This window comes from Yinghuangia aomiensis, from assembly GCF_039542225.1.
Lineage (GTDB): Bacteria > Actinomycetota > Actinomycetes > Streptomycetales > Streptomycetaceae > Yinghuangia > Yinghuangia aomiensis.
Genome location: NZ_BAABHS010000007.1, coordinates 54,348 through 169,690, shown reverse-complemented (window position 1 = coordinate 169,690; position 115,343 = coordinate 54,348). Strand labels below are relative to the sequence as shown.

The window sequence follows — 115,343 nt, the reverse complement described above, 5'->3', positions numbered from 1 at the left end:
GGTTTCTTCCATCGGCGTCAGCTTGTAGAGCTGCTCGAGGATGGCTTCCGGGTTGAAGCCGTTCTTGACCTCGATGACCAGGCGCAGGCCGTGCGCGCGGTCGGTGAGGTCCTTGAGGTCGGAGATGCCCTGGATCTTCTTGCTCTGCACCAGCTCCTTGACCTTGGCGATCACCTTCTCCGGGCCCACGTTGTAGGGGAGTTCGGTGACCACGATGCCGCGGCGGCGCGGGGTGACGTTCTCCACGGTCGCGGTGGCGCGGATCTTGAAGGTGCCGCGGCCGCCCTCGTAGGCGTCCCGGATGCCGCCCAGCCCGACGACCCGTCCGCCGGTCGGCAGGTCGGGGCCGGGGATGTGCTTCATCAGGTCGTCGAGCGTGGCGTGCGGGCGGCGGATCAGCTCGCGGGCGGCGGCCACGACCTCGGCGAGGTTGTGCGGCGGCATGTTCGTCGCCATGCCGACCGCGATGCCGGTCGTCCCGTTGACCAGCAGGTTCGGGAACGACGCGGGGAGGACCTGCGGTTCCTGCTCCTGGCCGTCGTAGTTGGGTGTGAAGTCGACGGTGTCTTCGTCGATCGACTCGACCATGAGCATCGCCGGGGCGGGCAGGCGGCACTCGGTGTAGCGCATGGCGGCGGGCGGGTCGTCGTTGCCGAGCGACCCGAAGTTGCCGTGCCCGTCCACGAGCGGCAGCCGCATCGAGAACGGCTGGGCCATCCGGACCAGCGCGTCGTAGATGGCGGTGTCGCCGTGCGGATGCAGGCGGCCCATGACTTCGCCGACCACGCGCGCGCACTTGACGTACCCGCGGTCGGGGCGCAGCCCCATTTCGTTGGCCTGGTAGAGGATCCGGCGGTGCACGGGCTTGAGCCCGTCCCGCGCGTCCGGAATGGCGCGCGAGTAGATGACCGAATACGCGTACTCCAGGTACGAGCTTTGCATCTCGTCGACGACGTCGATGTCGAGGATGCGTTCCTCGAAATCGTCGGGCTGGTCCTGGCCAGGCGTCTTCGTGCTGCGGCGGGCCATACTGCGGCTGGCTCCTTAGGCTTGAGGCGGTCGCGCCCATTGTGTCCCCCTGGTGCGACACCCGGGTGCAGCGACCCGGCATGAGGATGCCATGGAACGGGGAATGGGCCGGTGTTCGTATGACATATGCGAACACGGCTTCGGCACGGTTCACCTGCCTGCGGCGGTGTTCAGCTGTGTTCAACAGAAGGTTCGCCGCATCGGTCACGACGGAGGCCCGCATGGAAGACCCGCAGATCCTCGACCGGATCAAGTCCATGGTCGACACCGAGCACGCGCTGCGCGAGCAGCTCGCCTCCGGGAAGATCACCGCCGAGGAGGAGCAGCAGCTGCTCCACCAGATCGAGGTGGAACTCGACCAGTGCTGGGATTTGCTGCGGCAGCGGCGGGCCCGGCGCGATGTGCGCGAGGACCCGAACCAGGCGGCGGTGCGGCCGCCGCGCGAGGTCGAGGGGTACCAGCAGTAGCCGCCGCGGAGTCCTGATCCGGTCCGGGACCGCCCCGGTCGGCGCGAGTTCCCGGATTCGCCCGCCGCGAACAGCGGCATCGTCGCCGGGGCGCCGTCGTTTGCCTCAGTAAGGTGGCGGGAGGCCGCCTTGCGCGGCCCCTCGCGGCGGGCCGCGGGGCGTCGGCGGAGAGGACTGATGGGCATGGCTGGTCTGGCCGGTACGTTCACGGCGACCGAGCACCGGCTCGCCAACGGCTTGCGGGTGGTGCTGTCGGAAGACCACATCGACCCGGTCGCCGCGGTGTGCCTGTGGTACGACGTCGGCTCGCGCCACGAGCGGCCGGGGCGCACCGGCCTGGCGCACCTGTTCGAGCATCTGATGTTCCAGGGCTCGGCCAATGTCCACGGCAACCAGCACTTCGAGTTCGTGCAGTCGGCGGGCGGCTCGCTCAACGGCACCACGAGTTTCGAGCGCACCAACTACTTCGAGACGATGCCGGCGCACCAGCTCGAACTGGCGCTGTGGCTCGAGGCGGACCGCATGGGCGGGCTGCTCGCCGCGCTGACCCAGGAGAGCCTGGACAACCAGCGGGACGTGGTCAAGAACGAGCGGCGGCAGCGCTACGACAACGTGCCGTACGGCACGGCGTGGGAGCGCCTGGTGGCGATGGCGTTCCCCGCGGGGCACCCGTACCACCACATGCCGATCGGCTCGATGGCGGATCTGGACGCCACGACGCTGGCGGACTGCCAGGAGTTCTTCCGCACGTACTACGCGCCGAACAACGCGGTGCTGACGATCGTCGGCGACATCGACCCGGAGCAGACGCTCGCGTGGGTCGAGAAGTACTTCGGCACGATTCCGGCACACGACGCCAAGCCGACGCCGGCCGACGGGGCGCTGCCCGACAGCATCGGCGGCGAGCTGCGCGAGACGGTCGTCGAGGACGTCCCGTCGCGGTCCCTGATGGCCGCCTACCGGCTTCCGGTGGACGGCACCCGCGCGGCGGACGCCGCGGAACTCGCGCTCACCGTGCTCGGCGAGGGCGAGGCGTGCCGGCTGAACCGCCGCCTGGTGCGGCACGACGAGCTGGCGGTCTACGCCGGGTTCGGGATCATGCGGCTCGCGGGCGCGCCGTCGGTCGCGCTGCTGGACGTCAAGGCGTCCGGCGACGCGGACATCGCGGCCGTGGACGCCGCGGTGAACGAGGAACTGGCCCGGTTCGCCGCGGAGGGTCCCACCGCCGAGGAACTCGAGCGCGCCCAGGCGCAGATCGAGCGCGGTTGGCTGGACCGGATGGCGACGGTCGGCGGCCGCGCCGACGAACTGTGCCGGTACGCGGTGCTGTTCGGCGACCCGAAGCTCGCGTTCACCGCCCTCGACCAGGTCCTCGAGATCACCGCCGAGGAGGTCAAGGACGTCGCCGGGCGGCTGCTGCCGGAGAACCGCGCCGTGCTGGTCTACGAGCTGGCCGAGGAAGACAGCGACGGCACCGACCCGGACTCCGACACCGACCGCGAGGGGCAGGCCGCCTGATGACCGAGACCACCATGGTGTTCCACCCCCGCCCCGGCGCCGGTCCGGAGAAGGCGTGGACCTTCCCCGCGCCGGAGCGCGGCAAGCTCGCCAACGGCCTGTCCGTGCTGCGCGTGCACCGCCCCGGGCAGCAGGTCGTCGCCGTCGAACTGCTGCTGGACGCGCCGCTGGACGCGGAGCCGGACGGCATCGACGGCGTCGCGACGATCATGGCCCGCGCGCTGAGCGAGGGCACCGACACGATGGACGCCGAGACGTTCGCCGCCGAACTCGAACGCTGCGGCGCCACGATGGACGCGGGCGCCGACCACTCCGGCGTGCAGGTCGCCCTCGACGTGCCCGCGTCCCGCCTGGAACGCGCGCTCGGCCTGATGGCCGACGCCGTCCGCGCCCCGGCGTTCCCGGCCGACGAGGTCGACCGCCTGGTGCGCCAGCGCCTCGACGAGATCGTCCACGAGCTCGCCAACCCGGCCCGCCGCGCGGCGATCGCGCTGTACGCCGACCTGTTCCCGGCCGACGCCCGCATCTCGCGGCCGCGGGCGGGCACCGCGGCCACCGTCGCGCGCGTCGACCGCGCCGCGGTCGCCGACTTCTTCGCCGCCCACGTGCGCCCGGCGACCGCCACCGCGGTGGTGGTCGGCGACCTGGACGGCGTCGACCTCGACGGCATCCTCGAACGCACCCTCGGCGCGTGGACCGGCAGCGACGCCCCCGCCACCGAGATCGCCCCGGTCACCGCCGACGACACCGCGCGCGTGGTGATCGTCGACCGGCCCGGCAGCGTGCAGACCCAGGTGCTGGCCGGCCGCCTCGGCCCGGACCGGCACGCCGCGGTGTGGCCCGCGCTGACCATCGGCACCTACTGCCTGGGCGGCACCCTCACCTCGCGCCTGGACCGGGTGCTGCGCGAGGAGAAGGGCTACACCTACGGCATCCGCGCCCTCAACCAGTCGCTGCGCTCCGGCGCGCTGCTGGCCATCACCGGCTCGGTCGAGACCGACGTCACCGGCCCGGCGCTCGCCGACCTGGTGGCAGTGCTCAAGACCCTCGCCGCGGAAGGCCTCACCGGCGAGGAACGCGACGCGGCGGTGCAGAACCTGGTGGGCGTCGCCCCGCTGAAGTACCAGACGTCGCGGGCGGTCGCCGACTCGCTCGCCGACGTCGTCGCGCAGCGCCTCGCCGACGACTACCTGCCCGAGCTGTACCGGCAGCTCGCCGACGTCGCCACGGCGGACGCGTCGGACGCGGCGGTGGCCGGCTTCGACCCCGCCCGGCTGGTCGTCGTGGTGGTCGGCGACGCGGCGCAGATCCGCGGGCCGCTGGAGGGCCTGGGCCTCGGCCCCGTGACGGTCGTCGAATAGGACGGACCGTCAGGATCCGGGCGAAAGCCGTGCGCCCACCCCCGGGGGAGTGCACGGCAAACGCCAATCGCTGGCAAAGTAGTCCCCAAGGATGACTTGGGTGCGCCTCCGCCGTCGCCCCGACGGCGGAGGCGCGCTGCTTCCCGGGGATGATCGCCCGCCCCGATTTGTACGACAGCCTTTCCAGCCGCATACGGTGAGGTCCATGACGCAGGAGACGACTACCGACGACGCGCCTGGCCGCGTGATCGACACCACACGCGGGCTCTCCGCGGCCGACGTCGCCGAGCGGGTGGCGCGCGGCGAGGTGAACGACGTCCCGGTCCGGTCCAGCCGCTCGGTCGGCGAGATCGTCCGCGCCAACGTCTTCACCCGGTTCAACGCCATCATCGGCGTGCTCTTCGTGATCATCCTGGCCGTCGGCCCGATCCAGGACGGCCTGTTCGGCTTCGTGATCGTCGCCAACACCGGCATCGGCATCATCCAGGAACTCCGCGCCAAGAAGACCCTCGACCGCCTCGCGGTCATCGGCGAAGCCAAACCGCGGGTGCGCCGCGACGGCGTCACGGTGCCCGTGTCGGCCGACGAGATCGTCCTCGACGACATCATCGAACTGGGTTCGGGCGACAAGGGCGTCGTCGACGGCATCGTCACCGAAGCGGCCGGCCTGGAGGTCGACGAGTCGCTGCTGACCGGCGAGGCCGACCCGGTGCTCAAGAAGCCCGGCGACCCGATCATGTCCGGCTCGTTCGTGGTGGCCGGCAACGGCGCGTTCCGCGCCACCCGGGTCGGCAAGGACGCCTACGCCGCCCAGCTCATGGAGGAAGCGTCCCGGTTCACCCTGGTCGCCTCCGAACTGCGCGGCGGCATCAGCACCATCCTCAAGTACGTCACCTGGGTGCTGATCCCCACCGCGATCGCCCTGGTCATCAGCCAGTACCGGATCAACGAGAGCGACACCCCCGAGGCGATCCGCCGCATGGTCGCGGGCGTCGTGCCGATGGTCCCCGAGGGCCTCGTGCTGCTGACCTCACTCGCCTTCGCGGTCGGCGTCATCCGCCTCGGCCGCCGCCAGTGCCTGGTCCAGGAACTCCCCGCGATCGAGGGACTCGCCCGCGTCGACGTGGTGTGCCTGGACAAGACCGGCACGCTGACCGAAGGCGGCATGAACGTCACCGACGTCCGCGCGCTGGACGCCGCCCTCCCGGTCCGCGACGCGCTCGGCGCCCTCGGCACCACCGACCCGCGGCCCAACGCGAGCCTGCAGGCCATCATCGACGCGTGCCCGGCCCCGTCCGGCTGGACGTGCGCGGCGACCATCCCGTTCTCGTCCGCCCGCAAGTACTCCGGCGCCACCTTCGAGGTCGACGGGGAACGCCAGACCTGGCTGCTCGGCGCGCCCGAGATGCTCGCCAAGCCCGGCGACGCCATCCTCAAGGACGCCGAGGAACTCGGCTCGCAGGGCCTGCGCGTCCTCCTGCTCGTCCGCACCGGCGCCCCCGTCGAGGACCTCGCCGCGCCCTACGACGCGGACAGCGCCCGCCCGGCCGCGCTGGTCGTGCTCGAACAGCGGCTGCGCCACGACGCCGCGGACACCCTCGCCTACTTCGCCGACCAGGGCGTCGCCACCAAGGTCATCTCCGGCGACAACGCGGTCTCCGTCGGCGCCGTCGCGGCCAAGCTCGGCATCCCGGGCGCCGACCACCCCGTCGACGCCCGCACGCTGCCGGACGACCGCGAAGCCATGGCGGACATCCTCGAGAACAACACCGTGTTCGGCCGCGTCACCCCGCAGCAGAAGCGCGACATGGTCGCCGCCCTGCAGTCCCGCGGCCACACCGTCGCGATGACCGGCGACGGCGTCAACGACGTCCTCGCCCTCAAGGACGCCGACATCGGCGTCGCGATGGGCTCCGGCAGCGAGGCCGCCCGCGGCGTCGCCCAGATCGTCCTGCTCAACAACAGCTTCTCCGCGCTGCCGTCGGTGGTCGGCGAAGGACGCCGGGTCATCGGCAACATCGAGCGCGTCTCGAACCTGTTCCTCACCAAGACCGCCTACGCGGTCCTGCTGGCGATCCTCGTCGTCATCGTCAACGTGCCGTACCCGTTCCTGCCGCGGCACCTCACGCTGCTCGCCTGGTTCACGATCGGCACCCCGGCGTTCTTCCTCGCCCTCGCGCCGAACAAGGAACGCGCCCGCACCGGATTCGTCAACCGCGTCCTCCGGACCGCGGCACCCGCAGGCGTCATCGCCGGCGCCGCGTGCTTCACCGCCTACATGATCGCCCGCGACTACTACGGCGGCACCGAGGAAACCCGCAGCGCCGAGACCTCGATCGCGACGCTCACCCTGTTCCTCGTCGCCCTGTGGGTCCTCGCGATCATCGCCCGCCCCTACACCTGGTGGCGCGTCGTGCTGGTCGGCGCCATGGCGGCCGGCTTCGCCCTGGTGATCAGCGTGCCCTGGCTGCAGAAGTTCTTCGACCTCAAACTGGTCGGCACCACGATGCCGTGGACGGCCGTCGGCATCGCGGTCGTCGCGGCGGTGCTCGTCGAGATCGTCTGGCGGATCATCGGGCGGCGGATGGCCGTGGACGCCTGACGGGCCGCTCCAGCCGACGCCGGAGGGCGCGGTACGGGACTCCCGTACCGCGCCCTCCGGCGTTTTCCGCGGTTCGCCCGCGGATCAGTTCTTCGCGTCCAACGCCCGCTTCACCTTCAGCACCGCGGGGGACATGAACGCCTCGACCGCGTTCGGGCTGCCCGAGATCTCCACAAGCGTGTTGCCGAACCGCACGAGCACCCACGACGTCGCGTTCAGGCCCGTCGCGTTCTGCGCGGTCTCGTACAGCCCGGCGGCCTCGTCCCCGTACGGCGGCAGGTTCTTCAGCGCGCTGTAGTCCAGCGTGTACGGGTTCCCCGGCTCCGCCACCGGCATGTTCTTGCACTCGACGCCGGAACGGCGCCCGTACTCCACGGCCTTGGCCAGATCCGCGGCGGAACGCTGCCGGACGGTGATCGTCAGCTCGTACTCGAGGTACGGGACATCGGCGTTCTTGGGCGCCGTGAAGCTCGCCGACAGATACCGCGCCGCCGGGGACGACGACGCGTTGTTCTGCTCGCGGTACGGCGGGCAGTTCGCCCGCAGCGCCGCATCCGCCGCGGTCGGCTGCGCCTTGCCCGTCCCCGCGCTCGTCTGCACCGGCATGCGCGTCCAACCCGGCCCCAGATCGGCCGCGGTCAGGATCGCGTCCTCCAGCTCGGCCTGGGACAGATAGGGATCCTTCGGCGCCGGCGACGAATCGTCCGGCTCGGCCGACGGGGAAGCCGATCCGGAGCCCTTGTCGTCCGGCCCGAACACCGACCCGCCCCCGGCGTTTCCGCCCCCGCTCCCACACCCCGTGACCACAACCGCCGCCAGCACGGACGCCCCGACGCCGACCGCCTTCCGCTTTCCCCCGCTGCGCATCACTCCACCCCCATGACCGCGCCTCCGCACGGCACCAGGACCACGCCCCGGCTCGCACGAGCGGGGCCGTACACGACCTGAGACGGACGGGAACCGCGACGCGTTCCGTCCGCGTCCGGTTCGTGACCTGCGCAAAAGCGGGCCGGCCGGTGGGGTGCGCCGGCGGGCCGCGGCGGCTGCCCGCCGCGGCGCCGTGCCGCTCCCGCGCTACTTGCGCGGCTGGTACAGCACCGCCGCCCAGCCGTCGGGGCCGACGACCTGGGCGCGGACCTCGTGGGGGCCCTCGACCGGGTCGGCGACCTTGAAGCCGGCCTCGCGGAGCGGGGCCAGAGCGGCGTCGAGGTCGGCGACCTTGACCATCACCGACGCGCCCTCGCCCTCGCGGTCCGTGCCGGACAGCGCCAGGCGGTTGCCGTTGACGTCGAACTGCGCCCACCGGTCGCCGTCCACGAACGTCGGCTCGGTGCCGAGCACCGCGCTCATGAACGCGACCGCGGCGGTCATGTCGGCGACGGGGAACGCGGCGGACAGGCCCTGGGCGGACATGGCGACCTCCTGCGCGGGCCCCGGCGGACCGGGGCCTCGGAATGGAACGGACAAGTTCACGGACGCCGGGCCGGCCCCGGTACGGGCCCGGCGGCGGCCGGACTGCGGCACCCGGCCACAGCTTCTGATGGTCTATCAGATCAGCTCCGGTGACGGGCCCGCCGCGCACGGTGACACCGGTCACCGTGCGTGCGGGCGGCACCGGCCGGGTCAGCTCGGGAACTGGTCCGGCGGGATGTCGCTGATCGTCGCGTTGCCGCCGGCGATCGTGTAGAGGGTCAGGCTGTAGGTCGTGTACTGGGTCCGCGTCGTCTCGTACGACAGCGTGTCGTCGAACTTCTGGAACGCGCAGGAGCGCGTGAACTTCTTCGCGTCCCCGTCCCAGTCCGTCCCCGTCGCGTAGTACGCGGTCAGCGTGCCGTCCGGGATGCCCTTGACCGTGGTCTCGTCGCCGCCGCGCACGTAGACCTCGCGCACGGTCTTGTCGCCGTTCGTCAGCTTCACCAGGGCGTCCTCGGCCCCCGACTCGTTCTTCACGGTCAGCTCGCCCAGACCGCCGCGCTGCCCGCCGCTCAACTGCCCGGTGCTGCCCTGCCGGCTCGGCTCGTCCTGCGCCGCGGGCGCGAACGTGCCGACCTTGTACGTGGGATCCACCGCGGCCAGCGCCGCCGCCGCATCCCGCAGCGCCGACAGCCCGCCCAGCTTGGACGCCTCCGGGACGCCGGACGCGGCCGTGCACACCTTGTTCTTCGACGCCGCCGTCGACAGGCCGTCCAGATCGCCCGGCAGCTCCACGAGCGCGTTGCGCAGCGAGCTGGCCGCGGAGATCGCCGTCTCCGGCGGGGCGACCTGCTCGAACGCGTCCGCCGCGGACCGGGCGCCTTCGGCCGCGGCGTCGAGTGCCGCGGAGAGCTCCTTCGGGGTGTCGGCCGCCTTGAGCTGGGTGAAGCCGGGCGCGATCGCGGCATCCACGTTCGCCAAGGCCTGCGCGAACTCCGCGGGACTGACCGCCGCCGGTTTCGGGGGCACCGTCGGCTCCGGCGGCGCGGACGGCACGGCGGAGCTTTCCGAGGACGACGCACTCGCCCCGGCCTTCTTCACGTCGGTTGCCGAACTGCACCCGCTCAACACCGTCAATGCCGTCACCGCGCCGGCCGTCGCACACGCGACCGCCGCCATCCGACCCGTCTTGCCTTGCCGCACGTCGCCCCCCGGACCCCCGTCGAAATCATCCGACACCGTACTCGGACGGTAGCGGGGCGTCATCGCGTTCAGCGAGAGGGTTTTCCACACACCTTGCGCCATGCCTCGCGCCATCCTGCGCGCCGACCTTCGCGCCAGGCCTCCGGCCGCTCCTCGTCCCGGACCCGCGCGCCGCTTCGCCACCCGGACACCTCCTCGCTGCACCGCACGCGCGTGGCTTAGTGTCGACAGCGTGGAGCCGACAGACCCGCCGACCACCCCGCCCGCCCAGCGGCCACCCGCACCGCCGGCCTATCCCGCGCACTGGGAAGCCGACGTCGTCCTCCGCGACGGCGCGACCGCCCACGTGCGCCCCGTGGGGCCCGACGACGCGCAACGCCTCGTCGACTTCTACGCCCGCGTCTCCGACGAGTCGAAGTACCTGCGGTTCTTCACGCCCTATCCGCGGCTCTCCGAACGCGACGTCCGCCACTTCACCCACCACGACTGGGTCGACCGCGTGGGCCTCGGCCTGTTCTCCGGCGGCAACATGGTGGCGATCGTCCGCTACGACCGCATCGGTCCGGACGGCCGCGCGGTCCGCACCGGCCCCGGCGGCCGGTCCTCCACCGCCGAAGTCGCCTTCCTCGTCCAGGACGACCAGCAGGGCCGCGGCGTCGCTTCCGTCCTCTTGGAGCACATCGCCGACGTCGCCCGGGAACGCGGCATCCGCAAGTTCGTCGCCGACGTGCTGCCGTCCAACCGGCGCATGATCAAGGTCTTCACCGAAGCCGGCTACACCCAGCAGTCCGCCTTCGAAGACGGCGTCGTCCGCCTCACCCTCGACCTCCGGCCCACCGACACCTCCACGGCCGTCATGCTCGCCCGCGAGCACCGCGCCGAAGCGGGCTCCACCGGACGCCTCCTCAACCCGCGGTCGGTCGCCGTCGTCGGCGCCGGACGCCACGAAGGCACCGTCGGCAACACGCTCCTGCGCAACCTCGCCGCGAGCGGCTTCACCGGGCCCGTCTACGCCGTCAACCCGTCCGCGTCCGGCGAGCCCATCGAAGGCTTCCCCTCCTACGCGTCGGTCCGCGACATCCCCGACAGCGTCGACCTCGCCGTCGTCGCCGTCCCCGCGCCCGCGGTCCAGGACGTCGTCGTCGAATGCGGCCGCAAAAGCGTCCGCGGACTGGTCGTCGTCTCCTCCGGATTCGCCGAGACCGGACCCGAAGGCCGGGCCCGGCAGCGCCGCCTCGTCATCACCGCCCGCAGCCTCGGCATGCGCGTCATCGGCCCGAACTGCCTCGGCATCCTCAACACCGACCCCGCCGTCGGCGTCAACGCCAGCCTCTCGCCGCGTATGCCGCGCCGCGGCCGCGTCGGGATGTTCGCCCAGTCCGGCGCCCTCGGCATCGCGATCCTCGAATCCACCGTCAACCGCGGCATCGGACTCTCCACGTTCGTCTCGGCGGGCAACCGCGCCGACGTCTCCGGCAACGACCTCCTCCAGTACTGGGAAGACGACCCGGCCACCGACGTCGTCCTCCTGCACCTCGAATCCCTCGGCAACCCGCGCAAGTTCACCCGCCTCGCGCGGCGCGTGGCGCGCACCAAGCCCGTCGTCGCGGTCAAGAGCCTCCACCACGCGCAGCGCATCCCGCTCGGGCACGCGACGCGCGCGCTGACCCTCGACGACAAAGCCGTCGACTCGCTCTTCCGCCAAGCCGGCGTCATCCGGGTGCCCACCGTCGCCGAAATGTTCGACGTGGCCCAACTCCTCGCCTACCAACCGCTGCCCGCGGGCGGCCGCGTCGCCATCGTCGGCAACTCCGATTCCCTGGGCCTCCTCGCCCAGGACGCCGCCACCAGCGCCGGGCTGGACCCGCTGCGACCCGTCGACCTCACCACCTCGGCCACCCCCGACGACTTCCGCAAAGCCCTCGGCGACAGCCTCGACGCCGACGACGTCGACGCGGTGGTCACCGTCTTCATCCCGCCCCTCACCACCCACGGCGACGACGTCGCCCGCGTCATCGCGGACATGGCCGAACGCGCCGTCGCCGTCGGCAAACCCCTCCTCGCGACCTACCTCGCCCACGAGGGCCTGCCCGACCAACTCCGCCGCCTCGACCCCGACGGCATCCCCGCCCAGGGCTCCGTACCCTCCTACCCGGCACCCGAGAACGCCGTCCGCGCCCTCGCCGAAGTCGTCCGCTATGCCGCCTGGCGCCGCCGCCCCGCCGGCGAACATGTGGACTTCGACGACGTCCAGGCCGACGCCGCGCGCTCCCTCGTCCGCGCCCGCCTCGGCGCCGCGGACGCCGCCGGACTGTCCCCGAGCGAAACCGCCGAACTCCTCGGCTGCTACGGCATCCACCCCAGCCCCGCCATCCGCGTCGACAGCGAAGACGCCGCCATCGCCGCCGCGGAACAGCTCGGCTACCCCGTCGTCCTCAAGACCATCGCCGAACACCTGCGCCACCGCGTCGACTTGGACGGCGTACGCCTCGACCTCGGCACCGAAGTCGGCCTCCGCCGCGCCTTCCGCCGGATGTCCGCCCGCCTCGGCGGCCCCGACCAGGCCCGCCTCGTCGTGCAGCGCATGGCACCGCGCGGCGTCGCCACGACCGTCGGCCTCACCTACGACGAATCCTTCGGCACCCTGCTGCACTTCGGCCTGGCCGGACCGGCGTCGGAACTGCTCGGCGACGTCGCGCACCGGCTCGTCCCCGCCACCGACCAGGACGTCGCCGACCTGGTCCGGGACATCCGCGCGGCACCGGTGCTGTTCGGCTACCGCGGGGCGCCGCCCGTCGACGTGGCGGCACTGGAGGAACTCCTGCTGCGGCTCTCGCAGCTCGCCGACGACCTGCCGCACGTCACCTCGGTACAGCTCGACCCGGTGGTGGTGACCGAAGGCGGGTTGACCGTGCTCGACGCGCGTGTTCGGCTGTCCCGACCGCCGGCCCGGACGGACCTGGGGCCGCGGGCCATGCGCAATCCATACTGATCGGCGACACGAACGACGAGGCTTGGGGCGGGGACGTGGCGTTCCGCGAGAAATTGGACGGCCTGCCCGTCATCGGGCGCACTTTGGAGGCGTACGACCGCTACACCGAACGCAACGGCAACTTCGCCGCCGCCGCGGTCGCGTTCTACGGCTTCCTCGCGCTGTTCCCGCTCATCGCCCTCTCCGCCGCGGTCGTCGCGGCGACGCTCAGCCCCGGGCGCGTGCAGGACATGCAGGGGAAGATCTCCGACCAGATCCCCGGCATCGCCGACAAGGTCGACGTCAACGGCCTCGTCGACAACGCCGGCGAAGTCGGCCTGGTCGGCGGCCTGCTGCTGCTCTACCTCGGCCTCGGCTGGGTCGGTGCGCTGCGCCCGGCGATCCGCGAGATGTGGTTCGGCGACCAACCGCCGCCGGACGGCATCGAGAAGACGCTGCTGATGAAGTCGAAGGACATCGCGACGCTCGCCGGGCTCGGCCTGGCGATGGCGGTGTCGGTCGGCGCCTCGGCGTTCGCGACCGCGGTCATCGGGCACGTGTCGAAGGCGATCGGCCTCGACGACGAACCGGTGGGGCGGATCCTGCTGCAGGTCGCCGCGTTCGGGGTGGCGGTGCTCGCGGGCGTCGTGCTGTTCCTCTACCTGCTGGTCGGCATGCCGCGGCTGGAGATGCCGCGGCGCACCGCGTTCCGCGGGGCGCTGATCGGCGCGGTCGGCTTCGAAGTCCTCAAGGTGCTGGTCGCCAGCTACATCGCGCAGGTCGCCGGGAAGAGCATGTACGGCGCGTTCGGGGTGCCGGTGGCGCTGCTGCTGTGGATCTACTTCGCGACCCGGCTGCTGCTGTTCTGCGCGGCGTGGACGGCCACGGCCAAGCATCCGCCGGACCACGTCGATGACGAGGAGAAAACAGGCCCTCGCTCGCTCTGTGAACAGACCGAGGTCTGAGGCCGCCCACTCGTCCACAGGACAAGCTTTCGAAGCGCGACATCGGCGACCGGCTGCGCGAGAGTCGGAGATGGCGGTGGAGGCGGGGGAGGGGCCTGCGGCGCTCGGTGGGAGAGGGAGGGCCCAACGTGGAGCGGGGGCGGTACAGACCCGACCACAGAGCCGTACCGCCGCCCGCCTCGGCCGCCCGCGGCGCCGATGCCACCCCGAGCCGTGGCACCCGCGCCGCCGTTGCGGCCCGCCCGTCCGACCCGCCGCCATGCCCCTCCGCACCGCCCTCCACGCGGCGGTGCCCTCATGCCGGCCGGTCCACCGGACCGACCGCTCCCACGCCGGGTTTCCCCGATCCCGCCGGCGCGGTCGCGGTGTCGCCCGGGTCTCCGGCGCGGAGACCCGGACGTGTGTGCCGGGCGTCGGGGCTCACCGCGCGAGCGGTGTGTCCCTGTCTCCCCGTCCGTCCTGCACAACCGACAGTCAACCGGTTCGGAAGGCCGCGGGGGAGGGCGCGTGGAGGGCGCGCGGTTGCGCGGTGGGACCAGGCGGGGCGGCCGTGTGCCTCCCCGTCACCCGTACGGGGACTGTCAGGACATCGACAAAGAGTTATAAGGCCGCTGCCGAGCGTGGCGGCCCGGGCGGCGCCCCGGTTCGGACGGGCCCCGGAGGTTGTGCGGAGGTGCGCCGCGAACGCCCGGATGGCGCACGCGCGCGCCCAAAGGTGCCAGGATGGGGGCATGGCGAAGACCTCCACCTCGACTCAGGGTTTGCGTACGGCGATCGAGCGCAGCGGCTACTACCCCGCCCTCGTTGCCGACGCGGTCGAGTCCACGATCGGGACCGAGCAGGTCGATGCGTACCTGGTGCACCAGGAGACGACGTTCGACTCCAACGAGGTCCGGCGGCATGTGACCGTCCTCGTGCTCACCCCCGGCCGCTTCCTGGTCAGCCACACCGACGAGCACGCGCCCGACGACACGTCGCCGACGCCGTACGCGACCACGTCGACCGAGACCGTCCGCATCGACCGCATCGAGTCCGTCGTGGTCAGCCGCGTCGTCGGCAACCCGGCCGAGTACGTGCCGGGCGCCCCGCCGCGCGAGGTCGTCCTCACCATCGGCTGGGGCGCGGTGGGCCGCATCGACCTGGAGCCGGCCGGCTGCGCCGACCCGAACTGCGACATCGACCACGGCTACACGGGCGCGATGACCGCCGACGACCTGTCGCTGCGGGTCAGCGAGGCGGCCGACGGCCCCGACGCGGTCGAGCGCACGCTGGCGTTCGCGAAGCGCCTGTCCGAGGCCGTCGCCGGCATCGGCCGGTGAGCGCCGCAGCCTGGGCTCCGGAACCGCCGCCCGTCCCGGTACCGCGTTACGGCACCGGGGCGCTGTCCGATCTGCTTCCGTCCGTCGCCGCGTCGCTGGGCATGGCGGGCGAGACCAATGTGCTCGGCCTGCCCGCGACGGAGCGGGCCGTGGTGTTCCTCGTCGACGGTCTCGGCTGGGAGCTGCTGAAGGCGAACCCGGAGTGGGCGCCGTTCCTGACGTCGCTGATCCCCGGTTCGTGGGGCGGCCGCGGGGAGCCGATCACCGCGGGCTTCCCGGCGACGACGGCGACGAGCCTGGCCTCGTTCGGCACCGGGCTGCCGCCGGGTGCGCACGGGTTGATGGGCTACACGGTGGCGATCCCGGGTGACGCGCGGCTGATGAACCAGCTGCGCTGGGACCCGTACGTGCCGCCGCGCGAGTGGCAGCCGCATCCGCCGTTGATGGAGCGGGCCGCGGCCGCGGGCATCACCGTCGCGCAGGTGTCGGATCCGATGTTCGAGCACACGCCGCTGACGCAGGTGGCGCTGCAGGGCGGCCGGTATGTGGCCGCGGCGGCGGGCGAGGCACGCGTGCAGGGCGTTCTCGACCAGTTGGCGCAGCCGGGCCCGGTGCTCGTCTACACGTATGTGAGCGACGTCGACAAGGCCGGTCACGGCTACGGCTGCCAGTCGGATGCGTGGCGGATCGAACTGTCGCGCGTGGATGGTCTGGTGCGCCGTTTGGCGGAGCAACTGCCGCGCGGGACGGCGCTGTACGTGACGGCGGACCACGGCATGATCGATGTGCCGATGGAGGACCGCATCGACGTGGACACCGATCCGGAGCTGTCGGCCGGTGTCGCGCTGCTGGGCGGCGAGGGCCGGGCGCGGCATGTGTATGCGGTGCCGGGTGCGGCGGGCGATGTGCTGGCGATCTGGCAGGACGTGCTGGCGGACAGCTGCTGGGTGCTGTCGCGCGACCAGGCGATCGACGCGGGCTGGTTCGGGCCGGTCGAGGAGCGGGTGTACTACCGGATCGGCGATGTGGTGGCGGCGCCGTGGGCGGATGTCGCGATCGTGGCGACGCGGCGGGAGCCGAACGAATCGCGGATGGTGGGCCTGCACGGCTCGATGACGCCGGTGGAGCAGCTGGTGCCGCTGCTCGAAGTCCACGCCTGAGCGGGGTCTTCCGGGTGGTTTGCGGGGCCGGGTTTCGTCCGGTCCCGCAAACCACCGGGACGCGTGGTCTCAGGCCTGCTTGCGCTTCTTGAGCAGGACCGAGGCGAGGCCGGCGACGATGGCGACCGGCAGGACGATCTTGAACAGTTTGCCCATGGTGGCGAACCCCCTTGAGTGGTCGGTGTCGGGCGGACCCGTGCGGCCCGGGGCCGACAAGCGGCGAAACGGTGACGCCGTATCAACTCCCGGGCAGGCCCGACGGTTCCGACTCTACGTGAGGACATCGGCGGGCGTTCGGGTGGTTGCCGCTGGTCCGAAGAGCGCAGCGTTCGTCCGATGGGGGCAGGTGGATCGCCCGGTCGGCTTATCCGGTGTGGTCCTCGGCGTGTTCGTCGCTCTTGAGGATGGCGAAGTCCGCGCCGTGCGGGTCGCGGCATTGCGCGATGCGGCCGTAGGGCGAGTTCCGGGGTTCGCTGAGGACGGTGCCGCCCGCGGCGCGGACGAGTCCGGCGGTGGCGTCGGTGTCGGCGACGCGGAAGGTGACGTGCCAGTGCGCGGGGAGTTCGTCGGGCCAGTTGGCGTCCATGCCCATGATTCCGCCGCGGGGGCGGTCGTCGACGGAGAAGGCGTGGTAGTCGAAGCCTTCGGCGCTCATGTCCTCGAAGGCGTAGCCGAAGAGGGCGCCGTAGAAGGCGAGGGCCCGCGGGGTGTTGCGGGTGAGGAGTTCGGTCCAGACGATGCCGCCGGGTTCGTTGACGAGTTCGGCGCCGACCAGGCTGCGGGCCTGCCACAGGCCGAAGGGTGCGCCGGTGGGGTCGGTGAGGAGGGCGAACCGTCCCATGTCGAGGACGTCCATCGGGGGGTAGGTGACTTCGGCGCCTTCGGCGGCGGCTTTCACCACGGCGGCGTCGGCGTCGTCGGTGGCCAGGTAGGTGGTCCAGCCGATGGGCAGGTCGGGTTCGGGCAGCAGGCGGATTCCGGCGACGCGGCGGCCGCGGACCGCGCAGGAGGTGTAGTAGTCGGCGTCCCCGGGGCCGGGTGCGCCGTGCCAGCCGAAGACGGTGCCGTAGAAGGCGAGGGAGGCGTCGGGGTCGGCGGTGCCGAGATCCGCCCAGCAGGGCACTCCGGGAGGGTATGTGCCGGTCATGATGCTCATGCGGGTGCCTCCCAGGCGGACGTTCGCGGGCGGCGGGGCCGCCACAGCCTCCTTGTCCGATGCTGGCACGTGGCCTGGGCACTGTCGCGGGCAGTGCGGCGCGGGCGGTGCGCGGTCCCGGCGCGCCGGGCCGCACGGGGGACCGCGCGGACGCGGGAGGATGGCGGGATGAACCCTGTGATCTCCGTTGCCGACCTGGCCGCCGCCCTGGGCTCCGAGCGTCCGCCGGTGGTGCTCGACATCCGCTACAAGCTCGGCGGGCCGCCGGGAATCGGCTGGTACCGCGAGGGCCACGTGCCGGGTGCGGTCTTCGTGGACATGGACTCCGAGCTGTCCGCGCCGGTGTCGGCGCCGGTCGGCGAGGCCGGGCGGCATCCGCTGCCGGACGCGGACGCGTTCGCCGCGGTGATGCGCCGCGCGGGTGTGTCCGCGGACGGCGACGTGGTCGCCTACGACGGTGCCGACGGCATCGCGGCGTCGCGCGTGTGGTGGCTGCTGCGCTACTTCGGCCACGACCGGGTGCGGGTCCTGGACGGCGGCTTCCAGGCGTGGACCGCGGCCGGCCGGCCGGTGGACACCGTCGAACCGGCGCCCGCGCCGGGCGACTTCGCGGCGAAGCCGGGTGGTCTGCGGCTGCTGGACGCGGCCGAGGCCGCCGCGCTGCCGGCCGACGGCGTGCTGCTGGACGTGCGCGCGGCCGAGCGCTTCCGCGCCGAGACGGAGCCGATCGACCCGGTTGCCGGGCACATCCCCGGTGCGGTGAACGCGCCGGAGACCGGGACGCTGGACGCCGAGGGCCGCCTGCTGGACGCGGAGGCGCTGCGTGCCCGGTACGCGGCGCTCGGCGTGGTGCCGGGTGCGCGGGTCGCGGCCTACTGCGGTTCGGGTGTCACCGCGTCGCACACGGTGCTGGCGCTGGCGAGCGCCGGGATCGACGCGGCGCTGTACGCGCCGTCGTGGAGCGGCTGGAGCAGCGACCCGGCGCGGCCGGTGGCGACGGGGGAGTGACGCGGCCGGTGCGCGGACGCTCTTGCGGTCGCCCGCGAGAGCGTCCGCGCACCGGGCAGCACACGGCCGGACACGGCCTAGACGGCCATCCAGTGCGTGGCCTCGCGGAGCCCCGAGGCTGTGTAGGCGACGAAGCCGATGAGTCCCGGCGGCAGGTCGGCGGCGGCGAAGCGGCCGAGGTCGTCGGTGAGCACCGTGCGGACGCCGTCGGCGTGCCGGATCTCCAGGCACACCCGCTGGGGGACGGTCAGCTGGCCGTGCAGCCGGATGCGTCCCGCGCGGCGGGCGACTTCGGCGACGACGGTCAGGGACGGCGCGTCGAAGGTGAGGACCCGGGGTGCGTCGTCGACGTCGGCGCCGAGGAGGGGCACCGCGGCCTCACGGGGTGCGGCGGGTGCGCCGGCCGGGCGGTGCGGATGCGGAGCCGCGGGCGGTCGCCGCCCGCATGAATTCGACGAGCCAGGGGTCGACCGCGCCGAAGAGCAGCCGTACCTCGGCGAGCAGTGTGCGCTCGTCCTGCTGGCCCACCCGATCCGTTGTTCCCACGCTCATTTCCACCGTCCCCGGAGCCGCTACCGGAGCAACCGACTCGGACACAGTAGGGCCCCCGACGCCCCGGCAGGAAGTAATCCGGGGGATTGGGGGCGATATAAAGGCGATCGGGGGCAACCGTGGGGTGTCCTTGACCGGTGTGCGGGCAACCCGCGGCCGGGTCCGCGTTCGCCGCGGCGGCCGGTCCGGGGCACGGCGAAGAGCCCGCCTCCGGTGCGGAGACGGGCTCTTCGTCGCAGGTCGGGCCGGGTGCCGGCCGGACGGCCTATTCGCGCTTCTTGCGGCGGCTGCCAAAGACGATCTCGTCCCAGCTGGGCACCGTGGCGCGGCGGCCGGGGCGGACGCCGTCGGCTTCGGCCTGGCGGTCGGTGGCGCCGACGAGGCGGTCGCGGTGCGGGCCGACGACGCGGGGCACGAGGACGTTCTCGTAGGCGGATCCGGCGGCGGACGGCGCGCCGCCCCCGGCGGCGGCCGCCGCGGGGGCTTCGGGTTCGTCCTCGTCGGGCACCGGGACCGGGATCGTCGCGGGGCCGGGCCGGCTGCGTTCGCCGCCGATCGCCGGGACGTCGATGCGCACCGGTTCGCGGGGCCCCGCAGCCGCGGCGGCGGATTCGCCGCGCAGGCCCGGGACGGCGTCGAGGAGGCTGGTGATCGCGTCGTCGCCGGTGTTGCGGGGCAGCGACGCGAGGCGCGGCCGGAACGGGAACGGCGTCTCGGCGCCCTGTTCGCCGACCAGCGAGCGGGCTTCGTCGTCGTTGGTGGTGACCAGGCGCCGGGGCGGGTCGAAGCTCCAACTGGCCGAGTGCATCTCGCCGTCGACGCGGTACAGCAGCAGGACTTCCCAGCTGCCGTCGTCGCGCCGCCAGGAGTCCCACTGGACGGATTCGGAGTCGGCGCCGCGCAGGTGCAGGCGTTCGGTGACGATCTCGCCGAGGAGCGGGCCGGCGGCTTCGCCCTGCCGGCGGATCGGTGTCTTGCGGGCGCGCTCGGCCATGAAGGCGCGTTCGGCGAGGACCGGGCCTTCGAAGCGGCGCACGCGGTCGACGGGGATGCCGGCCAGCTGCGCGACTTCCTCCGCGGTGGCACCCGCCCTTATGCGCGCCTGGATGTCGCGGGGCCGGAGCTGGCTTTCGACTTCGATCTCGATCTGGCCGAGCCGGGCGCGGTCGCCGCGTACGGCGGCGCGCAGGCGCTCGTCGATGGCCAGGCTGAACTCGGTTCCGTCGGCAGCCTTCAGCACCAGCCGTGTGCCGTCGTTGCTGACGGCCACGACACGCAGTTCGGGCATGGGGACCTCCCGGGTGGTGCCTGCCGACGTCACCTGCGTCGTTGCTCCCGTTACGAGTGTGACTTGCCCAGTGGCGGCGTGCCACAACCTGACCGATTTGTCCCGGCGTGTCGGATTTTCATACCCGTCGCGCCGTTGTGTCGCGGTGGCTCCTTGAGTACCGGTTCCGGAGAAATGACCCTCGGGGGCGTTTGTCCGATTTGCAGGTTCCCGATCCCGTACGATCGGTTGCTTCCCCCCTCTACCCAGGTCTTTCCGGAACCTGGCGTGAACAGTACTCCATTCGGGCGCGCGCCCGGGCCGCACCGCGCCGTAACGGCGCGTCCACATCCGGGCGAAAAATTTCGGCCGCGCCCGGTGAGGTTCCTCACAAGATCACCGAAAGCGGAACGGCCGGGGTGCCGCCGGGGGTCCCACAGAAGAGAAGAATCCCGGCACGTCATGATTTGGCCCGGGTTGGGCCCTAGGAGAGTGATGCAGGAAAGGCCCGGCGAGGAGCGCCGGCGGATCGAACTGAACGGTACGCAGGTCGTGGCAAGCGCCTTGGCGGCCGTTTCCTCGGCTTTCCTGCTCTCCAGTCTCGGGGCCGCGGGGACCATGATCGGCGCCGCCATCGCGAGCGTGTGCGCGACCGTGGGCAGTGCCGTGTACGTCCACATGTTCCGCCGCACCGGCGACCAACTGCGGGACGTACGCTCCCAGATGGCCACGCACCCGCGCCGGCCCGCGGTACCGGCGGCGCCGGGGTCGGAGGACGCCACCCGGGTGATGCCGGTGTTCGACCCGGGGCAGGGGGCGGCGGCCGAACCGCTGCCGGCGCTGCCCGGGACAGCCGCGTCCGGCGGCTCCCGGGGCCGCGAACGGCCGCGCAACAGAACGTGGTTGGTGCGCTCGGTGGTCGGTGCGGTCGCGGTGTTCGCCATCGCGATGGCCGCGATCACGGTCACCGAACTGGGCATGGGGAAGTCGTTCGCGAGCTTGTTCGGGAACGGCGGCGACCGGCCCACGATCAGCGAGATCGGCGGGGGCGGCGGGCACAAGTCCACCCCCGACAAGCAGCCCACCGCGCCGGCCACCACGGACTCCGGCACGGGCGGCTCCGCCGGGGACCGCGCCCCGTCGCCCGGCACGACCGACGGCACGGACGGCAGCGACGGCAAGCAGTCCGACGGCGGCGGCGCGGGGACGTCGCCGACCGCGACGCCCACGCCGACCGCGACGGAGAAGCCCACCTCCACGCCGACCGAACCGCCGGCCGACAAGCCGACGACCCCGCCGGCCGGCGGCGCGGGGACCGGCGGCGCCACACCGCCCGCGCAGGGCGGCCAGGACCAGCAGGTCCCGCCTGCCGGGGACGCGGTGACGGTGCCCTGACCGAGGCGACACCGCATTCCGAGTACGGCATACGGCGGATACGGGAACGGGCGTGGGGTGGGGAATCTCACGCCGCGCCCGTCGCCTTTTTTCGGTTATTCGCCCAGCACACGCCGCAAGTAGGCGTTGCCGAACCGGCGTTCGGGGTCGACGCGGTCGCGCAGCGTGCGGAAGTCCGCGAAGTGCGGGTACACGTCGGCGAAGTACTCCGCGTCGCGGGTGTGCAGCTTGCCCCAGTGCGGACGCCCTTGGTGCGCGGTCATGATGCGCTCGACGGCGGTGAAGTACCGCTCGTGCGCGGTGCCGCGGTACATGTGCACGGCGATGTACGCGCTGTCGCGCTCGCTCGCGGTCGACAGCCACATGTCGTCGCCCGGTGCGATGCGGACCTCGACCGGGAACGACACCTTGTCGTCGCCGTCGGCGACGAGCTTGTGGACCTCGCGCAGTGCGGAGGTGAGGGCCTCGCGCGGGATCGCGTACTCCATTTCGACGAACCGGACGCGGCGCGGGCTGGTGAAGACCTTGTACGACGCGTCCGTGTAGGTGCGCGCGGACAGGGCCTTGCTGGACAGCTTGGCGATCGTCGGGATCGCCTTCGGTGCGGCCTTGCCGAGCCGGCAGGCGAGGCCGAAGACGCCGTTGGACAGGATTTCGTCGTCGAGCAGGAACCGGGCCTTGGACAGCGGCTTGGCCGGGCCTTCGGTGCGGTTGTTGCGCTTGACGTTGCAGCTGTCGGTGTGCGGGAACCAGTAGAACTCGAAGTGGTCGTTGTCCGCGCACAGCTCGTCGAAGCCGCCGAGGACCGCGTCGAGCGTCATCGGCTCCTCGCGGGCTTCGAGGAGGAACGCCGGTTCGACGGCGAAGGTGAGCGCCGTGACGATGCCGAGGGCGCCGAGGCCGACCCGGGCGCCCGCGAACAGTTCGGCGTTCTCGGTGGCCGAGCAGGTGACGATCTCGCCGTCGGCGAGCACCATTTCGAGGCCCCGGATCTGCCCGGACAAGGCGCCCGACGCGCGGCCGGTGCCGTGTGTGCCGGTGCCGGTCGCGCCGGCCAGGCTCTGCACCGCGATGTCGCCCATGTTGGTGAGCGCGAGGCCGTGCCCGGCGAGCACGTCGTTGAAGCGCTCCAGGCGCATGCCGGAGCCGACCGTGACGGTGCCCGCCTCGGCGTCCACGCCCCGGATCTCGGTGAGGCCCTCGGGCCGTATCTGCACGCCGTCCGTGACCGCCACCGAGGTGAACGAGTGCCCGGCCCCGACCGCCTTGACCCGCATGCCCTCGGACGCCGCGCGGCGCACCGCCGCCGAGACCTCCTCGGGCGAGCGCGGGGTGACCACGCGCCGGGGATGGGCGGTCTGGTTCCCGGCCCAGTTCTTCCAGGGCAGGGGCGGCGTGCTGCTCAAGAGGTCCTCCAGGAAGCGGAGGCGGCCCGGCGGCCGCGGACATGGGTGCGGCGGGAGCCCCCGGCGGTGGGATGTCCGGACATTACCCGCCGGTCACCATGTGCGGGAAGGCCCGGCGGTGCGGCAGGGTCCGGGCCGTCTCCCGGCGCGCGGCGTGCCGCGGGCCGTGCGGGCCGTGGACGCCGCCCGGCAGGTGCGAGGATCTGACCCATGCACTCCGCAGCGCCCTTCGACGCCCTTCTCCTGCTCTCGTTCGGCGGCCCCGAGGGCCCGGACGACGTGATCCCGTTCCTGCGGAACGTGACCCGCGGGCGCGGTGTGCCGCCCGAGCGGCTGGCCGAGGCGGGTGCGCATTACCGGTTGTTCGGTGGGGTCAGCCCGATCAACGGGCAGAACCGGGAGCTGATCGCGGCGATCGAGAAGGACTTCGCCGACGCCGGGGTCGGGCTGCCCGTGTACTGGGGGAACCGCAACTGGCAGCCGTACCTCGGCGACACGCTCCGGCGGATGGCCGACGACGGGGTGCGGCGCGCGGCGGTCCTGGTGACCAGCGCGTACGCCTCGTACTCGGGCTGCGGGCAGTACCACGAGAACCTGCTGGCCGCGCGGGCCGAAACCGGTGCGGAGGCGCCGGTGCTGGACAAGCTGCGGCATTACTACAACCATCCCGGCTTCGTCGAACCCCTGGTCGACCACACGGTGGCCGCGTTCGACGACCTGCCCGCGGGGGTGCGGGCGGACGCGCGGCTGGTGATGACCACGCACTCGATCCCGGTCGCGACGGCGGAGACCGCGGGGCCGGAGGGCGGCGCGTACGTCGCCCAGCACCGCGAGACCGCGCGGCTGGTCGCCGAAGGCGTCGCGCGTGCGCTCGGCCGGGAGCACGCGTGGGACCTCGTCTACCAGAGCCGCAGCGGCCCGCCGCACTTGCCGTGGCTCGAGCCGGACGTCAACGACCACCTGGCACGGCTCAAGGCCGACGGGGTGCCCGCCGCGGTGCTCGTGCCGATCGGGTTCGTGTCGGACCACATGGAGGTCGTCTACGACCTGGACGTGCAGGCCGCCGAGACCGCCGCGACGCTCGGCCTTCCGGTGGCGCGGGCCGCGACGACCGGCGCGGACCCCCGGTTCGCCGCCGCGGTGCGCGACCTGGTGCTGGAGCGCGCGGCCGCACTGCGCGGCGAGTCGCCGGACCGCCGCGTGCTGGGGGCGCTGGGCCCGAGCCACGACGTGTGCCCGCTCGGCTGCTGCCCCGACCCGCGCGGCCGCGGCGCGGGTCTGCGCGGCGCGGCCTTGGAGGCTGTGCCGCCGCTGTCGTCGTAATCCCGGCGGCGGCCGGGCCGACGCCACCCCGAGCGGAGGCCCGCCCGGCCTGTCGCGCGGGTCTCCGGGGCGGCTGACAGGATGGCCGGGTGACCACGAACATCCACGGCGACACCGCCGACCTGCTCGAACTTGCGCTGGAAGCCGCCCGGCTCGCCGGGGGGATGCTCACCGTCGACCGGCCCGCGGACCTCGGTGTCGCGGCGACCAAGAGCAGCCCGACCGACGTCGTCACCGAAATGGACACCCGCGCCGAGAAACTGATCGTCGAGTTCCTGCGCGCCCGCCGGCCGCACGACGGCTTCCTCGGCGAGGAGGGCGCGGGGGAAGCCGGTGAGAGCGGCGTGCGGTGGGTGATCGACCCGATCGACGGCACGGTCAACTACCTGTACGGGCTGCCCGGCTGGTGCGTGTCGATCGCGGCCGAGGACGAGCACGGCGGGATCGTCGGCGTGGTCGAGGTGCCCACGTTCGGCGAGACGTTCCACGCGGTGCGCGGTGGCGGTGCATTCCGCAACGGGGCGCCGATCCGGGCCGCTGCGCCGGTGCCGCTGGACCGGGCGCTGGTGGCGACCGGGTTCGGCTACACGGCCGAACGGCGCACCCGGCAGGCCGCCGTGGTGGCGGAACTGCTGCCCGGCATCCGGGACATCCGCCGGTTCGGTTCGGCGGCGGCGGACCTGTGCGCGGTGGCGTGCGGGTGGGTGAACGCGTACTACGAGCGCGGCCTGAACCCGTGGGACCTGGCCGCGGGCGCGGTCATCGCGAGCGAGGCGGGTGCGGAGGTGGCGCAGATCCGCGCCGAGGACGACGGCAGCAACGTGGTGGTCGCGGCGGCGGCGACGCTGCACGGCGAACTGGTCGCGGTGCTGGAGCGGCTGGGCGCCTGACCCGGAGGCTCCGCGCCCGGCCCGCCGGCTCCGCATCCGCCGCACTGGAGCCGGGTCCGAGCTGTTCGGAGACGCAAGAAACCCCCGGCCGATGCGCCGCGCGCCGGTCGGGGGTCCTGTGGTCTGCCGTGTGTGCCGTCTGTGCCGTGTCGACTGTCCGTTGCGCTCCGGCCCCGCCCCCAGGGTCGCCGTGGTCGCGGTGTCAGGCGCGTTCGGGCAGTACTTGTACGCCATGGTCCGAAGCCATGCGTACCAGGTCTTGCAGCTCCTCCTGCTGAACCTCCACGAGGAAGTCGTCCCCCGTGTCGAAGGCCTGCTTGAGGGTCTGTTCGGTTTCGCGTATGCGACGCAGCACGTCAGCGGTGAACTCGTCCATGAGGGGCCCCAAGTGACTCGAATGGTCGCCGGTTTGGGTTGTCCTACCCCTCGAGATCGGCCGCGAAAACCGCGACGCCACTTGGCAGTGTGACACTTGTCGCACCGATGGGCGGATCATTACGGAAGGTACCGCAGCGAAATCGGCAATCCGGACCCGGGGCGCCGTCGGAGGTGCGCTTACCGACGCTTTACCGGCGGCCGGGGCAAGATGGAGTCACCGTCGGCGCCGTCCCTCGAGGCAGGGCGGGCAGTCCGGCCGCGGACGGCGCCCGACGGTCCAAGCGTTTGCAGCGGTGCTGCATGCGGGTTCGACAGTGGTTCGTGCGGAAGGACATCAGCGGTGCGGGTTCTCGTCGTCGAAGACGAGCAGTTGCTGGCGGACGCGGTCGCGACGGGGCTGCGCCGCGAGGCGATGGCCGTCGACGTCGTGTACGACGGCGAGGCCGCCCTGGAGCGGGTCGCCGTCAACGACTACGACGTGGTGGTGCTCGACCGCGACCTGCCGCTCGTGCACGGCGACGACGTGTGCCGGGCGGTCATCGACACCGGCCTGCCCACGCGCATCCTCATGCTGACCGCGTCCGCCGACGTCAGCGACCGGGTCGAAGGTCTGGAGCTGGGCGCCGACGACTACCTCCCCAAGCCCTTCGCGTTCAGCGAACTCATCGCCCGGGTGCGGGCGTTGGGCCGCCGTGCGGTCACCGCGCTGCCGCCGGTGCTGGAGCGGGCCGGGATCCGGCTCGACCCCAACCGCCGCGAGGTCGCGCGCAACGGGAGCCCGGTGCACCTGTCGCCGAAGGAGTTCGCCGTCCTCGAAGTGCTCATGCGCGCGGACGGCTCGGTGGTGTCCGCCGAGCAGATGCTCGAGAAGGCGTGGGACGAGAACACCGATCCGTTCACCAACGTGGTGCGCGTCACGGTCATGACGCTGCGCCGCAAACTCGGCGAACCCGCCGTGATCATGACCGTTCCGGGGGCCGGATACCGCATCGGCGACGAGGCGTGAACGACAAACCCCAGGCCAAGCCCCCGTCCTCGGGGGCGGCGCCGCTGCGCCCGCAGCACCCGCCCCGTCCCAGCCGCCCGCCGCGTCCCGGCGCGCCGCCCAAGCCCGCCAAGGAGCCCAGCGCCCGCAAGCTCGTGCTGGGCCTCGACCCGGGCGACGGCGGTACCTACCACTCGCGGCTCAGCTACGCCCCGGACTGGCTGCGGCCTTCCATCCGGATGCGCCTGACCGCGCTGTACGGCGGCATGTTCCTGATCGCGGGCGTGCTGCTGCTGGGCAGCGTCTACCTGCTGGTCGGGCAGAACCTGTCCGACCAGAAGCCGCCGGACATCCGGTTCAACAGCGACGTGGTGATCCGCGACGCGGCCGGCCAGGTGATCTCGCCCGACGCGTTCAACCGCATGCTGGAGGCCCGCCAGGGCAACCAGCGCGACCTGGTGCTGCACTCGCTGCTCCAGCAGTCGCTGCTGGCGCTCGTGCTGCTGTCCGTCATCGCGTTCGGCTTCGGCTACGTCATGGCAGGCCGTGTGCTGAGCCCCCTCGGCCGCATCACCGCCGCCGCGCGCGCGGTCGCCGGCAGCGGCGGCTCCGGGCTGCACCGGCGCATCGACCTGGACGGCCCCGACGACGAACTCAAGGAACTCGCGGACACGTTCGACGAGATGCTGGAACGCCTCGACCGGGCGTTCGACTCGCAGCGCAAGTTCGTCGCCAACGCCTCCCACGAACTGCGCACCCCGCTCGCCATCAACCGCACCCTGCTGGAGGTGGCTCTCGGCGACCCCGAAGTGCCGCCCCAGCTGCGCGAGCTCGGCGACAAGCTGCTCACCACCAACGAGCGCAGCGAGCGCCTCATCGAGGGCCTGCTGCTGCTCGCCCGCAGCGAGAACGAACTGACCGACCCCAAGCCCGTCGACCTCTCCGAGGTCGCCGGACGCACCATCGAACAGCTCGCCGGCGAAGCGGGCGACCGCGACGTCGAACTGCGCGGCGATTTCGAACCCGCCTGGGTGTCCGGCAACCTCGTGCTCCTCGAACGCGTCGCGCTGAACCTCGCGCAGAACGCCGTCCGCTACAACACGCCGGGCGGCTGGGTCGAGATGTCCACGTCCACGGTCGACGGCACCGCGCTGCTCACCGTGGCGAACAGCGGCCCCGCGGTGCCGCCGGAGAACGTCGAGTCGCTGTTCGAGCCGTTCCGGCGGCTGCGCGGCGACCGCACCGAGTCCGACAAGGGCGTCGGCCTCGGCCTGTCCATCGTGCGCTCGGTGGCGCGCGCGCACGGCGGCTGGATCGAGGCGGAGGCGCGCGAGGAGGGCGGGCTGATCGTCCGCGTCGGTTTCCCGGCCCCGGCCAAATAGGACGCGCACGGTCTTCGAACAAGCCTCGAACAGGGCTTGAGATATGCCGCGAATCGGTCGCCGAGCGTAGCGGCGGCTTCACCCTGACGACGTACTACGACGTACCTGACCAGGCCGGTTGCCCGCAGGGCCCGGGACAACCTACGGTGTCGTAAGTTACGACAGCGTAGGAACGCGCTGTGCGCCGGAGCCGCGAGCGGTCCGGGGCTTGCCGAGCGGGTGGGGACGTGCCGGCAAGCACCCGAACCGGAGGGGCGGCGGCCGACGCAGCTTGGTACCCGTGTTGTCGCTGCGTCCGTGTGCCGCGTACCCACCGCCGCCGCCCGTCCCATCCCGCTTGGAGTCGCCGTGACCCTGACCGCCCCCGAACCGACCGGTATCGACCTGCTGAGCGAACTCGAACAGGTGGTCGCCGTCGAACTCGACCGGCACCTGGGCATCGCCAAGGAGTGGTTCCCGCACGAGTACGTGCCGTGGTCGCGCGGCCGCGACTTCGACGGCCTGATGGGTGGCGAGGCGTGGCGTCCCGAGGAGTCCGGGCTGACCGACGTGGGGCGGATCTCGCTCACCCTCAACCTGCTCACCGAGGACAACCTCCCGAGCTACCACTTCGAGATCGCCAACATGTTCGGCCGGGACGGCGCGTGGGGCACCTGGGTGCACCGCTGGACTGCCGAGGAAGGCCGCCACGGCATCGCGATCCGCGACTACCTGATGGCCGCCCGCGCGGTCGACCCGGTGGCGCTGGAGCGGTCCCGCATGGAGCACATGGAGAACGGCTACCAGGGCGACCACCTCGGCAACCCGCTGCACGTCGTCGCCTACGTGACGTTCCAGGAACTCGCCACGCGCGTCTCGCACCGCAACTCCGGCCGCGAATGCGGCGACCCGCTCGCCGAGCAGCTCCTGTCGCGGATCGCCACCGACGAGAACCTGCACATGGTCTTCTACCGGAACCTGCTCAAGTCGGCGTTCGAGCTGGCGCCCGACCAGGCCATGCGCGCGGTCACCGACATGATCACCGGCTTCCGGATGCCCGGCCACGGCATGACGGGCTTCGAGCGGGCCTCGCTGAAGATGGCGGTCGGCGGCGTCTACAACCTGCGCATCCACCTCGACGACGTGCTGCAGCCGGTGCTGCGCAACCTCAAGGTCATGGAGCGCACCGGCTTCGGCCCGGCGGGCGAGCAGGCCCGCGACGAGCTGGGCGTGTTCCTGGCGCTGCTGGAGGACAAGGCCGCGCAGTTCGACGAGCGGCTCGCCGCCCGCAAGGCGCGCGAGGCGGCGCGGCGCGCCTGACCCCGGCACCGCAGCCACGACACGGGACGGGCCCGGCCGCTTTCCCGGCGGCCGGGCCCGTCCCGTGTGGGTCGTGCGGACTGGTTCAGTTCCCCGTCCCCCACGCGTCCTTCACCGACACCTTCCCGCCGGTGCGCAGCACCGCGCCCTCGTACATCCGGGCCGCGGCCGCCATCAGGCCGACCAGCGCCAGGCCCGCCAGGCCCGCCGCGACGAGGTTCTGCCACACCGCCAGGTCGCCGCTCGCGGTCAGCATCGGCTGGAGCATCGCGGAGAACGGCGGGACGTAGGCCAGCACGGTCGCGAGGGTGCCGCCGTTCTGCCCGAACGAGATCGCGATGAAGAACGATGCGATCAGCAGCGTCGACATCGGCGTGATGACGTTCTGCAGGTCCTCCATGCGCGACACCCGCGACGCGGCGGCGGCGAACATGCACGCGTAGAGCGCGTAGCCGATGACGAACCACACCACGACCAGCGCCGCCGGATAGACCATGGCCGAGTTGAGGTCGATCGTGCCGAAGGCCTTGGCCGCGGTGAGGCCCACGGCGGCCGTCAGCGCCATCTGGAGCAGCCCGAGCAGGCCGATGCCGATCACCTTGCCGGTAAGCAGCGCGCGGGCCGGGACGGCGGCCAGGAGGATCTCCACGATGCGGCTGGACTTCTCCTCCACCACGCCGTTGGCGACCCACATGCAGAAGAGCATGAGCATGCCGTAGAGCATGATCGTGCCGAGGATCGCGACGCCCTTGCGCTGGTTGCGTTCGTCGGCGTCCTTGTCGAGGGTCGTCTTCTCCAGCGGCGCCACCTGGACGGCGCGGTCGACGGCGGCCGTGTCGATGCCCTGGGCGGCCAGGCGCGCGTCGCGTTCGACGGTCGCGTAGGCGCTCTGCAGGACCGCGGCGAGCTTGTCGGACAGGTCGCGGTGCACGACGATGTGCCCGTCGGCGACGTAGGCGTCCAGGTCGCCGTCGCGCACGGCTTTCTCGGCCGCCGCGGCGTCCGGGAACGTCTTGACCGCGACCTCGACGTCGAGCAGCTTGGCCTGCACCGGCGCGAGCCGGCTGAGCGGCTGCTGCGCGGGCCCGGGGCCGAAGGCGACGTCGAAGTCGTCGCTGCCGCCCTTGGAGGCCATCGCGGGAATGGCGACCGCGGCGAGCAGGATCACCAGCATCACCGCGACGGAGACGAGGAAGCCGCGGTCCCGGATGCGCTCGGTGAACTCGCGGCGCGCGACCAGCCGCACAGCTGTCCGGAAGGGCGCCTGGCCGCCTGCGGGAGGCGCCGTGGGGGTGCCGGTGCCGGCGCTCATACCGTGGCCTCCCGGAGGCTCGCTGCGGTCCGTTCTGCGGGGACTCCGGGCCGCTCGGCGACGACCTCCCGGAACAGTTCGGCCAGGGACGGGGCGACCGGCGCGAACACGCGGACCCGACCGGCCTCGCGCGCGGCGTCGAGCAGTGCCTGCTCGCTCACGCCGTCGCCGAGTTCCACGAGGGTGCCGTCCGCGTCGTCGGCGAGCACCCGCACGCCCGGCACGCGCTCGGCCCAGCCGGTGTCCGGGCCCGCCGTGTCGACGGCGACGCGGTAGCGCACCGCCCGGTTGTCGCCGCGCAGTTCGCGCACCGTGCCGACGGCGTGCATGCGGCCGTCCTTGATGATTCCGACCGCGTCGCACAGGCGCTCGACCAGGTCGAGCTGGTGGCTGGAGAACACCACGGAGACGCCCTGCTCGACCCGGCTGCGCAGGGCCTGCGCCATGACGTCGACACCGACCGGGTCGAGGCCGGAGAACGGCTCGTCGAGGACCAGCAGCTCCGGCTCGTGCACGAGGGCGGCGGCGAGCTGGACACGCTGCTGGTTGCCCAGCGACAGGGTCTCCAGCCGGTCCTCCGGCTTGCCGGACACCCCGAGGCGGTCCAGCCACGCGGCGGCCGAGCGGCGGGCGTCGGCGCGCGCCATGCCGTGCAGCTCGGCGAAGTAGGCGAGCTGGTCGAGGATGCGCATCTTGGCGTAGAGGCCGCGCTCCTCCGGCATGTAGCCCCAGCGGCGGCGCACCGCCGCGTCGGCCGGGCGGCCCTGCCAGCGCACCTCGCCCGCGTCGGGGGCGAGCACGCCGAGGGCGATGCGCATCGTGGTGGTCTTGCCGGCGCCGTTGGTGCCGACGAAGCCGAACATCTGCCCGGGCGCGACGGAGAACGACAGCCCGCGCAACACGGTCTTGTCGCCGAAGCGTTTCGCGAGTCGGTCGAGTTCCAGCACGGTGCTCCTTCGGGCGGCCGGGGACTGGGGGGCTGCGGATATCCGCGGGATTGCGGATATCCGGGTGGCTGTGGAGGCCAGGGGGACCAGAGGGCCGGGAGTCAGTCGATCCGCCGCAGTTGCTGTTTGAATCGGCGGCCATTCTCCACATACAGCGCGACTGCGGCGTCGAATGCGCCGGGCTTGACCGTGTCGGCGCGCATTTTGGCCGGAACGCCGAGCGCCGTCGCATAGGACGGCACCTCGACGCCGTTGCCCACGAATGCGCCCGAGCCGACCAGCGCGCCGCTCCGCACCACGGCCCGGTGCAGCACGATCGCGCCGTTGCCGACCAGGCAGTCGTCCTCGATCGTGCACCCTTCCAGGTGCACCAGGTGTCCGACGACGCAGCGGTTTCCGACCTTTGTGACCAGTCCCGCACTGACATGGAGGACCGAGCCGTCCTGGATCGAGGTACTCTCCCCGACGACAATCCGGCCGTAGTCGGCCCGGAGGACCGCGGACGGCCAGATCGTGGAGCCGGCGCCGATTTCGACGCTGCCGATCACCACCGCGTCCGGATGTACATAGGCATCCGGGTGCACGACGGGTACTTGTTCACCAAGCGCGTAGACCGTCACGATTCCTCCTGGTTCCCGGCGCATCCGGGGCGTTACAGTGGGCCACCATCCAACCAAGTCACCTCTTCGGGGGTTCGGTTGGGTGTCGATTGAGTAACAAGCCTTGCTATGAGGCAGAATCTGCGCCTCAGGTCGGGCACAAACTCCGGCCCCTTATGCGTTACGTGCGCTGAAGGCAGCGTCCACGGGCGCATAGGCAAGCAGATCCACCCGGAGGGGGAGAGGTATGGCGACTGATTACGACACTCCACGGAAGACCGATGACGACGTCAACGAGGACAGCATCGAGGAGCTGAAGGCTCGGCGCGTCGACAAGTCGGCCAGTGCGGTCGACGTCGACGAGTTCGACCAGGCCGAAGGCCTGGAGCTGCCCGGCGCGGACCTCTCGAACGAAGAGCTGTCCGTGCGGGTGCTGCCCCGGCAAGCCGACGAGTTCACCTGCTCGCGCTGCTTCCTGGTGCACCACCGCAGCCAGCTGGCCAAGGAGAAGGACGGCCAGACGATCTGCGTCGACTGCGCCTGACGCCGCATCCTGGCCGGCCCGGGCAGCCCCCGGGACGACGGAACCGTCCAGGATCGATCATCGGCAAGCGGAACCCTGCGCACGCGACCGGGTCCTGGCAGGAGCGGACCGCCCCTGCCGATGATCGAACCGGACCGATCCGGCACCCGCCGGCGGCGGCGACGCCCGCCCCACCGGCACCGCCGCGGCACCCCCGGAAACGGGGGACCCGCGGATCTGCGACACACCCGAAACCCCATGAACGGCCGGCATCCCGCCGGAGAATTCCGGAGCGTCCGCCGCACCCCCGGCGGGCGTTCTCGCACGTCGGCACCCGGAAGCGCTCCGCGTGCGCGCCGGAGTCCGCACGGCGCACGGGCGGTGCGTCGGAGCACCGCCGGAGCACCACCGGAGCACCGGCGGCGCGCAGAGGCGTGCGGCTCAGCCCTGCGCGGCGCGGCGTCGGACCGCGGCGAGCACCTCGACGACGCGCGCCGGGTTCCGCGACGACACGTACAGGTACGGCGTCGGGTCGTCCGGGTCCACGACGTCGATGCGCACCGCCGTCGGGATGTAGCTGCGCAGCAGCATGAACGCGCGCGGGTCGGCGCCTTCCATGCGCAGTGCGCGGGCTTCCTCGGCGTCCAGCGCCCGGGCCTCGCCGAGCGCGTCGAGCGGCAGCGCCGCCTTGCCCACGTGCAGCTCCGTGCCGGTGATCCGGACCCGCGCCGACCCGTAGCGGGTCACCATCACGCCGGTCAGGACCGCGCCGACCAGCACCGCGACCCCCGCCGCGGCCGGGCCGAGCGGGAGGACCATCAGCCCGCACACGAAACCCGCACCGGCGACCAGGCCCCACCACGACGCGGGGACCGACAGCTGCTCGTTATACGCCTGCATGGCACAAGCCTGACACCTCCGCGGCGTGGCCCGTACCAGGGGGTGCCGCCCGGCGTGCCGACCCGCGCCGACCCGTGCCCGGCCCCGGCGGGCCGCGGTCAGCGGGACTGGCGCTGCGTCACCCGGTCCAGGAGCCGCGCCACGCGCCGCGGCGGCTTGCGCAGGCCGGTGGCGACGCCCTTGGCGTAGTCCGACACCGTGCGCGGCGCGACCGCGTCGAGGAACGCGCCGGCCTTCGCGTCCGAGCCGACCAGGTAGCGCGCCCGCGGGCGCGGGGTCAGCAGCGCGTGCCGGACGGCCTGGGCCACCGGCATCGGGTCGGGCAGCGCGGCGGCGCGGCGCAGCACGTCGTCGGCGACCTCGTAGGACTCCGCGTACGCCGAGTTCTTGCGCGGCGGCAGCCGGTTCAGGCTGCGCTCCCAGATGTCCGTGCCGAAACTGCCCGGTTCGATCAGCACGACCTTCACACCGAACTGCGCGACCTCGATGCGCAGCGCGTCGGACATCGCGGCCAGGCCCTGCTTGCTCGCGCAGTACCAGCCCAGGAACGGCGCCGAGACGCGCCCGGACACCGACGAGATGTTGACGATGCGGCCGCTGCGCCGCTGCCGCATCTGCGGCAGCACCAGGCGGGCGATCCGGGCGGGGGCGACGAGGTTGGTCTCCAACTGCAGCCGCACCTGGTCGTCCTCGACGTCCTCCACGGCGCCGGGCTGCGCCATGCCGGCGTTGTTGACGACCGCCCACGGGCCGCCGCCGGTCATCGTGGCGATCTCGGTGAAGGCCCGGACGGTGGACGTCGCATCGCACACGTCCAAGAGCACCGTGCGCACGCCCAGCCCGTCCCGCTCGGCCGCTTCGCGCAGCGCCTGGGCCCTGTCCTCGCTGCGTGCGGTGCCGATCACGTCGAGTCCGGCGCGGGCCAGTTCGAGGGCGGTGGCCAGGCCGATGCCGCTCGTCGCGCCGGTGACGACGACGCTCTTGGTCATGTCCGTCCTTCCGTCCGCCCGGCAGCTGCCACGCCGGGCCCGGGGAAGACCGTAGTGGGGTTCGGTGTGCGAGAACCAACCTTCCCGTGCGTCACTTCTGGTCACCGGCGGCACGCCGGACGGCCGAAACCGGCCTCGGGGACCGTCCGGGGCCGGGCCGCGGACGGGCCCGGTGGCGACCCGCACCCCCGGCGCGCGTGCGGGTGCACGCGGGATACCGGCGAAGAGGCACTAATCTCCTCCGGGTGAGTCGACCTACATCCCTGACCCCGCCGCCGGACGTCAAGGCGCCGGATCCGCATCCGAGCGCGCCGCCCCCCGGGACCGAGCTGGGCGAGCACTACGACGGCTGCTTCGGCTGCGGCGAGGAGCAGGAGAACGGCCTGCGGCTGCGTACCCGGGTCGGCGAGGGTGTCAGCGTGGACACCGAGTTCGTGGTCGGCCCGGGCCACCAGGGTGCCCCGGGACTGGCCCACGGCGGCCTGCTGACCTGCGCGTTCGACGAGGCGCTCGGCATGCTGGGCTTCCTGTTGCACACGCCCGCGGTGACCGCCCGGCTGGAGACCGACTTCCGGCGCCCGGTGCCGGTCGGCTCGACGCTGTACATCCACGCGTGGTGCGCCGGCGTGGACGGCCGCAAGATCTACGCGAAGGCCGTCGGCCGGCTCGATGCGCTGGACGGGCCGGTCGCCGTCGAGGCGTCGGCGCTGTTCCTGTCGGTCGGCTTCGAGCACTTCGTCGAGCACGGCCGTCCCGAGGAAGTCCGCCGCGCGATGGAAAACCCGGACGTTCTCAAGGCCGCGCGCGCTTTCGAGGTGAACCCGTGAACGCTCCCGTCGACATCCTCGTGCACCGGCTCGACCCCGAGCTGCCGCTTCCGTCGTACGCGCATCCCGGCGACGCGGGCGCCGACCTGGTGACCGCGGTGGACGCCGAGATCGGCCCCGGCGAGCGCGCCGTGCTGCCGACCGGGGTGGCCATTGCGTTGCCGGACGGTTACGCCGCGTTCGTGCATCCGCGATCCGGACTCGCGGCGCGTTGCGGGGTGTCGCTGGTGAACACTCCGGGCACGATCGATGCGGGATACCGTGGCGAGATCAGGGTCATCGTGGTGAACCACGATCTGCGCGACAGTGTCGCGTTCCGCCGCGGTGACCGGATTGCCCAGCTCGTGGTGCAACGCGTCGAGCGGGCGAGGTTCCACGAGGTCGGCGTGCTGCCGGGATCGGACCGGGCCGACGGAGGCTTCGGATCGACCGGGGGACACGGCGTCCTGGTGGGGAACGGCAGTGGTACCGGCAGTAAGACGGTTACTGGCAGTGACACAGTGCAAGACTCGGCTTCCGACAGGGAAGGGATCTGACGTGTTCCGACGTCGCCGACACAACGAAGAAGCCGACCAGCCCGTCGAGGAGATCGACGACCTCGACGAGCTTGCCGAGGACGCGGACGACGACGATGAGGCGCCGGCCGCCGTCGAGGACGAGATGAACCGGGTGCTGCCGCCCGCGCCGCGCCCGGACGGCCCCTGGGACGTCGACGAGCTGGACGAGCCCGAGGAGGGCCGCATCGACCTCGGCGGCCTCCTGGTGCCCGCCTCGGAAGGGATGGAGCTGCGCGTCGAGGTCTCCAACGACCTCATCATCGCGGCCACGGTGATCCTCGGGGACAGCGCGATCCAGCTGCAGGCGTTCGCGGCGCCGCGCAGCGAGGGCATCTGGCACGAGATCCGCAACGAGATCGCGGGCGGGATCACCCAGCAGGGCGGCATCGTCGACGAGCTGGACGGCGGCCTGGGCTGGGAGCTGCGCGCGCAGGTCCCGGTGCAGCTTCCGGACGGCACCCAAGGCGCGCAGCTGGTGCGCTTCGTGGGCTGCGACGGCCCGCGCTGGTTCCTGCGCGGCGTGGTGTCCGGGCGGGCCGCCGTCGACGCCGAGCAGGGCGCCGACCTGGAGCGGCTGTTCCGCGAGACCGTCGTGGTGCGCGGCGCGGACCCGATGGCGCCGCGCGACCCGATCCTGCTGCGCCTCCCGGACAACGCGCAGATCGACCCGGCCAGCGGGGTGGCGCCGGCCGCGGGCGAGGCGGCCGAGCCGCAGAGCCCGTACGCCGGCGACCTGAACCCGTTCTCGCGCGGCCCGGAGATCACCGAGGTGCGCTGACCCGGGTGCCCGGACGCGGGCGCGCCCGAGCGCGCCCGGAGACGTGTGCCGGAAGGGCCCGGACTCACTCCCAGGAGTGAGTCCGGGCCCTTCCGCATGTCCGGGGCCTGCCGTGCGCGGGGCTGCCCTCGCATGTCCGCGGCCGGAGTGGCCGGCGACGCGCGTCAGGGTCCCGTTAGAGGGGCGTAAAGATCGCCGGGGGGCGCGTCAGGGCGCCGCTAGCACTTGGCGAAATGCCCTGATTGAAGGCATTTAAGAGTGCTTGGCGCTGCTACGAATGTGGTCGACACGGCGGCAAGGAGCCGTGCCGGGGGACCCGACCACGACGGCGCGGCACCCTCGATCCGCGCCCTTCACAAGGAGCTTGAGCGATGGCTGACGTGGCCTTCGTACTCCTGACGATCGCGTTCTTCGCGCTGGTCGTCGCCCTGGCCAAGGGGGTGGCGAAGCTGTGAACGCAGACAGCATCGTCGGCCTCTCGGTCGCCATCGCCCTGCTGGGCTACCTGGTGCTCGCCCTGATCTTCCCCGAGAGGTTCTAGTGAGTACCACTGTCGCGGGGATCCTCCAGATATCCCTGCTGATCGCCGTCCTCGCCGCGGTGCACCGCCCGTTCGGCGACTACATGGCGCGCGTCTACTCGTCCGAGAAGCACCTGCGCGGCGAGCGGTGGATCTACAAGCTCGTCGGCGCCGACCCGAACTCGGGGCAGCGCTGGGGCATCTACCTCCGCAGCGTCCTCGCCTTCTCGATGTTCTCGATGCTCGTCCTGTACGGGCTGCTGCGCTTCCAGGACAAGCTGCCCTGGAACCTCGGCTTCGCGCCGATGAAGGCCGACCAGGCGTTCAACACCGCGGCGTCGTTCACCGCGAACACGAACTGGCAGTCCTACTCGGGCGAGCAGGCCGTCGGGCACTTCGTGCAGATGGCCGGCCTGACCGTGCAGAACTTCGTGTCCGCCGCGGTCGGCATGGCCGTCGCGATCGCGCTGGTCCGCGGGTTCATCCGGGTCCGCTCCGGCGAGATCGGCAACTTCTGGGTCGACCTGGTGCGCGGCGTCGTCCGCATCCTGCTGCCGATCGCGATCATCGGCACGATCGTGCTGGTCGCCTCGGGCACCCTGCAGAACCTCGCCGACCCGCACACGGTCACCACGCTCAACGGCGGGACGCAGACCATCCCCGGCGGGCCGGTGGCTTCTCAGGAGGTCATCAAGGAACTCGGCACCAACGGCGGCGGCTTCTACAACGCCAACTCCGCGCACCCGTTCGAGAACCCGAACGCGTTCACGAACCTGTTCGAGATCTTCCTGATCCTGGTCGTCCCGTTCTCGCTGCCGCGCACCTTCGGCACCCTCGTCGGCTCGGCCAAGCAGGGCTACGCGATCCTCGCCGCGATGTTCACGATCTGGTTCGTCGCCGTCGTGCTGATGACCTGGACCGAGATGCACCACAACGGCACCGCCCTGGAGATCGCGGGCGGCGCGACGGAAGGCAAGGAGCAGCGCTTCGGCGTCCCGGGCTCGTCGCTGTTCGGGGTGTCGACCACGATGACCTCGACCGGCGCGGTGAACTCGTTCCACTCGTCGTATACCGGGCTGGGCGGCGGCATCACGCTGCTCGGCATGATGCTCGGCGAGATCACGCCCGGCGGTGTCGGATCCGGGCTCTACGGCATGCTGATCATGGCGATCCTCGCGGTGTTCGTCGCGGGCCTCATGGTCGGGCGCACGCCGGAGTACCTGGGCAAGAAGATCGGCGCGGGCGAGATGAAGATCGTCGCGCTGTACATCCTCACCGTCCCGGCGACGATCCTCACCATGACCGGCGTCGCGACGGCGCTGCCCGGCGAACGCGCGTCGATCCTCAACTCCGATTCGCCGCACGGCCTGTCCGAGGTCTTGTACGCGTACACCTCGGGGGCCAACAACAACGGCTCCGCGTTCGCCGGCCTCAACGCGAACACCGAGTACTACAACGTCACCATCGGATTCGCGATGCTCATCGGCCGGTTCGTCACCATCGCGCTCGTGCTCGCCCTCGCCGGACGCCTCGCCGAACAGCGCCAGGTGCCCGAGACCGTCGGCACGCTCAAGACCACCAAGCCGCTGTTCGTCGGCACCCTCGTCGGCGTCGTCGTCATCGTCACCGGCCTCACCTTCTTCCCGGCCCTCGCGCTCGGCCCGCTCGCGGAGGGGCTCGCATAACCATGACCACCACACTTCCCGCACCCGAGACCACTCCGACTCCCGAACCGCCAGCCGGCCCGAGCCGGGTCGCGGCCGGCCTGTTCGAACCGCGGCAGCTGCTCAAGTCGCTGCCCGACGCGGTCCGGAAGCTCGACCCGCGCGTGATGGTGCGTACGCCCGTCATGTTCGTCGTCGAGATCGGCTCGGTCCTCACGACCGTCATGGCGGTCAAGGACCCCAGCGTCTTCGCCTGGGTCACCACCGTGTGGCTGTGGCTGACCGTGATCTTCGCGAACCTCGCCGAAGCCGTCGCGGAAGGCCGCGGCAAGGCGCAGGCCGACACGCTGCGCAAGGCGAAGACCGACACGATCGCCCGGCGTCTGGAAGGCGACCGCGAGGAGCGCGTGCCCGGCACCGACCTCAAGGTCGGCGACCTGGTCGTGTGCGAGGCCGGCGACGTCATTCCCGGCGACGGCGACGTCGTCGAAGGGGTCGCCAGCGTCGACGAGTCCGCGATCACCGGCGAATCCGCGCCGGTCATCCGCGAGTCGGGCGGCGACCGCAGCGCCGTCACCGGCGGCACCAAGGTGCTGTCCGACCGGATCGTCGTGAAGATCACCACGAAGCCGGGCGAGACGTTCATCGACCGGATGATCGCGCTCGTGGAAGGCGCAGCGCGGCAGAAGACGCCGAACGAGATCGCGCTCAACATCCTGCTGGCGTCGCTGACGATCATCTTCCTGTTCGCGGTCGTCACGCTCCAGCCGCTGGCGATCTACTCGGGCGCCGAGCAGTCGCTGATCACGCTGGTCGCCCTGCTGGTCTGCCTCATCCCGACCACCATCGGCGCCCTGCTGTCCGCGATCGGCATCGCCGGCATGGACCGGCTGGTGCAACGCAACGTGCTGGCGATGTCCGGCCGCGCGGTGGAGGCGGCGGGCGATGTGAGCACGCTGCTGCTGGACAAGACCGGCACCATCACCCTCGGCAACCGGCAGGCTTCCGAGTTCGTGCCCGTCGACGGAGTGGACGATGCCGAACTGGCGGACGCCGCACAGCTGTCGTCCCTCGCCGACGAGACCCCCGAAGGCCGCTCGATCGTCGTCCTCGCGAAGACCGCCTACGGGCTGCGCGAGCGCCACCAGGGCGAACTCGGCAACGCCGACTGGGTGCCCTTCACGGCCCAGACCCGCATGTCGGGCGTGGACCTGACGGAGGACGGCAAGGTCCGCCGGGTCCGCAAGGGCGCCGCGTCCGCCGTCAGCACCTGGGTGTCCGAGCGCGGCGGCAGCGTGCCGCGCCAGTCCGGCGAACTCGTCGACGGCATCTCCGCGGCCGGCGGCACCCCGCTGCTGGTCGCCGCCGAAGACGAGCGCGGCGCCCGCGTCCTCGGCGTCGTCCACCTCAAGGACGTCGTCAAGGAGGGCATGCGCGAGCGGTTCGACGAACTGCGGCGCATGGGCATCAAGACCGTCATGATCACGGGCGACAACCCGCTCACCGCGAAAGCCATCGCGGACGAGGCCGGCGTCGACGACTTCCTCGCCGAGGCCACGCCCGAGGACAAGATGGCCCTCATCAAGCGCGAGCAGGCCGGCGGCAAGCTCGTCGCGATGACCGGCGACGGCACCAACGACGCACCCGCGCTCGCGCAGGCCGACGTCGGCGTGGCCATGAACACCGGCACGTCGGCGGCCAAGGAAGCCGGCAACATGGTCGACCTCGACTCGAACCCGACCAAGCTCATCGAGATCGTCGAGATCGGCAAGCAGCTCCTGATCACCCGCGGCGCGCTCACCACGTTCTCCATCGCGAACGACGTGGCGAAGTACTTCGCGATCATCCCGGCGATGTTCGCCGTCGCGGGCGGCCCGGCCGGCCTGGCGCCGCTGGACAAGCTGAACGTCATGCACCTGGCGACGCCGCAGTCCGCGATCATCTCGGCGGTCGTCTTCAACGCCCTGATCATCGTGGCGCTGATCCCGCTGGCGCTGCGCGGCGTGCGCTACCGGCCGCTGTCCGCGGACAAGATGCTGTCGCGCAACCTGGCGGTCTACGGGCTCGGCGGCCTCGTCGCCCCGTTCGTCGGGATCAAGATCATCGACCTGATCGTCTCGCTCATCCCCGGAATCGGTTGATCGCCATGGCCACCAACGCAAGCACCCGAATCCGCGTGTTCCTGGCCGGCCTGCGCGCCGTGCTGGTGCTCACCGTGATCCTCGGCATCGCCTACCCGCTGGCCATGACCGGCCTCGCCCAGGCCGCGTTCCACGACCAGGCCAACGGCTCCCAGGTGAAGGCCGGCGGCAAGGAGGTCGGCTCCAGCCTCATCGGGCAGAGCTTCGACCTCGTCGACAAGGACGGCAACCCGCGCCTGTTCGACGCGGACGGCAAGGAGGTCGTCCAGCACGACGACAACGGCACCGTCACGTACACCTACCTCCAGGGCGGCGCACAGCTGACCGAGGAGCAGGCGGGCGGCGTGGCCACGCAGCCGGACCCCCGGTGGTTCCAGCCGCGGCCGTCGGCGTCGAACTACGACGGGCTGGCGTCCGGCGCGTCCAACTACGGGCCGGAGAACACCACATTCGTCCAGCTGGTCAAGGACCGCAAGAAGCAGGTCGCGGAATTCAACAAGGTGTCCGAGGACCAGGTGCCGCCGGACGCGGTCACCGCCTCCGGCTCCGGCCTGGACCCGCACATCTCCAAGGCCAACGCCCTCATCCAGGTCAACCGCGTCGCCGAACAACGCCACCTCGACCCCGCCAAGGTGAAGAAGCTCGTCGACGACCACACCGACGGCCGCATCATCGGCATCCTCGGCGACGAGCGCGTCAACGTCCTCGAACTCAACATCGCCCTGAACAACCTGGCCCCCGCGCAGTGACCCGCTCCGGGCCCGCGCACCCCGGTGCGCGGGCCCGGACCGGGGCAAGCGGCGCAACGCGCCGGCACGACGAGACCGCGGGAAACCGCCGGATGGGAAAATGGACGGCATGGGACGCGGCAAGCTGCGCATATACCTCGGGTCCGCCCCCGGCGTGGGCAAGACCTACGCCATGCTGGGCGAGGGCCAGCGCCGCCGTTCCCGCGGTTCGGACGTCGTGGTCGGGTTCATCGAATGCCACGGCCGGCCGCGCACCGAGGAGATGCTCGACGGGCTGGAGACCGTGCCGCGCCGCCCGATGGAACACCGCGGGTCGCACTTCACCGAGATGGACGTCGACGCGGTCATCGCCCGCCGCCCCAAGGTCGCCCTCGTCGACGAACTCGCGCACACGAACGTGCCCGGCTCGCGCAACGAGAAGCGCTGGCAGGACATCGACGAGATCCTCGACGCGGGCATCGACGTCATCTCCACGGTCAACATCCAGCACCTGGAATCCCTCAACGACGTCGTCGAGTCGATCACCGGCGTCCCGCAGCGCGAGACCGTGCCCGACGAGGTCGTGCGCCGCGCGAACCAGATCGAACTGGTCGACATGTCCCCGGAGGCGCTGCGCCGCCGCATGGCGCACGGCAACGTGTACGCGCCGGAGAAGGTCGACGCGGCGCTGTCGAACTACTTCCGCGTCGGCAACCTCACCGCGCTGCGCGAGCTGGCGCTGCTGTGGGTCGCCGACCGGGTCGACGAGTACCTCCAGCAGTACCGCAGCGAGCACGGCATCAACGCCACGTGGCCGGCGCGCGAACGCATCGTCGTCGGCCTGACCGGCGGCCCGGAGGGCGACACGCTCATCCGCCGGGCGGCGCGCATCGCGACGCGCGGCTCGGGCGGCGAGCTGCTGGCGGTCTACGTGTCCAAGAGCGACGGCCTCACGGGTGCCTCGCCGCAGGCTCTCGCGCGGCAGCGGAACCTCGTCGAGTCGCTGGGCGGGACGTTCCACTCGGTCATCGGCGAGGACGTGCCGACGGCGCTGCTGGACTTCGCCCGCGGCGTCAACGCCACCCAGATCGTGCTCGGCTCCAGCCGCCGCAAGCCGTGGCAGTACGTCCTCGGACCGGGCGTCGGCGCGACCGTCGCGGCCGGGTCCGGCGACATCGACGTCCACATCGTCACGCACGAGCACGCGGGCGTCGGCCGCACCGTCAGGGTGCCGCGATCCGGCGTGAGCCGCCGCCGGCTGCTCGTGTCGTGGCTGGTCGCGCTGATCGGGCCGGTGCTGCTGACGGTGTGCATGGTCAACACGCGCGACCATCTCGTGCTGCCGACGGAGATGCTGCTGTACCTGCTGCTGACCGTCGGGGTGGCGCTCGTCGGCGGCCTGTGGGCGTCCACGCTCACCGCGGTGATGGCTTCGCTGCTGCTCAACTACTACTTCACGCCGCCGTTGCACACGCTGACCATCCGCGACCCGGAGAACATGTTCGCGCTGGGCGTGTTCGTCGTCGTCGCGCTGTCGGTCGCGACCGTCGTCGACATCGCCGCCCGCCGCACCCACCAGGCGGCGCGCAGCCAGTCGGAGTCCGAGACGCTGAGCTTCCTGGCCGGGAGCGTGCTGCGCGGCGAGCAGGCGCTGCCCGCGCTGCTGGAACGCGTGCGCGAGGCGTTCGGCATGGAGTCGGTGGCGATGCTCCAGCGCACCGAGCCGCACGGCCCGTGGGCGTGCGTCGGCGGCGTCGGCCCGCATCCGGCCCGCCGCCCCGAGGACGCCGAGGTGGACGTGCCGATCTCGGACACCATGGCGCTCGCGCTGTCCGGCCGCATGCTGCCCGCCGAGGACCGCCGGGTGCTCGGCGCGTTCGCCGCACAGGCCGCGGTCGTCCTGGAGCGGCGGCAGCTCGTCGCCGAGGCCGCGGAGGCCCGGCGGCTCGCGGAAGGCAACCGCATCCGCACCGCGCTGCTCGCGGCCGTCTCGCACGATCTGCGGACCCCGCTGGCGGCGATCAAGGCCAGCGTGTCCTCGCTGCGCTCCGAGGACGTCAGCTGGTCGCCCGAGGACGAGGCGGAGCTGCTGGAAGCCATCGAGGTCGGCGCCGACCGGCTCGACGTGCTGATCGGCAACCTGCTCGACATGAGCCGCCTGCAGACCGGCACGGTCACGCCGCTGTTCCGCGAGGTCGCCCTCGACGAGGTGGTGCCGGGCGCGGTGATCGGCGTCCCGGAATCGGCCGTGTCGCTGGACTTCCCGGAGACCCTGCCGACCGTGTGGGCGGACCCCGGACTGCTCGAACGGGTGCTCGCGAACGTCATAGAGAACGCGGTCAAGCACAACCCGCCCGACCGGCGCGTGCACGTCAAGGCCGACGCCCTGGGCGACCGGGTCGAGCTGCGCGTCGTCGACCGCGGCAAGGGCGTCCCGGACGAGGCCAAGGAACGCATCTTCGAACCGTTCCAGCGCTACGGCGACGCCCCCGCCGGCAGCGGCGTCGGCCTCGGCTTGGCCGTCGCCCGCGGCTTCGCCGAAGCGCTCGGCGGCGCGCTGGTCGCCGAGGACACCCCTGGCGGCGGTCTCACCATGGCGCTCACGCTGCGCATGGCAGCAGCCGCCCGCCCGGCCTCGCCGGACCCGCCCGGACCGGCCGAGGAATCACCGGAACACCCCGCATCTCGTACGGAGGCACTTCGATGACACGGGTGCTCGTCGTGGACGACGAGCCGCAGATCGTCCGGGCTCTGGCCATCAACCTCAAGGCGCGCGGATATGAGGTCGACACCGCCGCCGACGGCACCCAGGCGCTCACCGCCGCCGCCGACCGGCACCCCGACGTGGTGCTGCTCGACCTGGGCCTGCCGGACCTGGACGGCGTCGAGGTGATCCGCGGCCTGCGCGGGTGGACGAAGGTCCCCATCATCGTGCTGAGCGCCCGGCAGGCCTCCAACGAGAAGGTGGCCGCGCTCGACGCAGGCGCCGACGACTACGTCACCAAGCCCTTCGGCATGGACGAGCTGCTCGCCCGGCTGCGCGCCGCGGTCCGCCGCGCCGCCCCCGAGGACGAGGCGCCGGTGGTGGCCACCGAGGCGTTCACCGTCGACCTGGCCGCCAAGAAGGTGCACCGGGACGGCAAGGACGTCCGCCTCACCCCGACCGAGTGGCATCTGCTCGAAGTGCTGGTACGCAATGCGGGTCGGCTGGTCACACAGCGTTCCCTCCTCCAGGAGGTCTGGGGTCCGCAATACGGGACGGAGACCAACTACCTGCGGGTCTACATGGCGCAGCTGCGGCGCAAGCTGGAGGCCGATCCGTCGCACCCGAAGCACCTGGTCACCGAGCCGGGCATGGGGTACCGGTTCGAGCCGTGAGCCGTCGCCGGGCCGTCGCGGGGAGTGCGCCGGGCGCCGGTTCGGGACCTCCGGCGGATCCCGGCCGTGCGCCCGAACAGGTACCCTCGCGTGCATGAGTGGTACCACCGGGGTCGAGCGGCAGCCCGGCCGATTCCGCCGGATGATCAACCGGCTCACGTCGACGCACGAGGAGCTGGAGGCCGAGGAGCTGCAGCAGGACTGCAGCCGTCTCGGGTGCACGGCGATCGGCTCGGTCGAAGAGCGCGACCTCGTCACGGTAGGCGGGACCTTGCGCACGGTGACGTTCCGTCCCCGTGCCGGTGTCCCGGCGCTGGAGGCCGAGATATACGACGGCTCCGGCGCGCTGTCCGTGGTCTGGCTGGGCCGCCGCAAGATCGCCGGGATAGAGCCGGGCCGGCAATTGGTCGCCAGCGGTCGGGTCACGACCGCGCAGGGGCGGCCCGTCCTGTTCAACCCGAAGTACGAGCTGCGGCCGGTCGGCGGGGGCGCACCCCGCGCGAAGGCCGGGGGAGGGTGACGGCGTGACGTCGGACGTCCACGGAGATGCCCGGGAACCGCGGCACCTGACCGGTGAGGTCGCCGACAAGGTGAACTGGGTCGTGGCCGGTGTCGGCCCGCGGCCCGGCGGCGCGGAGGACGCCGAGGTCGACCGGATCGCGCCCGGGGCGCCGGACGAGCCGGCGCACGACGAGGCCAAGACGCTGATCGAGGCGTTCGGCGGCGTGCGCGGCATGATCGACACGACCGTTCCCGGTCTGGTGTTCGTGCTGGTGTACACGATCACCAAGAACCTCGGCGCCGCCGCGTGGAGCGCGCTGGGGTTGTCCGCGGTGTTCGGCGTGATCCGGCTGGTGCGCCGGGAGACCGTGCAGCACGCGTTCGGCGGCGTCTTCGGCGTCGCGATCGGCGCGGTGTTCGCGATGTTCTCCGGCAAAGCGGAGAACTTCTACCTGCCGGGCATGCTGTGGACCCTCGGGCTCGGCGTGCTGTACGCGGTGTCCGCGCTGGCGAAGTGGCCGCTCATCGGCGTGCTGCTCGGGCCGGTGATGGGCGAGGACTTCACGTGGCGCACCGAGAACCCGGGGCGGTTCAAGGCGTACACGAAGGCGTCGTGGGCGTGGGCGGCGGTGCTGCTCGGCAAGTCCGCGATCATGTTCCCGCTGTACTTCGCGCACAAGGCGGAAGTGCTGGGCTGGCTGAAGGTCGCCCTCGGTATTCCGCCGTTCCTGTTGGCCGTGTACATCACCTACGTTTTCCTGTCGAAAGCCCCGCCGCCGATCAAGGTGGCGCGCGACGAAGACGAGGACGGCGATGGCGGCGCGAAAGCGGAAGACCAAGACGCGCCATCGTCGAGCGGAACGGAATCTTCCGCTCGCTGATCGAAATTCGAAGCCGAACGGCCGCTTGCGAAAGCGGCCGTTCGGCTTTTGAGTGAAGCCGTCCAATACCCGACTCATTCCTGCACCGGCCGTATCCCGGCAACTAGCGTCCCGGTTATGCCTCGTGTGAAAGGAGGCGGGGACGGTGGCCGGAAACACCGACCTTCGCGCACTGGTCGAAGAGGCCGGTCTGACGAGGCGTGAAATCGCCCGTTGGGTCAACAAGGCGGCCGAGCGCCGTGGCCGGCACCTGGGGTGCACCCACACCTCGGTGGCCCGCTGGCTCGACGGGGCGCAACCGCGTTGGCCCATCCCCGATCTGCTCGCCGAGGTGCTCGGCCGCAGATTGGGTTACGAACTTACGGTCAGCGACCTGGGGTTGCGGGACCGGCGGCCCCCCGCCGCGGATCCGTTCGACGGTCTGAGCGTCGCTCGCACGGTGTCCGACATCCGCCGCGCCGTGGTCGAGCTGACGGGGAGAGACATGAACCGCCGCAATTTCCTGCTCGGGTCGACCTTCGGCGCCGCGGCTTTTTCCAGCCCCGCACTGTTCTGGTCGACCGCGACCGGGGCGGAACCCGAGGCGATGGAACACGCCTCGCCGGAGACGGGCGGAGGCCGGGTGCGCGCGGCCGACGTCGAACGCATCCGCCAGACCGTGGTGATGTTCCGCAAGCTCGACCGCGCCCAGGGCGGCGGCGACTTGCGCGACACCGTGGTCAACCACCTGCACGGCGTGGCCCGGACCAAGCTGTCCGGGTCCTACGGCGACGACGTGGGACGGTCGTTGTTCCGCGCCGTCGCCGAACTCACCGAACTGGCCGGGTGGTTGTCCTTCGACTCCGGGCGGCACGCGCTCGCGCAGCGGTACCACATCCAGGCGCTGCGGCTCGCGCAGGCGGCCGACGACCGCGCCTACGGCGCCTACGTCATGGCGAACATGGCCTGCCAGGCCGTCTACCTCGGACACGGCTGGGAAGCAGTGCAGTTGGCGCGCGCCGCCTACCAGGGCGCGCGCGGCTCGCTGACGCACCGCGGGCAGGCGCTCGTGCTGGCCATGGAGGCCCGCGGGCACGCCGCGATGCGCGAGGAACGCGGGTGCGTGGACGCGCTGCGCGCCGCCGAACGCGCGCTGGACGCCGCGGACGGCGACGAGGACCCCGCGTGGTGCCAGTACTTCGACAAGGCCGAGCTGGTGCACGAGTTCGCGCACTGCCACCGCGACCTGCGGCAGCCCGAGCGGACCCAGCAGTTCGCCAACGAGGCCATAGGGCTGCGGGCGGACGGGTACACCCGCCGCTGCGCGCAGGACACCACCTTCATGGCCGCCGCGCACCTGGCGGAGAACGAACTGGACGCGGCGTGCAGCAAGGCGGCGGAGGCGCTCGACATCGCGACACGGCTCAACTCGTCCCAGTGCAACGACTTCCTGCGGACCTTCCGGGCGAGCCTGCGGCCGTACGAGAAGGAGCGCGTGGTGCGCGAGTTCAGCGAGCGCACCGAGGACATGTACGTCGGGATGGCCGTGTGACCGGCGTCCCGGACCGGACGCGGCGGGTGTGACCGTGTCGCCCGCCGCACGCCGAGGGGCGCGACCCGTGACCGGATCGCGCCCCTCGGGCGTTGCCTTCCCGTGTGGCGGGTCAGCGGCTGGAGAGCAGGTCTTCCAGCTCTTCCTCGCGGTGTGGCGCGGCCACGAAGAGGAGTTCGTCGCCGGCTTCCAGCGAGTCGTCCTTGCTGGGGACCAGCACGCGGCCTTCGCGCAGGATCGTCACCAGCGCGGTGTCCTCGGGCCAGTGCACGTCGCCGACCCGGGTGCCGACCAGCGTGGTGTCGGACGGCAGGGTCAGCTCGACGAGGTTGGCGTCGCCCTGGCTGAACCGCATCAGGCGGACCAGGTCGCCGACGCTGACCGCTTCCTCGACGAGCGCGGACATCAGGCGCGGGGTCGACACCGCGACGTCGACGCCCCAGGCCTCGTTGAACAGCCACTCGTTCTTCGGGTTGTTGACGCGGGCGACGACCCGCGGCACCCCGTACTCGGTCTTGGCGAGCAGCGAGACGACCAGGTTGACCTTGTCGTCACCGGTCGCGGCGATGACCACGTTGCAGCGCTGCAGCGCGGCCTCGTCGAGCGAGGTGATCTCGCACGCGTCGGCGAGCAGCCACTCGGCCTGCGGGACGCTCTCCACCTTGATGGCGTCCGGGGCCTTGTCGACGAGCAGGACCTCGTGGCCGTTCTCCAGCAGTTCCCCCGCGATGGAGCGGCCTACCGCGCCCGCCCCGGCGATCGCGACGCGCATCAGTGGTCCTCCGGCTCTTTCTCGAAGGCCGCCTCGACGGCCGCCACATCCGCCTGGTGCATGATCACGTGCACCAGGTCCCCTTCCTGCAGCACGGTGTCCGGGCCGGGCAGGGTGCCCTCGCCCAGGCGGGTGAGGAAGGCGACCCGGGCGCCCGACGCCTCTTCCAGGTCGGCGATGCGGTGCCCGATCCACTGCGGGTTCACGTGCACCTCGGCGAGCTGGACGCTGCCGCTCGGGTCCCGCCACAGAGGCTCCGCGCCGCTCGGCAGCAGCCGCCGCAGCATCTGGTCGGCGGTCCACCGCACGGTGGCCACCGTCGGGATGCCGAGCCGCTGGTACACCTCGGCGCGCCGCGGGTCGTAGATCCGCGCCACGACGTTCTCCACGCCGAAGGTCTCCCGGGCCACGCGCGCCGCGATGATGTTCGAGTTGTCGCCGCTGCTCACCGCGGCGAACGCGCCCGCTTCTTCGATGCCGGCGGCGCGCAGGGTGTCCTGGTCGAAGCCGACGCCCGTGACGCGGCGTCCGGAGAAGTGCGATCCGAGGCGCCGGAACGACGTCGCGTCCCGGTCCACCACGGCGACCGAGTGGCCCAGCTCCTCCAGGGTCTGCGCGAGCGTGGAGCCCACGCGCCCGCACCCCATGATGACGATGTGCACGGCCGTCCTTCCGGCGAGTCCCGCGTTGCCCTTGCGAATGTCGTTTGTCGGGCTTTGCTGAGCTTTGTGATGTCAGGCTCTGCCACCAGGGTGACAGACGTTCCGTGGACGTTACACGGGCGCAGAACGGCGGGTGCACCGACGTACCGAATCCGCACAGCGTACGATCGCCCGCGTGTCAAGACTGACCGATCTATCCAAACGTATTCTTGTGGGCCGGGCCCTGCGCAGCGACAAGCTGCACGAGACCCTGCTGCCGAAGCGGATCGCCCTGCCCGTTTTCGCCTCCGACGCGCTGTCGTCGGTGGCATACGCGCCGGACGAAATCCTGCTGACCCTGTCGCTGGCCGGAATGGCGGCGTACAGCTTCAGCTGGAAGGTCGGTCTCGCGGTCGTCGTGGTCATGCTGACCGTGGTGGCCTCATACCGGCAGAACGTGCACGCCTATCCCAGCGGCGGCGGCGACTACGAGGTGGCGACCGTCAACCTCGGGCCGAACGCCGGTCTGACGGTCGGCGCCGCGCTGATGGTCGACTACGTGCTCACCGTGGCGGTGTCGATCTCGTCCGGCGTCGCCAACATCTCCTCGGCGATCCCGGCGATAGGCGAGCACAAGGTGCTGTATGCCGTCGGCCTTGTGCTGTTGCTGATGGCGATGAACCTGCGCGGGGTGCGGGAGTCGGGATCGGCGTTCGCCGTCCCGACGTATCTGTTCATGGCCTCGATCATCGGCATGACGCTGTTCGGCCTGATCCGCGCCGCGACGGGCGCGCATATGGAGGCGGAGAGCGCCGGGTACTCGATCCAGGCCGAGGACTCCTTCACCGGCATCGCCCTGGTGTTCCTGCTGCTGCGCACCTTCTCCTCCGGTTGTGCGGCGCTGACCGGTGTCGAGGCGATCAGCAACGGCGTGCCCGCGTTCCGCAAGCCGAAGAGCAAGAACGCGGCGACGACGCTCCTGCTCATGGGCACGATCGCGGTCACCATGCTCATGGGCATCCTGGTGCTCGCGAAGATGACGAAGGTGCACTTCGCCGCGGACCCGGAGACGCAGCTGATCGGCGCGCCCCCGGGCCACGAGCAGAAGACGGTCGTGGCGCAGGTCGCCGACGCGGTCTTCGGCGGCACGTTCGCGTCGCCGGTCTTCTACCTGGTGCTCGCGGTCACCGGCCTCATCCTGGTGCTCGCCGCGAACACCGCCTTCAACGGCTTCCCGGTGCTCGGCTCGATCCTCGCGCAGGACCGCTACCTGCCGCGCCAGCTCCACACCCGCGGCGACCGGCTCGCGTTCAGCAACGGCATCATCATGCTGGCCGGCTTCGCGATCGTGCTGATCGTGGCGTTCAACGCCGAGCCGACCAAGCTGATCCAGCTCTACGTGGTCGGCGTCTTCGTGTCGTTCACGCTGAGCCAGGCGGGCATGATCCGGCACTGGACGCGGCACCTGAAGACCGAGAACGACCCCGCGGCCCGGCGGCACATGATCCGCAGCCGCGTCATCAACACGATCGGCCTGGCGATGACCGGGACGGTGCTGGTCATCGTCCTGCTCACCAAGTTCACGCAGGGCGCGTGGATCGCCATACTCGCGATGGCCGCGCTGTTCATGCTCATGAAGGGCATCCGGCGGCACTACGACCGGGTGTCGGAAGAACTCGTCGCCGACCTCGACGAGGACATGAAGCTGCCGTCGCGCGTCCACGGCATCGTGCTCGTGTCCAAGCTGCACAAGCCGACGCTGCGGGCCCTGTCCTATGCGCGGGCGGCGCGGCCTTCGGTGCTCGAGGCGGTCACCGTCTCGGTGGACCCGGAGGAGACCGAGGCACTGCGCGAGGAGTGGGACGAGCGGGGGATCGAGGTGCCGCTGAAGGTGCTCGACTCGCCCTACCGCGAGATCACCCGGCCGATCGTGGAGTACGTGAAGAACGTGCGCCGGTCGTCGCCGCGCGACGTGGTCACGGTCTACATCCCCGAGTACGTGGTGGGGCACTGGTGGGAGCACATCCTCCACAACCAGAGCGCACTGCGGCTCAAGGGGCGCCTGCTGTTCACCACCGGTGTCGTGGTCGCGTCGGTGCCGTGGCAGCTCGTGTCGTCGGACCGGGTCAAGGACGTGGGCGGCTACAACGCGCCGGGTGCGGTGCGGCGCGGCGAGCCGTCGGCGAAGCAGAAGGCCGAGGCCCGGGCGCGCCGGGAAGCCGGCAGGGGCACCGGAGGCTCCGCGGGCGGCGGCGGGGGCGCGACGGGACGGTGAGGGCCGGCCGAGGCCGTAGGCTGGGGGGTCGCGCCGCGGGGTGAATCCGCGGGGCGGCCCCCCAGCCCGTTCTTGCGAGGAGTCCCGTGCCTACGCCCCGTACCGCCCGTCCCGCCGCCGAAGACGCGCCCGAGTCCCTGGCCGGCACCCGGTACGAGGTGGAGATCGGTCCCGTCGCGCACGGCGGGCACTGCGTCGCACGGCACGAAGGCCGCGTGCTGTTCGTCCGGCACGGGCTGCCGGGCGAGCGCGCCGTCGTCGAGGTCACCGACGGCACCGCGACCTCGCGGTTCCTGCGCGCCGACGTCGTCGAGGTGCTCGACGCGTCCGAGGACCGGGTGACTCCGCCGTGCCCGTTCGCCGGGCCCGGCCGCTGCGGCGGCTGCGACTGGCAGCACGCGGCGCCCGCCGCGCAGCGCCGCCTCAAGGCCGCGGTCGTCGCCGAGCAACTGCGCCGCCTCGCCGGACTCGACCTCGACGTGGCCGTCGAAGCCGTCGCCGGGCCGCCCGGCCTGCCCGAGGGCCTGGGCTGGCGCACCCGCGTGCAGTTCGCCGTCGACCCGGCCACCGGCGCCGCGGGCCTGCGCAAGCACCGCTCGCACGACGTCGAGGTCGTCGACGCGTGCGCGATCGCCGCACCCGGCGTCGAGGAACTCGGCGTCGAATCCCGCGACTGGACGGGCGTCGCCACCGTCGAGGCGGTCGCCGCGACCGGCTCCCTGGACCGCGCCGTCGTGGTCACCCCGGCGGCCACCGACGGCCGCCTGCCGATCGTCGAACTGGAGCGCCCCGTCTCGGTGTTCCGCGCCGACGACCGCGGCCGCACCAAGCGCGTGCACGGCCGCGCGGCGGTCCGCGAGGTCGCAGCCGGACGCACGTGGCGCGTTTCCGGCGCGGGCTTCTGGCAGGTCCACCCGGCGGCCGCGGACACCCTGGTGGCCGCCGTCCTCGACGGCCTCGAACCGAAGCCGGGCGACCTCGCACTCGACCTGTACTGCGGCGTCGGCCTGTTCGCCGGCGCCATCGCCGACCGGCTCGCGGACGGCGACACCGTCATCGGCGTCGAGTCCTCCCGCGAGGCCATCGAAGACGCCAAGCACAACCTGCGGGACGTCCCCGGCGCGCGCTTCGAGGTCGGCAAGGTCGACCGCGTCCTCACCCGCCCGGGCTTCCTCCGCCGCGCCGACCTCGTCGTCCTCGACCCGCCGCGCGCGGGCGCGGGCAAGACGGTCGCGGAGCGCATCGCCCGCCTGACCCCGCGCCGGATCGCCTACGTGGCCTGCGACCCGGCGGCACTCGCCCGCGACCTGAAGTACTTCGCCGAGCTGGGCTTCCGCACGAAGGGCGTCCGGGCATTCGACCTGTTCCCGAACACCCACCACGTGGAGTGCGTGGCGATCCTGGAGCCGGCGCCGCGGGGGAAGAAGAAGGGGTAGCCGGGGCTGGTCGGCCGACGGGTTGCGGCTGACGTCGGTGAGGGCGGGGACCTGCGTCGGGGTGTTCGACGCGGTCCGCGTTGGTGAAGCTGCTTCGGTTGGGTCGACGCGGTCTGTGTCGACGGAGCCGCCCTCGGCTTGGTGTGCGGTGCCCGGCGAGCGGCGCGTGCAGTCCGTTGCCGAATGCTTGCTGTCGGGTGTCTGCCCCGATGGTGTGGACGGTGCGGCCTTGGGGGGTGGCCGTGTGGCGGTGATGGGGGCGCGGTTCGCCGGCTTTGCTCTGACGAGCCGCGGCCGCCCCCGCGGAGTCGAGGTGCGGGAATTCGGACTTCGACAGGCGGAGCAGTATGCGCGTCTGCTCGGGGGCGAATCCGGCGTCCAGCAGCGCGGCGGCGATGCGGAGGGCCTCGGCAGCTGCCTTGCGCACCTGCACGGGTTCGAAGATCACTGTCGGGGACGAGCCGCGCAGTTCGACGGCGAAGCTGCCGCCGAGGGCCGTCCCGAGGCGCATGAGCGTCGGACCCGTGACCGGCCGGCCGCCGTCTTCGAGGCGCCGGATGACGCGCTCGTTCATCCCGGCGCGCCTGACGAGTTCGGCTTTCGACCAACCGAGCTCGAGGCGTCGGTCGTAGACGGCCTGCGCCATGGCATCGCCCAGCGCGACGTGATGCGTATCGCCTGGTTCACGACGTCGAAGCGCAGCGCGAAGAGCCCTTGGCCGAGCGGCTTATCGGACAGAATTGTCCGCATCTCTGCCGCCTGCGTAAGAGGCCAGGCCGTGTGCGTTCCGGATGAGGTTGGCCTGTCAACGGCGTCGCCCGGATGGCTGTGGATGAGGGTCGGGGGCGTCACTCGGGGAGGTGAATCTGGGGGGTTATCCACAGAATTCGGGGGTTCGGGGGGTTTGCGGTTCGTGGGGAGCGGTGGTTCTCGGCCACTGTTGGTCCGTCGCCACGTCACGGGGGCGGGGCGACGTTCACGAGGGAGTCGGCGATGTTCTCCACGCCTACCATTCCTGCCGCTCCGGCCGCAGTTGCCGGAGCTTCCACCACGGTCGCCGTCGCTCGCGCGGCCGATGTCGACGACGCGGTCGCGGTGGCGGCCACCACCGCCGAAGGCCTTGTGGCCGCGGGGCGTTCGCTGCGGTTCGCGTTGCGGGCCGTCGACTCCTGGCGCGCCGACCGCGGGCACGCGGGGTGCCTGTGCCGGGCCGCCGACGAACTGCGCATCGCCGCACGGCTCGTCGACGGGATCACGCCGTTGACCCTGCGCCGGTCGGCGACTTGGCGCGATCCGCTGGACGACGTGCTCTACCCGGTCGGCAGCATCACGCGCGTTCTCGGCCGCACCGCACGGCTGTTGCGGTCGCTCGCCCGCGGCGGCGCACCGTACGACGGCACCGCGGCGCCGGATGACGTCCGCCTCGACGCGGAAGCCTGCGCCCGGGTCCGGACGGCCTGGGAGCACACCTTCCACGCACTGGTCCGCCTGCGTGCGGTCCAGGAAGCCCATACCTGGTTCCCGAACTCGCCCGTCGATCCGTGGCTGTTGCTTGCCGCGGAGGTTCCGCCGTATGCCGCCTGCCGGCACTGCGACCCGGGCCCGGGCGACCCGGAACCGGACGGCCCGGCCTCCGCCGTCGGCGCCGGCCACCCCAGAGACCCGCATCGGCTGCGGGCGGAGCTGGCGGAGGTGATTCCGATCGAGCGCGGTGCCGTGCGGGCAGGGGAGTCCGCGGCGGCGGGCGCGGATGGCGGTGTCCGGCGGTCAAGTCGTTCTGCGCGTATGGCCGTTGCGCGGCGGTTGGACATCGGCGGGGCGGAGCGGATGGCGCGCCGTGCTTGCTGAGGTGTGGGGGCTGTGTGGTCTCCGAGGTGGGGGTGGCGGGTCGGGTCCGCGGGACCGACGTGCCCTGCCGGTGACGGGAGGAGTGCGGGAACGATCGTGTGGTGCTGTCGCGGTGAGCGCGGAGTCGTCGTGCGGCGACGGTGCTGCGGGAAGTGTGTGTTCGGGCGGCGGCAAGACAGGTACAGGGGAGTCCCGCCGCGTGGTCGCGACCTCGTGGCATGTGCAGCTTCGCGGCGGGTTCGTGCGGCGGTGGGGGTTGCCGCGCTGTGGTGCCGCGGTGGCAGGCGCGTCGATCCGGCGTGGGGTGGGGGCGACGTTGGGGCGATCCCGTCCGGGTGCCTCTGCATGTCGGTCCGGGCGCGCTCGCATCGGGGCTCTCGCCGGGCTGCCGGGGCGTCACGTCACCGCAGCCGCCGGGCCCGCACATCGGGAAATCCCGTGGTTTCGGTGGAGGCCGTGCCGCGATACTCGGCCGGGTGTTCTTGACGATAGCCACCACGCGCCAGCCCGCCGCCGACCTCGGATTTCTGCTGTACAAGCATCCGGAGAAGGCGCAGCAGTTCGGCACGGCGCACGGGACGGCGCACGTCTTCTACCCGGAAGCCGGCCCGGACCGCTGCGAAGTCGCCTTGCTGCTCGACGTCGACCCGATCGCGCTCGTCCGCGGCGCGAAGAAGTCCACGCCCGACTTCGCGCTTGCGCAGTACGTGAACGACCGGCCGTACGCCGCGTCCTCGCTGCTTGCCGTCGCGTTGGGCTCGGTCTTCCGGACGGCGATGCAGGCGCGCTGCGACCGGCGTCCCGAACTCGTGGACGAGCTGTGGCCGTTGGAGGTCCGCGTGCCGGCGCTGCCGTCGCGCGGCGGGCCGCGGCTGGTGCGCGGGCTGTTCGAGCCGCTCGGGTGGACGGTCGAGGCCGAACCGGTGGCGCTCGACGAGCGCTTCCCGGAGTGGGGCGACTCGCGGTACGTGCGGTTGCGTCTGACCGGGACGTTCCGCGTGGCCGACGCGCTCCGGCACCTGTATGTCCTGCTGCCGGTGCTCGACGACGCCAAGCACTACTGGGTGACGCCGGAAGAAGTCGAGAAGCTGCTGCGCGCCGGCGAGGGCTGGCTGGCCACCCACCCGGAGCGCGGCACGATCACCCGCCGCTTCCTGTCCCGTCGGCCCAGCCTGACTCGCACCGCGCTCCAGCGGCTCGCCGAGATCGACGACACCCGCCCGGAGGACTTCGACAACGCGGTCCCCGAAGACGCGGTCCTCGACGACGCGGTCCTTGAAGACACGGACCTGTCGGACGACGGCGCGGCCGCGCCGGTCGCTGCCGGTTCGGAGACCGCGGACGCCACCGCGGTCGACGCCTCGGCACGGCCCGGGACGGATGGCCCGGGTGCGCCGTCTGTTGCCCACGCCTCCGAGGAGGGGGAATGGGCGCGGGCAGCCTCGATGGAGGTCGCGGCGACTGACGCCGTGCGCGCGGGAACAGGGGAGCGGGAGGTCCCGGACGGGACTGCCTCGGGCGTGGGGATGAGGGATTCGGCCGAGCGCGAGGCTCAGGCCGGCAAGGAGTCCGGTGCGTCCGACGCGGGGGTTCGGACGCACCGGGCCGACCCGTCGGCGCCGGAAAGTGCCGACGGCGGAACGGCGCGAGCCCTCGACGGCGTCGGTCGTGGACGGGCCGGTGCCGACACCCGGCCTGGCGCCGGGACGGGGCGGCCGACCCGGGCCGAAGCCGAGGCCGCGACGGGCGGCTTGGCTTCGAGCGAGATCCGGGTTCGGGCTCGAGCTGGGGTCCAGGCTCACGCCGGGGCGGAGGCCCTTGCCGGGGCGCAGGCCCAGGCCCACGCCGGGGTCCAGGCCCAGGCTCACGCCGGGGTCGATGCCACCGTGGGTGGGTCGGTCGCGGCCGTCGCCCAGTCCCCGGCGGCTGCCGGTGACGCCGGCGCCCCGGCTGCCGACGCCGTCGTGACCACGGTCTCTGCTGTCGTCTCGACCACCGGACTCTCCACGTCCCCTGCCGAAGCCGTCGTCGACACCCCCGCGAAACCCGTCGCACTCGCCACGCACCGGCGGGACGCGATCCTCGGAGCGCTGCGGGGCGTGGGGGCCGCGCGGGTGCTCGACCTCGGCTGCGGGGACGGGAAGTTGGTGGGTGAGCTGCTCAAAGAGCGGCGGTTCACCGAGGTGGTGGGCGTCGACGTGTCGGCGCGGGCTTTGCAGATCGCCGCGCGGAAGCTGCGTCTCGAGCGGATGGGGGAGCGGCAGCGCGCGCGGGTTCGGCTGATGCAGGGCGCGTTGACGTACACCGACGCGCGCCTGGCCGGGTTCGATGCCGCGGTGCTGTCCGAGGTCATCGAGCATGTGGACGAACCACGTTTGCCCGCGCTCGAGTTCGTGGTCTTCGGGGACGCCCGTCCGGGAGCCGTCGTGGTGACCACGCCGAACGTCGAGTACAACGTCCGCTACGCCCCTGAGGAAGAGGGGGGCCACGGGCTGCCACTAGGCGCGATGCGGCACAGCGACCACCGGTTCGAGTGGGACCGCGCCCGGTTCCGGGCGTGGGCCGCCGCGGTCGGCGAGCGCTACGGCTACGACGTGGTGTTCTCGGGTGTCGGCGACGCCGACCCCGAGCTGGGCTCGCCCACGCAGATGGCCGTCTTCACCCAGACGGACGGGGCCCCGGAAACGGGTGCCGCGGCCACCGCACACGAATCGTCGACTGCCGCGGCCGTCGACCCGCACGCGGCCGAGCCCGGCCGAGCGGGTGAGCGTCGGCAAGGCGGAACCCCCACGACCACCGACCGGCAAGCCGGCGCCACGACCGCAAGGACCAACCGGCAACCCGCCTCCACGATCACCGACCACCACCCGACCGGCGCCACCCTCACCGCCGAAGGAGCCACCGCATGACCACCGCCGCAGCCTTCGGCACCCCGGAACCGGCCCCGGAGCACAGCCCGAACCCGACCCCGGACCACGCTCCGGAGCAGCCCCTTGCCGACACCCCCGACCGCACCCCGAACCATCGGACAGACCACGCTCCAGCCTCCGTCCCCGACCGCCCCACCCGAGGCCGCCGCACCCCCGACCGCACCTCCAACCGCGCCCCCGACCACCCCACCGACCGCCCCCTCCCCGTCCCCGACCTCTCCCTCGTCGTCCTCATAGGCACCACAGGCGCCGGCAAGTCGACCTTCGCGCGCAGCCATTTCCGCGGCACCCAAGTCCTCTCCTCGGACTTCTTCCGCGGCATGGTGTCCGACGACGAGAACGACCAGGCCGCGTCGAAGGACGCGTTCGCGCTGCTGCACCACGTCGCGGGGGTGCGGCTGGCCGCCGGGCGGCTGACCGTGGTCGACGCGACGAACGTCCAGCAGGGCGCAAGGGCGCAGTTGGTGCAGTTGGCGCGGGAGCACGACGTGCTGCCGGTGGCGATCGTGCTGGACGTCCCGGAAGACGAGTGCTTCGCGCGGAACGCGCAGCGGGAGGACCGCAAGCACCTGCCCCGCAGCGTGATCACGCGGCAGCGCCGGGACATGACGCGGTCGCTGCGGCATCTGGAGCGCGAGGGGTTCCGCAAGGTGCATCACCTGCGGGGTGTCGAGGAGATCGCGGCCGCGCGGATCGTCCTCGAGAAGCGGTACAACGACCTCCGGCACCTCACCGGGCCGTTCGACATCGTCGGTGACATCCACGGCTGCCGCGCCGAACTCGAGACGCTGCTGGTGCGGCTCGGCTACGCACTCGTCCGCGACGACGCCGGGCGGGCCGTCGATGCCGTGCACCCGGACGGCCGTACCGCGGTATTCGTCGGCGACCTCGTCGACCGCGGTCCGGACACGCCGGGTGTGCTGCGTCTGGTGATGGGCATGGTCGCGGCCGGGCATGCGGTCTGCGTGCCGGGCAACCACGAGAACAAGCTGCTGCGGGCGCTGCGCGGCCGCAAGGTGAGCGTCACGCACGGGCTCGCCGAGTCGCTTGCGCAGCTGGAGGCGGAGAGCGACGAGTTCCGGGCCGACGTCGTGGCGTTCTGCGACCGGATGGTGAGCCACTACCTGCTCGACGGCGGCAGCCTCGTCGTCGCGCATGCCGGGCTGCCCGAGAAGTACCACGGCCGCACGTCGGGCCGGGTGCGCAGCTTCGCGCTGTACGGGGACACGACCGGCGAGACCGACGAGTACGGCCTCCCCGTCCGCTACCCGTGGGCGGAGGAGTACCGCGGCCGCGCGACCGTCGTGTACGGCCACACCCCCATGCCGCGCGCCGAATGGGTGAACAACACCATCTGCCTGGACACCGGCTGCGTGTTCGGCGGTGAGCTGACCGCGCTGCGGTACCCGGAGCGCGAGCTGGTGGCGGTGCCCGCCGAGCAGGTCTGGTACGAGCCGGTCCGGCCGCTGCGCGCCGCCGCTCCCGGCGGCCGAGACGGGCGCCCCTTGGCGTTGTCCGACGTGCTGGTTCCCGACGACCCGATGGGCCGCCGGGTCGTGGAGACCCGGACCGGCGGCCGGGTGATGGTGCGCGGCGAGAACGCGGCGGCGGCGTTGGAGGTGATGAGCCGGTTCGCGATCGACCCGCGGTGGCTGGTCTACCTGCCGCCGACGATGGCGCCGTGTGCCACGTCGGACCGGCCGGGGCTGCTGGAGCATCCCGAGCAGGCGTTCGCGCAGTTCCGCGAGGACGGCATCGGCCTGGTGGTGTGCGAGGAGAAGCACATGGGGTCGCGTGCGGTGGCGCTGGTGTGCCGCGACCAGGAGGCGGCGCTGGACGCGTTCGGCATCGCCGAGGGCACGGGTGCGCTGTGGACGCGCACCGGGCGGTCGTTCCTGCCGTCGCCGGAGCTGACCGAGGAGTTCCTCGGCCGGCTGCGGGCCGCGGTGGACGCGGCCGGGCTGTGGGACGAGCTGGGGACGGACTGGCTGCTGCTCGACGCCGAGTTGATGCCGTGGTCGGCGAAGGCCGTGGAGCTGCTGCGCCGCCAGTACGCCGCGGTGGGTGCCGCGGCGGGTTCGGCGCTGCCCGCGGCCGCGGCGGCGCTGGCGCGGGCCGCCGCCCGCGGGGTCGACGTCGCGGACGTGTCCGCCCGTACCGGCACGCGGGAGGCGAACGCGCGGGCGTTCACCGAGGCGTACCGCCAGTACTGCTGGCCGGTCGACGGTCTCGACGGGCTGCGGTTCGCGCCGTTCCAGGTGCTGGCCGGGCGCGGCGCGTCGTACACCGGCAACGGCCACGACTGGCACTTGGCGCTCGCCGACCGGCTGGTGGCCGCCGATCCGTCGGGGCTGCTGGCCCCGACCGGGCGCCTGGTGGTGGACGTGCGCGATCCCGGGCAGGTCGCCGCCGGGATCGCCTGGTGGGAGGAGCTGACCGGGGCCGGGGGCGAGGGCATGGTCGTCAAGCCGCTGGCCGCGGAGGGCGATCGGCCCGCGGGAACGCGGGTGCAGCCGGGCGTGAAGGTGCGCGGGCCGGAGTACCTGCGGATCATCTACGGCCCCGATTACGCCGAGCCCGAGCACTTGGAGCGCTTGCGGCACCGGCACCTCGGGCACAAGCGGTCCCTGGCGCTGCGCGAGCACGCGCTGGGCCTGGAGTCCCTCGACCGGCTCAGCGCGGGCGAGGGACTGTGGCGGGTGCACGAACCGGTGTTCGCGGTCCTCGCATTGGAGTCCGAGCCGGTCGACCCCCGGTTGTAGCCGGGGCGGGCGGCCCGCCTTCCGGCACGTATCCCCGGCCCTCGGCCACGCGGCATTCCGCGCGGTCGAGGGCCGGGGGTTTGTGCGTATTGGTGCGGGTATTGATGCGCCATTGTCCGGATATTCCGCCGGTCGGGACCGGTGTCCTGGTCGCCGGGAGCCGACGGTCGGTCGAGGCCGCGACTCCTGCGGGACGTCGGGGCGGTCGCTCGGGAGCGGGATCGCGAGTAGAGGGATTCGCCGATATCTGGTCGAATCTTCTCCAAAGCACCACAAAACATCACAAAGAACCACAGGAGTCTTCCCAACTCTCCACAACGTGATTCTTCGTCGCGCGTCCGTACGTCCCCGCGTGCGGTCGCGCCAGCTCGCGAGCGCCGATTCAGGAGGATCGAGATGGGCCAACCAGCGGCTCCGTCGGGCGCGCCGGTCGCCGACGCACCGACCGCGGACATCCCCGACGAAGGCAAAGGCACTCTCGGGCTTCCCCAAGCCACCGCGCTGGTCATCGGCGGTGTCATCGGAACCGGCATCTTCCTGCTCCCGGCGACCCTCGCCAAATACGGCACCGTATCGATTCTGGCCTTCGGGCTGGTCACGATCGGTGCCCTTTGCCTCGCCGTCATCTTCGGCAAGCTGGGCCGCCGCATCCCGTCGTCCGGCGGCCCGTACGCCTACGCCCGCGACGCGTTCGGCGAGTTCCCCGGCTTCCTCAACGCGTGGTCCTTCTGGATCACCGCGTGGGCGGGCAACGCGGGCATCGCCGTCGCCTGGGTCGGCTACGTCAACTACTTCCTGCACTGGGACTCGACGATCGGGAAGATCGTCATCGCCCTGGTCGGCCTCGCCGTGCCCGCGCTGGTGAACGTCTCCGGCGTCAAGAACATGGGCGCGTTCCAGCTGGTCACCACGGTGCTGAAGTTCGTGCCGCTGCTGTTCGTCGCCATCGTCGGCCTCTTCTTCATGCAGAGCGCCAACTTCGGCCCGTTCAACGCCGCCGGCGGCAGCTTCCTGCATGCCCTCCAGACGTCCGCCGCACTCGTCGTCTTCGCCTACTCCGGCATCGAAGCGGTCTCCATCGCCGCCGAGCGCGTGAAGAACCCGGAGCGGAACATCGGCCGCGCGTCCGTGTACGGCACGCTCGCCTGCGCGGTGGTCTACATGCTGTCCACCGTCGCCATCTTCGGCAACGTCCCGCACGACCAGCTGGTCGGCTCGACCGCCCCGTTCTCCGACGCCCTGAACAACATGTTCGGCGGCAGCGCGTGGGGCGGCGTGATGGCCGCGATGGCGATCATCTCCGGCCTCGGCGCGCTCAACGGCTGGACGCTGCTGGTCGCCGAAATGCCCTACGCGGCGTCCCGCGACGGCATGTTCCCCAAGGCGTTCGGCAAGCTCAGCAAGGCCGGCGTCCCCACGGTGGGCATCCTGGTCGGCACCGTCCTGACGATCATCGTCATGGCCGTCAACTACCTGTGGTCCGAGGACGCCTTCGAGACGATCCTGCTGCTGGCCACCGTCACCACGGTCATCCCGTACCTGTTCTCCGCTTCCGCCCAGCTGTTCTGGCTGGTGACCCGGGAGCGGGCGGTCAGCCGCGGTGCCCTCGCCGGAGACCTGGCCATCGCGATCGTGGGCATGGCGTTCACGCTCTGGATGGTCTACGGCGCCGGCGAGGACGCGGTCCTGAAGGGTCTGATCATGCTGCTCGTGGGCATCCCCGTCTACATCTGGGTGAAAGCGTCCCGGGGTGAGTACGGACCCAACGAAGTCGTCCACGACAAGTCCGGAAAGGCGGTCGGCACGGCGTCCTCCACCGAGGAGTGACCCGCTCCGGCTCGCTGCGGGCGGCTCTTCACCGCTTTGAGCCGCTCCGAGCCGCTCGGTTCAACGGCCCCCACATCCGCGGGAGATCCCCGCACTGCCAAGGAGGTTCCCATGGGATTCAACGTCCAGTCGGAGACCGGGCGGCTCAAGCAGGTCATCCTGCACCGGCCGGACCTGGAGCTGAAGCGCCTCACCCCGACCAACAAGGACGAACTGCTCTTCGACGACGTCCTGTGGGTCAAGCGGGCCCGCGAGGAGCACGACGCGTTCGCGGACGCCCTGCGGGACCGCGGCATCACCGTCTACCTGTTCGCCGATCTCCTCAAGGAGACCCTCGGCAACGAGCCGGCCGCCAAGAAGCTGGTCCTCGACCGGGTGTTCGACGAACGCCAGTACGGCCTCCTCGCCATCGACGAGCTGCGCGGCCTGTTCGAGGGCCTCGACATCCAGACGCTGGTCAAGCACCTCATCGGCGGCATCACCAAGCGCGAGATCCTCGAACGCATCGACGAACCGCACTCGGTCGCTTTCCACACCATGCACATGGACGACTTCGTCCTCAAGCCGCTGCCGAACCACCTGTTCACCCGCGACACGTCCGCATGGGTGTACGACGGCGTCACCATCAATGCGATGCAGATGCCCGCCCGGCGCCGCGAAACCGTGCACTTCGAAGCGATCTACGGCTACCACCCGATGTTCGCCAAGGGCGACTTCAACGTGTGGAACCCCGGCCAGTCCTCCTACCCGGCGACCATGGAGGGCGGCGACGTCCTGGTCATCGGCAACGGCGCGGTGCTGGTCGGCATGAGCGAGCGCACCACCCCGATGGGCGTCGAAGCGCTCGCCCAGAAGCTCTTCCAGCACGGCTCCGCCACGAAGATCGTCGCCCTGAAGATGCCGAAGGCCCGCGCCTTCATGCACCTCGACACCGTCATGACGATGCTCGACGGCGACACCTTCACCAAGTACGCCGGCATGGGGATGCTCCCGTCGTACACGATCGAGCCCGGCGACAACGACGACGAGCTGAAGGTCACCGACCACCCGGCCGACGACATGCACACGGCCATCGCCAAGGCGCTCGGCCTGGACAGCATCAACGTGCTGGCCGCGACCCAGGACGTGCGCTCGGCCGAGCGCGAGCAGTGGGACGACGGCTGCAACGTCCTCGCCGTCGAACCCGGAGTGGTCTTCGCCTACGAGCGCAACGTCACCACCAACACCTTCCTGCGCAAGAACGGCATCGAGGTGGTCACGGTGCGCGGCAGCGAACTCGGCCGGGGCCGCGGCGGCCCCCGCTGCATGAGCTGCCCGGTGGAGCGCGAGCCGGTCTCCTGACACAGTGGCGATCTGAAGACAATCCGACGGAGCCCCCTGCCGGCCCGGCCGGCACGTACGAAAGAAACCCCGGAGTCATGGCTTTCAACCTGCGCCACCGCAACTTCCTCAAGGAACTCGACTTCACTCCCCAGGAGTTCAAGTTCCTGATCGACTTGGCCGCGGACCTCAAGGCGGCCAAGTACGCCGGCATCGAGCAGCAGCGTCTCAAGGGCAAGAACGTCGCGCTGATCTTCGAGAAGACGTCGACCCGCACCCGCTGCGCGTTCGAGGTCGCCGCCCACGACCAGGGCGCGAATGTCACCTACCTCGACCCGAGCGGCTCGCAGATCGGCCACAAGGAGTCGATGAAGGACACCGCCCGGGTGCTGGGCCGGATGTACGACGGCATCGAGTACCGCGGGTCGAAGCAGGAGTACGTCGAGGAACTCGGCGCGTACGCGGGCGTGCCGGTGTGGAACGGCCTCACCGACGAGTGGCACCCGACGCAGATGCTCGCCGACATGCTCACCATGAAGGAGCACTCGGACAAGCCGCTGCACCACGTCTCGTTCGCCTACCTCGGCGACGCCCGCAACAACATGGGCAACTCGCTCATGATCACCGCGGCCATGCTCGGCATGGACGTCCGCATGGTCGCCCCCAAGACGCTGTGGAACGACGACGCGATCACCGCCAAGGCCAAGGAGATCGCGGCCAAGACCGGCGCCACCATCACCCACACCGAGGACGTCAAGCAGGGCGTCAAGGGCGTCGACTTCCTCTACACCGACGTGTGGGTCTCCATGGGCGAGCCCAAGGAGGTGTGGGGCGAGCGCATCACGCTGCTCAAGCCATACCAGGTCAACATGGACGTGGTGAAGGCGACCGAGAACCCCAAGGTCAAGTTCATGCACTGCCTGCCGGCGTTCCACAACCGGCACACCCAGGTCGGCGAGGACATCTACGAGAAGACCGGCATGGAGGCCCTCGAGGTCACCGACGAGGTCTTCGAAGCGGACTTCTCGATCGTGTTCGACGAGGCCGAGAACCGCCTGCACACCATCAAGGCGATCATGGTCGCCACGCTCGGCGACTGACCTTCCCGCTTCACCTGCCCCCACCGGCGCGCGGGGGCGAACACCCTCAGGCCCGGGTGCCCGGACCGCCAACGACTGGAGCACCCGGGCCTGACGTTTCTCCGATCCGCCCGATTCATTCTCATTGTTCGCATATTCGATCAAGGGAACTGCCATGCGCGTGGTTGTCGCTCTCGGCGGAAACGCCATGCTTCAGCGCGGGGAAAAGCCGGACGCGGACGTCCAGCTCGCCAACATCCGCAAGGCCGTCAAGTCCCTCGCCCCGCTCGCCGAACAGCACGAGATCGTCGTGACACACGGCAACGGGCCGCAGGTCGGCGTCCTCGCGCTGCAGTCGGCCGCGGACAAGTCGCTGACCATCCCGTACCCGTTCGACGTCCTCGGCGCGGAGACCCAGGGCATGATCGGCTACTGGCTGCTCCAGTCGCTGCAGAACGCGCTGCCCGGCCGTCAGGTGTGCGCGCTCATCAACCAGACGCTGGTGTCGGCCGCCGACCCGGCGTTCGACAACCCGACGAAGTTCGTCGGCACCGTCTACACCGAAGCCGAGGCCAAGCAGGTCGCCGAGGAACGCGGCTGGGTCGTCAAGCAGGACGGGCAGTATTGGCGCCGGGTCGTCCCGTCGCCGCGGCCGCGCCGGGTGATCGAGACCCGGCTGATCCGGCAGCTCCTCGCCTCCGGCGCCATCGCGGTGTGCGCGGGCGGCGGCGGCGTGCCCGTCATGCGCAACGAACTCGGCCAGCTCGTCGGCGTCGAAGCGGTCGTCGACAAGGACCTCACCGCGTCGCTGCTCGCCGAGGCGCTCGAAGCCGACGCGCTGCTGCTGCTCACCGACGTCCAGCGGGTCATGCGCAACTTCGGGCAGTCGAACGCCGAGGAGATCCGCAACGCGACACCGGCGCAGCTGCGCGAAGAGGACTTCCCGGCCGGGTCGATGGGGCCGAAGGTCGACGCGGTGTGCCACTTCGTCGAGATGACCGGCGACATGGCCGCGATCGGCTCGCTCGAGCAGGCCACCGAGATCCTCGCGGGCAAGGCGGGCACCATCGTGACGCCGAGCGGGCAGTACCCGGAGCGCGGGCTGCTCTGAGCCCGGCCGGGTGGATGCGAACGGCGGCGACGCCCGGGGCGCCGCCGCCGTTCCGCACCGTCAGACCTGCTTCGCGACCTCGCCCGCCGCGCGCTCGCCGCTCTGCACCGCGGCGTTCAGCGTCGCGCCGTAGCCGTTGGTGTGCTCGCCGGCGAAGTGGACGTGGACGCACGGAATGGATGGCGTGAACCGTGCGCACAACACTGATGTCAACGATGTTGTGCTGCCTTGCGGGGAAGAACTTGTCCCGCAGCCAACGGGTTTGCGCGCCCGCGCGACCCGAGTCCACTCTTCGGCGTGACTGCCCAAAAGGGGCGCCGAGTGTCACCATCGGCCTATGGCTGCCTCCGTGATGCCTGCCGCCGACACCCTCACCCGCACACTCCTGGCCGCCCGCGACGCCGATTGGCGCACGTGGACCCGCGCCGATCTCGAACGCGTCGCCGCATCGCTGTCGTGGCGCGCCGACGGCCTCGGCGACGACGCACTCGATCCCGGCGTCCCCGGGCTGGCCTGCACCTGGGCCGACGACGACGACGAATGCCCGGCCCTGCGCTTCGAGGTCCTGGTACCGGCCCTCACCCCAGGTCCCGACCTGCCGCCGTCCGCCGGACCGGGCCGCAGCCTCGGGTTCGGCGCCGGCCTCTCCGGGGAATCGTGGGGCCTGCCCGGCACCGGATTCCCGCGCGACCGCGACCGCGAACTCGACGCCGCACACACCCGGCTGGTCGCCTCCGTCACCGCCGCTCTGGGCCCCGCGCCGTGGCGCGGCGGACCCGGCGCCTGGCTGCGCTGGCGCAACCGCAGCACGACCCTGCGGATCACCCGCGACCACGAGCGCGGCGCACTCACCATGGAGCTGTTCCCGACCCGGCCGTGGGAAGCACGCGAACAACGGCGCTTCGCGGACGCCGACGGACTCACCGGCCTGCCCTACGACTGGTGCGTGAGCCGCCCGGACCTGGCACTCGCCGAACTGTTCCTGCCGTTCGGCCCCGACCCGAACGACTGGGCCGACTTCGCCCGCGCCGTCCCCGAACTCCTCGCGTCCACCGTCGCGGACCTCCCGCTGGTCGGCTGGATCGAACCGATCCTGCTGGTCGTCGGCGAAGTCGCCCGGCCGAGCCGCACCGTCGAACTCCGCATCGGCCAAGACCGGCTCGAACTCGGCGGCGTCCCCGGCCTCGCCCGCCAGGTGTGGCTCCGCCCCGGCGGCGAACACGGGCGCCGCGCCGGCGGATTGCTGCTCGACGCCTTCGCCGAGTGGGGCATCACCGCGGCCTCCGCCATGCGCGTGCGCTCGTGGACCAGCGGCGGCTACGTCGACTTCCCCGGCCTGGGCGTCCGCCCCGAAGGCGCCCACCCCGACGACGTACGATGACCCGCCGCGCCGTCCGCGCCCGGCGGGGGGCGGTACGGAACGGTGCGGTGGCGACGGTGGGGGATTCCGGCAATTGTGCTGCCGACCGTGTTGCTGACGATGGCGGCGGCGTGCGTGACGTTGTCGCGTGATCCACAACCGGAAACCGCCCTGCGGATCCTGCCGGACGGTCGCGCCGAGGTGATCATGTTGCCGTGCCGCGAAGGCCGGATTCGGGCGGTCGGTCTTGACGAATGGAAGCCGGGTTCCGACGATTCGCTCCGAGTGTGGCAGGTAACTCTCGCCCCGACGACGGCGCTGCGCGCGGTCCCCATCGGCACCGTGCCGGAGGGCGCGCGGGTGGACACCGCCTTCGTCGACGGATTCCGGCCCGGCTACCGCTACAAGGCATTGCTGGATGTCGACGGTGATGGCATGGGTACCGGAGAAGTGTTCTTTGGCCCCGACGACCTGAGGAGCGGCCCGATGTCGATCTTCGACGGGCGGCGCTTCACCGAAGAGGCCTTCGCCAAGGAAGCCCGCCGCGTGTGCCAAGCGAACGGCTGAGCGGATTGGTGTGCCGCCGGTTCACCCACGAGTGAATGCGCTCGGCGGTGGCGCGGCCGGTCGTGTAGCGTGAACGGCCTTGCCCGGGGTGCCGCGGGCGGGTCCGGCGGTTCGGAAACCGCATCAGGACCCCGCGGCGAAACCAAGAGCGAGCGATTCCCCTGACCGACCGACGCCGCGCGTCGGGCGTTCCGCGTACGCGCACGCCGGTGCGCGGCTGCGGGCTGCCCGGCGCGGGAGGAGTTCGTCATGCCGTTCGCCGCCGCATGTCCGGAAACGGACCGACCCGACCTACCCGACCGACCACCGCAACCCGCCGCCCGCCGGGGCCTCGCCGCCGCCGCCGAGAAGGCGCGCTGCTTCGGCGCGCTCGCCGCCGCCGGCTACCGGCGGTACGCCACCTACCGCCAAGCCGCCGTCGCGGGACTGTTCACCAACATCGTCTTCGGCGCGATGCTGTGCGCCATCATGCTCGCCGCCGCGCACGGCGGAAACACCCCCGGCGGCTACACCGCCGCCCAGCTCGTCGCCTTCGTCTGGATCGGACAAGGGCTGCTCAACGTCGTCCACATGTGGGGCTGGCGCGAATTCTCCGACCGGATCACCTCCGGCGACGTGACGTCGGACCTGCTGCGCCCGGTGGACCCGATCGCCGCGTACGCCGCCGCGGACCTCGGCCGCGCCGCACAGGCGATGCTGTGGCGCTGGCTTCCGCCGGTGGTGTTCGGCCTGCTCGTGTACGACATGTACATCCCGCACCGCGTCGCCACCTACCCGCTGTTCGCAGCCTCCGTCATCCTGGCCGTCGTGGTCAGCTTCGGCGGCCGCTACCTGGTCAACCTGACCGCCTTCTGGCTGCTCGACGTGCGCGGCCCGCTGATGGTGTGGGGCATCGCCTCGGCGGTACTGTCCGGCAACTACTTCCCCCTGCGCTTCCTGCCCGAGTGGACGCTGTGGCTGGCATGGGTGGCGACCCCGTTCCCGAGCCTGTTCCAGGCACCGCTGGACGTCGCCGTGGAGCGCACCTCCGTGGCCGCCGCTTCCGCGACCGTCCTGGTCCAAGCGCTGTGGGCGGTCGTCTTGTACGTGCTGTGCGTGCGCGTGCAGCGGCGCGGCGTCGTGCGGCTGGTGGTGCAAGGTGGCTGACAGCGTGCGCGTCTACCGCGCGCTCGTCGGAGCGCAGATCCGCAGCCAGAGCCAGTACCGGGCGTCCTTCCTGCTCGACGTCGGCTTCACCACGCTCTTCTGCGCGATGGAAATCGTGTCCGTGCTGGTCATCTTCCGGGTCACCCCGGGACTGGGCGGATTCGACGTCCGCGAAGTCCTGCTGATCGCCGCCCTGTGCCAATGCGGCTTCTACTGCGCCGACCTGCTCGTCGGCAACGTGGAACTCGTCTCCAAATACGTGCGCACCGGACTGCTCGACTCGGTACTCATCCGGCCCCGCAGCAGCCTCGGCCAACTCCTCGCCCTCGACTTCCCGTTCCGCAAAGTCGGCCGCGCCGTCCAAGGCGCGGTGATCTACGCCGCCGCGCTCTGGTGGGCCGGGGTCGCCTGGACACCCGCGCGCGCCGTGCTGGCCGTCGTGGCACCGGCCGCCACCGCGACGCTGTTCGCCGCGGTCTTCGTCGCGGGCGCGACGGTCGCGTTCTGGTGGATCGACTCCGGCGAATTCGCCAACGCGTTCACCTACGGCGGGCGGACGTTCGGCTCGTACCCCATGGGCATCTACCCGCTGTGGCTGCGCGACGTCTTCGCCTACGGCCTCGGCATCGCCTTCGCCGGCTACCAGCCCGCCCTCGCCCTGCTCGGACGCCCCGACCCGCTCGGCACCCCCGCATGGGCGGCCTGGCTCAGCCCCGCGGTCGCCGCCGTCGCCTGGGCCGCGGCACTCGCACTCTGGAACACCGGCATCCGCCACTACCGCAGCACCGGCTCGTGAGGAGGACCCGACGATGACCACCACGACGACCACGAACACCCTCGCCGTCCACGCCCAAGGCCTGCGCAAAGACTTCGAGGTCACACGCAAAACCGGCCGGCTGCGCCGGGAAACCCGCACCGTCTCCGCCGTCGACGGCGTGGACCTCGCCGTCGCCCACGGCGAAACCGTCGGCTACATCGGCCCGAACGGCGCCGGAAAATCGACCACGCTCAAAATGATGACCGGCATCCTCACCCCCAGCGCCGGCGACCTGCGCGTCTGCGGCCTGGAACCGGTACCGCGGCGCCGGCAGCTCGCCCGGCGCATCGGCGTCGTCTTCGGGCAACGCTCGCAACTGTGGTGGGACCTGCCCCTGCGCGAGTCGTTCCGCCTGCTCCGGCACGTCTACGGCGTCCCGGAAACCGACCACGCCCGCCGCTACGCCCAATGCCGCGACATGCTCGACCTCGACGACTTCCTCGACACCCCGGTGCGCCAGCTCTCGCTCGGCCAGCGGATGCGCGGGGAGATCACCGCGGCGCTGCTGCACGGCCCCGACGTGCTCTTCCTCGACGAACCGACCATCGGCCTGGACGTCGTCAGCAAACAGTCCCTGCGGGCCTTCCTCGGCGACCTCGGCGCGACCGGCGACGTCACCATCGTCCTCACCACCCACGACCTCGCCGACATCGAACGCCTCTGCCCGCGCCTGATCGTCGTCGACCACGGCCACGTCGTCCACGACGGCTCCCTCGCCGCGCTCCACACCCGCTACGGCTCCCGCCGCCGGGTGGTCGTGGACCTCGACCGCCCCTACGACGAGCTGCCGCACGTCGACGGGGTGAAGGTGGAGCAGGTCGAGGACGACGGCCACCGGCTGATCTTCACCCTGGACGGGGTCCCGGCCGGCGCCCTCATCGCGAGCCTGGCCCAGCTCGGCGGCCTCCGCGACGTCGCCGTGCAGGAGCCGGACATCGAGGAAGTGGTCGCTCGGCTGTATGCGGCGGCGTGAGGGGGCGGGGCCGGTTGTTCGCGGGGCGTGACGGGGGGCTCGGCTGCACGCGGTGGCGCGGGGAGGTGGTGGCCCGGTTGTACGTGCCGGGGTGAGGGGGAGTGGTGAGTGGGCCGCGGGGGAGGCAGCGGCGCGGGGTGGCGAGCAGGAGGAGTGAAGCGGCGGTGCCGGACAGGCGGCGGGCGCGGGCCGGAACGGACCGCCCGCCGTCTCGGGCGGCCGCCCGTCACCCCGGCGCCCTGTCGCGGCCCCCCGCGTACCGTCCAGCTGCTCCGGTCGGTCGCCCCGTCGATGCCCGGTGTGGCGGGAAGTGCCCTACCTCCGCGTTCGCCCGCGTCCCGGAACGGTAGGTTGGCCCCTTGTGTCCGGCGTCGGGGTCGGATGCCCGGAGGGCGGGGTGGGCCCGCTGCTCGGCGGTCGGGCTGCTGCCTTCGCCCGGGCGATCGACGACGAGGGAGAACCGCCGTGCTCATGAGGGACGCGCGCGCCGCGCTGTGTGATTACGGGCGGCGGGTGGTCGAGCGCGGGTACGTCGTCGGGAGTTCCGGGAACCTCAGCGTGCGGGACGGCGACCTGATGGCGGTCACGCCGACCGGTGTGCAGCTCGACCGGCTCCGGCCCGAGGACTGCCCGGTCGTGGATCCGGCGGGGCGGGTCGTGGACGGGCGGCTCGCGCCCTCGTCCGAGACGCCCATGCACCTGGCGCTGTACGACACCGCACCCGACGCGAGCGCGATAGTGCACACGCATTCGGTGTTCGGCGCGGTCGTCGCCACGACCCGCGAGGTCCTCCCGGCCATCCACTACAACGTGCTGCTGTTCGGCGGGCGTGACGTGCGGGTCGCCGACTATGCCACGTACGGCACCGCGGATCTCGCCCGCAACGTCCGAGGCGCGCTCGCCGGCGGACGTACCGCGGCGTTGCTGGCCAACCACGGCGGGGTCACGCTCGGGACGGACCTCGACGAGGCGTTCGAACGTACGAGCATCCTCGAATGGCTGTGCGAGGTCTACGTCCGCGCCTGCGGCATGGGCACGCCGCGGATCCTCGACGACGCCGAACTCGCGGACGTGGAAGCCCGGATGCAGGGCTGACCCCGCCACCCGCAGGGGTGAACCGGGACGAGTTGAGTACGCGTACCCAGGCGCCCTGACGCAGCCCCGGCACAGACTGGTCGCATGACGAAACACGCGGTCGGCGATGTCTACCGGGATCCCGCGCGCTTTGCCGACGGACCGTACGGCCCCCGCGACCCCCACTCGCCGCCGCCCGGCGCGCCGCGGCCGCAAGGCCACTACACCGTCGAATTCGACCCCGAGCGCGGGGCGTTCCTGGTCTGTCCGGTGGACCCCGCGCAGACCTGCGCCGATCCCGCGCAGGACTACGCGGCGCCCGAGCGGTCCGGCAGCACCGGCGCCGTCGTCGCGACCTTGCTGGCCCTGTGGCCCGCCACGCTCTTCGAAATGCTCGTGCTGCCGATGCTCGCGGGACTGTCCGCCGCGCACGACGGTGCGGGCGGCGGCGAAGTCGCCGCGATGACGGCCGCGTTGCTCGGCGCGCCCGTCGTCGCGACCTGCGGCACCATCGCCCTGTTCACGCTGCGCGGCACCGCGCGCCGGTGGGCCGTGTTCGCCTGGGGCGTGGCCCTGATCATGATCTGGGTCGTCGTCGCCGGCGTCGCCTCGGGCGGTGGTTACCCGAACTGACGACGCCGGCTCGGGCGTGCCGCGGGGTCAGCGGTACACGTCGACGACGATCCGGCTCGGGTTCGTCAGCGGCATCGTGCGGACTTCCTTGACCGTGCCGCGGGTCGCGACGCCGACGTTGAGGTGGCCTTCGAAGTCGCACGTCACCGCGAAGCCGGTGACGCGGGCCAGGCCGGGAGTGAGGACCAGCCGCGGACCGGTGTACGTCGGGTTTCCCGACGCGTCGTGCGCCGCGCTCGCCGCCTGCACCTCGAAGAACTGGTCGCCGGTCAGGGGGATTTCGGCACCGGAAGCACAGTTCGTGAGCGGGGCCGGGCCGCCCGAGATGCCGTACGCCGGGACGCCGCCGGAGAAGTCGAGGACGACACGGTCGAACGTCGGGTGCGCGCCGGAGCGGATGTTCGTCAGGTAGCTGTCCGCCGCGGCGACGGACACGGCCGTCCGGGCGGGCGCCGCGCCGGCCGCGGTGGGCAGGAACGCCGCCGCGGCGAGGGCGAATGCGGCCGCGGCCGCGGCGGTGCGGCGGCGGTACGGGGATCGGGTGCGGCGGGACGTGGGCGGGAGCATGAGTCCTCCTGCTGCGTGGTGCCGGTGGATTCCGACGGGGTCGCCGTCGGACACGGAAGCCGTGGCGGGGCCCGTGTACCCGTGACGACGCGATGGCACCGCCGTCGGGTTGCTCCGGAGAATAACGATTCTGCACGGAATGTCCTCATGATCCGCGACGTGTCGGACACGCGCGTTTTGCGGGGCACTCGAACGATCACCCGCACTCACCCCTTGCGCCGAACGCCTCGTCACTCGTGCGGATGAATAGGGGCGTTCCGGCTGGCGCGGGGCGGGCGGGGGCGCGAGCGTACTGGCGGACGGGTCGCCGCCTGGCGTCCCGTCACTCGCATTTTCGGGAGGCTGTCTCATGGATCGGCGCCGCGTCGGATCCTGGTGTGCCGTGGTCCTGTTGGCCGCCGGAGCGGCCTCCGCGTGCGGCGGTTCGCGCGACAGCGTCGCCCCGGCAGGCAGCGTGCCGTCCGGCGCGACCCCGGCCGCCGCCGACGAGGGCGCCAAGGCCCAACTCCCGCGCGGCGGCGCCCCCGGACGCCCGGCGGGCCACCCGACGGGCCCTCAGCCCCTGCACAGCGGCGTCCCGCTCTCCCCGCAAGAAGCCGCGTCGGTACGCCCCGAGGAACCGTCGTTCGTCCCCGGCGAAGTCCCGCCCACCGCCCCGCCGGCGGGCGCCCCGACCCCCGACGCATCACCCACCCCGGCCGCACCTCCGCCGGCCCCCACGGCCGCACCCCCGACCCCGCCGGCCCCACCGACCGGCAACCCGTCCCCGGAACCGACGGGGGCGGGACCGAAGCCGTCGGGGGCGACGGACTGAGGCAGCAGGCGGGGGTGCGGCACTGCCCGACCGTCGGCCCGGCACCCGAGGGCGCGGCGGCGATACCCGCCCGCGGTCCTTGGCTCGCCGACGACTACAACCGCGGCCGATCCGACCGCGACATCCAATACAGCTGCTTGTGATGCCCGCCGGTCTTCTCGATCTCCTCGAGGCGGGTCCTTGCTTCGTCCTCGGTTTCGTACGAGGCGAGCAGGAACCGGGCGCCGTTGTCGTCCTGGCGCCATACCTGCCAGCGGATCGGTTTCTCCATGCACGGATTATGGACCGTCCGCGCCGCTGCCGGGCCAACGGGCGGCGGTACCTCGTTCGGGTGATTCGACTCAAGGCGATGGGTCGGGGCGGTCGTGGTCGGCTTGCATGGATTCATGGGAAATCTTGTGAAGGTTCCGGTGAACGGACAAGCGCACCAGACGGGTTCCCCCCTGACGGCCGACGCCTTCGACGTCGCCCTGGCCGACCTCCTCGCCGCCGAAGCCGCCGTCGGCGACCGCGCCGCGCACCGCCCCGGTGTCGAACTCGTACGGCTGGAGCCGGTGCTCGCGCCGGGAGCCGGGCCCGATCTGCCCGGGATACGGTCCATGGCGACCGCCTTGGCGGGGCCGGGCAGACGGGCGGACACCCTGCGCCGCGTGTCCGAACTGGCCTTCCTGCTGGCCGGGCTGGCCGAGTTGGGGCGGCACGCCCTCGTCGCCGACCTGAGCGAACTCGCCGTCCGGCACCTCGCGGCGAATCCGGCGCTCGCCGCCAACCCGCAGGACTGGGTGTGGGACGCCGCCGTCGACCTCGCGGACCTGCACGCTACGGCTTGCGCGCGGACCGGGCGTCCGCCGATGCGGATGCCGGCGCCACTGGGGTCGCCCCGCGCCGCAACGGCAGTTCTCGCAGGGACAGGGCCAGCACAAATCCGATGAGCGCGATCGGCACGCCGGTTGCGAAGACCCAGGACAGCGCGTCCGCGAAGGTCGACAGCACCGCGGCGTGCGCGTCGGGCGGCAGCGCGTCGATCCGGTCGCGGGTCAGCGACGAGTGGTCGCCGCCGAGGGCCTCGGCCGCCGAATCCGGCAGGCCCGCCGCGAGGCGATGGGTGAACACCGCCCCCAGGATCGCCACCCCGAACGACGAGCCGATCGACCGGCTGAACGAGTTCAGTGCGGTCGCCACCCCGAGATCGCGGTGCTCGACCGCGTTCTGCACGGCCAACGTGGTCACCGGCCCGATGGTCCCCAACCCGAGGCCCAGCACGACCAGCGCGATCAGCAGCCGCCAGTAGGGGCTCGCCACCCCGAGCGTCGTGAGCAGCGCCAAGCCCACCGCGGCCAGCAGCGTGCCGCCGACCGGGAAGCGCTTGTACTTCCCTATCCGCGTGATGATCCGGCCGCACACCGTCGAACAGACCAGCATCGACAGCAGCATCGGGGCCAGCAGCAGGCCGGACGCCGTCGGGCCCCTGCCGTGCACGATCTGCTCGTACATCGGCAGGAAGGTCCCCATGCCGACGAACAGGCAGCCCGTCACCAGCGTCAACGGGCACGCAATCCGCACCACCGCGTTGCGCGACAGCAGGTGCAGCGGCACCAGCGGGTCGGCCGCCCGCGTCTCCGCGAACACGAACAGGCCCAGCAGCCCGACCGCGCACACCGCCAGGATCACGATCGGCGCGGACAGCCACGGGTAGGTCGTCCCGCCCCACGTCGTACACAGGATCAGCGCCGCCGTCCCGCCCGCCAGCAGTAGGCCGCCGAGGAAGTCCAGCGGTTTGCGTTCGCGCCGCTGTGTCGGAGGGCGCAGGACGAAGCTCGTCACCACCAGCGCCACCGCGCCGAGCGGCACGTTGACGTAGAACACCCAGCGCCACGAGAGCTGCTCGGTGATCAGACCGCCCAGCAGCGGACCGGACACCGACGACAGAGCGATCACCGAACCGATGAGCCCCTGATAACGGCCGCGTTCCGCGGGCGGCACGAGGTCGCCCACGATCGCCTGCGCGTTGCTCATCAAGCCGCCCGCGCCGAGCCCCTGGAGGGCGCGGAACGCGATGAGCGCCGTCATACTCCCCGCGACGCCGCACAGCACGGAACCCGCGAGGAACACGCAGATCGCCGTCTGGAACAGGTACTTGCGACCGAAGATGTCGCCGAGCTTGCCGTACACGGGCGTGGAGATCGCCATGGCCAGCGTGTACGCCGTCGTCACCCAGGCCAGGCGGTCGAGGCCGCCGAGGTCCGAGACGATCGTCGGCAGCGCGGTGGCGACGATCGTCTGATCGAGTGAGGAGAGCAGGATGCCGAGCATCAACCCGCCGAACGCCAGCAGGATCTGGCGTCGGGTCAGGGGTGGAGGCGGTGCCGTGACGCCGGCGGATTTCCCTGGGGGCATGGCCGCAAGCTAGTTGCAGTGTGCAACGAAGTCAACGAACCGATGCGGTGGCGCGGAACGGGGAAACCGGCGCCGACCTGCCGGTTCACTGGTACGGGGACGGCCGCGTCGGGGAGGAGGCAGCCGTTCCCCGGACTACGCGGCGGCGGTGGGAGCGGGCTGCCAGCCCTTCTGGCGGAGCAGGTCGACGATGCCGTCGACACCGTCGCCGCGCAGCCGCTCGACGACGCGCACGCCGTCGATCCGCGCCTTCATGTCGGCCGGGCTCAGGCCGCGGGCGATGCATTCCTTGGCCAGCTCGTGCTGGTTCGGCAGCAGTCCGGCGGTCAGCCATGCGTGCACCTGCGCCGCGCTCAGGTCGAGGCGCACCCACGCGGCGGCCATCTCGGAGCGCCACTCCGGGGTCGTCCGCGGGTCGATCTGCTTGATGACCCGGCTGATGTCGAGCTGCCGGTTCGCGCGCAGGTCGGGGACCTGGTGCGAGACGGACGGGCTCGGGATCGACGCGCGGCCCGCCGGCACGTTGCGCGGCTGGTTGCGGCCCTGCGACAGGTTCGCCTGCCGGGAGTCGGAATTGCGCTGGGACCGCGGCATCGGGGTCGCGCGACGGCGCGGCTGGCGGCCTTCGAGCAGGTTCGCCAGCATGAGCCGTTCGAGCGCGTCCAGGTTGTCGTCCACCCGCATCACCCTTCCGTGGGACTGAGCGGCGGCTTCGAGAGACCGTGGCGACCATCCTGGCCCCCGGCTCCGACACCGCCACGCGCGGCTATGGGCGCACCCTCCTGGATGCGCCGCCACATACGCAGACGCTCCGGTCTTGCCCACGAACAGTGAGGTTCACACACGCGATCGATCAACCTTTCGCGGACATGTGACGATCCGTCAATCTGCTTGCGCCCCGGCGTGGTCCCGCATGCGCCGTGGCGTACGCCCTGGCGCGCCCGCACGCGCATTTTGCGGGCGATGCGCAGGCAACCGGTCACCCTACGTGCTGTTTCCTGCCGAACACCGCAGGTCTGGTGTCGGTCATGATCCGACCCCCGTTCGGGGCATTAGGCTGGACCACCGCGCGAGGAGGTGGGCCCCGTGACACTGGGATACGACAGGTCCTGTTGGTTCACGCTGCCTGCCGAGCCCGCCGCCGTGCCCCAGGCACGCCGGGCACTGGCGGACCATCTGGCGTACTGGGGCCTCCCGCAGAGCCACGACCTCGGGTACGGGCTGCGCCTCATCGCCTCCGAACTCATCACCAACGCCGTCGAGCACGCCGCCGTGGTGTCGCCGGAGATCGTCGTGACGCTCACCGTGCACGACGGCTGGCTGTGGCTCGGGGTGCGCGACCGCCACCCCTACCGCCCGGTGGCGCTGTTGGAGACCGTCGACGACACGTCCGGCCGCGGCCTGCTGATCGTGCGGCAGATCGTCGACGAGACCGGCGGGCAAATCCACATCGAAGCGCACCCGGACGGCAAGACCCTGTGGGTCATCCTGCCGTGGCCGGTCGCCTGACCCGCCGCCGATCCGCCTCCGCCGCACCACCCCGGGCGCGCCCGGCCCACCCCCCGCCGGTCGCCTTCCGCACCGCTCCCGGCGCCCGTCCGTCGGCCCCTTCCGCGCCGCTTCCGACCCACCGGTGATCCACCGGACGGGTGACTCTGCCGTTCCGCGAAACTCCCCGGCCTGTTCGGGCGTTGAGCCGTCGGGCACACGGCAGGTGGCTGCGGCTGATCGGCGGGGAAGGTATGGGTTACGGTTCTCCGAAGTCTTCGTCCGGTCACCGGCCGGTCACCCGTGCCGCACACGGGAGCCCGACCGCGACGCACGTGCGCCGAACGCCACTGCGCGAGATTTTTCCGCACGCCCCCGTGAACACCGCCCCACCGCACGGCCGTTGTCGATCAGGGGAGGTCTGCAGCACAGATGTCGCTTTCCGGTCAGGCGCCGACGACCAACGTCGCGGCGGCCCCGCGTCCCGGCCCGTCCGCCGGTTCGCCCACGCTGCCCCCGCAACCGGACGAACCCGAAGTCGAGCGGCCCGCCGACGCGGCGCGCGCCGCGGACCGGGCCGCCGTCGAAGCGCTGCTGCGCTGCCGACTGCGCGAAGAGAACACGCCGGTGCCGGACGGCCCCGAGGTGCGTCTCGCACTGGGCGGCGGCGAGCGGGCCGGCGGCGCGCCGGTGGTGCTCGCCGCGGCGCTGGCCTACCGGTCACCCACCGGATGGCACCGGTTCGGCGCGGTCCGGCGCACCGCCGAGGCCGGCGGCACCGCCGAGGTCGGCGCCGCGGAACTCGCCGCACTGCTGGCTGCCGAGCACGCACCGCAGAGTGCCGCGGAGTTCGCCGCGCGCGTTGCGGACTCGGTGGCCCGGACCACGTCCCACCTGGTCGTCCGGCGCGCCGAATTCGCGCTCGGCGGGGCCGCGTCGGCACATGTGTCGGCGGCCGGATCCGAGTTCCTCGACGCCGAACAGGCGCTCGTGCTCGGGCACCCTTTCCACCCGACACCGCACAGCCGGCAGTACGTCGACGAGCCGGAGGCAAAACGGTTCTCCCCGGAGCTGCGCGGGCGTTTCCCGCTGCACTGGTTCGCCGCGGACCCGGACATCGTGCGCCTCGACGCGGACCTCCTCGGTCCCCTTCCGGAGATCTTCGCCGCGCTCGCCGGGCCCGGTCTCGACCGCCCGCCCGGCACCGTGGTCTTCCCCGCGCACCCGTGGCAGGCGCGCGAAGCGGTGGTGCGGCCGGGGGTCCGCGCGCTCCTCGACGGCGGGCACCTGCACGACCTCGGCCCGGCCGGGCCCGAATGGTCGCCCACGTCGTCGGTCCGCACCCTGTACCGCGCCGACGCCCCGGTGATGCTCAAGACGTCGCTCGGCGCCGAGATCGCCGATTCGCGGCGCGAGAACCTGCACGCCGAAATGCGCCGCGGCCTCGCCGTGCACCGCATCCTGGACGCCGGCCTGAAACGCGTCCTGCACGGCGCGCACCCCGGCTTCGACGTGCTGCGCGACCTGGGCTGGCTCACCTTGCGCGGGCCTGGCGCGGAGGGCGAAAGCGGCCTGGAACTCGTGGTGCGCGACAACCCGTTCGGGCCACGCGACCGCGTGCTGTGCGTGGCCGGGCTCACCGCGGCGCGCCCCGACGCGCCTTCCGGGCGGTCGCTGCTGGGGCGCACCATCCACGCCCTCGCGCTGCACACCGGCCGCCCGCTGACGGAGGTCGCGGAGACGTGGCTGCGGCGCTACCTCGACGTCGTGGTGGCGCCGGTGCTGTGGCTGTACGCCGACTACGGGCTCGGCCTGGAAGCGCACCAGCAGAACATGCTGGTCGTGCTGGACGGCGACGGCTGGCCGATCGGCGGCCGCTACCGCGGCAACCAGGGCCACCACTTCTCCGCGACGCGCGGCACGACGCTGGCGCGCTGGCTGCCCGCCGACGTCCGCGACGACCCCGCGACGTGGGCGACGGATGCGGTCGTCGACGAACGCCTGGGCTACTGCGTCGGTGTCAACAACGTGCTCGGCCTGGTCGGCGCGATGGGCTCGCAAGGCCTGGCCGACGAGGAGCATCTGCTCGGCCACGTGCGCGCGTTCCTGGCGCGGGTCCGCGCCGGGCAGGCGGACCGGGACGCCGGCGACCTCATCGCGACGCTCCTGGACGCGCCGACGATCCGCTGCAAGGCCAACCTGCACACCCGCGTCGCCGGGCTCGCGCACCCGAGCGATCCGGCCGCGAACCGCACCGTGTACGTGGCCGTCCGCAACCCGATCGCGGAGGGCTGACCTGCCGAAAGCCCGTACGAGGGACGCGCGGCGGGAGGATTCTGGGTTACGTTCGGCGTGTGCCGACCGGCTCGCGCCGAACGTCCAGGAGGGTACGTGCCGCTGCCCGACTACCCCGAACTCAACGGACCCGCATGGCAGGAGGCCGCCGCCGGACTCCTGATCGCGCTGCTCGCCGAGTACGCCGAGACCGGGCTGCTCGTCCCGCAGCCGGACGAACCGGCCACGGGGACGGACACGGCGGCGGACGGCGACGGGTCCGCGGAAACCGGGCCCGGAACCGCGCCGGAAGCCGAGCCGGGCGCCAAGCGGGGCAAGTCGCCGGGCAACGAGCCGGGGGCCGAGGCCGACGGCGCCCCGGAATCCGGCGCCCCGGCGCACGTCGACCCCGGCCCCGACCCGGAAGCCGAGGCCGGCCCGGTCCGCTACCGCCTCCACCTCGCGAGCCATGCCGTCTACTCGTTCCGCGCCCGGCGCGGCGCCTGGGGCACGTGGCGGATCCAGCCGGGCTCGGTCCTGCGGGTCGCCGACGGCGGTGCGGCGGCCGCCGACGACCCGGCCCGGTTCGTCGTCGACGCACGCGCCGAACTCGGCCTGGACGAGGGCGGCGCGGCCCGCCTGGTCCGCGACGTCAACGCCGCCGTGGTCGCCGCGGTCCGCGACACCGCCCGGGACCGGCCGAGCGCCGCCGAGGCGGCCGAACTCCCGTACCTCGACCTCTCCGCGTGGCTGCGCACGCTGCCGCGGCCGGGCGGTGCCGATCCGGCGTTCGCGGCCACCGACACGGCCCGCTGGGCGCCCGCCGCCCGCAACCCCGTCCGGCTGCCGTGGGCGGCCGTGCACCGCGGCATCGGCCTGTGGCGCGGCGGTGCCGAGGCCGACGAACAGCGGCTGCTCGGCGAGGAACTCGAACCGTCCACCCGCCGCCGCTTCACCGCCAAGCTCCGCGACCGCGGCCTCGACCCGGCGGACTACCGCTGGCTGCCCGTGCATCCGTGGCACTGGGACGCGACCGTGCTGCCGCTGTTCGCCGCGGACGTGGCGCACGGCCGGATCGTGCCGCTGGGCGACGGCGGCCCCGACCGCTACCTGCCGCACGACGGCGGCCGGGTGTTCACCAACCTCGACCGGCCCGGCCGCCGCGACGTCGTCCTGCCGCTCGCCGAACCGGGCGCGGACCCGGCCGCCCGGACCGCACCGCCGCATCCGGCTGCGGCGGCGTGGTTCGCCGAGCGCCTGCGTGCCGACGCGTTCCTGGCCGAGGCCCGCACAATCGTCCTGGCCGACCTGGCGTCGGCCGCGGTGCGCCACCCCGACCTCGATCCGCACGCCGACCGCGGCCTGTTCGCCGCCGCCTGGCGCGAACCGCTCGCCGCCCGCCTCGAACCGGGGGAGCGGGCCCGCCCGTTCGCCGCGCTGACCCACCGCGACCCGGCGGGGATCCCGCTGATCGCCGAACTCGTGCGGCGCTCCGGCCTGGCCCCGCGCGAATGGCTGCGGTGGCTGTGCACCGTCGCGATGCCGCCGCTGATCCACCTGCTCTACCGCTACGGGCTGGCCTTCCCGGTCACCGGAACCTCGCTCGTCCTGGTGTCCGACGCCGCCGAAGTGCCCGCGCGCCTGGTCCTCCGAGGTGTGGGAAGCGCGCCGCTGCTCTGCCACGGCGCCGGCGGACTGCCCTTTCCGGAGGCCGCCGGACTGCCCCTGCCGGGCAGCCGCCCCGCCGACGGCGCCCGGCTCCTCGCGGCCGCCTTGTTCGACGGCCCCATGCGCCGGATCGCGGCGGTCGCGGTCGACGAACTCGGACTATCCGAAGAGGATTTCCGGGAACTGGCGGACGACGAGACCGACGGGTACCGCAGCCGCTTCCCCGACCTCGCCGAACGGCATGCGCTCTTCGGCCCGATCGAGCCCTCCCGGGTTGCGGAAAGTCCCTTGGACGCACGCCAATTCGGCTACCTACTCTGGGACGGCGTACCGCAACCGCGTGGGCACACCAGGGGGACTGCATGCCGTACACCGCCGAAATAAGCCGGGCGCACCCGGGCTGCCTGGTCTTCCTCGTCGACCAGTCCAGCTCGATGTCCGACCCGATCGGCACCGCGCCCGGCAGCGACTACGGCGCGGCGCTGCCGCGCAAGGCCGACGTCGTCGCCGACTCGCTGAACCGGCTGCTGTTCGAGTTGTCGGTGCGGTGCGCGAAGGAGGAAGGCGTCCGGGACTACTTCCACATCGCGGTCGTCGGCTACGGCGCCGCCGTGCAGCCCGCACTCACCGGCTTGCTGGCCGGACGGGACGTCGTCCCGCTCGGCGAGATCGTCGCCTTCCCGGCCCGCTTCGACTCGCGGCTGAAGAAGGTGTCGGACGGCGCCGGGGGGCTCGTCGAACGCACCATCGAATTCCCCGTCTGGGTCGAGCCGGTCGCGTCCGGCGGCACGCCGATGTGCCAGGCGCTCGGCTACGCGGGCAAGCTCGTGCAGGGCTGGGTCGACCAGCACCCCGACGGGTTCCCGCCCATCGTGCTGAACCTGACCGACGGCGAATCGACCGACGGCAACCCGGCCGAGGCCGCGACCCGGCTGCGCTACCACGTGACCGGCGACGGCGAAGCGCTCCTGTTCAACCTGCACATCTCCGGCAACCGCACCGACCCGATCCAGTTTCCCGCGCCCGGCGACCCGCTGCCCGACCAGTACGCGACGCTGCTGTCCACGATGTCCAGCGAACTCCCGCCCGGCATGCGCCGCTATGCCGCCGAACAGGGCCAGGACGTGGCCGACGGGGCGCGCGGCTTCGTGTTCAACGCGGACTTGTCGGCGGTCGTGCAGTTCCTCGACATCGGCACCCGCGCCGCCGACCTGCGGTAGCGGCATGCGCGCCCATGTGACGGTTCTGGCGCTGCACAAAGGCGGCGGCGAACCGCATGAATACGAGGACGCCGCGTGGGTCGGCAGCAGCACCGCGACCGGCGAGGCCCGGTCGATCATGCCGCCGCCGGGGCCGACGTGCCGCCGCGGCGGTGTCGGCCGGGTCGCCACCCTCCGCGCGGCGGTCGCGGACGGCGCGTCGTCGAGTCTGCTGGCCCGGCGCTGGGCGCAGTTGCTGGTGCGGGAGGCGGGCGCCGCGCCGAGCGGACTGCTGCGGACCGAGGCCGGGTTCGCGGACGTCCTCAACCGGGCGGCGGACCGGTGGCCTGACCATATGAAGGAGTACACGCGGCTGCGGGAGCTGCGGGGCAAGCCGATCACGTGGTTCGAACGCCCGGGCCTGGAACGCGGCGCGCACGCGACACTGCTGGTCGCGCACTTGGCGGCGCACCGGTGGCAGCCGGGGCGGGGCACGTGGTCGGCGGTGGCCCTGGGGGACTCGTGCCTGTTCCACGTCCGCAACGACGCGGTGCGGGTGGCGATGCCGGTCGAAGCGGCCGAGGACTTCGGCAACACACCGCCGCTGGCGGCGAGTTCCGGCCAAGACCGGGACCTGGCCGCGTCGCACGCGGCGCTGGCGCGCGGCACGTGGCTGCTGGGCGACCGCTTCTACCTGGCCACCGACGCGATGGCCGCGTGGTTCCTGCGCCAGTCCGAAAACGGGCGCAAGCCGTGGGACCTGCTGCGGGCACTCGACTACGCGACCCCGCGGGAGTGGACGACGTGGGCGGAACGGGAGCGTGCGTCGGGCGAACTGCCCAACGACGACGTGACACTCGTGCGCATCGAGCCGCGGTGAGGTGAGCGTGGCCGGCCAGGGGGAGGCCCGGGCATTTCCGACGGGCGCCGACTACAGCGAGGCGCTGCGGGACACGACGCTGTGCTTCGCCCATCCCGCGATCGCGCAGGGCACGGTCGAGATGGGGCCGCTGCGGATGCCGCGGGCGGTGTCCGGGAACTTCGGCAGCGTCTTCCGGGTGACGTCGGCGCGGGGGACAGGCACGTACGCGGTCAAGTGCTTCACCCGCGCGGTGCCGGACCGGCTGCGCCGGTACCGCGCCATCGGCGACACGGTCGCGTCGTTGCCCGGGGATTGGCGGGTCGACGTCGAGTACGTACCCAACGGTGTGCTGGTGCGGGGGGACTGGTACCCGGTCGTCCTCATGCGCTGGATCGAAGGCACGGCGCTGATCACGTGGCTGGAGAACCATCTCGGCGACGCTGCGTCGATCGACGCGCTGGCCGACCGGTTCGCCGCGGTCGTCGGCGAGTTGGAAGCCGCGGGGATCGCGCACGGGGACTTGCAGCACGGCAACGTGGTGGTCGAGCCGAACGGTGCACTGAAGCTGATCGACTACGACGGCATGTACGTGCCGTCGCTCGCCGGACTCCCGGCCGCCGAGCAAGGCCATCGGAACTACCAGCATCCGAAGCGTGGTTCGGGCGACTTCGGCCCGGGTCTCGACCGTTTCTCGGCCCACGTGATCCACCTGGGCCTGCGCACCCTAGCCCGCAAACCGCAGCTGTGGAAGCAGTTCCACGAGGAGGGCGGCGAGCACCTGCTGCTGAAGGCGGAGGACTATGCGTCCCCGGCTGCGTCGGACCGCTGGGCGGCGATTGCCTGCGCTGTACCGGAGCTTGCCGATGCCTACGCACGACTGGCGTTCTGGGCGGCGCGGCCGGTGGGAGAGGTGGGGGCGCTGGGTGGGGGTGGGGCGCCGGACTTGCGGAGCGGGAGGGTGGGACGCGGGGGCGGGCCCGGGGTTCCGCCTGCCCGGGCGGCGACGCCGGAGGCCCCGGGGTTGCCAGGGTGGCTGGCTCAGGCAACGGGGTTGGGGGAGCGCGGCGGTTCGCAGCCGGCGCGGGCGACGGGGTTGGGGACGGCGCGCGGACGCCGGACCCCAGGGGACGGGAGTGGCGGCGGCTCGCCCGCGTCGCCGGGGGGCGGGCCTGGCCCGGGGCCCCGGGGTGGTTCCCCCGCACAAGCAGGCGGGGTGGGTGGTTCGTCAGGCCGGACGGGCAGCCGCGTCGGCCCTGGGGCCGGCCCGACACCGGTCGGCGGTGCCGCTCCCCGGCCCGGTCCGCCATCCTCCTCCGCCGGCTGGGCGGTTCCGCCGATCGCGCCTCGCCTGCGGGCGTCGGGAGGCAGCTCTGCCGGGCTCTCGCCCGCGGGTTCGTCCGGCGCTTCGTCGGCTGGTGCCTCCGCGTCCCCGCCGTCGGTCGGCCGGTCCGCCGTGCCCTCCCCGCCCGCCTCCTTCTCCCACACCCCCGCGTCCCCGCCGTCGGTCGGCCGGTCCGCCGTGCCCTCCCCGCCCGCCTCCTTCTCCCACACCCCCGCGTCCGTCCGCTGGACCGCCCGCCTTGCCGCCGTCGGTCTTCCCGTTCTCGTCCTGGCGGCGGTGTTCGCAATGGCCGGGGCTTATCCGTCGTTGGTTCTCGACATCGTCGTGATCCTCGCCGCGTCGGCGGCGGTGCCCGTGGTGCATCACCGGCTGCGGGCGGCCTACCTGGCGAGTGCCGAAATGCAGACGCGGGACGCCATGGCGGCCGAGCAGGCCGCCGCCGAGACCGACCACACGGTGTGCCTGAGCGTCGCGCGGCGGCATCGGCGCCTGCTGGACGAAGCACGGGAGCAGTTCGACAAGACCGTGGCCCGCTTCGACGCCGAAGCCGCCGGACTCGCCGCGCGCAGCCGGACCGCGCGCGACGCTGCCCGAGCACGCCTCGACGGGCAGCTCCGCGACCTGCGGCGCCGGCGCGACGCCCTCGACGCGTCCGCCGCCCGCGAGGAACTCCAGGCCCTGCGCGACCTCCAGGAGCGTCTGCTGCGCGATGCGCTGGCTGCCGAGCCGCTGCCCGCGGACCTCCTCGGCGAACGCTGCGCCGCCCGGCTCGCCGACGAAGGCATTGCCACCGCGGCCGACTTCACGCGCGTCACGTCCGTGGTCCCGACGCAGGCGAAAGAGCGCCTGCAAGTCGTGGTCACCGGACCGCGCGGGTCGGTGCGGGTCGCGGGCATGGTGCCCGCGCTGGCCCGCGCCCTCCAGGAGTGGCGGGACAACCTCGCCGACGACATCCGCACCCGCCTCCCCGGCGCGCTGCCCTACGCCGACGCGCAAACCCTGCACCGGCGCCGTGCCGACCACCGCCTCGACCTCGCCCGTCAAAGCCACGACGCCCGGACCGCGGCGCTGCGCGAGTTCGCCGACCTGGACGCGGACGCCGACGACCGGCAGCGGCATCTCGAACGCCTGCAAGTCGCCGAGACGATCGCCGCCGCCTCCGCTGTGCGCACGGCCGAAGACCGGCTCGCGGAAGCGCGAGCCGCGGTCGACCAGGCCCACGCGCGGCTCGGGTTCGCCTCGGTGGCGGTCGCCGCCTGCGGGCGCCTGACGTTCCGCCGCTATCTCGCCGACGCGTTCGTCGGACGCTGAACTCCGTGCCACCCGTGCGGAACGCCGCCGTCACGCCCGGATAAATCTCTCAAGCGCTCGACTGAATCATGTCTTGTGTCACACGTGTCGACGCCACCAGGCTGCGGTGCGCACGGATACCCGAGAGCCGTCCCCATGCCCGAAGGAGATCGTCATGCCTCCCGGATCCGCCGTTCCCCGCCGACGTGTCGGCCTGTCCCTCGTGCTCGCCTTGCTGGCGTCGTTCCTCGGTCTGGGCGCCGCGGCGACGACGTCGCATGCCGCCACCGACACCAATCCCGCATCGGTGTTGTGGGAGGCCTATCCCGACACCGACGCGTACCCGCACAACAGCACCGACCCGGTGAAGCGGGTCATCGACATCGGCATCCGCTCGCCGTCGACCGACGCCGCCGTCAAGTGGGTACGCGTCCTGCTGCCCGTCGGCTGGTCCAAGACCGCGACCCGCACGTGGCCGACGCTGTGGCTGCTGCACGGCGGCGGGGACGACCACACCAGCTACACCACCAACACGCACATCGAGGAGATGACCGCGGACAAGGACGCGATGGTCGTCATGCCGCAGACCAGCAAGTGCAGCTCCTACACCAACTGGTGGAACTACGGCGACGAATCCCAGCCGCCCGACTGGGAGGACTACGTCGTCGACGAGGTCAGCCAGATCCTCGAATCCCAGTACCGCGCCAACGACCAGCGTGCCGTCCTCGGCATCTCCATGGGCGGCGGCGGCGCGATGATGCTGGCCGGAAAGCACCCCGGCCACTTCAAGGCCGTCGCCGAACTCAGCGGCGCCGTCAACATGCTCCACTACGACGCCGACGAACTCCTGCAAGGCCCGAGCGTCGTCAAGTGGGGCGCGGCGGCGTGCGACGTGCCGGTCGACTGGAAGCGCGTCAACGGCGAACCCGGCTACCCGTTCTACACGACCGACCCCACCGACCTGCGCCAGCAGCGCCTGTGGAAGGAGAACAGCGCGATCGGCAACGCGGCCGGACTGCGCGGCACCCCGCTGTACGTCTACTACGGCAACGGCTCCGACGCCCCGCGCAACTGGACCTGGACCGGCACCGCCACCACACCCCGCATGCCCGCGGCCCGCTGCACGAGTCCGGCCGCCGGCAACGACGGCGTCGCCGCGTTCGTGGAACGCAACATCCGTGCCCAGAACCAGGACTTCGTCGCCGAACTCGGCAGTCTCGGCATCCCCGCCACCGTCTGCGCCGCCGCCGGCCAGCACGGCTGGGACTACTGGGAGCCGGAGATCTGGACGGCCTTGCCGATGCTCCTGAGCGCCATCGGCGCGTGAACCGCGGCGGGGGCGGCGCGCTTGCCGCGCGCCGCCCCCGCCTTGCCGGTCGCGTGCGGACCTACAGCCCCGATATCCGGTTGTTGCGGAACAGGTCGACGAACAGCGCGTGGTCCGCGCGCGTCCGCGCCGCGTAGTCGTGCGCGAACGCGGTGAGGTGCGCGACGAACGCCTCCTCGTCGGGCTCGATCGCGTCGCGGATCGCGTGCTCGGTGGAGAACGGCACCAGCGAATGCCCGCTGCCCGCCTCGTCGGCCACCGCGTGCATCGTGGCCGTCGCACGGGCGAGGTACTCGACGACGTCGTGGATCGCGGCCGGCTCGTTGAGCGCCGACCAGTCCAAGTCGTTGGCGTACGGCGACACTTCGGCGACGAGCTGGCCGATGCCGCCGATGTCCGTGTACCCCAGCCACGGGTCCGCGTGGGCTTGCAGTGCCCGCTGCGAGATCACCGTGCGGTGGCCCTCGTGCGCGAAGTAGGAGCGCACCGCCGGGTCGGTGACGTGCCGGCTCACCGCCGGGACCTGGCCCTGCTTCATGTACAGGATCACGTCGTTCTCGAGGGCCTCGGTGTTGCCCTCGATGAGCAGGTTGTACGACGGCAGGCCCGCGCTGCCGATGCCCACGCCGCGGCGTCCGACGACGTCCTTGACCTCGTAGCGCTCCGGCCGGTCCCGGGTCGAATCCGGCGTCGTCGCCAGGTAGCGCCCGAAGGCCTCCAGCACCGTCTTGCGGGTCTCGTCGTCGAGCGGGAACGCGCCGCCGGACATGGCGAAGCGGCGGTCGTAGCCGGCCACGACGGTCTGCTCGTCCAGCAGCCCGACCCGGGTCTGCAGCCGCGCCTGGTGCAGCACGTCGAGCAGCGGGCCGGACGCGGTGCTCAGCGTCAGCGCGGTCTGCGCGCTCGCCGGGTCGTCGGTGAGCAGGATGATCTGCTTGCGGTAGGCGCGCGCGTACGCGCCGACCAGGTCGCCGATCACGTCGTCGCTGAGCGCCTTCGCGTACCCGATCAGCGCGAGGCTCGCGGCGAAGCGCTGGACATCCCAGACAAAAGGACCGACGTAGGCCTCGTCGAAGTCGTTGACGTTGAAGACGAGTCGCCCGTCGGCATTGAGGTAGGTGCCGAAGTTCTCCGCGTGCAGGTCGCCGTGGATCCACACGCGGCCGGTGCGGTCGCCGATGTAGGGGTTGGCGAGCCCGTCCATGTCGGCGTAGTACAGGCACGCCGTGCCGCGGTAGAACGCGAACGCCGACGCCGCCATCTTGCGGAACTTGACCCGGAACGCGGCCGGGTCGTCGGCTATCAGGCCGCCGAAGGCCGTGTCGAAGACCTCCAGTATCCGCGCGGCCCGCTCGTCGCTGCTTTGGTCGAACACCCGTCCACTGCCCCTTCCGGTCTGCCGGAGGCACAGCTTGTCACCGCGGGCGCGCCGGGAGAACGCCGGGGGGAGGCGCGCTGCCGGGTCACAGCCGGACTTCGACGCCGTCCCGGGTGCCCCAGCGGCTGATCCGGGTGCACGTCGCCATGGCGTACCAGTAGACCGGCCGCAGGAGCACCGCCCGCCACAGCGCCGCGATCGGTGCGGCGGCGAACAGCAGGGCCGTCTGCGTCCCGGTCATGTCGGTGCGGGTCACGGTGAACAGGCGCAATGCCGTCAGGTAGCTCATGGCGACGCCGATGGCCAGGGCGAGGACGGCGACGGTGCCGAGGTGCGCCCGGTATTCGGGGACCACGATCAGCACGGCGGGGATCGTGATGCCGAGGACGAGGTGCAGGTATTCGCCGACGGTGCTCCAGAACACGACGCCGTTCGCCGGCATGTAACGCAGCCACCACAGGTGGCGCACGGTCGTGCCGCGCATCCAACGCATCTGCTGGCGCATGTAATGCCGGAACCGTTCGGGGGCGAGGGTGAAGACCAGCGACGACGGCTGGTGCACGGTGTCGCCGGCGAGGAGCGCGTAGAAGGTGAGCATGGAGTCGTCGTTCATCTGCATGGGGCGCCCGCGGAACTGCTCGTTCTCGTAGGCCCCGGCGGCGTTGCGGACCACGTCGGCCCGGTAGAACGCCAGGGTCCCGGAGTTGATGGTGACCCGGCGCAGCACCGACTGGGCGCTGCGCAGGCCGCGGGTGAACGGCAGGTACAGCAGGTTGATCAGCCGCGTGAGGGCGTTGGCGTCGTGGTTGAGGACGACGACCTGCCCCGCGACGGACTGCACGCCGGGGTCGGCGAACGGTTTGAGCCCTTCCGCGACGGCTTCCGCGTCCAGGACGGAATCACTGTCGAGGGTGACGAAGATGTCGGCGTCGTCGTCGGCGAGGACGTACATCTGGGCGTGCCGTTTGCCGCGGTTCACGGTGCGGTCCCACGTCACCTCGACGCCGATGGCCGCGGCGCGTTCGAACAGTTCCGCCCGGACGTCGGCGTAGTCCATCGGCGTGCCGTCCGGGTGGACGGAGCCGTCGTCGACCACGCGCACCCGGGCCACCTGCCGGGACTGCACGAGGACGGAGTGCAGGCAGGCGCGCAGCGCGCCCGGGTCTTCGTTGTACACGGGCACCTGGACGGTGACGGTCAGCGCGTCGACGTCCGCCTGTCCGGCGGCGGAGGCCGGTCTGCGCGGGCGTTCGAGCCACGACACCGGGACCCACCACAGCAGGAAGAAGGACACCAGCCACGGCATCGCCAGCACGCCGGACATCTCCCCGTGGCCCAGGCCGCTCAGCACCGCGACCGCATGCGCCAGGCCCCAGGCGGTGAACGCGGCACAGGGCAGTACGCCCAAGACCACGAGCCGCCAGGACGAGCCGTGCCAGGCCCGCGGCAGGACGCCGACGCCGGGCCACCGTCCTTGAAGCGCAGCCTGCGCCGTCACCGTGCGAACGGGCTGCGGCCGCGGCGGAAGGACAGACGGACGAGCAGCACACCGGCCAGGACCAGCAGCAGGCTGACGACGACCAGCCAGACCTGCCCGGTCGCGAGGCCGGTCGCGGCCAGGACGCCCCCAGGGGCGGAAACGGATCCGTACGGCACCAGAACCTCCTACGAAAGACACGTCGGACGGTCTGGTACTCAATGCATCGCTGCATCACACCCGCATTGCTGCATCCGCGTGATCCGCCCGACTGCGCCGTCCGGCCCAACGGGTTGTGCGGACGGGCGCATGCGGAGGGCCCGCCGCGTGCGGACAGCACACGCAGCGGGCCCTCCGGCCGATCGGATGGTCAGCCGTTCTTGCCGGCCCCGCCGTTCGCGGCCGCGGCGCCGGCCGCCGCCTTCTCCGGGTCCGGCAGGTCCTTGGTCTGCGGCCGGTCGCCCGACTTCGGCATTTGGACCGAGGCCATACTGTCCGGCCCGGCCAGGGTGTTCCACACCGGCGCGGTGACGATCGCCTTGAGCTGGTCGGTCGTCAGCGGCGGGTCGGTGCGGACGTCCTTGCCGGTCTTCTCGCCCGCGGCGTTGGTGGTGTTCGCGTAGACGGCCACACCGTCGGTGCGGGACAGGCTCACGCTCCACACCTTGGCGCCACGGCCGTTGATGCCGGCCTTGCCGTCGGCGGTGCTCTCCGACGCCGGGTACTCGCGGTTCTGCTCGAGACGCAGTGTGCCGTTCGGCAGGGTCTCGTTCTTGCACCAGATGCCGGTGCCGGCGGTGAACGTCCAGCAGGCGTTGTCGCCCGCGGTCGCGCCCGGACGCAGCGCCAGGTAGAGCGTCGTGGCCTTGCCGTCGCCCGGGTCGACCAGCGCCTCCACCGACACGCTCGTGTCGCCGCGCGCCCCGGTGTCGGCGTCCCGCAGCTTCACGTCGGACACCGTGTACCCGGCCGGCAGCAACTGCTTCAGCGCGTCCAGCGCCGCCTGCGCGGTGAGCTTGGCCGGCTGCGGCGCCTGCTGCGGAGCGGCCTGGCTCACCGCGGGGGGCTGCGCCGCGACCGATGCCTTCTGGTCGCCGCCGCTGCTGGTGGAGAGCACGGCCGTGCCGACGCCCGCCGCCGCGACGACCGCGAACGCCGCGCCCGCCACCTGCATGCGGCGGAGCGACTGGAACTTCTTGCCGCGCGCCATACCGCCGCGCACGAGGGCGGCCGTCGGCGGCTGGAACGCGGACGTCGCCGCGTGCATGGCCGAGGACAGGCTTTCCGCCTCGGGGGTTTCGTACTGGTTGGTCATCGGGTCACCGTCTCCTGGGTGCGTCCGGATGCGTGGGTCGCGTGCCGCCGTACGGCGCGGCGCGCGGAAATGCTCGGGGTGTGGTCCCGCCGTACGGCCGTTCCGGCGGGCCCGGCCCGCCCGGAACCCGGGCCGCGGCCACTGCTGTCTCGCGTGGGGCGGTCGGCGCTCACGCCGCCGCCAAGTGCTGGAGGTCGGTGCCCAGGACGCCGCGCAGCCGCTCCAGCGCGCGCATCGTCCGGTTCCGCACCGCACCCTGCGAACAGCCCATCTGCCGGGCCGTCTGCTCGACGCTCAGGTCCTCCCAGTAGCGCAGCACCAGGACCGTGCGGTCCTTGGGGGACAGCTGCGCCAGTCCCTTCAGCAGGGTCATCCGCAGCGCCGGGTCGAGTTCCCGGCCCGCCGCCTCGGGGATGCTGCCGTACGCGGTCTCGGTGCTGCTGCGCCGCCGCCGCCAGGACAGGTAGCTGCGGGTCAGCACGGTGCGTGCGTACGCGTCGGGACTGTCCGCGGCCTTCACGCGCTTCCACGACCGGTAGAGCTTCCCGAGCGTGATCTGCACCAGGTCTTCCGCGAGATGCCAGTCGCCGCTCAGCAGCCACGCCGTGCGGAAAAGCTGTGCGCTGCGCGCCGTGGCGAATTCCAGGAATTCGTCCGGGTCTGTTGCCATCGCCTCGCCCTCGTCGCCGTATGGCTCGTTGTGGTGCTTTCTGGGCCGCTGTGGGCCTACACCCGTTCCGACGCTGCGACGGCGGAGGTGTGTCACACGGTCGGCGGAAATTTCTCGGCCGGGTCGTACGCTGGTGCGCAATCGATCATCCTCGAGGAGTCGCAGTGGGCATGCAGCCGGTGGCCGGACAGGACGTGGACCGCGTCTGCAGCCGCACCCGCGGATGGGTCAGCGAAGCGGTGCGCAAGGTCAACGCGGACGCGAACCGCTCGGCGGACACCCACCTGCTCGTCTATCCGCTGCCGCCCGAGTGGGGCATCGACCTGTACCTGAAGGACGAGTCGACGCACCCGACCGGCAGCCTCAAGCACCGGCTGGCCCGCTCGCTGTTCCTCTACGGGCTGTGCAACGGCTGGATCCGCGAGGGCACCACGGTCATCGAGGCGTCGTCCGGGTCGACCGCGGTGTCCGAGGCGTACTTCGCGCGCATGCTCGGCCTGCCGTTCATCGCGGTGATGAGCAAGAAGACCAGCCCGGAGAAGATCGAGCTGATCGAGTTCTACGGCGGCACCTGCCACCTCGTCGACGACCCGGCGACGGTGTACGACGTCTCCCGGCGCCTCGCCGAGGAGACCGGCGGCCACTACATGGACCAGTTCACGTATGCCGAACGCGCCACCGACTGGCGCGGCAACAACAACATCGCCGAGTCGATCTTCGGCCAGATGGCGGAGGAGCGGCACCCGATCCCGACGTGGATCGTGGTCAGCGCGGGCACCGGCGGCACCAGCGCGACGATCGGCCGGTACGTCCACTACCAGTGCCACGACACGTGCCTGATGGTCGTCGACCCGGAGAACTCGGCCTTCTTCGACGGCTGGACGGGCCACGACCCCGGCTACACGGTCAACGCCGCCTCCCGCATCGAGGGCATCGGCCGGCCGCGCGTGGAGCCGAGCTTCGTGCCCGAGGTCGTCGAACGCATGCTCAAGGTCCCGGACGCGGCGTCCATCGCCGCGATGCGGCACCTGCACCGGCTGACCGGCCGCAAGGCGGGCGGGTCGACGGGCACCAACCTGTGGGGCGCGCTGCAGCTCGTCGCGGAAATGCGGGCGGCCGGACGCACCGGCTCCATCGTCACGCTGCTGTGCGACGGCGGCGAACGCTACGCCCACTCCTACTACTCCGACGGCTGGCTCGCCGAACAGGGCCTGGACATCGGCCCGTTCACCGCCGCGCTGGAGCACCTCCAGGCCACGGGGGAGTGGCGGGCACCCTGACGGGAAGCCCGGACCCGCCGCTACGCTGCCGGGTATGAGCGGGAATATCGCGTACGACCGGCGGGAACAGCTGGAGAAGATCCAGAGCGGCCTCATGCCCGGCGAGCAAGTGATCGCCGTCTACGACGCGATCGGCGTGGGCACCGGCTTCATCGGCCTGACCGACCGCCGCGTGATCATCCAGGACAACAGCTTCGTGGGGAAGAAGATCGCCATCACGTCGATCCCCTACTCCAAGATCAGCAGCATCTCGATGGTGTCGAACAAGTCCTTCGCGGGCTCGTTCTTCTCCTCCGGCCACATAGCGATCGGCGTCGGCCACCACAATTACGAGGTCGAGTTCCGCGGCGAGGAGAAGAGCAAGCACGTCCACAACGTGATCCTGCATTACATCTCGGCCTGAGGACCCGGGCGGGAGACCCGGGGGAGCGCAGGCGGCCGGCGAAGGCCCCGGTGACGGCTGTCCGGCCGGCCGGGGTGAGGGCGACGAAGACGGCGCGCCGGCTACTCCCCGGCGGGGATCCGCTCGATCGTGACCGGCCCGGCGGCCTCCGGCGCGGACGGCTCCACCGCCTCGTCCTCGCCCTCGTCGTCCTCGACCGGTGCCGGATGCCAGCCGACCAGGAACAGTGCCGCGACCGTGCACACGGTCAGCCCGATGACCAGCGGCAGCAGCAGGTGCGGCGAGTCGGCGCCGGTCAGCGGCGCGTCGGCGGGCGCCAGACGCACCGAGATCGCGGTCATGCCCATGTAGTGCATGCCGCCGACGGCGACGCCCATCGCCAGGGCCGCGCCCGCGATCGAGCCGAGGCTGCGCACGTTGAGCGCCGCGTACAGGGCGATCGTCGCGGCGACCACCGCGACCATCACCGACAGGGCGACCGTGCCCGGGGCATACGACGCGTGCCCGCGCATGCGCATCGCGGCCATGCCGACGTAGTGCATCGTCGCGATGCCGCACCCGGTGACGGTGCCGCCCGCCGCGAGGACCAGCGGCCGGCCCGTGTCGCGGGCGGCGATGCTCAAGCCCGCGGCGACCACCGCGACGGCGACGACGAGACTGGCCATCGTGAGGGCGACGTCGTAGCGGATCGGGGTGCCGCCGACGGCGAAGCCGAGCATCGCGACGAAGTGCGTCGCCCAGATGCCCGTGCCGCCGATGGCGAACGCGCCGAGGGCGAACCAGCGTCGGCGGGCCCAGCCGTGCGCGCCGTGGGCCCGGGTGGTGCACACCAGGCCCAGCGCGGAACCGACGCAGGCGACGAGATACGCCGCGATCGGGGTGACCGGCCCTGCGGAGAACTGGTCGATGTGGGCCACCGGGGTCAGGCCGCCTTCGTCAGCGAGTCGCCCGAGTCGCCCGAGTCGCCCGGATCTCCAGGGTCGTGCAGGGCCCGGCGGACCACCAGCACGGCGGCGTCGTCGGACATGCGGCCGCCGGTGTGGATCGTCACGTCCGTGATGAGTTCGTGGGCGATGCGCTGCGAGCCGTGGTGCGCCCAGCGGGCCAGGCGTTCGCCGAACGGGTAGAAGCCGCCGGCCGGGTCGCGGGCTTCTGTCACGCCGTCGGTGACCACGACGAGCACGTCGCCGGGGACGTAACTGACCCGGTACTCCGCGTACTCGATGTCGTCGTACAGCCCCGCGGTGCCCAGCGGCGGTGCGTTGACGGGGAGTTCGAGTTCGACCGCGCGTCCGCCGCGCAGGTGCACCGGCGGCGTGTGCCCGCACGACAGCATGCGCAGGTGGCGCGGCTCGTCGAAGGCGAACAGGACGGCGGTGGCGAAGCGTTCGTCGGCGGGTCCGGCGCGGTCCTCGTCGAGCTGCGCTATTCGCTCCTCCAGCCGGGCCGCCAGACCGGGCAGGCTCGGCTCGTAGTGTGCCGCTTCGCGAAAGCACGCCATCAGCGTGGCCGCGGTGGTGATGGCCCCGATGCCTTTGCCGCGCACGTCGCCCATGAGCACGCGCATGCCGTGCCGGGACCGCACGACGGCGAACATGTCGCCGCCGACTTTGGCGTCGGTGTCGGCGGGCAGGTACAGCGCCGACACTTCGTAGCCGGGCAGTTCGGCCGGTATCGGCTCCAGCACCGCGCGCTGCAGGATCAGCGTGGCCGAACGGGCTTTGCCGAGCTGCGCCGAGTGCCTGGCACGAGTCGCGGACCCCCATACGCCGACCGCGCCGAGGCCGACGACCACCCCCAGATGGATCGCCTTCGCCGCGGGCGTGGTGTGCTCGAAGTGCAGGATGAGGACGGCGGCCAGCGCGGTCGCCGCGGTCGCCAGGCGGACCGTCGCGGCCACCGTGCACAGCGCGGCGAACAGCGGTGGTACGACGCCCAAGGCGACCGCGCCGGGAACCGAACGGTCCGCGACGACGTCCACCACGAACAGGAAGAGCAGCATCAGATATGCCGCCACGGACACGGCCGCCGGCGGCCAACCGCGGCGCGCGGTACCGGAAGGCCCTTCGACGACGGCGCCGTCCGGCGGCGCCGCGCCCGGTGCCGGCCGGTCCGACGACGGTGCGTCGTCCGTGCACTCTTCCAGTCCTTGCCGCGTCACAGCGCTCACCCTATGGGGTGATGTCCCGGCGTGGATCAACCCCGGGGCCCGTCAGCGGGCGCCCGCGGCCTTTTCGGCCACGGGGGTCGAATTCGCGTCAGGCGCCGCCATCGTGGACGCCGCGTCGCGGTCCCGGATCAGCAGCGCGAATACCACGCCGACCGCCGCCATCAGCGCCGCGGCCGCGAACGCCCAGTGGTAGGCCGAGTATTGGGGCTGGAGGCCGTGCGGGGTCACGGTGAAGATGCCGATCCCGGACAGCACGCTGCCCAGCACCGCGACGCCGATCGCCGCGCCGAGCTGCCGCTGGACGTTGAACAGCGTTGTGGCGGCGCCCATTCGGGGCAGCGGGACGGCCGCGAAGGCCGCCGTCTGGGACGGCATGAACACGTGCGAGAGGCACAAACCCGTGACGAACAGAATGGCTCGAACCCACCACAGGTTCGTGTCGGGGCCGACCTGCGTGAGCAGCGCGATCATCACCGCCGTGCCGCTCAGGCCCGCGGCGATCAGCCGGCGCGGGCCGACCTTGCCGTAGTAGCGCGACACGAGTTGGGTGGCGCAGATGATGCCGAGCGCGGTCGGGAACGTGGTCAGGCCGCTGTCCGTGGCCTCCAGGCCGCGGGCCTTCTGGATCATCACCGGCAGCACGTACACGGTGCCGAGGAAGCCCGCCGACGAGGTGACCGTGACCATCGTGCACGTGAAGAACAACCGGTTGCGGAACAGCGACAGGTCGAGCATCGGGTGCTCGGTGCGCGACTCGACCACGACCAGCAGCCCGAGCAGCGCCAGGCCGCCCAGACCGGTGCCCACGATCAGCGGCGACGACCAGCCCTTCTGCGCGCCCTCGGTGAGCGCGTACAGCGCGCTCGCCAGACCGGCGCCCGCGAGCACGAAGCCGGGCAGGTCGAACGGCCCCACGCCGGGCTGGCGCTGCTCGCGCAGGCACAGCGCGCCGAACGCGAGGGCGGCGACGCCGATCGGGACGTTCATGTAGAAGACCCAGTTCCACGACGCGTGGTCGACCATCAAGCCGCCGATGATCGGGCCCAGCGCGGGCGCCAGCGCGGTCGGCACGATCAGCACCCGGGACGCGCGCATGCGCTCGGCGGGCGGGAACGCGCGGAACATCATCGCCATGCCGACCGGCGTCAGCAGCCCGCCGCCGACGCCCTGCAGCACCCGGAACGCGACCAGCTGGCCGAGGCTCTGCGCGAGCCCGCACAGCGCCGACGCCACGGTGAACAAGGCGAGCGCGAACAGGAACACCCGCTTCATGCCGAACCGGTCGCCGAGCCAGCCCGCCGCCGAGATGAACACCGCCAGGCTCACCAGGAACCCGACGTTGACCCCGGCCACCGACGACGCGGACTGGCCGAACTCGGTCGCGATGGCCGGAATGGCGACGTTGACGATCGTGGAGTCCAGCACCGTCATGAACATCGCGGCGACGAAGACGACGCTGATCGCGATCTTCTGGTCGAGCTGGGCGAGGCGGGAGACGAGAGTGGTGGGTTCGTCGCGCATGGAGGGCCCCCGGCGGCTCCGTCGGTTCGGCTTGCGGAAACACGTTCTACCGCAGTGGCGTCCCGATGTCCGCATCGTTGGCAAAGCAAATATCCTCTGCAACCGCCGAAATTCGCGTCGGGTGACGGGAAGTTCACGCAGCGCCGCGTACCGGAAGTCCCGCTTTGCGGTAGATCCCGTCGATCAGGCGCATCGTCTCCACGGCGTCCGCCGCGGGCGTCGCCGGCGGCGTCCCGCGCAGCACCGCGTCCGCGAACGCCTGCAGCTGGTACTGGTACGACGACGTCTTGGCGGCCTGCCCCAGATGCTCGCGGCGCTTGCGGCCGCCCGCCTCCACGGTGAACCGGTAGCGGTACTGCGGCGCCACATAGTTCGACACCGAGACGGTGCCGCGCTCGCCGAACACCTTCGCCGTCATCGCGAGCATCCGGCGCGACAGCATCGAGCACCGCACTTCGGCCGTGGCGCCGCCGGGCAGCGCGAACGTCGCCTCCATCGCCCGGTCGATCCGCCGGTCGCGGCGCAGCGTCGTCGCGCGGGCGTCGACCACCTCGATCCGCGCGCCCGCGGCGGTGGGGGCCAGCATGCGGAGCGCGTTCACCGGGTAGCAGCCCGCGTCCATGAGCGCGCCGCCCGCGAGGTCGTAGGCGTAGCGGATGTCGCCGAGGCTGGGCAGCGGGAAGCACATGCTCGCGGAAATGTGCCGGACCGGGCCGATCTCGTCCTCGTCGAGGATCTCGCGCATGCGCCGGGCGACCGGGTGGTACCGGTAGTGGAAAGCCTCCATGCACACCAGTCCGGTGCGCTCGGCGGCCGCGGCGACCTGGCGGGCCTCCGTCTCGTTCGCCGTCATCGGCTTCTCGCACAGCACGTGCTTGCCCGCTTCCAGGGCGCGCATCGTCCACTCGGCGTGCAGGCCGTTGGGCAGCGGGATGTAGACGGCGTCCAGCTGCGGGTCGGCGAGGAGGTCGGCGTACGAGGCATGCACGGTGCGTATGCCGTGCTTGCGCGCGAACGCCTCGGCCCGGCCCGCGTCCCGGGCCGCGACCGCGGCCACGGTCACCTCGGGTATCAGCCGTCCCGGTTTGACCAACGCCGCGGGCGCGATCCGTGCCGCGCCGAGCACGCCGATCCGCATCCGCTCCATGCCGCCCCCTGACGGGCCTGGGATCCTGCGGGGAACCGCCGCGATCCACGATGCCGCGCCGCCTTCGGCGGCGTCCGCGGCATCGTAGGGCCGGGCGGGTGCGAAAGACATGCCCGGCGGCACGCCGGACGGCGGTCCGCGGTCCGGGCGTCCGGCGTCGTAGAGTAGAGTTCTCTCGACATCAAGATAAACGTAGGGCCTTGCCCCGGCCGACCCGGGCGCCGCGGCAAGGTGTCCGAGATAGGAGCACTCGTGTCCGCGAACAGCTTCGACGCCCGCACCACGCTGAACGTGGGCGACGAGTCGTACGAGATCTTCAAGCTGGACAAGGTCGAAGGCAGCGCCCGCCTGCCCTACAGCCTGAAGATCCTGCTGGAGAACCTGCTCCGCACCGAGGACGGCGCCAACATCACCGCCGACCACATCCGGGCGCTCGGCGGCTGGGACCCCAACGCCGAGCCGAGCGAGGAGATCCAGTTCACGCCGGCCCGCGTGATCATGCAGGACTTCACCGGCGTCCCCTGCGTCGTCGACCTCGCCACCATGCGCGAGGCGGTCAAGGAACTGGGCGGCGACCCGGCCAAGATCAACCCGCTCGCGCCCGCCGAGATGGTCATCGACCACTCCGTCATCGCGGACGTCTTCGGCCGCCAGGACGCGTTCGAAATCAACACCGACATCGAGTACGGCCGCAACAAGGAGCGCTACCAGTTCCTGCGCTGGGGCCAGACCGCGTTCAACGAGTTCGCCGTCGTGCCGCCCGGCACCGGCATCGTGCACCAGGTCAACATCGAGCGCCTCGCCCGCACCGTCATGGTCCGCAACGGCCAGGCCTACCCCGACACCTGCGTCGGCACCGACTCGCACACCACGATGGTCAACGGCCTCGGCGTGCTCGGCTGGGGCGTCGGCGGCATCGAGGCCGAGGCCGCGATGCTCGGCCAGCCGGTCTCGATGCTCATCCCGCGCGTCGTCGGCTTCAAGCTGACCGGCAAGCTGCAGCCCGGCGTCACCGCCACCGACCTGGTCCTCACGATCACCGACATGCTGCGCAAGCACGGCGTGGTCGGCAAGTTCGTCGAGTTCTACGGCGAGGGCGTCGGCGCGGTACCGCTGGCCAACCGCGCCACCCTCGGCAACATGTCGCCGGAGTTCGGCTCGACCTGCGCGATCTTCCCGATCGACGCCGAGACCATCAACTACCTGCGCCTGACCGGCCGTCCGGCCCAGCAGCTCGCGCTCGTCGAGGCGTACGCCAAGGAGCAGGGCATCTGGCACGACCCGGCCCGCGAGCCGGAGTACTCCGAGTACATCGAGCTGGACGTGGCGTCCGTCGTGCCGTCGATCTCCGGCCCGAAGCGCCCGCAGGACCGCGTCGTGCTGACCGAGGCCAAGGCCAAGTTCCGCGCCGCGCTGCCGGACTACGTCAAGGACATCGACGAGGCCGAGGTCGAGTCGTTCCCGGCGTCCGACGCCCCCGCGCTGAACGGCACCCGCGCGTCGAAGCCGACCACCGTCCAGGCGGCCGACGGCAGCACCTACACGATCGACCACGGCGCCGTCGTGATCGCGTCGATCACCTCCTGCACCAACACCTCGAACCCGTCGGTCATGCTGGGCGCCGCCCTGCTGGCCAAGAAGGCGGTCGAGCGCGGCCTCACCGTCAAGCCGTGGGTCAAGACCACCCTCGCCCCCGGGTCGAAGGTCGTCATGGACTACTACGAGAAGGCCGGCCTGCTCCCGTACATGGAGAAGCTGGGCTTCAACCTGGTCGGCTACGGCTGCGTGACCTGCATCGGCAACTCGGGCCCGCTGCCCGAGGAGGTCTCCGCCGCGGTCAACGCGTCCGACCTGGCCGCGGTGTCGGTGCTCTCCGGCAACCGCAACTTCGAGGGCCGGATCAACCCGGACGTGAAGATGAACTACCTCGCGTCGCCGCCGCTCGTCGTCGCCTACGCGATCGCCGGGTCGATGGACGTCGACATCACCACCGAGGCGCTCGGCGTCGACGCCGACGGCAAGCCGGTGTACCTGGCCGACATCTGGCCGTCCGACCAGGAGGTCGCGGACACCGTCGCGTCCTCGATCGACCAGGACATGTTCACCGCGTCCTACGCCGACGTGTTCGCGGGCGACCACCGCTGGCAGTCGCTGGAGGTGCCGACGGGCGACACCTTCGAGTGGGACCCGCAGTCGACGTACGTGCGCAAGCCCACGTACTTCGAGGGCATGACGATGGACCTGACGCCGGTCGCCGACATCTCCGGCGCCCGCGTGCTCGCCAAGCTCGGCGACTCGGTCACCACCGACCACATCTCGCCGGCCGGCAACATCAAGGCCGACAGCCCGGCGGGCATCTACCTCGCCGAGCACGGTGTGGAGCGCAAGGACTTCAACTCGTACGGGTCGCGCCGCGGCAACCACGAGGTGATGATCCGGGGCACGTTCGCCAACATCCGCCTGCGCAACCAGATCGCGCCGGGCACCGAGGGCGGCCTCACCCGCGACTTCACCCAGGCCTCCCAGGCTGCGGATGCCCCGGTGTCGACGATCTACGACGCCTCGGTCAACTACCAGGAGGCGGGCATCCCGCTGGTCGTCCTGGCGGGCAAGGAGTACGGCTCGGGCTCGTCGCGCGACTGGGCGGCCAAGGGCACGTCGCTGCTGGGCGTCAAGGCGGTCATCGCCGAGTCGTACGAGCGCATCCACCGCTCGAACCTCATCGGCATGGGCGTCGTCCCGCTGCAGTTCCCGGCCGGCCACACCGCCGACACGCTGGGCCTCACCGGCACCGAGACCTTCGCGATCGCGGGCATCACCGAGCTGAACGAGGGCCGGACCCCGAAGACCGTCAAGGTCACCACGGACACCGGCGTCGAGTTCGACGCGGTCGTCCGCATCGACACCCCCGGCGAGGCGGACTACTACCGCAACGGCGGCATCATGCAGTACGTGCTCCGCTCCCTCGTCGCGAAGTGACGACCGGGGGCCACCTGACGGGCGGCCCTCGGTGAGCAGGTGAGACGAGGCCGGGCCGGTTCCCTCCGGGGGACCGGCCCGGCCGCGTTTCGGGCCGCGCGAGGAGCCGCAGAACGCCGCCGGCGTGTTGTTCGGCGACCGTGAAGGCGGCGGGCCGCGACCGGATGTCAGGGCGGACCGGACCTCCGACCGCCCGCGCCGCCCGTCGCGGACACGCCCGCCTGAACCGGCCCCCTGGCGACGGCGCGACCGCCCCCCGGCGTCGAGAGCCCGAAGCAGGGACTCGACCCACCGCCCCGGCCTCCCCACCACCCCGCACCACCCACCGCACCGCCACCCCACCCGCCGTCGTGCCGCACCGCTGAGCGGGCCTACCGCGGCGTGCGGATGCCACGCGCAGCCCGGCGGTCTTGCCGTCCCGTGGGGCTCGGGCCGCTGGTCGGCCGTCTCCGTCTCCGTCTCCTGTCGCGGTCGTGTCGAGTGCGGGGCGGGTCGGGCGTCGGTGCTTCCCCCCCGGTCCCCACCTCGGCCCGTCATCCGGCACCCTCTGTCCTCCCTCGTCACGCCCCGTCCTCCATCGGCGGTTTTCGGTCGGGGTGCGGTGGGTTTTCGGTCAGAGAGGGGTCATAATCGAATGTATGTACGAAGAGCGCGGACAGGGTGCGGCCGGGGGCGCCGACGAGCGGCCCGGGTGGGAGCGGCCTGGGCGCTTCGAGCGTGCCGGGGGCGGGCAGGACGGGGTCGCCCCGGCCGGGTGGCCGCGCGGGGTGCGGCCGCCCGGGGTGGAGGGCTGGTCGGAGACGGCCGTCGCGTGGCTGTACGACCTGTGCCCGCCCGGCTACCGGCGCCACGACGTGCTCAAGCGCCACCCCGAACTGCTCGCCCGCATGGCCCGCCAGCACGTCGAGGCGGCCCTCCAGGCCGCCCGGCACGGCTACGGCACCGCACGCGCCGACCTGCGCGACCGCGTCGACATCCACGTCGTGGAAGCCCTGCTGCGCATGTACGAGTACGAAGGCTCCCGCGCCGCCGCCCTCGAACGCGAGGTCGCCCTCGTCGAGCAGGCGCTGATCGGAAAGCGCTGGAACCCGCGCCTGTGAGCCGCTCCTCCCGTTGAGCCCCCGCTGTCCGCCAAACAGGTCGTGTTGGGTGGATTATCTGATTTTCCGTGCGGGATCGGGCATGCACTTCCCCTGAACCCGGAGGGATCCGCCAGCAACGGATCCGCTCTCCGAACCCGGTGCCAGGGAGGCCTGCGTGACGACGGCTCTACTACCCGTCCGGCGGCTGCTCCGGCGCGGCCCGGCGGTGGTCCTCGCCGTCGCGCTGGTCCTGTCCGCCGGCGCGTGCGGCAAAGCCAAGCAGGCGGAGAAGACGCAGAAGGGCGGCACCGGCGCCAGCGTCGAACAGGGCTTCAAAATCGGCCTCCTCCTGCCGGAGAGCAAGACCGCCCGCTACGAGCGGTTCGACAAGCCGTTCTTCGAGGCCCGAGTCGCCCAGCTGTGCCCCAAATGCCAAGTCCTGTACGGCAACGCCCAACAGCAGACCAACATCCAGCAGCAGCAAGCCGAAGCGATGTTCACCAACGGCATCGACGTCCTCGTGCTGGACTCCGTCGACACCAAGGCCGCCGCGTCGATCGTCAGCTCGGCCAAGGCCAAGGGCATCCCGGTCATCGCGTACGACCGCCTCGCCGAGGGCCCGATCAGCGGCTACGTCTCGTTCGACAACGAGACCGTCGGCCGGCTCCAGGGCACCTCGCTGGTCGAGGCGCTCAAGCGCGGCGGCGACCCCAAGCGCGGCCCGATCATCATGATCAACGGATCGCCCACCGACCCCAACGCCGCCGAGTACAAGCGCGGCGCGCACAGCGTGCTCGACGGGCAGGTCGTCATCGGCCGCGAATACGACACCCCCGACTGGTCCAACGACAAGGCCCAGCAGGAGACCGAGCAGGCGATCACCGCGCTCGGCGGCCCGGGCCGGGTGATCGGCGCGTACGTCGCCAACGACGGCATGGCCGGCGGCGCGATCGCCGCGCTCAAGGCGGCCGGCTTCAACCCCGTCCCGCCGGTCACCGGCCAGGACGCCGAACTCGCCGCCGTCCAGCGCATCGTGGTCGGCGACCAGTACATGACCGTCTTCAAGCCGTACCTGCCCGAGGCGAACGCCGCCGCCGAGATGGCGATCGCCGCGGCCACCGGCGAGAAGATCCCCGCCAACACCACGAAGAACAACGGCACCGTGACCGTGCCCGCGACCATCCTCACCCCGATCCCGGTCACCAAGGACAACGTCGCGACGACCGTCGCGCAGCCGCCGTACTACACGGTCGCCGAAATCTGCACACCCGACTTCGCCGCGGCCTGCAAAGCCGCAGGCATCGGCTGACGAGGAGGCGGTGACCATGTCCGACGTATCCACGCGCCCCACCGACCCGGTCCTGTCGCTGACCGGCATCTCCAAGCGCTACGGCGCCGTCCAGGCCCTCAGCGACATCGAACTCGAGGTCGGCCGCGGCGAAGTCGTCGCGCTCGTCGGCGACAACGGCGCCGGCAAGTCCACCCTGATCAAGGTCATCGCCGGCGTCGGCCCGCCGGACAGCGGCGAAATCCGCTGGGAGGGCCGCAAGGTCGGCATCGGCAAGCCGCACGAGGCGCAGGCCCTCGGCATCGCCACCGTGTACCAGGACCTCGCGCTGTGCGACAACCTCGACGTCGTCGCCAACCTGTTCCTCGGCCGCGAGATCAAGCAGGGCGGCTTCGTCCTCGACGAAGTCGGGATGGAACGCCAGGCCACCGAACTGCTGCGCACGCTGTCCGTGAAGATCCCCAGCGTGCGCATCCCGGTCGCCTCGCTGTCCGGCGGCCAGCGCCAGAGCGTGGCGATCTCCCGGTCGCTGCTCGGCGAACCCAAGATCGTCATGCTCGACGAGCCCACCGCCGCCCTCGGCGTCGAACAGACCGCGCAGGTCCTCGACCTCATCGAACGGCTCCGCGACCGCGGGCTCGGCGTCATCGTCATCAGCCACAACATGGAGGACGTGATGGCGGTCGCCGACCGCATCGCGGTGCTGCGCCTCGGCCGCAACAACGGCGTCTTCGACACCCGCAGCGTGTCTCAGGAACAGCTCCTCGCGGCGATCACCGGCGCCAGCGACAACGTCGTCTCGCGCCGCCAAGCCCGCAAGAGCCGCGACCAGGAGGAAGGCGGCCGCAATGACTGACCCGCGTGAACCCGTCGACCCCCGCGACCCGGACGACCGCCCCGGCGGCCTCGACCCGGACAAGCCGCGCGACGTCCCGAACGTCCCGGTCACCCCCGGAGGCCCCGAACAGCCCGAACCGGGCGGCGCGGAACTGCCGCCCGGTGCCGCGGTCAGCCAGGTCGACCCCCGGCTGCTCATGCGGCAGGAAGGCTTCGCCGGCTACTGGACCGAGTTCAAACGCCGCGTCCGCGGCGGCGAACTCGGCTCCCTGCCGGTCATCTGCGGCCTCATCGTGATCTGGATCGTCTTCCAGAGCCTCAACGACCGCTTCCTGTCCGCGCAGAACCTGTCCAACCTGTCGATCCAGATCGCCTCCACCGGCCTCATCGCCGTCGGCATCGTCTGGGTCCTGCTGCTCGGCGAGATCGACCTGTCGATCGGCTCGGTCAGCGGCGTCAGCGCGGCCGTCCTCGCGGTCCTCAACATCAACCACGGCTGGAGCGACGGCGCCGCGATCGTCGCCGCCGTGGGGGTCGGGGTCGGCATCGGCCTGATCCAAGGCTTCTTCTTCGCCAAGATCGGCGTGCCCGCGTTCGTCGTCACCCTCGCCGGGCTCATCGGCTGGCAGGGCCTCCAGCTGTACATCCTGGGCTCCCAGGGCACCATCAACCTGCGCTACAACAGCACCATCCACAAGCTGACCAGCTACTACTTCGAGTACGTCGCGGTCGGCTACGGCATCGCGGGCGCCTGCGTCCTCGTCTACGCGGTCTCGCGCTACCTGCAGTACAACCGCCGTACCAAAGCCGGCCTGCCGACGATCCCCATCCAGGACATCGCCTTCCGCACCGCGGTCCTCGCCGTCATCGCGTTCGCCGTCGCCTACGTCCTCAACCAGTGGTACGGCACGCCGCTCGCCCTCGTGATCTTCCTCGCGTTTGTGATCGTGGGAGACCTGATCCTGCGACGCACCGCCTACGGCCGGAAGATGTACGCCGTCGGCGGCGGCGTCGAAGCCGCCCGCCGGGCCGGCATCAGCGTCGCGCTCATCCGCATCTCGGCCTTCGTCATCTGCTCGACGATGGCCGCGATCGGCGGCATCTTCGCCGCGTCCCGCATCGTTTCCGCAGGTCAGAGCACGGGCAGTGGGGACGTCCTGACCAACGCCATCGCCGCCGCGGTCATCGGCGGCACCAGCCTCTTCGGCGGCCGCGGATCGACTTACTCGGCCCTCCTGGGCATGCTCGTCATCGGCTCCATCTCCTCCGGAATGGACCTCCAGTCCGTCAACTCGTCGGTGAAACTCATGATCACCGGCGCCGTCCTGCTCGCCGCGGTCGTCCTCGACTCGGTCTCCAGGCGCAGTCAGAAGGCCAGCGGCCGCGCCTGACCACCGACAAATCACCGCTTGATGACCGCCGCGAACCGGCGGGGCCGTGCCACGCGTCTAGACTCATTGAGTGCGTTTTCCCCCTCCGCCCGCGCGGTGGGCTACCCGACCGGGTGGGGCGGGGTGCCCGACCGATCCGGCCGGGGGAGGGCGCGAACCGCGATCGACCGATTGAGGAGGTACGGGTGGGCCTGCTGGAGAGCATTCGAGGACCCCGTGATCTCAAGGCGCTCTCTCCCGAGCAGCTCACCGTGCTCGCCGGCGAGATCCGCGAATTCCTGGTGGACTCGGTGTCCCGCACGGGCGGCCATCTCGGCCCCAACCTCGGCGTCGTCGAACTGACCCTCGCGCTGCACCGCGTCTTCGACTCGCCGCACGACAAGATCCTCTGGGACACCGGCCACCAGAGCTACGTGCACAAGATCGTCACCGGCCGGCACGACTTCGCCAAGCTGCGTCAGGAAGGCGGCCTCTCGGGCTACCCGAGCCAGGCCGAGTCCGAGCACGACGTCATCGAGAACTCGCACGCCTCCACGGTCCTCTCCTACGCCGACGGCTTCGCCAAGGCGTTCCAGGTCCGCGGCCTCGACGACCGGCACGTCGTCGCCGTCATCGGCGACGGCGCCCTCACCGGCGGCATGGCCTGGGAGGCCCTCAACAACATCGCCGCGGCGAAGGACCGCCCGGTGGTCATCGTCGTCAACGACAACGAGCGCTCCTACGCGCCCACCGTCGGCGGCCTCGCCAACCACCTCGCCACGCTGCGCACCACGCGCGGCTACGAGCGGTTCCTCGACTGGGGCAAGGGCGTCCTCGGCCGCACCCCCGTGGTCGGCCAGCCGGTCTACGACATCCTGCACGGCGCCAAGAAGGGCCTGAAGGACTTCGTCGCCCCGCAGGGCCTCTTCGAAGACCTCGGCCTCAAGTACATCGGCCCGGTCGACGGCCACGACGCCGAGCAGATGGAGCAGGCGCTCCGCAAGGCCAAGGGCTTCGGCGGCCCGGTCATCGTGCACGCCCTCACCCAGAAGGGCCGCGGCTACGACCCGGCGCGCAACGACGAAGCGGACCAGTTCCACGCCGTCAACCCCATCCACCCGGAGACCGGCCTTCCGATCGCGAAGGCCTCCGGCGCGTCGTGGACCTCGGTCTTCGCCGACGAGATGGTCAAGGTCGGCGCCGAACGCGACGACGTGGTCGGCATCACCGCCGCCATGCTCATCCCGGTCGGCCTGCACAAGTTCGCCGCCGCCTACCCGGACCGCACGTTCGACGTCGGCATCGCCGAACAGCACGCGGTCACGTCCGCGGCCGGCCTCGCGCTGGGCGGCCTCCACCCGGTCTTCGCGGTCTACGCGACGTTCCTCAACCGGGCCTTCGACCAGGTCCTCATGGACTGCGCGCTGCACAAGTGCGGCGTGACGTTCGTGCTCGACCGGGCCGGCGTCACCGGCTTCGACGGTCCCAGCCACAACGGTATGTGGGACATGTCGATCCTCCAGGTCGTGCCCGGACTGCGGCTCGCCGCACCCCGCGACGCCGCCCAGGTCCGCGCCCAGCTCCGCGAAGCGCTCGACGTCGACGACGCGCCGACCGTCGTCCGCTTCGCCAAGGGCACCGTCGGCCCGGAGGTGCCCGCGGTCGGCCGCATCGGCGGCATGGACGTGCTCCGCCGCACCGGACCGGAGCGCAACGGCGGCGGCGAGGGCGGCGACGTCCTCATCGTCAGCGTCGGCACCATGGCCGAGGCCGGCATCGAGATCGCCGAACGGCTGGCCGACCAGGGCATCGTGTCCACCGTCGTCGACCCGCGCTGGGTCAAGCCGGTCGACCCGGAACTCCCCAAGCTGGCCGCCCGGCACCGCCTGGTCGTCACGCTCGAGGACAACAGCCGCATCGGCGGCGTCGGTTCCGCCATCGCGCAGGCGATGCGCGACGCCGGCGTGGACGTCCCGCTCCGCGACTTCGGCATCCCGCCGGAGTTCCTGGACCACGCCACGCCGGGCTCGATCCTGTCCCGCATCGGCCTGAACGCGCAGGACATCTCGCTCCAGGTCGTCGGCGAGGTGGCCCGGCTGGCGGCGGACACGCCGCCGGGGGAGACGGCGAAGCCCGTGTCGTAGCACGGCGGCACGGCCGTCGGGGGGTTCCTCGGCGTCCGCACCGCACGATCGGCCCCGCCCGGAAGAGCTTCCGGGCGGGGCCGATCGCCGTGCCGGGGTGCCGCGCGGCCGGGCATTCACCCGGACGCGCCGAAGGAAGAGCCGTTCAATTGCCGCACATCGGTAAATCATGACCTGGTCTCTGCGTACCGGCGGGCCAGGAGGTGCAACCGATGGTCACGGCGAGTCCGTTCCGGACCAAAAGCGTCGAACAGTCGATCCGCGACACGGAAGACCCCGAACACGGGCTCAGGCGCGCGCTGTCGGCGCTCGACCTGACGGTGTTCGGCGTCGGCGTCATCATCGGCACCGGCATCTTCGTCCTCACCGGCACCGTCGCCCGGGACACCGCGGGGCCGGCCGTCGCGCTGTCGTTCGTGGTCAGCGGGGTGGTGTGCGCGCTCGCCGCGCTCTGCTACGCGGAGTTCGCGTCGACCGTGCCGGTCGCCGGGTCGGCGTACACGTTCGCCTACACGTCCATCGGCGAACTGCCCGCGTGGATCATCGGCTGGGACCTCATCCTCGAACTCGCCCTCGGCGCCGCGGTGGTCGCGGTCGGCTGGTCCGGCTACGTGCAGTCGCTGCTGGCGTCCGCGGACGTCCACCTGCCCAACGCCATCAACGGCGGAACCGACAGCGACTGGGGCTTCAACCTGCCCGCGACGCTGCTCGTGCTGCTGCTGACCGCGGTCCTGATCTTCGGCGTCAAGCTGTCGTCGCGGCTGACCGCGATCATCGTCGGCATCAAGGTCGCCGTGGTGCTCGTCGTGATCATCGCGGGGCTGTTCTTCATCAAGGCCGACAACTACTCGCCGTTCATCCCGCCCAAGCAGGCGTCCACCGGCTCCGACTCCGGACTCAAGCAGCCGCTGATCACCTGGCTGAGCGGCTTCGAACCGAGCAACTTCGGCGTCATGGGGATCTTCTTCGGCGCGGCGACCGTGTTCTTCGCCTACATCGGCTTCGACATCGTGGCCAGCGCCGCCGAGGAGACCAAGAAGCCGCAGCGCGACCTGCCGATCGGCATCCTCGGCTCGCTCGCCATCTGCACGGTGCTGTACGTCGGCGTCTCGATCGTCGTCACCGGCATGGAGAAGTACACCGAACTGTCGATCAAAGCCCCGCTTTCCGACGCCTTCAAAGCCGTCGGCCACGGCGGCTACGCCTGGGTCATCAACATCGGCGCCGTCGCCGGCCTGACCTCGGTCACGATGATCATGCTGCTCGGCCAGACCCGCGTGTTCTTCGCGATGAGCCGCGACGGCCTGATCCCGCGCTTCTTCAGCCAGGTCCACCCGCACTACAAGACGCCCTACCGCTCGACCATCGCCCTCGGCACCGTGGTGGCGGTCGTCGCCGGCGTCATCCCCCTCAAGCAGCTCGCCGAACTCGTCAACATCGGCACCCTGTTCGCGTTCGTGGTCGTCGCCATCGGCGTCATCGTTCTCCGCCGCACCCGCCCCGACCTGCCCCGCGCCTTCCGGACACCGTGGGTCCCGGTCCTCCCGATCGTGTCGGTGCTGGCCTGCCTGTGGCTGATGATCAACCTCCCGACGGAGACGTGGTGGCGGTTCCTGGTGTGGATGCTGGCCGGGTTCGTCGTGTACTACGGGTACGGGTACCGGAAGAGTCGGCTGGGTCAGCGGGCGGCAGCCGCCGCGGCTGGGGCGGGGGCGGGAGACCGTCGCGGGTGAGGGTGCCGCCGGTGGGGACCGAGGTGCCTGACCGTGTCGGAGCCGCGGAGCCGTGTTGGAGCCTTGATCGGCCGTCGGTCACCGGCTGCCGGCTGGTCGCGATCGACGGACGCAGCTGACCACCGGCAACCCGCGATCGACGATCCGGCGCTGATTGCCGGCCACCGGTGGACGAAGGCTTGCCGCTGACGACTGGCCACCGGCGCTCGCCATCGGCTGTCGGCTACCCGGCATCTTCGCCTGCAGTGCGCGCGACCGCTCGGACTCTCGTCGGAGGGTGGCTGTCACTCGTCACCTTGTCGCTTGTTGCTTGTCGCTTGTTGCTTGGTCGAGGTCTCCGCGGCGGGGTGAACGTCGCGCGGGATACGGCACCCGCCCGAATACTCGGTGGTGCGGGCTGCGGCCACGTGCGGCGGTCCTGTTGCCTCGTGCCGCTTCGCGTGGCCTTGCGAATGTGCGGTCCGGACATTCGGTCATGCGAAACGGTAGTCGGGAAATTACTCTCGGTGGCCGTACGTCGGTAGCGTGGACGGGTGCCGAGTATCGCGCGACCCGCGCAGCTTCGACGCCGCACCGCCGCGCGGGCCGCGGCCCCGGGGGCCACGCCGGTCCGGGTGCCGCGGCCGCCGCGCCGCCGGGCTTCCGCCGGATCCGCGCCGCATGCGACCGCGGGCGCGACTGCCGCCGCGCCGTCGTCGGAGCGGGGGCGACCGTGGTGGCCTACGCGTGCCGTGCCGACCGCCGTACTGCTGGCGGTGGTCGCGGTGATCACGCATGTCGCGGTCTTCCAGCGCGCGTTCTGGAACCCGGACGAAGGGTTCCTGGCCACCCAGGCCCGGATACTCGGCGACGGCGCGCAGCTGTACGGCGGAGTCGTGGACCGGAAACCCCCCGTCGTGCCCTGCCTGTACGCGGCGGCCTTCCAGCTCTTCGGCTCCGGCACCCTGTGGCCGGTCAAAGTGCTCGCGGTGGCCGCGCACTTGGCCACCGCCGTGCTGCTCGCGGTCTTCGCCCGACGCCGGTTCGGCCCGACGGCGGGACTGATGGCCGGCGTGCTCTACCTCGTGGCCAGCATCGGTCTGGCGCCCCCCGACGCCATGGCGGCGAACTTCGAGACGTTCATGCTCCCCGCGTCCGTGGCGGCGATCGTGCTGGCCGATCGCGGCCGGTTCGCGGCGGCGGGGTTCGCGGCGGCGGTGGCAGCGCTGACGAAGCAGTCCGGGGGAGCGGTTGTGCTGCCGGTGCTGTGGGTGGCTGTGATGGCGGCGGGGAAGGGGCTGGGCGGGGGCGGCGTCGCCGGTGGGCGGCGGCGGGACCGCGGCGGGCGGTGGGTGCCGTGGTGGCGCCGGTGTCGTGGTGGGGCGGTTGGGGCGGTTGGGTTGGGGGCGTTGGGGCTGCGCCGGGGCGGGGCCGGTGGTGGGGCGGCGTCCGGCGGTAAGGCGTGGGGTGGCGTGCTGTTGGGGCGTGCGGTGGCGGGTGGCGTGGCGTTGAACGCTGCCGCATTCGGCGGCTCGGTGGCTCGGGACGAGATCGCGTCGGGTCATGCGGCGTGGGGGGTCGCCGGTCGGCGGGGCGGTGGGGCGCCAGGTGTCGCCGGGGACGACAGCAACGCGGCGCCGGGTGGCAGGGCGGTTCGCGGTCGGGTGCCGGGCGCTGCGACCCGGCTCCGTCTGCAAGCCGTGGCATGCGTGTTGCTCGGGGCGATCGTGCCGTGGGTCGGGGTGGCGCTGTTGCTCGGTGCCGGGCGGTTCGTGTTCTGGGTGGTGACCGGGTCCGGGGGCTATCTGTCGCTCGAGGGCGGCTGGCTGTGGGCGGTGGCGCGGGCGTCCGGCAACCTCGCGATCGTCGCGGCGGCCGGGCTGCCGCTGGTGTGGGCGGCGTGGCGCGGGCGGCGGTTCCGGGCGGACGCCGACCTGTGGCTATGGCTGGCCGCGTCCGCGATCGGGGTAGCGGCCGGGACGCGGTTCTTCGGGCACTACTTCCTCCAGTTGCTGCCGCCGCTCGTCCTGCTCGGGGTCGCGGGCGTCGTCCGCGGCGCGCTGCGCTGGCGGACGGTGGCCGGGTACGCGGCGCTGTCCGCAACGGTGTTCGTCTACCTCGCGGCGACCTGGCCGCAGGTCCGGCTCGACCACATCCGCGGGGTTGCGGCGACCGTACGGGCCGAGACCCGTCCCGGCGAACCGCTGCTGGTCTGGGGCATGAACCCGGCGGTGTACTACTTCGCCGAACGCCCGCCCGCGACCCGGTTCCTCACCGCGGGCTTCCTGACGAACTTCGCCGGCGGACGCCCGGACTCCCAAGTCGGCGAAGCGTATGCCGTGCCCGGCTCGTGGGCGCAGTTCACCGAGGACCTGACCCGCACCCGCCCCGAACTCGTCATCGACGACTCCGGCAACGCCGCCTACCGTCCGGACCGCATCCCCCGCCTCGACCAGTTCCTCAAAGCCCACTACCGCGAACTCGAACGCCAGGGGGCGACGGTGATCTACCGCCGCATCGATCCTTGAGCGTGACGTGTCGTAGGGCGCTCGTGTGGTGTCACCGTTGGGTGGGGTGGTGTTCGGCATGGCCGGACCGCGGGTGGCCGACGCCCGGGTGAAGTCCGGCGCAGAGTACGGCGAAAGCGCGGCCTGCCGCGGTGGCGACGGCCTCCCGCGCCCGTGCCGCCGGTTCGCCGGCCATGACGCGTCGTCGGAGTTCCCGCAGGAGGGCCCGGTGCGTGCCGGCGATGGTGCCGGCCAGGACGGGGGGCATCGGGTCGTCGTCGTCGGTGGTGGCGGTGGCGGCGGTTGGTGATGGGGCGGCCAAGGCGACTGCCAGTGCGGCTTCGGCGCGTTCGCCGATTTCGCGTTCGCGGGCGCGCAGGGCCGGACTGTCCAGGACCACCTGCCAGAACGCCGGGGCGCCCGGTCGGAGGCCGAGCATGGGGTGGTCCTGGTCCAGTGCGGCCAGCAGGTCGTCGCGGATCGGCGCGACCGGGCAGGTGCCCGGGTCCCGGTCGCGGACCAGTGCGGCGAGGTGGTCTTCGACCTCGGCTTGGCGGTCGAAGAACAGGTCCTCCTTGGTGGCGAAGTAGTTGAACACCGTGTTGGTGGACACGCCCGCGTGCCGTGCCACCTCGGCGACGGTCACCCCGTCGAAGCCGTGCTCCAGGAAGAGCCCCAGTGCCGCGTCGGCGATGGCCGTCCGGGTCTGCTGCTTCTTCGTCTCTCGAAGGCCCATGGGCAGATGATAGTGTCACCACAAATTTGGTGTGACACCAAGATTTTTTGAGGTGTGTTCATGGCCTTCACCTTCGGCATCTATCCCGGCGGACTCCTCGGCGACGACCAGGGCATCGTCCATCCGGTCACCCCGGACGCGCCGGACCTCGTCAACGCCGCACTCGACGAACTCCAAGGCAACACCGGCCTGTTGACGGTGCGTGCGTACCGCTCGTTCGCGCCGACGGCGACGCCGCGGATACCGCCGACACCCGCCGACCCGCACACGTACCTGCGGCGCGGCCGGATGCTCGACCTCGTCCTCCAATTCCGCGAACCGACCGGAAACCTGGACGGGTGGACGGACTACGTACGCGAGGCCGTGCGGACCGCGGGTCCGCGGCTGGCCTCGGTACAGATCTGCGAGGAGCCGAACCTCGACCTGCCGTCGGTCGACGGCAGTGTCCCCAACGTCTTGGACGCGGTGGTGCGGGGTGTTGTCGCGGCGAAGGAGGAGCTTGCTTCGCTCGGCCTCGGTGCGGCGGTCGGCTTCAACGCGGTGCCGAGCTTCGACCCGTCCGACACCTTCTGGGCGGACCTCGGAGCCTTGGGCGACGACCGGTTCCGGCAGAGTCTCGACTACGTGGGAGTCGACTTCTTCCCCGACGTGTTCCGGCCCGTCGCCGCGGATCGGTTGGCGGAGACGGTAGCCGCGGTCCTCGGCATGTTCCGTACCGGCTTCCTGCCGCAGGCCGGCATCCCCGGGACGGTGCCGCTGCGGGTGTGCGAAAACGGCTGGCCAACCGGCCCCGACCGCACGGAGCGGCGCCAAGCGGAGACGCTCGAAACCGTCATCCGGGCGGTGGCCGCGTGCGAGAACGAGCTGTTGGTCGACGGCTACTCGCTCTTCGCCCTCCGCGACGCGGACAGCAACGGGGAGAGCCTCTTCGGCCATTTCGGCCTGCTCCGCGACGACTACACGCCGAAGAAGGGCTTTGGTACCTATCGCAGACTCGTCGAGGAACTGGGCTGACGGCGGGTCCTGGTAGGGCGCGGCAGGGTGCCGACACCTGGCCTGTGGCGGCGAGGGCGGGGCGAGCGCGAAGGCGACAGCGCGAGTGCGCGCTGCTCCGCGACGAATGCGCGCCGACGGAGGCCTGCGGCACCTACCGCCGACTCATCGAAGAACCAGACGCGCGCCAGGTCCAGGCCGAGCGCCGACACCAGGCCTGCGGGGGCGAGTGCGAAGGCGACAGCGCGAGGACGGGGGCGATGGCGAGGGGGGAGGCGTGAGGGGTGAGGGGGCGACGGAGAGTGGCGGACGGGGACGAGTCGGCCGGCGCTGCGCAGCAGCGTCGCGTGGTAATCCCCCTGCCGGCCACCAGCCACCAGCCACCAGCCGCCGCGCCCCCGAACGGCCCTACGCCCCAGCACAGCCCCGCACTCGCGGGACAGTCCCCGAACGCCCCGGGGACGTGCGGGGGAAGCCGGTGGATGCCTGACCGTCTTCCCCCGCCCGCCCGGTCTGGGGCGCGGCCCGCGAGCCGGCGGCGACAGCGCGCCGACCCGCGAGCATGCGAGCCTTCCCGTGAGCCCGTGAGCCCGTGAGCCCGTGAGCCCGTGAGCCCGTGAGCCCGTGAGCCCGTGAGCCCGTGAGCCCGTGAGCCCGTGAGCCCGTGAGCCCGTGAGCCCGTGAGCCCGTGAGCCCGTGAGCCCGTGAGC

The 115,343-nt window shown here is 71.9% G+C and carries 97 protein-coding genes (1 of these 97 only partly in view); 64 read left to right on the top strand and 33 right to left on the bottom strand.

Going from position 1 to position 115,343, the window contains the following annotated elements; genetic code table 11:
- Positions 1-1,029, bottom strand: the 5' portion of a protein-coding gene (locus tag ABEA93_RS11795; protein ID WP_345675380.1) for a DNA gyrase/topoisomerase IV subunit A. It extends 1,437 nt beyond the left edge of the window; 1,029 of the gene's 2,466 nt are visible here — the first part of the coding sequence; the start codon lies at positions 1,027-1,029; its stop codon lies off the left edge, out of view.
- A gap of 221 nt (positions 1,030-1,250) precedes the next feature.
- Here ABEA93_RS11795 and ABEA93_RS11790 point away from each other — a divergent pair, with 221 nt between their 5' ends.
- The 4 genes from ABEA93_RS11790 (at position 1,251) to ABEA93_RS11775 (ending at position 6,977) form a co-directional block, all read left to right on the top strand.
- Positions 1,251-1,496, top strand: a complete 246-nt coding sequence (locus ABEA93_RS11790; RefSeq protein ID WP_345675379.1) for a DUF2630 family protein — start codon at positions 1,251-1,253, stop codon at positions 1,494-1,496.
- A gap of 177 nt (positions 1,497-1,673) precedes the next feature.
- The gene (locus tag ABEA93_RS11785) at positions 1,674-3,014 is read left to right on the top strand and encodes a M16 family metallopeptidase (RefSeq protein ID WP_345675378.1); all 1,341 of its coding nucleotides are present in this window, start codon (positions 1,674-1,676) and stop codon (positions 3,012-3,014) included.
- The gene (locus tag ABEA93_RS11780) at positions 3,014-4,375 is read left to right on the top strand and encodes a M16 family metallopeptidase (RefSeq protein WP_345675377.1); all 1,362 of its coding nucleotides are present in this window, start codon (positions 3,014-3,016) and stop codon (positions 4,373-4,375) included. The genes ABEA93_RS11785 and ABEA93_RS11780 overlap by 1 nt, the downstream gene beginning before the upstream one ends.
- Positions 4,376-4,580: 205 nt before the next feature.
- Entirely contained in the window at positions 4,581-6,977 is a 2,397-nt protein-coding gene (locus ABEA93_RS11775) for an HAD-IC family P-type ATPase (RefSeq protein WP_345675376.1), read from the top strand.
- An 84-nt stretch (positions 6,978-7,061) separates the two neighbouring features.
- Here ABEA93_RS11775 and ABEA93_RS11770 read toward each other — a convergent pair whose 3' ends face one another.
- The 3 genes from ABEA93_RS11770 to ABEA93_RS11760 form a co-directional block, all read right to left on the bottom strand.
- Complete coding sequence (locus tag ABEA93_RS11770; RefSeq protein ID WP_345675375.1) at positions 7,062-7,736, bottom strand: hypothetical protein; 675 nt, start codon at positions 7,734-7,736, stop codon at positions 7,062-7,064.
- A 315-nt stretch (positions 7,737-8,051) separates the two neighbouring features.
- The gene (locus ABEA93_RS11765) at positions 8,052-8,390 is read right to left on the bottom strand and encodes a VOC family protein (protein ID WP_345675374.1); all 339 of its coding nucleotides are present in this window, start codon (positions 8,388-8,390) and stop codon (positions 8,052-8,054) included.
- A 210-nt stretch (positions 8,391-8,600) separates the two neighbouring features.
- Positions 8,601-9,419 carry a hypothetical protein gene (locus ABEA93_RS11760; RefSeq protein WP_345675373.1) on the bottom strand — a complete coding sequence of 273 codons (819 nt, stop codon included), beginning with the start codon at positions 9,417-9,419 and terminating at the stop codon, positions 8,601-8,603.
- 406 nt (positions 9,420-9,825) lie between these two features.
- Between ABEA93_RS11760 and ABEA93_RS11755 the strand changes: the two genes are divergently transcribed.
- From ABEA93_RS11755 to ABEA93_RS11740, 4 genes are all read left to right on the top strand, one after another.
- A complete protein-coding gene (locus ABEA93_RS11755; RefSeq protein ID WP_345675372.1) occupies positions 9,826-12,585 on the top strand; it encodes a bifunctional acetate--CoA ligase family protein/GNAT family N-acetyltransferase in 2,760 nt (919 codons plus the stop codon).
- A 35-nt stretch (positions 12,586-12,620) separates the two neighbouring features.
- The gene (locus ABEA93_RS11750) at positions 12,621-13,529 is read left to right on the top strand and encodes a YihY/virulence factor BrkB family protein (protein WP_345675371.1); all 909 of its coding nucleotides are present in this window, start codon (positions 12,621-12,623) and stop codon (positions 13,527-13,529) included.
- A 731-nt stretch (positions 13,530-14,260) separates the two neighbouring features.
- Entirely contained in the window at positions 14,261-14,848 is a 588-nt protein-coding gene (locus ABEA93_RS11745; RefSeq protein ID WP_345675370.1) for a DUF5998 family protein, read from the top strand.
- Positions 14,845-16,008: an alkaline phosphatase family protein gene (locus tag ABEA93_RS11740; RefSeq protein ID WP_345675369.1), complete on the top strand. Its 1,164-nt coding sequence runs from the start codon at positions 14,845-14,847 to the stop codon at positions 16,006-16,008. The genes ABEA93_RS11745 and ABEA93_RS11740 overlap by 4 nt, the downstream gene beginning before the upstream one ends.
- A 69-nt stretch (positions 16,009-16,077) precedes the next feature.
- Here the strand turns inward: ABEA93_RS11740 and ABEA93_RS11735 are convergent, their stop codons facing one another.
- Both ABEA93_RS11735 and ABEA93_RS11730 read right to left on the bottom strand, forming a co-directional pair.
- The gene (locus tag ABEA93_RS11735; RefSeq protein WP_345675368.1) at positions 16,078-16,224 is read right to left on the bottom strand and encodes a hypothetical protein; all 147 of its coding nucleotides are present in this window, start codon (positions 16,222-16,224) and stop codon (positions 16,078-16,080) included.
- A gap of 148 nt (positions 16,225-16,372) precedes the next feature.
- On the bottom strand, positions 16,373-17,164 hold the full coding sequence (locus ABEA93_RS11730) for a VOC family protein (protein ID WP_345675367.1): 792 nt from the start codon (positions 17,162-17,164) through the stop codon (positions 16,373-16,375).
- Positions 17,165-17,332: 168 nt separating this feature from the next.
- Here ABEA93_RS11730 and ABEA93_RS11725 point away from each other — a divergent pair, with 168 nt between their 5' ends.
- Positions 17,333-18,172, top strand: a complete 840-nt coding sequence (locus tag ABEA93_RS11725; protein WP_345675366.1) for a sulfurtransferase — start codon at positions 17,333-17,335, stop codon at positions 18,170-18,172.
- A 77-nt stretch (positions 18,173-18,249) separates the two neighbouring features.
- Here ABEA93_RS11725 and ABEA93_RS11720 read toward each other — a convergent pair whose 3' ends face one another.
- The 3 genes from ABEA93_RS11720 to sepH all read right to left on the bottom strand — a co-directional run bounded on the left by ABEA93_RS11720 (position 18,250) and on the right by sepH (position 20,045).
- Positions 18,250-18,543, bottom strand: a complete 294-nt coding sequence (locus tag ABEA93_RS11720; protein WP_345675365.1) for a hypothetical protein — start codon at positions 18,541-18,543, stop codon at positions 18,250-18,252.
- A 7-nt stretch (positions 18,544-18,550) separates the two neighbouring features.
- Positions 18,551-18,718: a hypothetical protein gene (locus ABEA93_RS11715; protein WP_345675364.1), complete on the bottom strand. Its 168-nt coding sequence runs from the start codon at positions 18,716-18,718 to the stop codon at positions 18,551-18,553.
- Positions 18,719-18,989: 271 nt separating this feature from the next.
- Positions 18,990-20,045 carry a septation protein SepH gene (gene sepH, locus ABEA93_RS11710; protein ID WP_345675363.1) on the bottom strand — a complete coding sequence of 352 codons (1,056 nt, stop codon included), beginning with the start codon at positions 20,043-20,045 and terminating at the stop codon, positions 18,990-18,992.
- Positions 20,046-20,486: 441 nt separating this feature from the next.
- Here sepH and ABEA93_RS11705 point away from each other — a divergent pair, with 441 nt between their 5' ends.
- A complete protein-coding gene (locus tag ABEA93_RS11705; protein WP_345675362.1) occupies positions 20,487-21,386 on the top strand; it encodes a hypothetical protein in 900 nt (299 codons plus the stop codon).
- A gap of 95 nt (positions 21,387-21,481) precedes the next feature.
- On the opposite strand, the gene ABEA93_RS11700 is transcribed toward ABEA93_RS11705, so the two are convergent.
- Entirely contained in the window at positions 21,482-22,792 is a 1,311-nt protein-coding gene (locus ABEA93_RS11700) for a D-arabinono-1,4-lactone oxidase (RefSeq protein WP_345675361.1), read from the bottom strand.
- A gap of 210 nt (positions 22,793-23,002) precedes the next feature.
- Here ABEA93_RS11700 and ABEA93_RS11695 point away from each other — a divergent pair, with 210 nt between their 5' ends.
- Positions 23,003-24,115: a ferrochelatase gene (locus ABEA93_RS11695; RefSeq protein WP_345675360.1), complete on the top strand. Its 1,113-nt coding sequence runs from the start codon at positions 23,003-23,005 to the stop codon at positions 24,113-24,115.
- A gap of 89 nt (positions 24,116-24,204) precedes the next feature.
- Positions 24,205-25,005, top strand: a complete 801-nt coding sequence (locus ABEA93_RS11690; RefSeq protein WP_345675359.1) for an inositol monophosphatase family protein — start codon at positions 24,205-24,207, stop codon at positions 25,003-25,005.
- A 202-nt stretch (positions 25,006-25,207) separates the two neighbouring features.
- Here ABEA93_RS11690 and ABEA93_RS11685 read toward each other — a convergent pair whose 3' ends face one another.
- Positions 25,208-25,381, bottom strand: coding sequence for a hypothetical protein (locus ABEA93_RS11685; RefSeq protein WP_345675358.1), 174 nt, complete (start codon positions 25,379-25,381; stop codon positions 25,208-25,210).
- 342 nt (positions 25,382-25,723) lie between these two features.
- Between ABEA93_RS11685 and ABEA93_RS11680 the strand changes: the two genes are divergently transcribed.
- The 3 genes from ABEA93_RS11680 (at position 25,724) to ABEA93_RS11670 (ending at position 29,049) form a co-directional block, all read left to right on the top strand.
- A complete protein-coding gene (locus ABEA93_RS11680; protein ID WP_345675357.1) occupies positions 25,724-26,389 on the top strand; it encodes a response regulator transcription factor in 666 nt (221 codons plus the stop codon).
- A gap of 44 nt (positions 26,390-26,433) precedes the next feature.
- Complete coding sequence (locus ABEA93_RS11675) at positions 26,434-27,750, top strand: sensor histidine kinase (protein WP_345675519.1); 1,317 nt, start codon at positions 26,434-26,436, stop codon at positions 27,748-27,750.
- Between the two features lie 348 nt (positions 27,751-28,098).
- A complete protein-coding gene (locus ABEA93_RS11670; RefSeq protein ID WP_345675356.1) occupies positions 28,099-29,049 on the top strand; it encodes an acyl-ACP desaturase in 951 nt (316 codons plus the stop codon).
- 85 nt (positions 29,050-29,134) lie between these two features.
- Here ABEA93_RS11670 and ABEA93_RS11665 read toward each other — a convergent pair whose 3' ends face one another.
- The 3 genes from ABEA93_RS11665 to ABEA93_RS11655 form a co-directional block, all read right to left on the bottom strand.
- Positions 29,135-30,361: an ABC transporter permease gene (locus ABEA93_RS11665; protein WP_345675355.1), complete on the bottom strand. Its 1,227-nt coding sequence runs from the start codon at positions 30,359-30,361 to the stop codon at positions 29,135-29,137.
- Positions 30,358-31,308 carry an ABC transporter ATP-binding protein gene (locus ABEA93_RS11660; RefSeq protein WP_345675354.1) on the bottom strand — a complete coding sequence of 317 codons (951 nt, stop codon included), beginning with the start codon at positions 31,306-31,308 and terminating at the stop codon, positions 30,358-30,360. The genes ABEA93_RS11665 and ABEA93_RS11660 overlap by 4 nt, the downstream gene beginning before the upstream one ends.
- Before the next feature lie 101 nt (positions 31,309-31,409).
- On the bottom strand, positions 31,410-31,928 hold the full coding sequence (locus tag ABEA93_RS11655; RefSeq protein ID WP_345675353.1) for a gamma carbonic anhydrase family protein: 519 nt from the start codon (positions 31,926-31,928) through the stop codon (positions 31,410-31,412).
- A 226-nt stretch (positions 31,929-32,154) separates the two neighbouring features.
- On the opposite strand from ABEA93_RS11655, the gene ABEA93_RS11650 reads away from it, so the two are divergent.
- Positions 32,155-32,451, top strand: a complete 297-nt coding sequence (locus ABEA93_RS11650; protein ID WP_345675352.1) for a DUF4193 domain-containing protein — start codon at positions 32,155-32,157, stop codon at positions 32,449-32,451.
- 420 nt (positions 32,452-32,871) lie between these two features.
- Here the strand turns inward: ABEA93_RS11650 and ABEA93_RS11645 are convergent, their stop codons facing one another.
- Positions 32,872-33,330, bottom strand: a complete 459-nt coding sequence (locus ABEA93_RS11645) for a DUF3093 domain-containing protein (RefSeq protein ID WP_345675351.1) — start codon at positions 33,328-33,330, stop codon at positions 32,872-32,874.
- 98 nt (positions 33,331-33,428) lie between these two features.
- Positions 33,429-34,319, bottom strand: a complete 891-nt coding sequence (locus tag ABEA93_RS11640; RefSeq protein WP_345675350.1) for an SDR family oxidoreductase — start codon at positions 34,317-34,319, stop codon at positions 33,429-33,431.
- Positions 34,320-34,564: 245 nt separating this feature from the next.
- Between ABEA93_RS11640 and ABEA93_RS11635 the strand changes: the two genes are divergently transcribed.
- From ABEA93_RS11635 to ABEA93_RS11580, 12 genes are all read left to right on the top strand, one after another.
- Positions 34,565-35,146 carry a PaaI family thioesterase gene (locus tag ABEA93_RS11635; protein ID WP_345675349.1) on the top strand — a complete coding sequence of 194 codons (582 nt, stop codon included), beginning with the start codon at positions 34,565-34,567 and terminating at the stop codon, positions 35,144-35,146.
- Positions 35,143-35,682, top strand: a complete 540-nt coding sequence (gene dut, locus ABEA93_RS11630) for a dUTP diphosphatase (protein WP_345675348.1) — start codon at positions 35,143-35,145, stop codon at positions 35,680-35,682. Before ABEA93_RS11635 ends, dut begins: the two co-directional genes overlap by 4 nt.
- 1 nt (position 35,683) lies before the next feature.
- Positions 35,684-36,481 carry a DUF3710 domain-containing protein gene (locus tag ABEA93_RS11625; RefSeq protein ID WP_345675347.1) on the top strand — a complete coding sequence of 266 codons (798 nt, stop codon included), beginning with the start codon at positions 35,684-35,686 and terminating at the stop codon, positions 36,479-36,481.
- Between the two features lie 451 nt (positions 36,482-36,932).
- Entirely contained in the window at positions 36,933-37,022 is a 90-nt protein-coding gene (gene kdpF / locus ABEA93_RS11620) for a K(+)-transporting ATPase subunit F (RefSeq protein ID WP_020555859.1), read from the top strand.
- The gene (gene kdpA / locus ABEA93_RS11615) at positions 37,022-38,686 is read left to right on the top strand and encodes a potassium-transporting ATPase subunit KdpA (protein ID WP_345675345.1); all 1,665 of its coding nucleotides are present in this window, start codon (positions 37,022-37,024) and stop codon (positions 38,684-38,686) included. Before kdpF ends, kdpA begins: the two co-directional genes overlap by 1 nt.
- 2 nt (positions 38,687-38,688) lie before the next feature.
- Entirely contained in the window at positions 38,689-40,806 is a 2,118-nt protein-coding gene (gene kdpB, locus ABEA93_RS11610) for a potassium-transporting ATPase subunit KdpB (protein WP_345675344.1), read from the top strand.
- Between the two features lie 5 nt (positions 40,807-40,811).
- On the top strand, positions 40,812-41,555 hold the full coding sequence (locus ABEA93_RS11605; protein WP_345675343.1) for a potassium-transporting ATPase subunit C: 744 nt from the start codon (positions 40,812-40,814) through the stop codon (positions 41,553-41,555).
- Between the two features lie 109 nt (positions 41,556-41,664).
- Positions 41,665-44,241: a DUF4118 domain-containing protein gene (locus ABEA93_RS11600; RefSeq protein ID WP_345675342.1), complete on the top strand. Its 2,577-nt coding sequence runs from the start codon at positions 41,665-41,667 to the stop codon at positions 44,239-44,241.
- Entirely contained in the window at positions 44,238-44,912 is a 675-nt protein-coding gene (locus tag ABEA93_RS11595; RefSeq protein ID WP_345675341.1) for a response regulator, read from the top strand. The genes ABEA93_RS11600 and ABEA93_RS11595 overlap by 4 nt, the downstream gene beginning before the upstream one ends.
- Positions 44,913-45,006: 94 nt before the next feature.
- The gene (locus ABEA93_RS11590; RefSeq protein ID WP_345675340.1) at positions 45,007-45,432 is read left to right on the top strand and encodes an OB-fold nucleic acid binding domain-containing protein; all 426 of its coding nucleotides are present in this window, start codon (positions 45,007-45,009) and stop codon (positions 45,430-45,432) included.
- Positions 45,433-45,568: 136 nt separating this feature from the next.
- Positions 45,569-46,294 (top strand): DUF3159 domain-containing protein, encoded by a 726-nt coding sequence (locus ABEA93_RS11585; protein WP_345675518.1) that lies wholly within the window; start codon positions 45,569-45,571, stop codon positions 46,292-46,294.
- Between the two features lie 145 nt (positions 46,295-46,439).
- Positions 46,440-47,825, top strand: coding sequence for an NsdA family TPR-like regulatory protein (locus ABEA93_RS11580; protein WP_345675339.1), 1,386 nt, complete (start codon positions 46,440-46,442; stop codon positions 47,823-47,825).
- Between the two features lie 112 nt (positions 47,826-47,937).
- On the opposite strand, the gene ABEA93_RS11575 is transcribed toward ABEA93_RS11580, so the two are convergent.
- Together ABEA93_RS11575 and ABEA93_RS11570 are read right to left on the bottom strand one after the other, a co-directional pair.
- Positions 47,938-48,597: a potassium channel family protein gene (locus ABEA93_RS11575; RefSeq protein WP_345675338.1), complete on the bottom strand. Its 660-nt coding sequence runs from the start codon at positions 48,595-48,597 to the stop codon at positions 47,938-47,940.
- Positions 48,597-49,259, bottom strand: coding sequence for a potassium channel family protein (locus tag ABEA93_RS11570; protein ID WP_345675337.1), 663 nt, complete (start codon positions 49,257-49,259; stop codon positions 48,597-48,599). The genes ABEA93_RS11575 and ABEA93_RS11570 overlap by 1 nt, the downstream gene beginning before the upstream one ends.
- Before the next feature lie 175 nt (positions 49,260-49,434).
- Here ABEA93_RS11570 and ABEA93_RS11565 point away from each other — a divergent pair, with 175 nt between their 5' ends.
- From ABEA93_RS11565 to arcC, 9 genes are all read left to right on the top strand, one after another.
- Complete coding sequence (locus ABEA93_RS11565; protein ID WP_345675336.1) at positions 49,435-51,513, top strand: APC family permease; 2,079 nt, start codon at positions 49,435-49,437, stop codon at positions 51,511-51,513.
- A gap of 86 nt (positions 51,514-51,599) precedes the next feature.
- Positions 51,600-52,949, top strand: a complete 1,350-nt coding sequence (locus tag ABEA93_RS11560; RefSeq protein WP_345675335.1) for a class I SAM-dependent RNA methyltransferase — start codon at positions 51,600-51,602, stop codon at positions 52,947-52,949.
- 993 nt (positions 52,950-53,942) lie between these two features.
- A complete protein-coding gene (locus tag ABEA93_RS11555) occupies positions 53,943-54,797 on the top strand; it encodes a hypothetical protein (RefSeq protein ID WP_345675334.1) in 855 nt (284 codons plus the stop codon).
- A 476-nt stretch (positions 54,798-55,273) separates the two neighbouring features.
- Positions 55,274-57,706 carry a 3' terminal RNA ribose 2'-O-methyltransferase Hen1 gene (locus ABEA93_RS11550; protein WP_345675333.1) on the top strand — a complete coding sequence of 811 codons (2,433 nt, stop codon included), beginning with the start codon at positions 55,274-55,276 and terminating at the stop codon, positions 57,704-57,706.
- Entirely contained in the window at positions 57,703-60,489 is a 2,787-nt protein-coding gene (locus ABEA93_RS11545; protein WP_345675332.1) for a polynucleotide kinase-phosphatase, read from the top strand. The genes ABEA93_RS11550 and ABEA93_RS11545 overlap by 4 nt, the downstream gene beginning before the upstream one ends.
- A gap of 396 nt (positions 60,490-60,885) precedes the next feature.
- A complete protein-coding gene (locus tag ABEA93_RS11540; RefSeq protein WP_345675331.1) occupies positions 60,886-62,316 on the top strand; it encodes an amino acid permease in 1,431 nt (476 codons plus the stop codon).
- A gap of 111 nt (positions 62,317-62,427) precedes the next feature.
- Positions 62,428-63,657: an arginine deiminase gene (locus tag ABEA93_RS11535; RefSeq protein WP_345675330.1), complete on the top strand. Its 1,230-nt coding sequence runs from the start codon at positions 62,428-62,430 to the stop codon at positions 63,655-63,657.
- Between the two features lie 77 nt (positions 63,658-63,734).
- The gene (gene argF / locus ABEA93_RS11530; RefSeq protein WP_345675329.1) at positions 63,735-64,736 is read left to right on the top strand and encodes an ornithine carbamoyltransferase; all 1,002 of its coding nucleotides are present in this window, start codon (positions 63,735-63,737) and stop codon (positions 64,734-64,736) included.
- Positions 64,737-64,890: 154 nt separating this feature from the next.
- Positions 64,891-65,826: a carbamate kinase gene (gene arcC, locus ABEA93_RS11525; RefSeq protein WP_345675328.1), complete on the top strand. Its 936-nt coding sequence runs from the start codon at positions 64,891-64,893 to the stop codon at positions 65,824-65,826.
- 60 nt (positions 65,827-65,886) lie between these two features.
- Here the strand turns inward: arcC and ABEA93_RS11520 are convergent, their stop codons facing one another.
- Complete coding sequence (locus tag ABEA93_RS11520) at positions 65,887-66,030, bottom strand: FAD-dependent oxidoreductase (RefSeq protein WP_345675327.1); 144 nt, start codon at positions 66,028-66,030, stop codon at positions 65,887-65,889.
- 133 nt (positions 66,031-66,163) lie between these two features.
- On the opposite strand from ABEA93_RS11520, the gene ABEA93_RS11515 reads away from it, so the two are divergent.
- The 7 genes from ABEA93_RS11515 (at position 66,164) to ABEA93_RS11485 (ending at position 72,396) form a co-directional block, all read left to right on the top strand.
- Positions 66,164-67,207 (top strand): hypothetical protein, encoded by a 1,044-nt coding sequence (locus tag ABEA93_RS11515; protein ID WP_345675326.1) that lies wholly within the window; start codon positions 66,164-66,166, stop codon positions 67,205-67,207.
- 75 nt (positions 67,208-67,282) lie between these two features.
- Positions 67,283-67,753, top strand: a complete 471-nt coding sequence (locus ABEA93_RS11510; RefSeq protein WP_345675325.1) for a hypothetical protein — start codon at positions 67,283-67,285, stop codon at positions 67,751-67,753.
- Between the two features lie 249 nt (positions 67,754-68,002).
- On the top strand, positions 68,003-68,899 hold the full coding sequence (locus tag ABEA93_RS11505) for an ABC transporter permease (protein ID WP_345675324.1): 897 nt from the start codon (positions 68,003-68,005) through the stop codon (positions 68,897-68,899).
- Positions 68,892-69,695: an ABC transporter permease gene (locus ABEA93_RS11500; protein WP_345675323.1), complete on the top strand. Its 804-nt coding sequence runs from the start codon at positions 68,892-68,894 to the stop codon at positions 69,693-69,695. The genes ABEA93_RS11505 and ABEA93_RS11500 overlap by 8 nt, the downstream gene beginning before the upstream one ends.
- Before the next feature lie 13 nt (positions 69,696-69,708).
- Entirely contained in the window at positions 69,709-70,689 is a 981-nt protein-coding gene (locus ABEA93_RS11495; RefSeq protein ID WP_345675322.1) for an ABC transporter ATP-binding protein, read from the top strand.
- A 471-nt stretch (positions 70,690-71,160) separates the two neighbouring features.
- Positions 71,161-71,784, top strand: a complete 624-nt coding sequence (locus ABEA93_RS11490; protein ID WP_345675517.1) for a class II aldolase/adducin family protein — start codon at positions 71,161-71,163, stop codon at positions 71,782-71,784.
- A gap of 84 nt (positions 71,785-71,868) precedes the next feature.
- Positions 71,869-72,396: a hypothetical protein gene (locus ABEA93_RS11485; protein ID WP_345675321.1), complete on the top strand. Its 528-nt coding sequence runs from the start codon at positions 71,869-71,871 to the stop codon at positions 72,394-72,396.
- Positions 72,397-72,423: 27 nt separating this feature from the next.
- Here ABEA93_RS11485 and ABEA93_RS11480 read toward each other — a convergent pair whose 3' ends face one another.
- Positions 72,424-72,963, bottom strand: a complete 540-nt coding sequence (locus ABEA93_RS11480; protein ID WP_345675320.1) for an AMIN-like domain-containing (lipo)protein — start codon at positions 72,961-72,963, stop codon at positions 72,424-72,426.
- 382 nt (positions 72,964-73,345) lie between these two features.
- Here ABEA93_RS11480 and ABEA93_RS11475 point away from each other — a divergent pair, with 382 nt between their 5' ends.
- Positions 73,346-73,777: a hypothetical protein gene (locus ABEA93_RS11475; protein ID WP_345675319.1), complete on the top strand. Its 432-nt coding sequence runs from the start codon at positions 73,346-73,348 to the stop codon at positions 73,775-73,777.
- A gap of 94 nt (positions 73,778-73,871) precedes the next feature.
- Here ABEA93_RS11475 and ABEA93_RS11470 read toward each other — a convergent pair whose 3' ends face one another.
- Positions 73,872-74,048 carry an SPOR domain-containing protein gene (locus ABEA93_RS11470; RefSeq protein ID WP_345675318.1) on the bottom strand — a complete coding sequence of 59 codons (177 nt, stop codon included), beginning with the start codon at positions 74,046-74,048 and terminating at the stop codon, positions 73,872-73,874.
- A 115-nt stretch (positions 74,049-74,163) separates the two neighbouring features.
- Here ABEA93_RS11470 and ABEA93_RS11465 point away from each other — a divergent pair, with 115 nt between their 5' ends.
- Positions 74,164-74,709, top strand: a complete 546-nt coding sequence (locus tag ABEA93_RS11465) for a hypothetical protein (protein ID WP_345675317.1) — start codon at positions 74,164-74,166, stop codon at positions 74,707-74,709.
- Here the strand turns inward: ABEA93_RS11465 and ABEA93_RS11460 are convergent.
- On the bottom strand, positions 74,597-76,174 hold the full coding sequence (locus ABEA93_RS11460) for an MDR family MFS transporter (RefSeq protein ID WP_345675316.1): 1,578 nt from the start codon (positions 76,172-76,174) through the stop codon (positions 74,597-74,599). The two genes, ABEA93_RS11465 and ABEA93_RS11460, sit on opposite strands and share 113 nt — an antisense overlap.
- A 135-nt stretch (positions 76,175-76,309) precedes the next feature.
- Entirely contained in the window at positions 76,310-76,852 is a 543-nt protein-coding gene (locus ABEA93_RS11455; RefSeq protein ID WP_345675315.1) for a hypothetical protein, read from the bottom strand.
- Positions 76,853-77,260: 408 nt separating this feature from the next.
- On the opposite strand from ABEA93_RS11455, the gene ABEA93_RS11450 reads away from it, so the two are divergent.
- From ABEA93_RS11450 to ABEA93_RS11420, 7 genes are all read left to right on the top strand, one after another.
- On the top strand, positions 77,261-77,683 hold the full coding sequence (locus tag ABEA93_RS11450; RefSeq protein ID WP_345675314.1) for an ATP-binding protein: 423 nt from the start codon (positions 77,261-77,263) through the stop codon (positions 77,681-77,683).
- A gap of 411 nt (positions 77,684-78,094) precedes the next feature.
- Positions 78,095-79,957, top strand: a complete 1,863-nt coding sequence (locus tag ABEA93_RS11445; protein ID WP_345675313.1) for an IucA/IucC family protein — start codon at positions 78,095-78,097, stop codon at positions 79,955-79,957.
- A 96-nt stretch (positions 79,958-80,053) separates the two neighbouring features.
- Complete coding sequence (locus ABEA93_RS11440) at positions 80,054-81,988, top strand: IucA/IucC family protein (RefSeq protein WP_345675312.1); 1,935 nt, start codon at positions 80,054-80,056, stop codon at positions 81,986-81,988.
- Positions 81,967-82,824, top strand: a complete 858-nt coding sequence (locus ABEA93_RS11435; protein ID WP_345675311.1) for a vWA domain-containing protein — start codon at positions 81,967-81,969, stop codon at positions 82,822-82,824. The genes ABEA93_RS11440 and ABEA93_RS11435 overlap by 22 nt, the downstream gene beginning before the upstream one ends.
- A gap of 4 nt (positions 82,825-82,828) precedes the next feature.
- Complete coding sequence (locus tag ABEA93_RS11430) at positions 82,829-83,683, top strand: hypothetical protein (RefSeq protein WP_345675310.1); 855 nt, start codon at positions 82,829-82,831, stop codon at positions 83,681-83,683.
- Between the two features lie 7 nt (positions 83,684-83,690).
- Complete coding sequence (locus ABEA93_RS11425) at positions 83,691-86,318, top strand: hypothetical protein (RefSeq protein ID WP_345675309.1); 2,628 nt, start codon at positions 83,691-83,693, stop codon at positions 86,316-86,318.
- Positions 86,319-86,472: 154 nt separating this feature from the next.
- On the top strand, positions 86,473-87,624 hold the full coding sequence (locus ABEA93_RS11420) for an alpha/beta hydrolase (RefSeq protein ID WP_345675308.1): 1,152 nt from the start codon (positions 86,473-86,475) through the stop codon (positions 87,622-87,624).
- 61 nt (positions 87,625-87,685) lie between these two features.
- Here ABEA93_RS11420 and ABEA93_RS11415 read toward each other — a convergent pair whose 3' ends face one another.
- The 5 genes from ABEA93_RS11415 to ABEA93_RS11395 all read right to left on the bottom strand — a co-directional run bounded on the left by ABEA93_RS11415 (position 87,686) and on the right by ABEA93_RS11395 (position 92,464).
- Positions 87,686-88,999, bottom strand: coding sequence for a DUF2252 domain-containing protein (locus ABEA93_RS11415; RefSeq protein ID WP_345675307.1), 1,314 nt, complete (start codon positions 88,997-88,999; stop codon positions 87,686-87,688).
- 88 nt (positions 89,000-89,087) lie between these two features.
- Positions 89,088-90,500: a glycosyltransferase family 2 protein gene (locus ABEA93_RS11410; protein ID WP_345675306.1), complete on the bottom strand. Its 1,413-nt coding sequence runs from the start codon at positions 90,498-90,500 to the stop codon at positions 89,088-89,090.
- A complete protein-coding gene (locus tag ABEA93_RS11405) occupies positions 90,497-90,658 on the bottom strand; it encodes an LPXTG cell wall anchor domain-containing protein (protein WP_345675305.1) in 162 nt (53 codons plus the stop codon). Before ABEA93_RS11405 ends, ABEA93_RS11410 begins: the two co-directional genes overlap by 4 nt.
- A 191-nt stretch (positions 90,659-90,849) precedes the next feature.
- On the bottom strand, positions 90,850-91,794 hold the full coding sequence (locus tag ABEA93_RS11400) for a hypothetical protein (protein ID WP_345675304.1): 945 nt from the start codon (positions 91,792-91,794) through the stop codon (positions 90,850-90,852).
- Positions 91,795-91,963: 169 nt separating this feature from the next.
- The gene (locus ABEA93_RS11395; RefSeq protein ID WP_345675303.1) at positions 91,964-92,464 is read right to left on the bottom strand and encodes a SigE family RNA polymerase sigma factor; all 501 of its coding nucleotides are present in this window, start codon (positions 92,462-92,464) and stop codon (positions 91,964-91,966) included.
- A gap of 170 nt (positions 92,465-92,634) precedes the next feature.
- On the opposite strand from ABEA93_RS11395, the gene cds1 reads away from it, so the two are divergent.
- Both cds1 and ABEA93_RS11385 read left to right on the top strand, forming a co-directional pair.
- The gene (gene cds1, locus ABEA93_RS11390) at positions 92,635-93,744 is read left to right on the top strand and encodes an L-cysteine desulfhydrase Cds1 (protein WP_345675516.1); all 1,110 of its coding nucleotides are present in this window, start codon (positions 92,635-92,637) and stop codon (positions 93,742-93,744) included.
- Between the two features lie 34 nt (positions 93,745-93,778).
- Positions 93,779-94,147: a PH domain-containing protein gene (locus ABEA93_RS11385; RefSeq protein ID WP_345675302.1), complete on the top strand. Its 369-nt coding sequence runs from the start codon at positions 93,779-93,781 to the stop codon at positions 94,145-94,147.
- Positions 94,148-94,248: 101 nt separating this feature from the next.
- Here the strand turns inward: ABEA93_RS11385 and ABEA93_RS11380 are convergent, their stop codons facing one another.
- The 4 genes from ABEA93_RS11380 to ABEA93_RS11365 all read right to left on the bottom strand — a co-directional run bounded on the left by ABEA93_RS11380 (position 94,249) and on the right by ABEA93_RS11365 (position 98,985).
- Positions 94,249-95,064, bottom strand: a complete 816-nt coding sequence (locus ABEA93_RS11380) for an MHYT domain-containing protein (RefSeq protein ID WP_345675301.1) — start codon at positions 95,062-95,064, stop codon at positions 94,249-94,251.
- 5 nt (positions 95,065-95,069) lie between these two features.
- Positions 95,070-96,308, bottom strand: coding sequence for a PP2C family protein-serine/threonine phosphatase (locus tag ABEA93_RS11375; protein WP_345675300.1), 1,239 nt, complete (start codon positions 96,306-96,308; stop codon positions 95,070-95,072).
- A 51-nt stretch (positions 96,309-96,359) separates the two neighbouring features.
- A complete protein-coding gene (locus ABEA93_RS11370) occupies positions 96,360-97,838 on the bottom strand; it encodes an MDR family MFS transporter (protein ID WP_345675299.1) in 1,479 nt (492 codons plus the stop codon).
- A gap of 133 nt (positions 97,839-97,971) precedes the next feature.
- Positions 97,972-98,985, bottom strand: coding sequence for a Gfo/Idh/MocA family protein (locus ABEA93_RS11365; RefSeq protein WP_345675298.1), 1,014 nt, complete (start codon positions 98,983-98,985; stop codon positions 97,972-97,974).
- A 252-nt stretch (positions 98,986-99,237) separates the two neighbouring features.
- Between ABEA93_RS11365 and acnA the strand changes: the two genes are divergently transcribed.
- From acnA to ABEA93_RS11325, 8 genes are all read left to right on the top strand, one after another.
- Positions 99,238-101,964: an aconitate hydratase AcnA gene (gene acnA / locus ABEA93_RS11360; RefSeq protein WP_345675297.1), complete on the top strand. Its 2,727-nt coding sequence runs from the start codon at positions 99,238-99,240 to the stop codon at positions 101,962-101,964.
- A 638-nt stretch (positions 101,965-102,602) separates the two neighbouring features.
- Complete coding sequence (locus ABEA93_RS11355) at positions 102,603-103,064, top strand: hypothetical protein (protein WP_345675296.1); 462 nt, start codon at positions 102,603-102,605, stop codon at positions 103,062-103,064.
- 157 nt (positions 103,065-103,221) lie between these two features.
- On the top strand, positions 103,222-104,355 hold the full coding sequence (locus tag ABEA93_RS11350; RefSeq protein ID WP_345675295.1) for a substrate-binding domain-containing protein: 1,134 nt from the start codon (positions 103,222-103,224) through the stop codon (positions 104,353-104,355).
- Between the two features lie 16 nt (positions 104,356-104,371).
- Positions 104,372-105,190 carry an ATP-binding cassette domain-containing protein gene (locus ABEA93_RS11345; protein WP_345675294.1) on the top strand — a complete coding sequence of 273 codons (819 nt, stop codon included), beginning with the start codon at positions 104,372-104,374 and terminating at the stop codon, positions 105,188-105,190.
- Positions 105,183-106,562 carry a sugar ABC transporter permease gene (locus ABEA93_RS11340; RefSeq protein WP_345675293.1) on the top strand — a complete coding sequence of 460 codons (1,380 nt, stop codon included), beginning with the start codon at positions 105,183-105,185 and terminating at the stop codon, positions 106,560-106,562. Before ABEA93_RS11345 ends, ABEA93_RS11340 begins: the two co-directional genes overlap by 8 nt.
- Positions 106,563-106,747: 185 nt before the next feature.
- Positions 106,748-108,685, top strand: a complete 1,938-nt coding sequence (gene dxs / locus ABEA93_RS11335; RefSeq protein WP_345675292.1) for a 1-deoxy-D-xylulose-5-phosphate synthase — start codon at positions 106,748-106,750, stop codon at positions 108,683-108,685.
- Positions 108,686-108,897: 212 nt separating this feature from the next.
- Positions 108,898-110,418, top strand: a complete 1,521-nt coding sequence (locus ABEA93_RS11330) for an amino acid permease (RefSeq protein WP_345675291.1) — start codon at positions 108,898-108,900, stop codon at positions 110,416-110,418.
- A 731-nt stretch (positions 110,419-111,149) separates the two neighbouring features.
- Positions 111,150-112,925 carry a glycosyltransferase family 39 protein gene (locus tag ABEA93_RS11325; protein WP_345675290.1) on the top strand — a complete coding sequence of 592 codons (1,776 nt, stop codon included), beginning with the start codon at positions 111,150-111,152 and terminating at the stop codon, positions 112,923-112,925.
- Between the two features lie 31 nt (positions 112,926-112,956).
- Here the strand turns inward: ABEA93_RS11325 and ABEA93_RS11320 are convergent, their stop codons facing one another.
- Entirely contained in the window at positions 112,957-113,640 is a 684-nt protein-coding gene (locus ABEA93_RS11320) for a TetR/AcrR family transcriptional regulator (RefSeq protein ID WP_345675289.1), read from the bottom strand.
- A gap of 60 nt (positions 113,641-113,700) precedes the next feature.
- Here ABEA93_RS11320 and ABEA93_RS11315 point away from each other — a divergent pair, with 60 nt between their 5' ends.
- Positions 113,701-114,654 (top strand): hypothetical protein, encoded by a 954-nt coding sequence (locus tag ABEA93_RS11315; RefSeq protein ID WP_345675288.1) that lies wholly within the window; start codon positions 113,701-113,703, stop codon positions 114,652-114,654.
- Positions 114,655-115,343 lie beyond the last annotated feature (689 nt).

Bases quoted from the DNA above. Each gene is read 5' to 3' on its own strand.
- ABEA93_RS11430 (WP_345675310.1), top strand. From the start codon at position 82,829: ATGCGCGCCCATGTGACGGTTCTGGCGCTGCACAAAGGCGGCGGCGAA.
- ABEA93_RS11645 (WP_345675351.1), bottom strand. From the start codon at position 33,330: ATGCAGGCGTATAACGAGCAGCTGTCGGTCCCCGCGTCGTGGTGGGGC.
- argF (WP_345675329.1), top strand. From the start codon at position 63,735: ATGGCTTTCAACCTGCGCCACCGCAACTTCCTCAAGGAACTCGACTTC.
- ABEA93_RS11780 (WP_345675377.1), top strand. From the start codon at position 3,014: ATGACCGAGACCACCATGGTGTTCCACCCCCGCCCCGGCGCCGGTCCG.
- ABEA93_RS11395 (WP_345675303.1), bottom strand. From the start codon at position 92,464: ATGGCAACAGACCCGGACGAATTCCTGGAATTCGCCACGGCGCGCAGC.
- ABEA93_RS11435 (WP_345675311.1), top strand. From the start codon at position 81,967: ATGCCGTACACCGCCGAAATAAGCCGGGCGCACCCGGGCTGCCTGGTC.
- ABEA93_RS11575 (WP_345675338.1), bottom strand. From the start codon at position 48,597: ATGCGCGTCGCGATCGCCGGGGCGGGCGCGGTAGGCCGCTCCATCGCG.
- ABEA93_RS11765 (WP_345675374.1), bottom strand. From the start codon at position 8,390: ATGTCCGCCCAGGGCCTGTCCGCCGCGTTCCCCGTCGCCGACATGACC.
- ABEA93_RS11420 (WP_345675308.1), top strand. From the start codon at position 86,473: ATGCCTCCCGGATCCGCCGTTCCCCGCCGACGTGTCGGCCTGTCCCTC.
- ABEA93_RS11460 (WP_345675316.1), bottom strand. From the start codon at position 76,174: ATGCCCCCAGGGAAATCCGCCGGCGTCACGGCACCGCCTCCACCCCTG.
- cds1 (WP_345675516.1), top strand. From the start codon at position 92,635: ATGCAGCCGGTGGCCGGACAGGACGTGGACCGCGTCTGCAGCCGCACC.
- ABEA93_RS11540 (WP_345675331.1), top strand. From the start codon at position 60,886: ATGGGCCAACCAGCGGCTCCGTCGGGCGCGCCGGTCGCCGACGCACCG.
- ABEA93_RS11485 (WP_345675321.1), top strand. From the start codon at position 71,869: ATGACGAAACACGCGGTCGGCGATGTCTACCGGGATCCCGCGCGCTTT.
- ABEA93_RS11490 (WP_345675517.1), top strand. From the start codon at position 71,161: ATGAGGGACGCGCGCGCCGCGCTGTGTGATTACGGGCGGCGGGTGGTC.
- ABEA93_RS11470 (WP_345675318.1), bottom strand. From the start codon at position 74,048: ATGGAGAAACCGATCCGCTGGCAGGTATGGCGCCAGGACGACAACGGC.
- ABEA93_RS11590 (WP_345675340.1), top strand. From the start codon at position 45,007: ATGAGTGGTACCACCGGGGTCGAGCGGCAGCCCGGCCGATTCCGCCGG.
- ABEA93_RS11695 (WP_345675360.1), top strand. From the start codon at position 23,003: ATGCACTCCGCAGCGCCCTTCGACGCCCTTCTCCTGCTCTCGTTCGGC.
- ABEA93_RS11595 (WP_345675341.1), top strand. From the start codon at position 44,238: ATGACACGGGTGCTCGTCGTGGACGACGAGCCGCAGATCGTCCGGGCT.
- arcC (WP_345675328.1), top strand. From the start codon at position 64,891: ATGCGCGTGGTTGTCGCTCTCGGCGGAAACGCCATGCTTCAGCGCGGG.
- ABEA93_RS11545 (WP_345675332.1), top strand. From the start codon at position 57,703: ATGACCACCGCCGCAGCCTTCGGCACCCCGGAACCGGCCCCGGAGCAC.
- ABEA93_RS11775 (WP_345675376.1), top strand. From the start codon at position 4,581: ATGACGCAGGAGACGACTACCGACGACGCGCCTGGCCGCGTGATCGAC.
- ABEA93_RS11785 (WP_345675378.1), top strand. From the start codon at position 1,674: ATGGGCATGGCTGGTCTGGCCGGTACGTTCACGGCGACCGAGCACCGG.
- ABEA93_RS11340 (WP_345675293.1), top strand. From the start codon at position 105,183: ATGACTGACCCGCGTGAACCCGTCGACCCCCGCGACCCGGACGACCGC.
- ABEA93_RS11385 (WP_345675302.1), top strand. From the start codon at position 93,779: ATGAGCGGGAATATCGCGTACGACCGGCGGGAACAGCTGGAGAAGATC.
- ABEA93_RS11515 (WP_345675326.1), top strand. From the start codon at position 66,164: ATGGCTGCCTCCGTGATGCCTGCCGCCGACACCCTCACCCGCACACTC.
- ABEA93_RS11345 (WP_345675294.1), top strand. From the start codon at position 104,372: ATGTCCGACGTATCCACGCGCCCCACCGACCCGGTCCTGTCGCTGACC.
- ABEA93_RS11355 (WP_345675296.1), top strand. From the start codon at position 102,603: ATGTACGAAGAGCGCGGACAGGGTGCGGCCGGGGGCGCCGACGAGCGG.
- ABEA93_RS11330 (WP_345675291.1), top strand. From the start codon at position 108,898: ATGGTCACGGCGAGTCCGTTCCGGACCAAAAGCGTCGAACAGTCGATC.
- ABEA93_RS11745 (WP_345675370.1), top strand. From the start codon at position 14,261: ATGGCGAAGACCTCCACCTCGACTCAGGGTTTGCGTACGGCGATCGAG.
- ABEA93_RS11495 (WP_345675322.1), top strand. From the start codon at position 69,709: ATGACCACCACGACGACCACGAACACCCTCGCCGTCCACGCCCAAGGC.
- ABEA93_RS11640 (WP_345675350.1), bottom strand. From the start codon at position 34,319: ATGACCAAGAGCGTCGTCGTCACCGGCGCGACGAGCGGCATCGGCCTG.
- ABEA93_RS11365 (WP_345675298.1), bottom strand. From the start codon at position 98,985: ATGGAGCGGATGCGGATCGGCGTGCTCGGCGCGGCACGGATCGCGCCC.
- ABEA93_RS11790 (WP_345675379.1), top strand. From the start codon at position 1,251: ATGGAAGACCCGCAGATCCTCGACCGGATCAAGTCCATGGTCGACACC.
- ABEA93_RS11535 (WP_345675330.1), top strand. From the start codon at position 62,428: ATGGGATTCAACGTCCAGTCGGAGACCGGGCGGCTCAAGCAGGTCATC.
- ABEA93_RS11555 (WP_345675334.1), top strand. From the start codon at position 53,943: ATGTTCTCCACGCCTACCATTCCTGCCGCTCCGGCCGCAGTTGCCGGA.
- ABEA93_RS11445 (WP_345675313.1), top strand. From the start codon at position 78,095: ATGTCGCTTTCCGGTCAGGCGCCGACGACCAACGTCGCGGCGGCCCCG.
- ABEA93_RS11400 (WP_345675304.1), bottom strand. From the start codon at position 91,794: ATGACCAACCAGTACGAAACCCCCGAGGCGGAAAGCCTGTCCTCGGCC.
- kdpB (WP_345675344.1), top strand. From the start codon at position 38,689: ATGACCACCACACTTCCCGCACCCGAGACCACTCCGACTCCCGAACCG.
- ABEA93_RS11320 (WP_345675289.1), bottom strand. From the start codon at position 113,640: ATGGGCCTTCGAGAGACGAAGAAGCAGCAGACCCGGACGGCCATCGCC.
- ABEA93_RS11650 (WP_345675352.1), top strand. From the start codon at position 32,155: ATGGCGACTGATTACGACACTCCACGGAAGACCGATGACGACGTCAAC.
- ABEA93_RS11600 (WP_345675342.1), top strand. From the start codon at position 41,665: ATGGGACGCGGCAAGCTGCGCATATACCTCGGGTCCGCCCCCGGCGTG.
- ABEA93_RS11665 (WP_345675355.1), bottom strand. From the start codon at position 30,361: ATGAGCGCCGGCACCGGCACCCCCACGGCGCCTCCCGCAGGCGGCCAG.
- ABEA93_RS11505 (WP_345675324.1), top strand. From the start codon at position 68,003: ATGCCGTTCGCCGCCGCATGTCCGGAAACGGACCGACCCGACCTACCC.
- ABEA93_RS11605 (WP_345675343.1), top strand. From the start codon at position 40,812: ATGGCCACCAACGCAAGCACCCGAATCCGCGTGTTCCTGGCCGGCCTG.
- ABEA93_RS11685 (WP_345675358.1), bottom strand. From the start codon at position 25,381: ATGGACGAGTTCACCGCTGACGTGCTGCGTCGCATACGCGAAACCGAA.
- ABEA93_RS11315 (WP_345675288.1), top strand. From the start codon at position 113,701: ATGGCCTTCACCTTCGGCATCTATCCCGGCGGACTCCTCGGCGACGAC.
- ABEA93_RS11730 (WP_345675367.1), bottom strand. From the start codon at position 17,164: ATGAGCATCATGACCGGCACATACCCTCCCGGAGTGCCCTGCTGGGCG.
- ABEA93_RS11480 (WP_345675320.1), bottom strand. From the start codon at position 72,963: ATGCTCCCGCCCACGTCCCGCCGCACCCGATCCCCGTACCGCCGCCGC.
- ABEA93_RS11370 (WP_345675299.1), bottom strand. From the start codon at position 97,838: ATGCGCGACGAACCCACCACTCTCGTCTCCCGCCTCGCCCAGCTCGAC.
- ABEA93_RS11705 (WP_345675362.1), top strand. From the start codon at position 20,487: ATGCAGGAAAGGCCCGGCGAGGAGCGCCGGCGGATCGAACTGAACGGT.
- ABEA93_RS11465 (WP_345675317.1), top strand. From the start codon at position 74,164: ATGGGAAATCTTGTGAAGGTTCCGGTGAACGGACAAGCGCACCAGACG.
- ABEA93_RS11725 (WP_345675366.1), top strand. From the start codon at position 17,333: ATGAACCCTGTGATCTCCGTTGCCGACCTGGCCGCCGCCCTGGGCTCC.